Here is a 113,514-nt window from a genome sequence, read left to right on the forward strand (position 1 = left end):
GAGCTACGCACCGCCTTGACTGAAGTCGCTTCTCTCAGCCGCGCAGCAGGGGCCCCGGCATCACTGCTGGCCGGCGCATCGCGCGCATGGCAGGCCGGACAGGTCGAACTGATCGAAACCTCAGGACAGGTCGCCGACAACCTCATCGGCTGGCTGGCCGTCCACCCCGAGAAGGCAGCATGAACGGCCCCACCGGAGAAGGAAACAACGGATGCGAAGAAATCCTCGCCTTCATCGTTGTTGGTATCGGAGGGATAGCCCTGCTGAAGAAGATGGCCCCTAAAATCATCGGTCATCTCGGAGCATGGCTTCGCGATCACGGGCTGCTCGGCGTTCCCGGGCAGGGCCTGTTTGATCTTGGGTTGTTGGGGTCGGTTAGTGCTTCCCACCTGGTGGTCGCCGTGGGTGTGCTGATCGTGGTGGGCGCATTGGGGACTTGGCTCGCTGGTTGGGTCTTCGCGAGGGGCAGTCGGGGGTGTAGGTGACTGGTGAGTGGGCCCGGTGTGGTGCCGCGAATAGGTTTTCCCGGTCAGTGCTGGCTAGACACGTGTGGGAAGGCTCCACGGCCGGGCTGTCGCAGGAGGTGTGAGGATCACTCGTCGCCCAGGCTGAGTGCTGTTTTCTCGGCTCGGGTGAGCTGGGAGGGGTCTTCGCGCGGCTGGTCGGCGTGCCTCATAGAGTTGATGGTCTTAGCGCTGCGTTTGTAGAAGGCAGCTCGGGACAATCCGGCGGCCTGGGCGAGGAAGGTCACGGAAAGGCCAGCGTCGGCGGCGTCGCCGAGGATGTCGGTGAGGATGTTCTCGGCGACGCGCAGCTGGTTGGCTTGGTGGTTTCGGGCAGCGAGGGCGTGGTCGACGAGGGCCTGCCAGTTCTCGGGGATCACAGTCACCTTGGTGAGGGTGGTGGGGTCCTCGGGGGTGGTCCATCCGTGTCGGTGGAGTTCGTCGGCCAGTTGGGCTGGTGTGGTCGGGGTCGGGTCGGGGGTCCAGGTGTCGAGGGGAGTCCAGGTCCAGTCGTGGTCGGTGGTGCTCCAGATGCGGACGGTGATCTGGATGTCGGTGTGGGTAAGAACAGCGCGGTATAGACGCACGGGGACTCCTGGTAACTGGCTGCTGGCTGAGCCCTTCGATTCAACCATGTTTGTGTGGGGTCTCATGCGCAGTCGGCTAGCTCGAACAGGGCGGGCTGGAACGTTTCGGCATCCTCGGGCCCGGGCTGGGGCGAGGTAACCGGAGTCTGGGACGAGATAGGCGGGGTGCGGGGGTGGCCGCAGCGGCGGACGGGCTGGCTGATGAGCATGTCGTAGGTGGCCTGGATGCGGGCGGCGGATAGCCGGGTGACGTAGAGGGCCTTGGGGGTGGTGGCCAGGTCGAGGTCGGAACTGGTCAGCCAGCGGCTTAGATGCTCATCGGTCCAGCCGAGGGTGTGCAGGGCTACCAACAGCTCGCGGGATTCGCGGGCCGGGATACGGTCGGTGGACGCTGAGGCGAGATCATCGATGCCGATATCCATCAGGGCGCGAGCATCATTGATGCCGATCCATTCCACGGGTCGACCGTTGCGGCCGAATAGAAGCCGGTGCATGGAGGTGGGGGAGACCCCGGCCAAGGCGGCGACGATACGCCAGGGCATCCCGGAGACGTGCACGAGTCTCCTGGCCCAGGACCGGTAAAGAGGAGCCTCGGCGCGGTCGTCGGGTTTGTGGGTCCGGTCAATGTCAATGTCGCTGGTCATGTCGTTGTACCTCCGTTCACTGATGAAGGGTCCGGTAAGGGGCCTGAATGTGCGGAGGCGTCGCGTGATGCCATCCATCGGTGATGCGGGCGGCCTCGATAAGGGTGTCGAGGAAGCCGGGGTTGTCGGCGACCTGGTCGAGCCAGCGCCGGGCAGTCAGCTCGGCGTCCTTACTGAGAGGACGCACGCGGTGGCCGAGAGTGGGCCCGGTCAAAACGGTGACGTCCCACACCAGCAGCAGGGCCCCGGAAGGAAGGGACCTCATGGGGGACCGGCCGTGTCGGCGCAGTGCGATGCTGGGAGGCTCGCCCCAGAACCGTGCTGGCCCGCTGGGGGAGATGATGGCCACGCGGGGCGTGGTGGAGATGGTTGTGGGTTCGATCATGCCCCAAATGTGTAAATCATGGTTTACACATTTGGGAAGGGGTGAGACCGTGGTGATGGATTTATTGAAAAAGTGGCTGTGGTTCCGCACATCAACCCCGGCTGTGGCACCTTCATCTATGAAGGCGCAGAAGCAAGGAGAGACCATGAGGATCAACGCGACCCGGACCCCGCTGCCGCCGGTGCGAACCATGACCGCCAGCCAGTTGAAGATCGGGGACCTGGTTGCAGGCCACACCGCGGACGGCTCCTACCCGTTCCATGTCGAGAGAGCCGACAGCTACGACGGCATGGTCCACCTCCGTCTGATCGAGATCAGCCACGCTTCGGGACTCACCGATGAGCAGCACCCGGGCATCGAGTCGGTTCATGCTCCCGACGAGCCGGTCATCACTCTCTCGCGCCACTTCGGGGTCTGCTCCGAGTGCGGCAGGCTGTCGCCGTGTCCCGACGAGCTGGCTGAGCGTCGTTTGGAGAAACTATGGCAGGGCGAAGCCGAAGAAGCCGTTCACACATCAGCATGATTCAAGAGTCGTGGGAATTCTCCTTGTCATGGCATCGCAGCGAGATCACCGAGATCATGGCAGGACACCTTCGTTCTGCCTTGCTCATCCCGATCGCAGCAGGCGTGGAAGCCGCGATCATCTGGGCGTTAAGAGACTGGATCATCTGCGGGAACTGGCCTGGTCAGGGTGAGCTGGCCATGATCGGGGCCGCAACGCTCGTCGTCGTCGCGGTGATCATGGTGGCCCTCGAAGCCCACCACTGGCGTACCGCGACATGGCGAAGCTGGCAGACCACACCGGACTGGCATGGCGGAGCCTACGTGGCCCCGCCAGCGCGCCGCCACGGCCCCATGCTCATGTGCGTCCACGCCGTCCCCCGCACTCAAGGCCACGGCTCACAGATCCTCACACAAGTCTGCCAATGGGCCGACGAGCACGGTCTCACCCTCGAACTGAAGCCCTCCGGGCCCGCTGCGGAGCGGTTCTATAAGCGGTTTGGTTTCGTTAAGACGTCGCGGCGGGTCATGAGACGTGAGTGCCTGTCTGGGCGGGCGGATCCACACAAAGGCGTCTAGCATACTTGACTTTGCGTCAAATTAAATAGACACTGTGTCTAGCTCATTTGACGGATAGGGGAGGGTGACATGCCCAGCTACCGAACCACCCCAGACGGGAAAGATTATCGTCTGGTCATCACAGTCACCGACGAGGTCACCACGTGCGTCATCGAACGCATCCGAGAGGGGACGTGGGTACCAGTCCAGACCTGGAACACCGACGTCACTGCCCGCACCCGCGCACCTGAGCGACGCCTCAAGATCACCGAGTCCGCCGCCAATCACGGCTGGCAAGTCCCCGCTGATGCATGGGGCCCCATCCGCCACAACCGAATCGTCGTCAAGACCATCCACCCCACAGGGTGGGCCTCCGTAGTGGCTGATGCCACCCGCCGCCGCGACGAAGCTCTAGCCCAGCTGGGAACCATTGACCTGGCCTGGCGTGACGTCCTTGCCGACGCTGCCGCCATCGGCCACCTGCCGGCCACCACCATCGCCGAGGCAGCAGGAGTGTCACGAGGCCGGGTCTACCAACTACGCGAAGAACAACGCGAGCGCATGAACGCCCTCGACGCCGGCCGCTCCCTGGCCCAAAGGAGGAAACCATGAGAGACGACCAGGAGCAGCGCCGTCCCGCCCCACATCGGCCACCCGACCCCGAAACAGTGTGGCTAGACATCGACACCGCCCGGGGAGTCGACGCGGCCGGAAACGAGATCCTGCCAGTGCTGGGGGGACGACGCACCAAGCACGCGACCCTGTCAGACCTGCTAACAACCGCGCTACACCACAACGCCCGACGCCTGATCGTCTGCGGTAACATCCCCGACCAGCCTCAATCCTGGCTGCTGCCTGACACCCCCGCTCACACCCGCGAGTTCAACCAGGACTGGCACGTGCGGGGCCTGTTCATGCTGTCCAGGCGGCCCGCCCGAGGCCGGTTCACCCACAAAGAAACCGACCGCAACCTCGACATTCTGGTCGCTGATGAATGGTTCCCTGGCCAGACCCTCACCCCAATCCAGGCCCGCTGGGCATGGCGCGAATTAACCCACATCATCGCCACCAGAATCGACCGCGACTGGGCCCTCATGGACCGCCCCGGAGCAGAAGGAATCAACCTCTGGAAGCTACGGACCCCCGAGTCCTATCGCATGGAGCCGATGGACCCCGAACTGGGCGCACTCATCCAACACACCTCCCCTCAGCACCGCTACGAACTATGCGTCGACGACGGCAACCCCGAGGACCGCGAAAAGGGCTGGCGCCCCACCGTGCCTGCCGGCCCTATCCCTAACTTCGTGTACATCGACGGCCGATTCATGTATGCCGGATCAGTGACCGGAGAGATCGGTGCCGCACCCGCCACTCTGCTCAGCGCCACCGAAGCCCGCGACCTGTTCACCAACAACCCCTGGCACCCGGCCCGCTACCACATCCGCTTCACCGTGCCATCCTGGTGGGACGACATCGGCCTACTACCGGTCAAACGCACCAAAGGACGAGCAGGATGGTTTTGGCCCAACGTGCCCGGCACCACCCACGAAACATGGGTCGATACCGCCGAACTGAAACTAGCCATCGACGAAGGCTGGGACACCGAAGCCGGACCAGATGGGCCCATCACCCAGCCCATCGAGTTCCTCGAAGGGATCAAACTGACCAAAGTCGATCCCATCCGAGGATGGGTCAAAACCATCCAAGACATGATCGACATCGCCGAGAAACGCTGGGCAGACAAAAACCCCACCGCCACGACAATCCTCACCTCCGCGTTGAAAAACATGCTGCGCGTGACCATCGGCCAAATGTCGGCCTCCAACCCCGTCACCACCACCGTCGTCTACGACGCCGACGACATCCCCTCCGACATCGAAGGCTTCGACGTCATCCGCAACAAAACCGGTGACACCATCGCCTACCAATACCAAACCGCCCGCCACCGCCCCGACCCCGACACCTGGCACCCCGAAATCGCCGCCCGCATCTGGGCCCTGTCCCGCGTACGCACCCTCAACACACCCATCGCCGACCCCACCACCAGAAAAAACGCCACAACCAAGGGAGGAGCACTACGCATGAACTCTCGCACCCTGCTGGCTATCCACGGCGACGCTATCTACACCAGCAACGTGCCCCCCTGGGCGCTCCCTGTGGCCCAGGGGGGCGGCGATGACGGCAAGGACGGGCGGCTGCGTGTCAAAGGTGTCTTGCCGGGCCCTTTGGAAGCGCCTCAGACCGGATCGGAGCGGGCTGCTCTATCAGAGCAGGCCGAGCAAGTAGGACTCCCCGAGGAGGCGACCAGTGACTGAGCGTGACAATCGGGCTCAGGACCTGGTGCGCACCCTGTTAGCCGAAGGGTGGAGCCAAGCCGAGATTGCCCGACGAATCGGCCGAGACCCCCGCCTGGTGCGGTTCGTGCTAAAAGGGCTTAAGCCTGGCACCAACCTGGTCGAGGCGTTAACACAGTTGGAGCGGGGCGAGGAGGTTACCCCGCCGCGGCGTCGGCATGATCGCAAAGGCCGGACCGCGAAGGTACGCGGTAAGCGCGGAAAACCATCTCACCGTCCCACCGAACCGGATGCCGAACTCCTGCACCCGAGACGAAGCCGCGCACCACAACAGTCCGACGAGGAGGTGCTGGGCGAGGAACACATTGAAACCCTGCCGAGGAAACGCCGCCACGGCACAACCCCGTCAACGAGTCAGCCCGAGCGCCTCGAACGGCAGATGCGCAAGCGCAACCTGCTGCGTCACGAGGTCACAAACCTGCCCCACCACCGTTCTTCCCACACACTCCAATTCCCTCGCGACAACGAGGATGCGCGAGGACAAGCCTCCGATCTGCTCACCGAGATCCTGTCAGAAGGCCGAGGCCAGCGGATGCACGCGAAACTATGGATCGAAGTCGATGAAGGTGGCCGTCGGGAGCGCCAGATGGTGCGGTTGGGGGATAAGGGCGGCTACGACTGCGGTTTCGCTTTGGAAGACGTGCGGATGTTCCGGGATGCGTTGTCGTGGCTAGAGGACCAGGCGGGTCAGCAGTATGGCAATGTCGCCGATAGGGGTCGGCTAGTCGGTGTAGAAATCGATGTTTGGTGAAAGCCATGATTTTGATGGGCAGACTTAGGCCTGCGAGCTTTGCGTAGGGATTGAGTTTGGGCACCGTACGGGGGTATGCGAGATGCCCAAGAGCATCATGATGCCTATGTATTTTTGTATTTGTGCATCGTGTGGTGGCGGGTTCGCCTCTCTCCCGCCGTCCTCGATGCTGGTGTGGTCTTGGTGAGGGTACAGTGCTAAGTGTCAATCTGATAATGGATTGATGCCCCGGATGATCTGGGGAAGCTGACGAAAGTCGGAGCATCAGACCGTGTGGGGCAGTTTCAGGTTCCGTTGTGGATTCACGGACATCGGTGCCAAGGTGCCAATGCCGTCTGCGAGCCCCCCGGAACGCTTCTGTGAAGGAGCGATATGGCATCAACAATGGTACGTAAGCTTGTGTCGGAACTGGTGGTAGCGGCGGATCGGTTTTGTAAACCTATCCTGCAGGCCTTGTTCGACGTAGTGATCAACGACGGTCTCTTGGCTCCCAAGGGGGGATGATCCGGACACCGCCCATGCCTACCGCATCTGTGCTTCTGCGGTCATCAGTTAAGTATGGACAAGGATCGGAAGAACATGATCTGTCAGGCATTGCCAATGCGATGGGTTCCATCCCGCGCCCCCCCAAAAAGAGATAGTGCGGGTCCAGGGCTGTCGAGAGTCATCGTTGGTGCCTCGACAGACATCGCTGTAGTCGCCCATAATTTATCGGTTATAGAAGTCGGTCGATCTGCAAATTTCAATAGTCGTGATGCGGAACTATGAGATATCTTTCCCTAAGGTAAAATTGAAGAAAGTTTTCCTTATTCGTAGTAAACATACTAGAAACTGTCTTACTCAATGAAAAAGTGGTCCGAGTCATAGATCGGATATCTCAAGACCAGGTTGCCATTAATAGTGCATTGAGAGTTGATGAAATTGATGAAAATTAGTAGTAGCTGTGAGTTATCATCGTATCTTCCGCTAAACCAACTCGTATGGCATGAGGAATGTGAGACTTTGCGTCTCAAGCGTCTTACAAAATTGCTAGAACATGAAGCATTACGAGAAAGCATCCACGTAGCCCAAGGGGCACCTTACATCATCCTCGATGGAGCCCACAGGTGTCGAGCAGCTTTTTATTTAGGATTCGATTCCATACCAGCACATGTTGTCCCGATGGCTCCAGAGCAATCCGTATCTGGTTGGGTACATGTCTATAATACTCGGAAATTTTTTTTCATGCCACCATTGGTGCATGGGGAGGATCGGGGATCCACTATCGCTATTTTACACGATGGTGACTTGCGAAAAGAAGTCCATTCGAAGAGCGATTTGGCCTCGGATCTATTTTATGCTTATTGGGATCTTGCGGAGCTCTTGGGTGGATTTGATTATCGACGTTCAGCGGATGTACCTGCTCAAGGACAGTCTGTGGAATGGGTTCTTCCTTCATGGGGAGCTATAGCCAAGATAGCTACTAATTACGGGCCACTACCAGCAGGTATAACTCGTTTCGGATCAGTTTTTTTCAAAAAGTGCCCACGATGCATTGCTGAGCGCGAAAATCTATCATGAGTGATCCAGTACTTGATCGTGACGAGGTGAAGAGCCTAGCTGTCATGAAGGATTGAAAGAGAAGGTTATTTAAGCCGCATCTCTCCTGGTGAGATATGATCTCTGTTAATGCTTTTCTCGAGGCGACTTGGAATTTTGATAATTACAAAATGATCTTAACTAAGATTGGGCAACCAACGAAGTTGCTCTTGAGGTTCTTCTGAACAGTGAGATGGTGGCAGTCCATCTAATAATTCTAGCCCGCTGACGCAAGAGATGACGACTTCCTCGCCGTGGCCACAGACAGAGATCACATGCGAGTTATCGGCATCGCACCAACTATAAAACTGAATACCGTCTGTCATCCCTTCAGCTGGCGACAGCAAGGTTTGATCTATTACTGAAAAAGAATCTAACTGAACAGTGAGACCCAGCCCCAGATATTTGAGGTATGCCTCCTTCCGTGTCCAGATCATCGCTCGAGCGATGGAGAGGGGAGCCGTAGCGGTTGTCCGCAAGGCCTCCACTTCTTCCACTGAAAAATCGTTCGAGACCACCGCTAAACCTGGCTCAGCGACTGCCTCGACGTCTACGCCTACAGGATGTGGGCTTGTGGCACAGACAATCCACTTCCCATCGTGCGACAAGTTGAACTTAGGACCATCGCGGTTTGCTAGTAGCGGCTTCCCGAAAGCGTTCTTCGATACCTCTGACTGTACTGGCACCTTGTAATCAAGCTTCAATGAATAGGCCCGGAGTTCGTCAGCTATGAGGCAGCGCAAGCAGTCATCGATTCGCACGTATCTTCGTGCTCTATCTCGTCGTTCAGGACTAGCTCTTTCCATCAGCTGTGGCAAGGCACTCTTGGGGAATGTATCGAGTGACACACGAGAGATGTAGATCAATTTTTGGTCCTCTCTTTTATGTGGTCCTATAAGGAGATAGACTAGCTCATGAAGTAGGTGACAAGTTACTTCAGCGTGTATCACTAGGGAGGTCACGCATATGTGTTGTTGTCTCTGTCATTCTATCAACGCCATTCGTAGGCAGGATCAACATGATCAAGATCCGTAACTTCTTGCCTAAACCTCTTCTAATAACGCCCATAGCCTGTACAAGACTCCTCATTATAATTTGCTTGTATGTTATGAAAACTTCCGATGGCATGTCATGCGCAGTAGGAGCACATAAATGATTGCAGGATCTATTGAAGAACTAGATGAAAACTCTCAATTTGTCCGCTTGAAAAATTCATTTCCTAAACATGATGTTTACGCAAAATTAGAAGGTTTAAACACTGCTGGTTCCGTAAAACTCAAGACGGCTATTGCACTCGTCGATAGCTTAGAAAAGCTTCATGGTCTTCAGCCAGGAGGTTGGGTCGTAGAGTCTTCTTCTGGGAGTTTAGGCATAGCACTTTCCGGTGTATGTGCGCGCCGAGGATACAAATTAACAATTGTTACAGATGTGAATGCAAATTCAAGGTCGATTTCGCATATGCGTGCACTGGGCGCGGAAGTGGAAGTTGTTCAATCATTGGATGCAGCGGGCGGATTTCTTGGGACGCGACTTGCTAGAGTTCGCGAATTAGTAGAGATGCCAGGAGGGCCTTTATGGACAAACCAGTACGAAAATGTAGCCAATCCTGAGGTTCATTCCAAGAAGACATATAGAGCGATCGTCGAAGAGTTAGGAGATCCTGATTACCTATTTGTAGGTGCTGGTACCACTGGCACGCTTATGGGTGTATCTAGGGCTGTCATGAAGCGTGGTTCATGCACAAAAGTTTGTGCTATTGATAGCACTGGTTCAGTGACTTTCGGAGGAGCTCCTTCGCGGCGATATATCCCTGGTCTAGGCGCTAGTGTAAAGCCACCAATCTTTGACGAAAAATTTCCTCTAAAACGGTATTATATTGATGAAATCGATACCGTGAGACAGTGCCGACGCATTGCGCAGGTAGAAGGATTTTTACCGGGTGGATCGACTGGCACTGTGCTAGCAGCTTTTGATGCTCTTCGAGATAAAATTCCCGAGGGAAGCCGCGTTGTCATTATTGCGCCGGATCTTGGTGAAAGGTATCTGGATGGAGTATATAACGACGATTGGGTTATGGAAAACTTTGGGGAATCAGCATTCAATTATGCAATTCGTCCTGTTGCGCACGAAGTAAAAGAAACGGAAGGTATTTAAATGACGAAATATGGTGAAATGCTAATTATAGACGCCAAGCTTGTCGAAACATTTTTAAAAGGCAGAGAGTCGTTTCTCATCGATCTTGTTGAACGTGTTTATCGAGCACATCACGCTGGAAATACAGTATGTCCCGATAGTTATTTTCTTCGGTTTCCAGATGCTCCACGAGATCGTATCATAGCGTTGCCATCTTATATCAATGATCAAACCTGTGTGTCGGGAATTAAATGGATTTCTAGCTTTCCTGAGAATGTTGATCATGGGCTACAAAGAGCTTCAGCAGTCATCGTGCTAAATAACACAGATAACGGCTATGCTTATGCGTTCATCGAGGCCAGCCGCATTAGTGCGGCTCGTACAGCTGCCTCGGCTGCGCTTGCAGTTCGAGTTCTTCACGGTGCTCCTACGAGTATCGGTGTAGTAGGCAGTGGCCCTATCGCACAGACAACTTTACATTTTATTAAGTCGCTATACACGACAGCGGTTCCAGTGAAAATTCACGATTTAAATAGTGAATTAGTCGCACGTATAGTCACTCGCCACGGCCCCGAGTGTTCGGTAGTCAGTTTAGAAGAAGCTCTTGGCTGTGATCTCGTGCTATTAGCCACCAGCGCCGGAACTCCTTATGTGCCGATGAGTGTACGTTTCCAACCGAACCAGCTCGTTCTCAATATCTCGCTTCGTGATTTACACCCTGAGACCATTCGAACGGCTAATAACGTGTTTGATGATGTTGAACATTGCCTGAAGGCAAACACTACACCCCACCTCCTCGAACAATTGAACGGAAATCGAAATTTCATCACAGGCACACTGGCGGAATTCATATGCTCTGAGAAGCAGCTTGACCCTGATCATCCAACCGTATTCTCTCCTTTTGGTTTAGGAATTTTGGACCTTGCTGTTGCTCAAAGCTTGTACGAGCACGTTCAAATATCCGGCGATGGATTACGTGTTCCAGACTTTCACGGAGACATGAAACGGTGAATATAGAGTGATAAACCTTACCAAAAGTTTGGAAAAAAATGGGTTGAGCTTGCTCGCTACCGGGAGTGCACTGGTCGGGGAAAACGTCGACTGGCCTTTAGAACGCACACTCTACTCATATTTAGTTGAATGGGCCCAGATCACTTCACATCACGTTGCCGTAATAGATATTCATGGTGAAGAAATCACCTACGAAATGTTATTGAATCGAGTTAACAATCGAGCCTATCTCTTGGAAAAGAAACATGCCTTTGGGAGGGTAGTCATTTCAGAGCACTCGCGCGGTATCGAATGTCTTGTCGATATCCTAGCTTGTAGTGCCGTAGGTGCCATCTATACACCCATTGATCCTCAGTGGCCAGAGGCTCGTCGTAAACATATTAAGACGATCACGAACGCGGCCGCCATTTTCACTGAAAATACCTCGCACGTAACGGAAGCAAAGGCACCATTAGGAGTCACATTTCTGGAGCGTGTGGATGATCCTTTCAACACTCCAAGCTACTGCTTTTTCACCTCGGGTAGCACAGGTGAACCGAAAGGTGCGCTAATCGCGCATATGGGCATGATGAATCACTTGCATAGCAAAGCCCATCTCCTTCATCTTGGTGCTGACTCAGTTGTGGCCCAGACGGCACCCACCACCTTTGATGTATCCATTTGGCAATTTTGCTCAGCCTTACTGGTAGGCGGTGCAGTACGTATCGTCCCCAACGGTATTTCACAGGATCCGCATGAGCTTTTTTCTTTACTGAAAGAGAAACATATAACACACATTGAACTAGTTCCGACAGTATTTCGTGAACTTATTCACGAAATCGGGCCAAGCGTGTCTTTCTCTGGGCTTGAGTATGTTCTGGTGACTGGCGAAGAATTACCCCTTCGGTTGGCTAAAGACTGGACAGAAAAATTCCCGTCTGTCCCGTTAATTAATGCGTATGGTCCTACGGAATGTTCTGACGATGTAACGCATGCGATCGTGGATGGCGAATCGCTTAACTCAGGTGAAGTTCCCATCGGAATTCCAATACCTAATGCGTCTTTATACGTCCTAGAGTATGCAGAAGGTACTTGGCGTCCAGTTCCTCCTGGAGCGCAAGGTGAGCTTTTTGTTGCTGGTCTTTGTGTGGGTTTAGGTTATATCGGAAGCCCAGATAAAACCGCTCAAGCATTTGCCAGGATTGACGGATACCCATTCCGAATATACCGCACCGGAGATCTCGTTCACCAGCGAGCGGATAGTCAACTGGTTTACGATGGCCGCGCTGATCGACAGATAAAAATTAGTGGAGTACGGATTGAGCCCGGTGAAATCGAGAACCGTATCCTTCAAGAAATCCCAGAGCTTGAAGACGTTGTAGTAGTTAAATTCCACCCTCGTGTCCGTGAACGTCGCGCAATGGTGCTCCGAGAAACGACGCACCAGTTTCTTCGCCAAGGAGACGCTAGCTTGGCTGCATTCTATCTTCCTCGCGCCGATTGTTTAGTTACTCCCAAAATGCTTAATAATCGCGCGAAAAGCAGTCTCCCGAGAGTGATGTGTCCATCCCGTTGGATAGAGGTTACTGATATTCCCACTACTTCAAATGGCAAGGTAGATATTAAGTTATTAGAGCGCCGTGCTGGGGAACTGTTACTGAATGAAATTCAAGAGTCAAGAGAGGGATCCATTCCCGGTAGAGTTGAACAGAATCAGGACTCTTTCATTCTTCTCGTTCAGGACGTGCTTGGCACTCCTGTGAATCCAGAACTAACATTTATCGAATCCGGAGGCGATTCTCTTCGAGCAATTCAGCTAGCCAATATTGTCCGCTCACGAGGATCTTACGTAAGAGTACGAGATTTGCTTTCTTTATATACGTTAGGCTCTCTAGCAAAAGAATATCAAGCACAACAGATATCTCCGAAGAAATCGACCTCTGCAAAAAGATCTCCTTCCCGCTTTGATGACGTCAAAATTCCTTTGACTTGTGACATGAATCCGGCTCAGCAAGGAATTTATTTTCAATGGCTACTGGAGCCTGAAAGCCCTTACTATAATTATCAGATATTGTTAGAATGCGCCGGGTCGAACACCGATAGAATCCGTCGTGCTCTTGGCCAGGCATTACGGGCGAATCCACAGCTAATGGCGAAGTTTGGAGTGGATTTAACTGGGAGATTTACACAGACGTTTCCTATCTCTGCTATCGATATGGATGAAATCTCAATACACGAAGTGGCCTCTGCGCAAGAGGCTCGTAAGATCTGTTGGATGAAAGCAGCAGTCCCTTTTAACCTGGAGGAAGGTCCCGCTATCGCCGTGGACGAGATCCGTATAAATGGATATTCTACCTGGTTCGTTTTGACCATGAACGAGATCCTTATCGATGGCTGGGGAGCAATGAAGTTCATGGAACAGTTAATTTCTCTTTTTGAGTGTCGTAACATGGACGATCAGGAGATCGAAGTCAAGACAGCTATGACTTCAGCTCTGGAATATTTCCAACATCTGTCGAAACCTGAAGAGATATCCGCTGAAGCACGAGAATTTTGGTCAAAATCACTCGATGGAGTGAAATCATGTTTCCCATTGCGCGATACATTAAATAGTTCGTGTGATCCCTACGCTGCTTCTGTTATAGAGGTCTCTCTAGATGACGAAGCGACTGCTGAGATCCGTTCCACTGCGCATGCATTGAGTACAAGCCCATTTGCAGTATTTGTGGCTGCTTATTCGTTAGCGTTGGCAGCGGTCTCTGACCAACATGATTTTGTTGTCGGTGCACCAGTAGCAGGGCGAAACGATGAGTATGAAATTGGCGTCCCAACTCTGATGCTTAACATGATTGCAATACGAACTCGTATAGATGTCGAAAAGAAAATTAGTGACACAGTACGTTCGATGATATCTAATGTGACTGAAGCTGTCTCATTCGGTGACAGCGTATTTAGCAAGGTTGTTTCTGAGTTCGCTGATCACACGAACGAGGATCCATTGTTTAGCACGATGGTGAATATGCTTACTTACCCGTCTCTGGAGTTTTGGGATGGTGATCGAAGCCTTCACTTAACTGAATTGAATACTGGGTTTACGAAATATGATGCGTCTCTTTATATCCAGCGACACGGCGAAGATTATACCTTGCAACTTGCTTATAAAGTGGCGTATGTGACACCAGAACGCGCTAATAAAGTACTGGCTCTTACAGCGTGGTTCCTTACCTCTGATTGGCTCTCGGGGAAGACGACTGTCGCTAATGCCATAAAAACTGCCCTTAATGATTGTGATACATCTCAGATAACAATGCTCAAAAGCTATTGATGTAGTATGAAGGGAGATAAAGATGCAACCGTCACATAATTTGCTGGAGGGGTTTCGTAATATAGTCATTCAGAAACCAGGTGATGTCTGTCTGACCGGTCCCGCCGGCGAGCAATGCTCATGGGAACAGCTAGTTAAAAATATCCTTGCGTGGAGAAGGTGGTTCAACCGAGAACAAAGTGAGGGCGTTACTTTTGCTGCTCGACTCGATTTATCCGCCAAATCTGTTGCCCTTGTAATAGCAGCTGTGACGTTGCCTGTCAAGATTGCTTGGATTCCGTTGAATATTCCGGCTTCACGAGAGCGGGACATGATTATTAATCTTGGGCCTAAAACGGTTCTGATCGACGACTCAACAGCGGAAGAAGCAATTTTTGCAGGAAACTGGATAAGTGATGTCAGGTCCTTGACCTGGAGCGATAAATCAAAATTCTTATATTTCACATCTGGATCAGAAGGAGTTCCGAAAGCCGTCCAAGTAGGAATGGATGCGGTGCGGAACCGTATCACGTGGATGTGGAACGCCTACCCTTACGAGTCAAGCGATCTTGTGGTCGTCCAGAAGCCACTCTCATTTGTTGCTTCATTTTGGGAAGTGTTGGGGACTCTGCTGGCAGGTGTTACTGGTGTTTTGATTACTAATATCGAGCGTAGCAGACCTGACGTGATGTTCGATCGACTTGCGTCTAGTGGTGCTACCCACCTTTTTACGACACCTCCAGCACTAGCCAGCTTGTGTGACATTGCCACAGAGCAAGGGAGCACTCTTCCTCAGCTCCGTCTAGCGTGCAGCAGTGCAGACCAGCTGATGGCAAGCGTTGTCCGTCAATTCTTCGAGATCGCGCCCCGTGCGCGAGTAGTGAATCTTTACGGAGCTACTGAGACGTCGGCTAACACAACAAGTTTCGAGGTTTCTCGGTCAGGTAGCATTCCGGACCCTATCCCCCTTGGCGAGCCGATCTGTGCTACGAAAATTGTAATTCGGGACATGAAAGGTAACGAAAAGTTATCTGGGGAAGAGGGACAGATATGCGTACAGGGTGCCCCAGTGGCCGATGGATATATCGTTAATGGTCAACTCAGTCCAGGGGACGATGCGTTCTTTACACTTGGAAGTGGACAACGTGAAATACGGACTGGTGATCTGGGAATCATCAAGGATGGTGTCCTTTCACTGGTTGGCAGGCTCGATAATGCGGTAAATATCGCTGGACACAAGATCCACTTGGAAGAGGTTGAAAGAGCTGCAGCTCGAGTTGCTAACTCCACGAAACAATGTGGTGCAGTTTATCACCAAGGCAGTGGTGGATTTTTGGCGCTCGTGATTCCACGCGAATGGGAATCTCAGGTCACGACTTCTCGTCTTGCCGAATTTCTACCTTCCTATATGATTCCTCTCAAGATCGTAACTACGCAGAATGTTCCTAGATCAAGAACGGGAAAAATCGATCGGAGCGAGTGCCTGAAATTGGTAGCACAGAGCGAACTCTACGATCACGACAGAATATCCCAAGGACAAATGCAGCGTAACAGTGTTCACGATCAAGTGCAAAATATCTGGGATATGGTTCTTGGAAAGAAGAGCCACGGTGAAGATCGTGATTTTTTCTCCGCAGGTGGAAATTCGTTGCGCGCTGTTCAGCTTTTGACCGCCATCGGTAAACAGTTTGGTGTTCGTGTCCCCTTGCGGAACTTCTATTCCAATCCAACGATTTCCTGCTTGGTCAGCTTGCTGATGCCTGTTGAGGAGCGTGAGCAGTGAATCCGGAATTTTGGCAGCGTATTAGTTCAGCAACTACCTCTTGTTGCTCCACAGTCCTGATATTCCCTCCTACGGGTGCCGGAGCTCCTGCCTTTCAATCGATGTCTGTCTTAGAGGGGGATACTACAGTTTGGGGTTACTGCCCGCCTGGCAGGGGTCAACGATTACTTGAACCCGGCATCAGAACCATGGGAGAGTTCGTCAGCAAGTTTCGATCATCCTTCGATATTCCAACTGGGCCGTTGATACTCGCCGGGGTTAGCTTTGGCGCGATGTTGTCGTTTGTAGCTGCTAATATTTTAGAAAATGACGGAATCTTCGCGACTCGTTTGGTTGCCTTATGTGGGCAAAGTCCTAAGAGTTACAGGGGGGAGCGAGAGGGATGGAACTTGGAACGTGCACGGCAGCGTATGCGTAGCTACGGATTGACTCCTAAAAGTATTCTGGACTCCGATGAATCCGATGATCTGTTTGTTCGCCCTACGCTCGATGATCTCTTACTGGCGGAATCGTGTTGTGGTAACCAACTTAAGCAGATTCATGTCCCTATAACCTGTGTTTCCGCTATTGATGATAAGATTGTTTCTTCCGAAGAGGCCGTCCAATGGCGTGAAGCTACGAGTGAGACGTACAGATTGATCGAAGTGACCGGAGGGCATTATGCACATGAAGGTTTTGGAAGAAGGGAATGGTTAAATGTTTTCTCGTGACAGCGTAGTGGCTGAAAGAAAATGGGCGGTTTTGGTAGGTGTCACCACATCTGGATCTCATGCCTCAACGCATTGGTTTAAAAGCTTCTATGAAGCGTGCCAGAAGCGCCACATAATGATATGTGGCGTAGATTTCGAGGAAGAACTAAAGAACAAAATTCCGCCGATTTCTGTCGATTGTTTAATTAGAATATCCGGACTCTACAGGAGAAGCTTAGATGCTGATGAGATCGCTAAAATAGTGACAGAAATTGAAACCCGATGCCCTGGAAGGGTAGCTCTTTCAACGGCACTGCGCGAAAATTATCAGTTGCAGAATAGTCTTTTAGCTGAAGCTATTGGTGTTGCTAGAAATACTGCTGATTGTATTGAACGTATCCAAGATAAACCGGCGTGCCGCGATGCGCTTCGAAAAGCTGGTATCTATCAGCCACAAAGCTTGCGTATTGTTGGAGTGACTTCTGACGGGTGCCTACAATTTAGTGATGCATCAGGCGCTGTCGTTGAAAAACCAACCGATAGCCCAAGAGGCTGGATTGTTAAGCCATCCATAGGGATGGGCAGTGTTGGCGTTAGACACATCTTAAATGTTGAAGATACTTCTGGACTTGATGCTGTCGTTCTCGAGGGGGGTTACTGCTTAGAGGAGTTTATCACGGGTATTGAGTACTCAGTTGAGGGTATTGCTATAGATGGACGGGTATGCATCTACACAACCACAGCAAAAACAACCAACGAAGATTTCGTTGAAATTGGTCATATTCAGCCAGCTGATCTGAACAGTATATCCAGCAAACGTGAGCTTGAAGAACAGCTTCAAAGCTGTGTAAATGCGCTTGGAATTGAGTGTGGAAATCTGCATGTTGAATTTTGGGTCACACCTGAGAAAAAAATTGTATGGGGAGAATTTCACGTGCGTCAAGGCGGAGATTTTATTGCGCCGGATCTTGTGTCAGCTGTGCGACCAGGGATCGACTACTATGGAAATCTGATTGATTCTTTGTGTGGACTTCCTCTCCATCCTTTGCCTGAGATAACCCAGTGTGCTGCTTCAAAGTTTATCGAAGCCTCGCCTGGAGTGGTATCAGAGGTTTCGCTCTATGACAGTGTCCCTGAAGAAATCGATTTGTATTGGGAATGCTTCCCAGGAGAAGTAGCACATGCAGTAAATGGTTCGCATGCAAGGGTAGCTGCTATTGTTGCCCGTGGCAATGACGAGCATACAGTGACTCAGTTATTGGATCGCGCTGCTAATGCTTGCGTAGTGCGTGTCGCTCCTGTAAGCAGAGATTAGTTGCGTGGCAGTAGATTTTACGGCGAGAAGTGAAACACACACCATGACTATATTATGCGGCACGCTACGATAACCTTGTTCGCAGCTTTAAACATCGTCGTCAGTCGCGTGGCTGGAGTTGTCAACGTCCAATATCGCCATCAAGGGTTTTCTGTCTACTCTAGGAAGGATTGCACCTAATTATGAATATTTTCTCTACGCACAAACATGTTGAGATGCGTGATTGGGTCGCTGCTAATATGAGTTCCGTGTTCACTATTCCCACAGTGGCTCGTGGTTGAGCTCTCGGTCGAGGTGTGTTCTGGCATCATAGACCGACAGGCCATCAGCTATGTGAATGATCGGAACCAGTGAAGACAGCACCACTATTCGCACCCTTCGCCAACCTCTGGAACGACCGATAATCTTCGCATGAACCAAGAGCATAGATATAATGTCTAATATTCACTAGAGAAAGCTTTATGCATCGAATATGTCATACCAATATGAGCATTAAACTCGAAGATTCGTGCGGGAAGATAAAGTTTGTGATGAAGCGATTAAAGAAGCTGTTAGCGTCGTTGATTGGACTCAAGTCTAGGGGTGCCAGTGAAGACAATAGGGACACGAAGTAAACCGTCAAAATCGCGGCTTCCTGGGCGTGTATTCAACCTCATTATGGCAGACCAAGTTCTCAGCCAATCATCTTACTTTGCGTTGCTACCGGTCCTCCCTCTATTGCTTACATTGAAATTTGGAAGTACGCAGGAACGGCTCATCGCGGGGTCGGTAAGCGTGCTTACACTGATGACTCGTGGTGGTGCTCTATTTCTTGCTTCGCCACTTCACCGTTTATCAGTGCGAAGTTGCGTAAGAATTGCTCTTACTCTGATCTCGGTTTCTTACGCTGTTGTGGCGCTTGCGGCAAACCCCTATGCGATAATTGCTGCTCTGGGCGCTGCGGGCCTAGGGTTCAGTGTTAATGGTACTGGTGTGCGAAGCTTTATAGCGCTAGCAACTCCTGATAGAGCTTCCCAGAACCGCGGTTTCGCTGTCATTCAAGTTGTCGCGAATTGCACTGCGGCGGTAGGTCCTATTCTCGGTAATATGATACTTGATAGAAATATTTATGAGCAGTTTCTATTAGGAGTCAGTGTAGCGCTCTTTATCGCTGCGATATTAGCGCCAATGGCTGCCCCGAAAGGCGTGATGATGAGCGAAGGTTCCCTGAGGTCGCCGATGGGGATCAGAATTTTTCGTGAATTATTCAGGACGGCTGATGCGAGAAAAATAACGATTATAGCGCTGATAGGTAGTATCCTGATAGGGCAATTCTTTTCAAGTTTTTCCCTAGTCTTTTCTGCAATAGCGACAAGTTCTATGATGAGGTCGCTGTTCTATACGACTAATGGAGTGCTTGTCGTGTTGATTCAAATTCCGATATCTTTGCTTGTGGAACGCCAGCTAAAAATTGGAGTGAAAGTCCAGAAGATCATGATGTCAGGAGTATATACTCTTGGTATATCGATGCTATTCTTTAATGCTTCAAAGGGATTGCTTGGCGTAGTCCTTGTATTCTGTGGGGTGTTTATCTTTTCGTTGGGGGAGACGGTATTCGCGCCAATTCTTAATGTTGCTTTTGCTAACCTCACCGAGGGCCGACCTGTCGTGGAATCGATGAACATGAGGCAGCTCACCTCTGCTGTAGGTGAGACGGTCGGTGTTTGGATGGGACTGTCCGTCTACAGCCAGTTGGAGCATGCCCATCTTGGCCTCATGTACTGGATTGCTTTGGCAGCCCTGGCTGCTCTGTCGCTGCGTTGCAAATGATGATGGACAGTCCGTTCGATGGTTCCCAGACAGATCCTGTACCGGGCGGCTTTCTGGAAATTATGCTTGGAAGAAGCTACCGCGAGTCCTTTTACCAGATTGGACCATAATCGTACGGTTGTTTCGGAATGCTTTGTCGAACAGGGGTAGCTCTTAGAACTTTCCTCGGTTTACCGCGCCCGTTTTTATAAAGGTGTGGTTAAGGAGGTGCTATTAATGGCTATGGTTTCCTTTGAAGAGTGTCCTCAAGGGGTTGTTAGTGTCAGTGGCACGGTGCTGTTTCGAGGGTGGTCTGAATATGCTGCTTAATGGCAGTGTGAAGCGTTTCGGTGTTGGTGTGGGCTGTGTTGAAGTTGAATGGGCCGAATGTATCGAGACCGATTATTTGAGGTGTCTTAACTGATGTCGGCCGTTTTCGCCTTGGCCGGCTCGGGTGCGTCGGGGTGATGAGGATGTTGAGCCGGTGCGGTGGGCCACGATCGGATTTGATGGTGCGGGGCGGGTAATCGAGGTGGTGTTTGTTCGTGGCGCTGACGGGTCCGTATTGGTGATTCACGCGGATTGGTTGACGAAAGGGTTTCTGGCTTAGATGAGGAGGGCGAGATGAGTGAGTTTGTTGCCGACAATGGTGTTCTATTAGCGATGAGATGGTCAGTCGGTGGGCTGGTGAAGCTGAGTCAGGTTTTGAGGGGTTGCAGGTCGAGTCGTTCGGGGGTCGAGCTTGGGAGGAAGTGGAGACTGAACCCCTGGAACCTTGCACGATCCGAGTGAGTGCCAGCGTGTGGAGGCTGATCGAACGGGATGTGTCCCGGCAGGGCATGACCGTGTCTGCGTGGACTTGTCAAGCGCTCACCCGTGAGGTCACCCAGACCCTCAAAGCTAGCTGAGGGTCCAAGAGTCAGGGGCGCGTGGAGTCGTTGTGGGGCCGTGGTTTCCGTCGAGGCTGACGTGGGCCAGGTGCTCGAAAACGGCAGACCAGGTGTGAGGCCTGCTGGCCGAGGTGCGAAAGTATCGAGATGCGCACTGGCTCGTGCTCAGACCGCAGAGGGAAAACTCGCCAAGTCCGACCTCGGACGTGCCCGACTTATCGACCAGAACCGGGCTTACCGGGCACAGTTGCGACACGATTTCTGGACATAGCACCCTGAGTCGGCGACCCGTTGCCCCTTCATGTAGTAGTATCTTACTGCCTTTCGATTAAATCGACAGAAAGAAAAACAGTGAATCTCATTTCATTTGTCTGTGCATTCATTAATCCTCCGTTGAACATTAGCTCAATTTCTCTCTACTGATAAATTTATGAGCAAACGAGAAATTCTCCGCAGGGAACAAGAGCGCGAATCACTCAAGATGAAGCGCCGTAGGATCACCTATGTCGCCGTGGGCGTACTGGCCCTCTCTCTTATCATCTTTGGTACGATACTTGCTATTAATAAGTCCCGCCAGGGTCCCGCTATAGAGACTTCCCAGGATATGATCTCTAAGGCGATTGTCTCCATTCCTAAAAGCGTTTATGACAAGGTTGGTCCCGGTTCTTCGGAGCTCCAGGTCACCAAGACTGGGAATAAACCTGACAAGGACGGCAAGGTAAAGCTCTTTTATGTGGGGTCTGAGTTCTGCCCCTTCTGCGCGATGGAAAGACTCCCTCTCGCGGCAGCTTTGTCTCGATTCGGAACCTTCAGCGGGCTAAAAGACACCCTGTCAAGCCCGGCAGAAAAGGAACTTTCCAACATTCCTACGATTACTTTTAGGAACTACAAGTACAGCAGTAAGTATGTTGACTTGGACGCCTATGAGTTAGCCGATAGGGAAGGTCGGCAAATAGCAAACTTGCCGGAATCTAAGCAAGATATATTTAGCAAGTACAACCCAGGACGAGGCATCCCTTTCTCCTACTGGGGCGACATCACCACATCGAATCCCAGCTACATGCCTTGGATGGCGAGGGAAGATCCGAAAAACGTGGTAAAAGCTCTTTCTAATCCAAATTCAAAAGAAGCGCAGGCGATCGTAGGAGGGGCGAATCTCTTCACTGCCGAAATTTGCTCCAGGACTGGTAACAAACCTGCGAACGTCTGCACGTCGCCTGGCGTGAAGGCAGCAGCTGAAAAACTGAGGTGACCCGCAGCCTTGGTCTAGGCGCATGGCAAGACAAAACCCCTCCTGAGCAAGTCCAGTTCAGGAGGGGTTTCTGTGAGTGCAGGCTTGAGGCTGAGGGTGTGGTTCAGGCCGTGACCTCATCGCTTACGCGGTGTCTTGATCGGGTCGAGTCTCGAGCTGGTCACGAAGGGTGCGCTGGTAAGGGGTGTGGGGTCTTGACGCGGATCTGGTGGGCTCCTGTGAGGGGTGCAGCTCCTGTGGGAGTTGTCTCTTCATAAGATCTCGGAGTTGGTGTCGGCTGGGGGATCGTTGTATGTGGGCTGGGTTTTCTTCTCACACCACGCCGATACATAGATGTACTGATGCACTGATACATGTGTGTAATGATGCAGATATGTCACGGGTTATTTCTATTGTTAACACCAAGGGTGGGGTTGGGAAGACGACCACGGCGGTCTACCTGGCTACGGCCCTGTCTTGCCAGGATCGGGTCGTCTTGTTGGATGCCGATCCGCAAGGATCGGCGACGTCTTGGGCTACTGATGCTTTTGAGGCCGGTGACCGGCTGAATTTCGAGGTCCGCCCGGCTAATGCCCCCATTGTCAGGCGTTGCCGTGACATCGATGCTGACTTGGTCTTTATTGACACTCCTCCTGGTGACTCTCAGACGGTTACCGCAGCCCTCGAGGTTGCTGATGTGGTTATTATCCCGACTGAGTCGGGGGACCTGGATATGGATCGAGCGTTGATGACCTACCAGGTGGCCCACGGCACGCGCCGGGCCTTGCTCTTCAACAAGGCCGATTGGACCAGGCAATACCGTGACGCCTATGAGGGGGCCGCCGCTGTCGAGGGCCTAGACGTTCTCGACGCGGAAGTTCATCGGCGGGTCGCCTATCGGCAAGCCATCGGGACCCGGCCAACAGATCTAGGAGAGTTCGCCCAGGTTGCTGCCCAGATCCAGGAGATGCTGAAGTGAGTAAGAACCGCAAGCCCACCGCCGCAGACAAGGCCAGCCGTTACACCGGTCGGATGGCGGCAAGTCAGGGAGCTAGTGTCTCTGAAACCTTTCAGTCAGCCAAGACTCCGATCACCGCGTTCAACGTCAAGCTACCCACCGCTACCCACACGGCGCTGAAGATGAGGGCCGTCGAGGAGCACACGACTATGAACGACCTTTTGCGCAAGGCCCTGGAACACACTTACGGCTTCCCTTACGACCCCTACCAGTAAGGGGACGAGACATAGGGTACGAGGCTGGCGACGTACTAGGTGCGTCGCCGGTCTCGTTGGTGATAAGGAAGTCGTGAAATCTGGGGGAGGTCTAACGGGGCCGGGCGTGTATCGATACCAACAGGTCACCGGCTCATGTCCGCTGGTGTCCTGGCGCAGCTGGAGCGAGCAGGCGTGACGATTCCGAAGGAGTGGAAGTAATGAGCATGACAGCAGAAGTTGGGACGGTCTATGACGTGATCGCCCATCGTGAGGTCTCACCTGAGGCGAATTTCTGGGTATTCGAGATTCCGGCCCTCGGGGCGGTTGGGCAAGCAGTGAAGTTGGGTCAGGTCGCAGACGAGGCCCGCGGAATCATTACCGCCTGGGATGAGGATGGACCCGATGAGAAGGCGTTTAAGGTTCACGTTCGCTTGGATGGTGAGGCCGACGCCCGCCGCATGTGGGAAGAAGGTGAGGAGGAAGAGCGCCAAGCCCGGAAGGTGCTTGATCACGCGGCCACATGCAAGCGTGAGGCCGTCACTCTGCTGAGGGTCGAGAAGAAATACAGCGCCAACGACACCGCCCGCGTGCTTGGGGTGACCCGCCAAGGGTTTACCAACTCACCCGCTGATGCCCCTCTGAATACTTACCAGCTGCTCGAAAACCACCGTTTTCGAACGTGGCTCAGAATGGCAGATCCTGTCGATGAGACCGTCCTCCCACGGTCACGAGGCTCTTCCGCTGGGGCTGGCGACAAACCGGACTAGCCGCTACCGGATCAGCGACGATATTTCGGGAACCGAACTGTACGCGGCGGCGCGGCGAGTCTGACCGATTGATCATCACAGTGGCGACCGGGAGACCGACACTGACAAGAGTGAGGGGGCAGACACCTCTTGCCCCTCACATGCGCAACCCGAACCAGACCTCAGTCAGGTCGTTGGCTGCCGATTCACCTGACCTCACAGCGATCGGCTCACCATCGTCGCCGTGAGCTACGTGACATACCACGCGTTGCGGGTGAAACTAGCTTCCCGATAAACATCGTGCCAATCAACGTTAGTAGCCCAGCACGTCGCACACTACGCCCCACATAATCAGTAGCGGGATGTGAACCCGGACGTCGCTTACGCCAGTGATGTACAAAAAACGGCACCGCAATCGCCGCAGCAAGACAGGCGTACACAACCACATTACCTACCACGTGGTAGAAGTGTTTATAAGGAACATACTCAGCAAGAACAGCCGCCATGATCACTAGGACGGTACTATTGATCGCCACGACACCTACACCAACGATGTCTTGGATAATTTCAGCCACAATGTGCCCAAACCGTCCCGGATGTCTCTTGCTCATCGTTGCCACGTTCAACACATCCTGCCAGCGCAAAGACCCACTTATACATACACCATAACGGTGCCGCTCATGTCAGGCCAGCCCATACCGGACACACGTCCCTAGCGCCGGTTCCACTCTGATTGCGGGTAACTGGGCGGCTCAGAGGTCGCAGTGGAAGAAGACCCCACTTTCCCTTCTTGGGATTCCCCCATGACACTGCTACCGGCCGCTTGAGCCCTGAAACAGCTCAGCTCAAACTACTGCAACAGAGTTCGTCAACCGGCATGCAGAATCGGTCCAGAAAGCCGCAGCTAACATTGCCTCGCCATGACCACTACAACTAGGCCTGTGCTCACCGCGCGGGCCTTCACCATAACGGTTGTTGGTACCAGTCTAATAGTGACACCCCTGAGGCCATCGCTTCACTTATCCCACGATGCTGACGTGCCGCCTCACGCAACGCACATCGTTTAACGGTAGCCCTCGAACTCCTGCTCGCGTCACCACTCCGACCGCCCAGCCTGGATCAACGCCCTCGGACTCGTACCCGACGCGATCACCAGCCCTGAACTGCGTGCACGTTGGGAACACGTCGCTCGGCGCATCAACGCCTACCGCGACTTCACTGGATGAACCACCCCAACATCATCCTGCCCGCACCTAACCAAGCATCAACAGCCCTGCCCACTAACACCACCGCACTGGCCACCCCACCACACCGGCACCTGACCATAACCCAACGCCTTTACCCGAATAGGAGACACGATTGACGATGGCAAGAAAAGAACTAGCGTGGCGGCCCCACATCGTAACAGTGAGATTGTGACTCCAGACACAAAGAAGCCCCCGGCTTCGGTCCGCGTCGTGCTGGACATCCCACCGGGGGTTGGGTGGGATGTCCTCAGACTCCCACTCCGTTTTCGTAGGAATAGGCTATTACGCAACATCGCGCTAACACAAACCTTGGAAGAAGCCGATGAACACACGACTGTTATGGCGCTTAGAGGACTACCAGGCTGCAGACCTCTACCAAATAAGGGGGGTGTGGAGGAGTGTGTCACCAGTGTCACAGTGGATTTGACTAGGGGATTCACGAACCATTCCAGGACGACGGTCACGGCCACTATGACGCCGCGAGACGCTATCGGGCACCCGTAAACGCCACACCGATTGCGCCCGATGCAGCCCACCCTGTTCCGCTCGCTCACACCCACGAAGACGCTCAATCAAGCCTGCGCCTACTAACATCCACAGCCCGAAACACCGTCCGCCGCGACGACGACGTCAACTGCGACAACGTATCCACCCTCGGCCACGCCAGATCAGCATCAGCAAAATTCGCCAATGCGGCCAACACCAACTTGTGAGTCGGATTCACAAGCGAGGCGTACTTTCGGGCTATACGGCAGACGAAGCTGTGGGGATCACTGTCAACTCACTCATGTTCAGAAAAAGGCTCACTCGGGTGGAGCTGGGGCGAGCTTTGGGGGTTACCCCAGCGGCCGCTGGGCGAAAGCTGCGCGGGGAGATTGGGTGGTCTATCGGCGACCTATTCCATGTTGCCGAATTTCTTGGTGTAGAGGTCAGTACTCTGCTGCCCGCACGGGGTAGAAAAATCCCCGCCAACCCTGAAGCTGACGGGGAACTGGTAGCGGGGACAGGATTTGAACCTGTGACCTCCGGGTTATGAGCCCGGCGAGCTACCGAACTGCTCCACCCCGCGTCGGCTCGCTTCACTATACAGATCACACTGTTGCAGTACAAATCAGATGTGGGAAAGCCCGACCGAAAAGCCAATGGTGGTGGGTACTCATTCTCGGGCGCCCTACCACACTGATCTCGAGGGGTTCGCGTAGGGCGCACAGGGGGTCTATGCTCGCCGGCAGGGCGCCGAGCCCGAAGGGAGCATGACTAGACGATGCGAGACCAGCTCAAAGCTGCAGGGCTAGCCGTTGCGGTAGCTTTGTCGGCCACAGGAATCGCCGGTTGCCAGTCGACTGACGACAACGTACTCACCATCGGGGCAACAGCAGCCCCTCCAACCCTCGACTTAGTGTCCAACGCGGCCGCGGCGATTCCGCAGGTCCTGCTCTATAACGTTTATGAGACTCTCGTTCGGGTTGATGATTCGGGCAAACTCGTCGGGTTGCTGGCGAAGTCGTGGAAGCTTTCTGATGACGGTTTGCGACTCACTTTTCGCCTTGACCCCAACGCCCGGTTTGCGTCTGGCGCCCGGGTGACTTCGGCTGCCGTCAAGGCTTCCCTAGAGCGTATGAGGGGTGCGTCGGCAAGCCCGGTGAATCAGGCGAACCTGGCTGCGATCAAGGCTATTCATACCCCGGATGACTCCACCGTCATCCTCGATCTGTCGAACCGCGACAACTTCCTATTGTTTAACCTGGCTAGCACGTCGGGAGTTGTCATCGATCCTGCGACGAAGGACCTGGCTACCCGACCTCAAGGGTCCGGGCCCTATGGCGTCACTGAGTTCACCCCCGGACACTCGGTGACCTTGTCTCCCTCTCCGCAACCTTGGCACGAGGGGAATCGCCCTACCGTCCGCTTTGCTTACTATTCCGACCCGACATCTCAGACGGCAGCCCTGCTGTCGGGGGATCTCGACGTGGTCTCCGACATGACGACTCCGCAAGCGTTATCCCGGTTTACCGGTAACCCGAACTATCGGGTGTTACGTGGGACCACCAACGGCGAGGTGGTCCTCGGAATGAACAATACGTCGAAGGCTCTCTCAGACCGGCGGGTGCGTCAGGCCATCCTTATGGCGATTGACCGGAAGGGTCTGCTTGACGTCGTCTGGAACGGGCAGGGAACTCTCATCGGGTCGATGGTTCCTCCCACTGACCCCTGGTATACCGACCTGTCTCATACCTGGCCACATGATCCGGTCCGGGCACGAAAATTGCTTGCTGACGCCGGGTATGGCAACGGCCTTACTCTCAGGCTCCGTACAGCCGCATTGCCCTACGCGACTGCAGCGTCCAGGGTGGTGGCCTCTGAGCTTGCCCAGGTTGGCATCAACGTCGTCACCGACGAGCTGGAATTTCCCGCCCGTTGGCTCGATGTCGTTTACACCCATGCGGACTACGACCTCACGATCGTCGCCCATGTCGAGGCTCGCGACATTGTCAACTGGGCGAACCCGGATTACTACTGGCGTTACCACAATAAGGAATTTAATCGTCTTATCGAGTCGGCGCGCACTGGTCCGGCCGATCGCACCAACGAGACGATGATGCAGGCCAGCCGGATCCTGGCTACCGACGCCGCGGGTGGGTTTCTCTTCCTTATGCCGAAGATCACCATCAGCAAGTCTGGCATCACCGGTCTGCAACGCAACTCAACGTCAATGAGTTTCGATCTGACCAAGGTGAGGAGGTCGAAGTGACCGTCCTCAAACGTGTCTTAATTCCCTTAGGGGAGCTGCTGGTGTGGCTAATCGTCGCTTCCTTTGTCGTTTTTGCGCTACTCAGCTTGCTACCCGGGGATGTCGCTCAGGTTATTCTTGGCGCCAATGCCGACCCCAAAGCTGCTGCTACTGTGCGCTCTCGGCTTGGACTCGATCTTCCCTGGCCCCAGCGTTACTGGGACTGGATTAGTTCCCTAGTTCGGGGTGACCTTGGCACCTCAATGGTTTCCGCCGAACCCATCGGCCCGCAGATTGCTTCTCGTCTTGCGGTGACCGGCTGGTTGGTTGGGTTGTCCCTCGTGCTCGCTCTGCTGGTCTGCTTACCGGTAGGAGCGTATGCAGCTGTACATCGTCGGAAAAGTCGCGGCTTTGTGGCCTCAGCACTGTCCCAGGTTTTGATGAGCATTCCTGCCTTCTTAGCTGGCATCCTACTCATCTTGCTGTTCTCCGTGACTCTCGGTTGGTTACCGGCTGGCGGCTACGTTCCCCTGCATGAGGATGCCGGTGCATGGGCAGCCCACCTCATCTTGCCTGTGTTGTCTCTCTCGATCGTTCAGGCAGCCGTCATGACGCGGTATGTGCGCAGCGCCTTCATCGATGTGCTAACTGACGATCACATGCAGACGGCGCGGGCGGTCGGGTGGCGGCTGTGGCCGGCCCTGCATCGTCATGGGTTGCGCAATGCCTCGATCAGTCTGGCCACCGTGCTTGGACTTCAGGCCAGCGCGATGCTTGTTGGCGCCATCGTCGTGGAAGAAGTGTTCGTCATTCCTGGACTCGGGTCGTATCTTCTCGACGCAGTCAGCACCCGTGACTTGCTTGTCGTGAGCGACGTCGTCATGGTCATCGTGGCGATTGTGATGGCCATCTCTTATCTCACGGACCTCATCGTCGTCGTCCTCGATCCGCGCCTACGAACAACGATCCGCGCTGCTCAGGAGGAGCATTCATGAAACGGGCAGGTCTGGTCATTGGATGTGTGCTGGTTGGAATCGTCGTCATCGCGGGGGCGACTTCCGCAGTGTGGACTCCGCACGATCCCAATCTTGTTGTCCCAGCTGAACGGCTGATGGGGCCTAATGGGCAGTACTGGCTAGGCACTGACGGATTCGGTTCCGATATTGCCTCGCGAATGTTTGTGGGTGCTCGTACTTGTCTGCTCGTTGGCGTGGTCTCAGTGCTCATAGCAGCTGGTATCGGGGTGCCTTGGGGGGTTACCTCGGCAATGCTGCCTCGTCCGTGGTCAACAGTCGTTGGTCGAGCCGCAGACCTTCTCTACGCTTTCCCGGCCCTGTTGCTTGCCATCATCCTGGCGGCTGCCGTAGGCGGATCGACGCTGACAGGGATGATTGCGATCGGGGTATCGACGGTGCCAGTGTTCGCACGCATTACCCGAACTGCCAGCCGCCAGATCCTCGCGCAGGACTATGTGGTTGCCGCGCGCAGCTCCGGGATGGCATGGAGGTCTGTGGCTTTTAACCATGTTCTTCCCAATATCGCTCCACTGATTGGGGTGCAGGCCTCTGTCTCCTATGGCACGGCGATCTTGGCCGAGGCTGCGCTGAGCTACCTCGGTTTAGCGACACCGGCGACCGTCCCGACCTGGGGGCGTATGCTGCGGGACTCGCAGGTGTACCTTTTTGATTCACCCTGGTTGACCGTGGCGCCAGCCGTGGCTATCGCGGGAGCCGTGATGGGATTCACCCTCCTTGGTGACGGATTACGAGACTTCCTTGACCCGCGTTTGAGGGAGGTTCGTTGATGCCTTTGCTAGAGGTTAATGACTTGGTTGTCGACTTCGGGCGGCACCGGCGGGTCGCCGTTGACCACGTGAGCTGGTCTCTGGACGCCGGTGAGCGGCTCGGACTCATCGGCGAGTCTGGGTCGGGCAAATCCGTCACAGCCCTGGCGATCATGGGTCTGCTGCCTGGCAACGCGCACGTGTCTGGCTCGGTGCGCTGGCGCGGTAAGGAGCTGGTAGGAGCCTCGGACCGTGCCATGTCGGCCCTTCGGGGTGGCAGTATTGGAATGGTTTTCCAGGAACCTATGACCGCTCTGGACCCAACTATGAAGGTCGGTCGGCAAGTAGGCGAGGTGCCGCTCCTGCACCGCACCGTCACTCGCGGCCATGCTCGTGGACACGTCCTTGAGATGCTTGAGCAAGTCGGTATTGAGGATCCAGCCAGGGTGATGGATTCCTATCCGCATCAACTGTCCGGTGGCCAGCGTCAACGGGTTCTGCTTGCCATGGCGTTGGTGAACTCGCCGGATCTGCTCATGTGCGACGAGCCGACGACCGCCTTGGACGTTACGGTGCAGTCTCAGGTACTGGCGACTATCGATGAGGTGCTTGACTCGGTTGGTGCCGCATGCCTATTTATTACCCACGATTTGGCGGTTGTCTCGCACATCTGCCGGGAGCTTATCGTCATGACGTCGGGCAAGGTCGTTGAGGCCGGATCAGCGCGTAATGTGTTATCTCACCCTGATCATCCTTACACTCGTCGTTTACTGCGGGCTGCCCGACTCGACCTTGTTGAGCCTGGGATGACAATCGCGTTGGAGGATTGATGACGGCTCAGATCGAGGTCGAGGATTTACACCTGCACCTGGGATCAAGCAGTGGAGGCACCAATGCTCTTGATGGAGTTTCGCTGCACGTTAACGAAGGACAGCGGCTAGGTCTAGTTGGCGGGTCTGGCGCTGGAAAATCCACCCTGCTTAAGGTGATGATGGCGCTACGACAGCCAGATTCAGGGACTGTTCGTTTTAGGGGGAAATCCCTCACAGATGCTAACGCTATCCGGGAGCTTCGGCGATCCGCTGCGATGGTGTTCCAGGATCCACGATCCTCCCTTGACCCTCGTATGAGTATTGGAAGGGCAATCACTGAGCCGTTGCGGTCGCCGGTTGCACGACGAACGACTCGCCAGCAGCGCAGGGACAGGCTGGCGAAGGTCATGGTTGACGTTGGCCTGGATCCCGAATCTGCTAGCCGCTTTCCGCACGAGTTTTCAGGCGGGCAACGACAACGTATCGCCATTGCGAGGGCCTTGGTGACTGAACCCGACGTCCTGCTTGCTGACGAACCCGTGTCGGCGCTGGATGTGTCGGTGCGGGCTCAGGTCCTTAACCTACTCAATGATCTAGTGAGGGAACGTGGTCTGACGATGATCTTCGTTTCCCATGACCTTGGCGTCGTGCGACATTTATGTGACACGGTAGCTGTCATGAGCCTTGGGCGGATCGTCGAGCGGGGTAAGCTCGCGGACGTGTACCGTGACCCGCAGCACGTGGTTACTCAGGAGCTACTGAGAGCGATTCCACGCATTCGCGTCGACGATTCCACCCATTGAGACGCCCGCAACGGGTCGCGCTTGCCCCCTCCATAAACTGGCGGTTATGAAGGCGCTGCTACTCGAGAACATCCATGACGAAGCGGTCCGAACACTGAAAAAGGCCGGATACGAGGTCGAGCGGGTAAGTGAGGCCCTTGACGAGGATGACCTCATCAGCGCCCTTGACGGAGTTGACCTGTTGGGCATCAGATCACGTACCCGCGTTACTCGTCGGGTCGTTGAGGCCTGTGGCGACAATCTCTATGCGGTTGGCGCTTTTTGTATTGGCACTAACCAGATGGATCTTGATGCGTTAGCCGAGGCTGGCGTTCCCGCTTTTAATGCTCCTTATTCCAATACCCGTTCAGTCGTTGAGCTTGTCATGGCAGAGATCATCGCTCTGGCCCGTCGTCTAGGCGATCGCAATACTCAAATGCACAATGGTGTGTGGCGTAAGTTCGCAATTGGGTCGCACGAGATTCGTGGACGTCGACTAGGCATTATCGGCTACGGCAATATTGGCCAGCAGCTGTCGGTCGTGGCAGAGGCCATGGGCATGCAGGTGTTTTTCTATGACATCGCTGATGTTTTACCTATGGGCAACGCTCACAAGTGTGATTCCATGGAAGAGCTGCTTGGTAGCGTCGAGACGGTGTCTCTTCATATCGATGGACGCCCCAGCAACACCGATCTTATCGGGGATCGCGAATTCGCCATGATGCGACCGAGGTCCCTCTTTCTAAACTTGTCGCGAGGCAAGGTCGTCGACATCAATGCTCTGGTGGACAACCTACGTACTGGACACATCGCTGGCGCAGGAGTGGACGTGTATCCCGAAGAGCCGGCCTCCGGAAAAGAGCCCTTTATCTCTCCGTTGCGCGAGATGGACAATGTTATTCTGACCCCGCATATCGGCGGGTCCACCCAAGAGGCTCAAGTTGATATCGGTCGTTACGTCGCCGGGAAACTTATCGACTATGTAGATAACGGCGCGACCGGAATGAGTGTTAACATTCCTGAGATCACCCCATCGCCTCGCACGGGTGCTCGCATCGGCCATCTACATCGCAATGTCCCAGGTGTCATGGCGACCCTGAACCGACTCGTTGCTGATCAGGGGGGAAACGTCACTTACCAGGCTCTGGCGACGAAGGGCGAGCTCGGTTACTGCATTCTCGACATTGCGGAGACTGACAGTGGGTTGCTCGCCAATGTCACCGATCTTGAGGGGACAATTCGGGCTCGTATCCTCTAATCGGCGATGCGCAGCGGGGGCAGGGACGTCCGGCGACCGGTGCTCACTCCTGGGGCTGGACCATGGCTAGGGCCTGGTCATGAAGGAAACCATTCGACGCCAGAGCATTTCCAGACCACGGGCCGTCTTTGCCATCCAGACCGGTGAACTTACCGCCCGCCTCGGTGACGATAGCGTCGAGGGCGGCCATGTCGTGCAGGCTGAGTTCCGGCTCGCATGCCACATCGACGACACCTTCTGCCACCATCATGTAAGACCAGAAATCGCCGAAGGCTCGGGTCCGCCACACCGACCGCATGAGTTCACCGAACCCGCGCCCTTGTCCGCTCTCGACCCATCCGTGCAGCGAAGAGTAGGACAAGAATGCGTCGGCAAGATTGCGCACATTCGAGACGTGGATCGGTGTCGCTGAGGCCAGGGATTTGCCCGACCATGCTCCTGAGCCACGGGCTGCCCACCAGCGTCGTTTGAGGGCAGGAGCAGAGACCACAGATGCGACAATCTGATCCTCGACGCTGAGGGCAATGAGGGTGGCCCACACTGGGACCCCACGCAGAAAATTCGCAGTGCCGTCGATTGGATCAATGATCCACCGGCGGGGTCCATCCCCGGTATCGGCACGTTCCTCGCCGTGGACGGCGTCCCGGGAGCGCATCCGAGACAGGGTTCTGCGCACCGAATCTTCGACGGCAAGGTCGGCGTCGGTGACTTCGGAATGGTCAGGCTTAGTCGAGACCGTCAGATCTCGGGCGCCAAAACGAGACATCGTCAAAGAATCAGCGTCGTCAGCGAGGATATGTGCCAGGCGGAGGTCATCGGTGTGGTCGGCCATATCCACACCATACTGGGATACCAGCAGATCGAGGAGATGAAACCTCACGGTGCCTTGGGACTGGCGACCGTAGGCTGAATTTATGACGGCAAACGAAACTCCTACCAAGGCTCCAGCGGAACCAGTCCCAACCGACGATGTGGTGATAACCCACCACATCGTCTCGATAATCGATGGCGACCTTAGCTACACCGCGAGTCGTAGTGGGCAGCGAGAAAGTCGCCAATAACGCCTATACTGCCCATACTCCGCAGGCGCTTATGGGTGCCATAGCGTACACCCTTGACGATACCGACCCCACGACGAGGCCGTTGACGTTTGTCTTTAATGGCGGGCCTGGGTCCTCGTCAGTGTGGTTACATATGGGTCTCGTCCTGCGGTCCACCGCCTCGATCCGGCTGACAGGGCCCAGGTTGTCGCCACTGTTTCGCGGCTTACAGGTCTGGACGTCAATTACATTGAGCGCGCTGATCTTCGTATTGAGCACGTGAGGTTCTGCACTGAGCTGCTGCGCAGCAAAGGTAAAGTCGTTGGTCGCATCGATGGACGTTATACGGGTGCTCTGCCGAGGCGGACTGACGAGATCGCCGATACCGATCCCAGCGGGGACGACACTGCCGCCGTTTTCGTACATGGCTTCCAGCACTGCCTGCGTAGCGAGCTTGGCGTCACCACGGAGTCGCAGTACAACCTCAGTCTGCCGTTGTATAAGAATTGGGACTATAAGGAGTTCCAGGGGCGTCCGGTCAACGTCACAGACAAGCTGGAACGCATTCTGCGGGCCCAGAAGGGGCTGCGTGTGCGTGTCGAGTACGCCCACTACGACCTGGCAACCCCGTACTTAGCGGCTCGAGACACCATCAACTATCTCAAGTTGGACGATCGCGCGCTTGATCGCATCGAAGAGGCTTTCTTCGACACCGGGCACATGCCTTACGTGGGATGCCGGGAGAAAGAAGCGGACGGTATCGCTACATTCATCCGGACGTCTCAGGGTGCTCCAAAATCGATAGCCAGGACGAGCTTGGCAACAAGAATTGAGCGTGCTCCCCGTCCGCTGATCAGCGGGGAGCGGTGGCGCTCAATAGCCGACGCAGCGAGTCCACCCGAGATTGCTGCACCCGTCCATCGGACACGGCGTCGTCGAGTGCACACTCTGGGCTGCTATTGGTGTGCTGGCATCCGCGAGGGCAGTCGACGGACACGGCATCGAGCTCTTCGAATCCGGCCAGGATGTCCCCAGTGGGGACGTGGGACAATCCGAAGGAGCGCACCCCTGGGGTATCGATGATCCAACCGCCTTCGGACAACGGGATCGCTTCAGCGCTAGTAGAGGTATGGCGTCCTCGCCCAGTGACGTCATTGACGTGGCCAGTGACCCGGTTGACACCAGGAACCAGAGCATTGATGAGGGTTGACTTACCAACACCCGAGTGGCCGACGAGAACGCTCACCTTGCCTCTGAGAAGTTGGTGCAACTCGGCAAGGTCTGCTCCGGGCTGGCTTGTGGTGACGGGTATTCCCAGCTGCGAATACATTGCGACGAAGTCGTCGCCGGAGGCGAGGTCAGCTTTAGTGAGACAGAGGATGGGGGAGACTCCCGCAGCATGGGCTGCCACAAGGATGCGATCGATTATGCCTGGACGCGGTGGGGGGTCAGCAAGAGCCGTAACGACGACCACCTGATCGGCATTAGCGACGATAGGGCGCTCATGGGGGTCAGTGTCGTCTGCGGTGCGCCTGAGCACAGTGACGCGTTCTTCAGTGTGTACGATTCTAGCGAGGGATCCCTCGGCTCCCGACACGTCGCCGTCAAGCCGCACTTTATCGCCAACAATGACTGACTTCCGACCAAGCTGCCGGGCCTTGGCGGCGGTCACTTCCACACCGTCATCAAGACGACAGCGATAGCGGCCACGATCAATGGTGATAACGGTCCCAATCGGCAACGACGAGTAGTCAGGACGCTGCTTGGTTCGCGGCTTGGTGCGGCGCTTGGGACGGTCATAGGAGGACCAGTCACGCATGTCGATCCCAGAGGAGGCTAAACGTCGAGGAGACACGTCAAACCTCCTCGACGAGGTTGGCCCACATCTGCGGGAACTGCGGCATGGTCTTCGACGTGCAAGTGATGTCGTCGAGCTCAACCCCGTCGATGACAAGTCCAAGAAGAGCCCCGGCATGAGCCATTCGATGATCGGCGTAACATCCAAATTTTCCACCGTGCAGCTTGTCAGCACCTCGACCAGTGATGTCTAGGCCGTTGTCGGTTTGCTGGACCTCAACGCCCAACTTAGCCAGTTCGTGCTCGAGAGCGGCAAGGCGGTCTGTTTCGTGGCCGCGAATATGCGCCACACCACGGATACGCGAGCGGCCCCGAGCAAGAGAGGCCACAGCTGCAACGACTGGTGTAAGTTCACTGGCCTCATGGAGGTCGACGTCAAGAGGCCGCAACTCTTGCCAGCCTTGGGCGGCGATAGTCATTGAGCCGTCAACACGGGATACCATCGCTCCCATCTTTTCGGCGATCCCCATGAACTGTGCGCCAGGCTGGGTGCTGTCTGTCGGCCAACCAGGCACTGTCACAGACCCGCCGACAATTAAGGCAGCTGCGAGGAATACCGCGGCATTGGTGAGGTCGGGTTCGATGACGTCATCGAGGGCATGTATTGGTCCAGGTCGCACCACCCAGTGGCACGGCTCGTCTGAGACTACGGTGACACCTCGGTCCGCCAACATGGTACAGGTCATGGCGATGTGAGGGATCGACGGCACTGACGCCCCATTATGACGAAGGTCAATTCCCTGCGGGAAACGAGCTGAGGCTAGCAACAAGGCCGAGATGAATTGGCTCGATGTCGCCGAATCGATCGTGACCTTTGGGCCGCACATGCGGTCCGGGGCGTTCAGGGAAAACGGCAGTCGGTCAGAATCGACCTCGACGCCGAGCTGGCGCAACCCATTGAGAACTGGCGCGATAGGGCGTCGAGAGGCTTGCTCGTCTCCCACGAATCGGGTCTGTCCAGGCACCAGCGCGGCCACGACCGGAAGGAACCTCATCACGGTACCGGCCATTCCACACTCGATCGGGCCGGTCGGATGAGCCAGACCTGGCATGACTTGAACGGAGCCGGGGCCGATGGGCTGGATGTCTGCTCCGAGGAGCTGCAGCCCGGCTGACATGAGATAGGAATCTCGGGATGCCAAAACGCCCTCAAGGACGCTAGGCCCGTCACTGAGAGCTGCGAGGACAAGGGCACGGTTCGTCTGGGACTTTGACCCCGGGACCGTGACACGCCCCGCGAGAAGGCGCTCGGCTCGCGGGGCGTTCCACAGATGCTGGTCAGTCAGCAATCTTCTTCTGAGCTTTCTTGGCCTTTTTCTGAGCCTTCTTCTGAGTCTTAGCGGCTTTCTTCTGGGCCTTCTTCAGCTTCTTACGGGCCGATTTTGACAAGCCATCAACCGACGAGGTAATGGCTTTGCGCTGGCCGCTTGCTGCCGAGGAAACGCGGCGCTGGGTGTCGGCGGCGCGCCAGGCCAGGCTGGGGTGGCCTGCGGTGTCGCGGGAGGCCATCATCGCCCCACCGAGCAACGCGACGTTGCGCAGCAAGACGGAACGGGCGGCAGTGCGCTCATCCTTCGGTGAGGTCTTGTCGGGAATAGAGGCGAGCACATGCGGGACCATCGTTGCAGCAACGACGCCGGCGCCAGCGCGACGAGCAAGGCCGGTTGCCATTCCAAGGCCGCCGAAGGCCTGGGCAGCACCGGTGGCGCGGACCAGGGTCTTGGTGTCCTCAGGAATGTAGGCACTGATAGACGCCGGCAGCGCGTGCTGCACCACAGGGAGGAGACGGTCAACGACCGGCGCGGCATCTTCCACGAAGGAATCGGGCTTCATCGCGGAATTCGTCCCCTTAACGATGAAGTAACTGGCGAACATGGTCCGGCCCAAGCCTCGGATGATACTCATGGACATATGTCTACCGCGCCGAAGGCTTCTGCGGTAGCTAACTGGGCATAATTTTCGCCAGATGATGACTAGTTGCGGGAATACAGTAGCCTGGCATGTGTGTTGACGCACCATGACCGCTGCGCTTATCGCGCCCCGTACGTTGCGGAGGCCTCGCTTTTTCGAGGGCCAACGCTGTGCACTAAGCTGGCACACGATGATCACACGTGAATCCGAGGACAGGATGGATCGTCGCGTGGATGCGTCGGGCACCGTCGACGTCGCTGAAGAGACGAAAACCCAGAGGGCGCAACGTTTCGAGCGTGACGCCCTCGAATACCTTGACCAGCTCTATGGCGCCGCGCTGCGCATGACCCGCAACCCGGCTGACGCCGAAGATGTTGTCCAAGAGGCCTATGCCAAAGCTTTTTCCTCGTTCCACCAGTTCCGACCTGGTACGAACCTCAAGGCTTGGCTGTATCGCATTCTGACGAATACCTACATCAACTCGTACCGCAAGGCTCAGCGTCGCCCCCAGACATCAGATGACCAGGACGTCGAGGATTGGCAGATCGCTAAAGCTGCGTCCCATGACAGCAACGGTTTGCGGTCTGCCGAGTTGGAGGCCCTAGATGGGCTGCCTGACCAGCAGATTCTAGACGCTCTGGACGGGTTGTCGGATGAGTTCCGCCAGGTCGTTTTGCTGGCTGATGTCGAGGGCTTCGCGTACAAGGAAATCGCTGAAATCATGGGCACCCCAATCGGGACCGTGATGAGTCGGCTAAATCGTGCTCGCAAGCAGCTGCGTAAACAGTTGGTCGACGTCGCAGGCGCTCGAGGGATCGGTCCTCGCGCCGGGCAAGTAGATGAAGAGGATCTTGGTCGTTCTGCGATAGCCCGTAGAGCAGGAAGGGAGGGATGACGATGACCCAGTCCGCTGGTAACGAGGAATCCTGTTATTGGGTCATTGACCATCTCCAGGAATTCCTCCATGGAGAAATGAGTGAGCACGATGCTGATGCCTTCCGCCGTCACATCGCGGCGTGCGAAAGTTGCATGGATGAAGCCGATATGGAAGCTGCCGTCTCTCGAGCTCTCAAACGGTGCAACCGCACCGTCGCAGCTCCTATGCAGTTGCGGAGTCGTCTCGTGCAAATGCACGTCACGTATCGCTGGCAGGCCTGAGCTCGGTGTGAGTCCCTGAGCATGGGGGGGAGTCAGCACGACGAGTAAGGCCCCCGTCCCTAGGGACGGGGGCCTTACTATCCCAAACCTCAAGCGTTGGGACGCTTGCCGTGGTTGGCGCCCTTCTTACGACGCGCACGACGCTTACGACCAGTTTTGCCCATGGCGCTCTCCTTCCTGAGGGGTCATAAACCTCCCTACTGATGAAGGAGGGTCCGCGCGGATGCGCGGCAACGACGGTCAATTCTGCCGTATCGGGCGGTCTTGACCCAAATCGAATCACTCATTTTTGCTGATCTCGCTACCAGCTGGAGCTGGGTTGATTTCTGTCACTAGAGTGACGGCATGCCTGCCCTTAACCGCATCGTCGCCGACCGGACTCGTCTCGACGACGCCGATATCACCTGGCTCGAGGACCTCGTCGACGACTGGCAGATGCTTGCCGATACGTCGTTCTCCGACCTCATCTTGTGGGTTCCCGATAGGGACCCGAACGTATTCTGGGCCGTTGCCCAGGTGCGTCCAGATACTGGCCCGACTGCTCTGGAGGACGACGTCGTCGGTGAGTCTGTCGCTTATGATGACGAGAGCCTGGTCACCGAGGCCTTTATGAGCGCCGAGATGTGTGAAACCAGCGATAACAAACTGTCTGCAGGCATCCCGGTTGATATCTGGGCGATCCCGGTCGTTCGTCGTGGGGAAGTCATCGCTGTCGTCGAAAGGCACACCAATCAGATGGGGGTGAGGGCGCCGGGTAACACCGAGGATAACTACCTTGAAATCGCTGATATCCTCTCCGAAATGCTCCATCATGGTAGGTTCCCGCAGTTTCCGGGCTCTGACCGAGCGCTTGCTCCCAAGGTTACTGACGGCGTGATCCGCGTGGCCGCCACGGGCATGATCACGTTTGCCAGCCCGAACGCGCTATCGGCATTTCGTCGTCTAGGCCTTGCCGGTGACTTGGATGGGGAATACCTCATTCCGACGGTGCGAGAGCTGTGTCCGAAGCTGCGTGAAGTCGGTCAATCGCTGACCCTGGACTTAGAAGGGCGCTGGCTCACCGAGACTGATATCGAAAACTCTGATGCCACTGTGCGGGCCCGTGTCATTCCGCTACAGACCTGGCTTGACGATGTTGAGGTTTCGGCCGGTACGTTGATCCTTATTCGTGACCTCACCGAGTTGCGGGACAGAGATCGCCAGCTCGTAACTAAAGATGCCACGATTAGGGAAATCCATCACCGGGTAAAAAACAACTTGCAGACAGTTGCGGCACTGTTGCGGCTGCAGTCACGACGTATGAGTAACTCGGATGCGAAGGATGCCCTGAAACAGGCCATGGGAAGGGTATCGGCCATTGCTGTCGTCCACGAGATTCTCTCGCAGAACTTCGAGGAACAGGTGGCTTTTGACGAGGTTGCTGACCGTATCCTTCACATGGTGGGTGATGTGGCGGCGTCATCCGGGTCGGTGGTAGCCCGGCGGGAGGGTAGCTTTGGCGAGGTCCCTGCTGAGACGGCTACCGCGCTGTCGCTGGCGACGACAGAGCTATGTCAAAACGCCATCGAACATAGCTTGGATTCATCCTCTGGGAATGTCATCGTGCGGCCGCACCGTACCGATGACGCCCTTGTTGTAGACATTGTCAGTGACGGTAAGCCACTGCCAGAAGGGTTTTCGCTAGATAACCACCGCAGCTCGCTGGGATTGTCGATCGTGACGACGTTGATGCAGGACCTCGGTGGCACGTTCACCCTCGAGGACAACTCCGACCGGGTCGGAACCTGTGCCAGGCTCGTTATCCCGCTCCAGCGGCTGTGACCACCGACGAGCGGAGAACTGTGAGCAGGTCAGGAACGACGCACGCGGGAGCGGGACTGACGACGCTTGATAGCGCGCCTCTCGTCCTCGCTCATGCCGCCCCACACACCGTGGTCCTGGCCGGCCTCCAGAGCCCAGGCCAAGCACTCGGCGCGAACCTCGCACCGGGCACAGACCTTCTTCGCCTCCTCGATCTGGGCAAGGGCCGGGCCAGTGTTTCCAATCGGGAAGAACAGCTCGGGATCCTCACTCAGGCAGGCAGCCCTGTGGCGCCAGTCCATGCCTCTTCGACTCCTTCTCCCCGGCGCAACCCAGGGCACGTGTGATAAATGCGGGCGGATAACCCGTGGTGCCGCATAGCCGACGAAGTGACTATGCGGCAGGTAGCCATGAAAGTCTGGCAACCGGCGAATACTTTGGCAAGGGCATCCGCCGTAGGACGAACATCCTCGCGCGAATCGCTCGGACGCAATGCACGTTGGTCCAGGCGAGCACGCTATGAGGAGTCCGCAGCCAGTCCGATTATGATACGTCGTTGGTCCATCTGCGCAGGAGTAAAACCATGATTCCGTCAAGTGAACACGATGTGCGATCGTCTGTGAGTCATGGCAGGGTCCCCGCGGCCGTGTTGGTTTCCGCGGCTGGGACCTGGATCAGCACGATGGTTTTACTCATTGTGGCCATCAGAGTAATGGTGTCGGGCCGCGATATCTTCGGTGCTGGGGTCGGGACCATGCTCATGATCTATGCGGGTCTCGTCGCCCTGGTCGGATGGCTAGCCATCAAAGGCCGGTCTTCGGCTCAGGGATTGCTCGTGGCAAGCGGCCTGTTGCATCTCGTGGTGTTGGTGTCGACGCAGCGTTCTGGTGGACCAGCGTGGTTCTGGGGCTTGGCCATCGTCCCCGCAACAGTCATCGTCGCTTCTTTAATGCCACGATCTCGGACCTGGTTTAGAGGCTGACGTTTGGCTACCTGGCCAAGACTGACCCGATTGCTGCGTGGTGTATGCCGGCTACTCGTCTTCGTCGTCGAGCCTGGCAAGGAAGGTAGCAAGGCGTTCCACGGGAACCTCAAATTCGGGGTTGAGGTCGACGAAGTGACGCAACTCGTCGGCGAGCCAGGTGGAGGTGATCTCCTCGTCTCCACGACGGTCTTCTAGTTCCTCGATACCTCTGTCGGTAAAAATACATGGCCCCATCATGCACCACGGCGTCATCTGGTGAGAGATGGCGCCGTAGTGTATGTCGTCAGGTCGCTCAGGCCATAGCCTTCTCGAGCAACTCCTGCTCTTCACGGATGTGGACGCTATGCTGTCCCACCGAAGGAGCTGAAGACGGTGGGCGGGTGATGCCGACTAACCCATCAAAGAATCCTGGCAGCTTCTCCGACATGGCCTGGGGCAGGTGGGTCAGCATGTAGTACCAGGCGCCCTGGTTCTCTGGCTCTTCTTGGACCCAGCGAACATCCGTGACGTTGGTGTACGGCGCGAGAACCTCAGCCAACTCGTCGACTGGTAGCGGGTAGAGACGCTCCATCGGGATGATGGCGAGCTGTCCGTCAAGACTGGCGGCCTTACGTTGCTTGACCAGCTCCCACCGCACCTTGCCAGAGCACAAGATAATCCTCGTAACGGCCGTCGGATCGGTGATCGATGGGTCGGGTAGAACAGGACGCCACCTACCGGTGGTGAACTCTTCGGGATCCGAGGTCGCCATCTTGTTGCGCAGCATCGATTTCGGCGTTGCGATAACGACTGGACGATGCATATTGACGTACGCGTGCTGACGCAATAAATGGCTGTAGCTTGCCGGGGTCGAGGGCTGGCAGACGGCCAAAGCGTCTTCACTGCATAGATTGAGGAAGCGCTCCAGACGGGCCGACGAGTGATCAGGCCCCTGACCTTCGTAACCGTGCGGCAGCAGCAGCACGACTCCCGACTTCTGACCCCACTTGGAGCCAGCCGAGGCGATGAACTCATCGATGATCGTCTGAGCACCGTTGGTGAAATCGCCGAATTGGGCTTCCCACAACACCAGAGAATCCGGACGGGCAACAGAGTAGCCGTACTCAAATCCCATCGCTGCGTACTCGTTAAGCGGAGAATCGAAGACGTCGAGGTGCGCCTGTTCACCTCCGAGGTGGTTAACCGGGACGTAGAACTCACCGGTCTCGTGATCTACCAGCGCCGCAAAACGCTGGGAGAAGGTGCCGCGGCGGCTGTCCTGACCAGCTAGACGGACGTGTACGCCATCACGCAGAAGGGAGCCCAATGCGATCATCTCTCCGGTGGCCCAGTCAATACCGCCCTCACGGATATGCTTGGCGCGCCGTGTCATCTGTGGGGCGACCTTGGGGTGAGCATTGAAGCTTTCTGGCAGATTCTCATGAGCCCTGGCGACAGCCTCCATTGTGTCAGGCTCGACCTTGGTCTGGTGCAGGCCACTGTGCTTGACCGGGTAGTCTGGCACACCGCTATAGGGCTCAGGCGTTGAGGTGGCCTCGCGAACCTCCTTGAACACTGTCTCCAGACGAGAGCGGAACTTTGTCATCACAGCCTCGGCGTCCTCGGTAGTAATATCGCCACGACCGATGAGGCTCTCGGTGTAGAGCTTGCGGGTCGAGCGCTTTTCAGCGATGAGGCCGTACATGTGCGGCTGTGTGAAGCTCGGATCGTCACCCTCGTTATGGCCGCGCCGGCGATAGCACACCACGTCAACGACGACATCGCGATGGAAGGTCTGGCGGTACTCGTAGGCGATACGAGCCGCGTGGACCACCGATGCCGGGTCGTCTCCGTTGACGTGGAGGACCGGTGCGCCAACAGCCTTAGCGACATCGGTGCAGTAGGTTGAGGAACGACCGTCGCGCGGGGAAGTGGTAAAGCCAACCTGATTGTTGACGATGACGTGAATGGTGCCGCCAGTGCGGTAGCCCCCAAGCTGGCTCATCTGCAGGGTTTCGTAGACGACACCCTGACCCGCGAATGCAGCGTCACCGTGCATGAGAATGGGCAGTACCGGGAAACCTTCGGGGTTGCCGAGGGCGTCAAGCTTGGCACGACAGATACCTTCGAGAACCGGATCGACTGCCTCGAGGTGGCTGGGATTGGCGGCGACAGATGCCTTGATGGTGTTACCCGAGGCTGCGGTGAACTGGCCTTCATCACCGAGGTGGTACTTAACGTCACCGGACCCCTGAGAATTCACCGGCTCGGCATTGCCTTCGAATTCACGGAAGATCTGTCCGTAGGATTTCCCGATGATGTTGGCTAGCACATTGAGACGGCCACGGTGCGGCATGCCGATGCAGACTTCGTTGAGACCATCGTCAGCTGCGCGATTGCATAGGGCTGCCAGCAAGACGATGGCGGACTCGCCGCCTTCCAGGCTGAAACGCTTCTGACCGACGAACTTGGTCTGCAAGAAGGTCTCGAAGATCTCGGCCTCGTTGAGTTGGTCGAGGATCTGCAAATGCATCTTCCGAGAGAGCGGCTGATGCTCCTTCTCGAAACGGTCCTGGAACCACTTGCGCTGCTCATAGTCGGCGATGTGCATGTACTCGATGCCCATCTTCGAGGCGTACGAGTCACGCAAGATCGTGAGAATCTCGCGCAAGGACATCGTGGCACGGCGCTGACCAGCGAAGTTCGCGATCGGGAAGGTACGGTCGAAGTCCCACAGCGTCAGCCCGTGGCTGTTGAGCATGAGGTCGTGGTGGAACCGCGGCCGGTACTCGATGGGATCGAGATCAGCCGATAGATGTCCGAAACGACGCCACGCATCGATGAGTTCGATGACGCGAGCTTGCTTTCCTACCTGATCAGCGCGATTAGCAAGACGGTCACTTGCCCACTGAACCGGGGCGTAGGGGATGCGCAGTGACTCGAAGATGTCCTCATAGAAGCGGTCAGCTCCCAGCAACAACTGATGCATGCGTCGCAGGAATTCTCCGGACTGAGCGCCCTGGATGATGCGATGGTCGTAGGTAGAGGTGAGCGTCGTCACCTTGGAGATACCCAACTCCGCTATTCGAGTGGGAGAGTTGCCCTGGTAGGCGGCGGGATAGTCAATCGATCCAACCCCGAGGATCATGCCCTGGCCAGGCATGAGGCGAGCGATGGAGTGATTGGTGCCAAAGCCACCCGGGTTCGTCAGGGAGGCGGTAACCCCCTTGAAATCGTCGACGGTCAGCTCATTAGTGCGCCCCTTTCGGACGATCTCCTCGTAAGCTCGCCAGAAATCAAGGAAGTCCATCTGCTCGGCGCCCTTGATAGCAGGCACAACCAGCTTGCGCGATCCATCCGAGGCAACGACGTCGATGGCCATGCCGAGGTTGATCTGATGGTTTTCGATGAGGTGCGGTTTACCGTCAATCTCGGCATATGCATTGTTCATGGCGGGCACCGTTTTGAGGGCCTGGACCATGGCATAAGCCAGGATATGGGTGAAGGAAACCTTGCCGCCTTTGGCCTTCTTAAGGAAGGAGTTGATCATGGTGCGCTGCTCGATGACCAATTGCATCGGTACGTCACGTACCGTCGTGGCTGTCGGCATGGTTAGCGACTGATCCATATTCTTGGCGGTGCGCATCGGCGCACCCTTCATTTTCGTTACCGTCGGCTCAACAGTCTCGAGCTTGGCGCTATGTCGCGGTGCGTCTGCGGACATGGGAGGACGCGGAGGCTGCTTTTGGGGCTTCGGGGCTGTGATGGGCGCAGGTTTCGCAGCAGGAACAGGCTGCGGCTTCGTCGCAGGCTTGGGGGCCGACGCGCCTGGGACATCCTTAGCGGCAGATTTAGTCACCGAGTCGGTGGACTCGACTGCCTCCTTGCGAAAGAACGTAGCCCAGGCCGGATCGACCGAATTCGGATCACTCTGATACTGGTCACGCATCTCTTCGATGAGCCAGTTGTTGGCTCCAAAATCAGGAGAGTTGTTGGACTTGTCGTGTGGGGCGGGACTCACCACTGCCTTCTTCCGTCAAACCGTCGTCTCGAGCGCTCGCGGAACCTTTAGACAGGCCCTTCGAGCTGCGCTGCTCTGTCTGTGTTTATCGACCCAGACGTGATGATGGTAGCCGGATTAGCCGTGTCATCCCAACAATTTAGACATATCGGGGAACAACTGGCGCCAATCCCCAAAATGTGATATAAATCACCGTTCATTAAGTGCGGCGTGACGCGGTCTCGCTGGCGTTACGGTCGGCTGTGCGGTCACGTGCATACGAAGGCTTGCCATCAACGTTGCGATGCACGCCGCAAAGGTCATGACGACCAGCATGTTGCGACTGACGAGCAACCAGCCGGTACTTGATGAACCCCCGAGGATCTTTTGGTAGTGCAGTGGGTACACCTGCTGGGTCATGAAGGTGGTGACGGCCATCAGCACGGCGACGATCCAGCACCACGTGCGTGCCCAGGATAGGGCGTCGGAATCACCAGGGTCCTTGGCCTCGGCCGAGACACGATCCAGGATCATTGCAGTCGGAGCGGCCCACCAAATGAAATACTGTGGAGACAGGGTCTTGTTAGCCGCGATGAGGGCGCCAATGATGACGAGGTCTGCCATGACAGCGGTCCGGTGATCAAGGCCGTTTCGGTGCCACGAGACAACGGCCAAACCGATGGCTAGGGCGACCGCGAGCACCATGAGGCCGGTGGAGATGGACTTCCAGCTAGCCACGCTTGGGCCGAAGATCTCGTATGCGTTATAGCTCGACATCCTGACGGTGTGGTCGCCGTGAGGGTTGCGGAAATAGTGGAGCATCGGAATAGTGGCGGGCACCGATTCGATCTGCAGGCCGCGGCCGGACTGCCACGTCAGCGGTGAGACGAGACGCTCCCAGCCGCCCGCGAGAAGTGATGCCAGGGCGAGCCCAAAACCAGTGATAGCGAAGGCGATGAGACGCCGCACGGCAGCTCTATGTCGGGAGATCATGGGCAAGATGAGGAGGGCAGGCCATAATTTTGTCGCGGCACCTAATGCGATCATGGCGCCGCAGGCTGCCGGATGGCGTCGGTACCACAAGGCTGCCAGTCCCATGCAGACTGCAGGAACCATGTCGAAGCGATTCCACATGATCGGCCCAAGGAAGGGCACCAGGACGATCCACCACAGCGCCCCCGCGCGATGGCCGTCATGCCACATCGCCACTGCGAGGATGGCGTCGAGTAGCAGCATCGTCATTGAAAAGGCCATAGGGAAGTAGGTGTCGCCTCCGGCCCAATAGAGGGTTCGCATGAACCACACAACAGGCAGCGGGTATTCCGGCAGGACGGACGAATCTGGTTGTCCGCTCGACATCCACCACAGGTAGTACCGGAGGTCACCCGTGATGTAGTTCGATGACGGCTGGATAAAGACGTGAAGCATGACGAGTCGACCCACTGTCCACAGCACGATGGCACCTGCCGCAGAAAACAGCGCAGCTCGGGATCCTTGGCGAGCGGTTTTGGCGTCACGAAATGGCACGAACTGACACCCTACCTGATAAATCCAGGTACGCCGCTAAGGATATAGCTCGAGCGCTCCCGGAGGGATTCGAACCCTCGCTCCCGCCTCCGGAGGGCGGTGCTCTATCCCCTGAGCTACGGGAGCCGACAGGCCCGAAGGCCCCGACCACCTGTGGAGTTTAGCGCACCGGTGGGCTGCTCGCCATTCAAGATCGCGAGCATGGACACTCTGCGATCGTGTCGGTGGCCTCTGGCAAGGTGTAACCATGACGCACATGCACGTTGCCGGCTCGGTCCACGCCGACGTCGCAGCTGCCGGTCCGCAGTGGCTGACCTTGCCTGATGACGTTAACGCATTGGACCCTGCGCTCTGGTCAGCATCGACTGATCGTGATGACGATGGAATCGTTGAGGTGGCCGGGGTGACCGTCACCGAGCTGTTGTCGCAATACGGATCGCCTCTGTACGTGCTTGACGAGTCCGACCTCCGGCAGCGGGCACGGGCCTTCCGTGACGCTTTTTCCGAGTGGGACGTCTACTACGCCGGGAAAGCTTTTTTGACCCGCACGATCGCCTCATGGATTGACCAGGAGGGTCTGTTCCTAGATACATGCACCGGCGGCGAGCTCATAACAGCCCTGCAAGGTGGGATGGATCCTGCCCGGATCGGGTTGCACGGGAATAACAAGTCAATTGACGAGCTTAAATTGGCTCTTAGCGTCGGAGTCGGGCGGATCATCGTCGACTCCCTAGATGAAATCATGCGCATCGAGCAATTGTGTCGGGAAAACGGCTGGCATGCCCGCGTCATGGTACGAGTAACTGCAGGTGTCGAAGCGCATACTCATGAATACATTGCCACTGCCCACGAGGATCAAAAATTTGGTTTCTCAATTACCAATGGCGCCGCGATGGTTGCCATGGTGAGGTGCCACACCAGTGACGCCATCGACCTGCTAGGCGTCCACTCCCACATCGGTTCTCAGATCTTCGATACCGCTGGTTTCGAGGTGGCGGCTCGTCGCACTATGAAGCTTCTCGAGCAGTTCCATCAGGCCACCGGGAGCGCCCTCCCCGAACTCGACCTTGGCGGTGGGTTCGGTATTGCCTACACCAGTCAAGATTCTCCGGCCACCGTCGAAAGCTTAGCTGGGGCCCTTCGCGAGATCGTCACCGTTGAAGCCCGGGGAAGGGGTATGGAGGTTCCCCATATTTCTCTGGAGCCCGGCCGTGCCATTGTAGGGCCGACGACGATGGCCCTATACACCGTCGGCACCGTGAAACCAGTCGACCTGGATACTGGTGCCCAGCGAATGTACGTCTCCGTCGATGGCGGGATGAGCGACAATATTCGCCCTGCCCTGTACGCTGCAGAGTACTCGGCTGTTATCGCCAACCGGACTTCGGAAGTGGCGCCGGTGCTGTGCCGCATTGTGGGCAAGCACTGTGAGGCCGGAGACATCTTGGTGCGCGACGTCTACCTGCCCGGTGATGTCTCCCCAGGGGATGTCATAGCGGTGCCCGGAGCCGGGGCCTACTCAAGGTCGATGGCTTCCAACTATAACCATGTACCGCGTCCGGCGGTCGTGAGCGTCAACGAGGACCGGGGTGTGTTGGTGCTGTTGCGCCGGGAGAACATCGACGACCTCCTTGCTCTCGATCCAGGGCCGATCCGTGCCGAGGTGCCATGCCCGTAACGCATCGAAGAATCCTATTACGCACTATCTGTGAGCTTTCATCAGCTGACAACAACGAGATGAGGAAGAGATGACGAATACCACCGATTCCGCGTCAGCCCAGCCGATACGCGTGGCCTTGCTGGGGTGCGGGGTTGTGGGGTCCCAGGTGGCCCGGATGATTGAATCGAGGACGGAGGATATCGCCGCTCGAGTGGGGCGGCAGGTCGAGCTCGCTGGTATTGCTGTCGCCCATCCTGATCGCCCGCGCCAGGGCCTTGACTCGCGTCTTTTTACCGATGATCCCACAGTGCTCGTTAACCGGGACGATGTGGATATCGTCATCGAGCTCATCGGTGGCATCGACCCTGCCCGTCAGCTCCTGACAGCTGCCCTCGGCAAGGGGCACTCCGTTGTGACGGCGAATAAGGCCCTGTTGGCAGCTCACGGGACTGAGTTACACGCTGTGGCCGAGAGTAACGGCGTCGATCTGTACTACGAAGCTGCGGTAGCCGGGGCAATTCCGATCGTCCGCCCGCTGCGCGAGTCTCTTGTCGGAGATCAAATCACTCGTGTTATGGGCATCGTCAATGGCACGACCAACTACATCCTCGACCAAATGACGAGTACGGGTGCCCGGTTCGATGAAGCCCTTGCCCAGGCGAAGGCTCAAGGGTATGCCGAGGCCGATCCGACGGCTGACGTGGAGGGTTATGACGCTGCGGCTAAGGCTGCGCTGCTGTCGTCGCTTGCGTTCCATACTCAGTTGCGCGGCGACCAGGTGTATCGAGAAGGGATTACCGAGATCACCCCAGATGACATCCTCGCTGCACGTGACATGGATTGCGTCGTCAAGCTCTTAGCTGTGTGCCAGGCCGGCCCCGACGGTATTTCGGCTCGCGTCCATCCGGCCCTCGTTCCTGCAACCCATCCTTTGGGGAGTGTCTCAGGAGCCTTCAACGCGGTGTTCATCGAAGCTCGTGAAGCCGGACGCCTCATGTTCCTTGGCCCTGGAGCCGGAGGATCTCCCACGGCATCAGCCGTTATGGGAGACCTCGTCACTGTGGCACGTAACCTCGTGCGAGGGGTTGCTGGTCCGCCTCAGGACGTTTACGGGGAGTTCCCGATCTTGCCCATGTCCGAGGTCCACACCCGGTTTCACCTACGTTTGCAAGTTCGTGACGAGCCCGGTGTGCTCGCCGAAATCGCAAAGATCTTCGCCAGCCACAGTGTGTCCTTGCAGACTGTGCAACAGTCTGCAGTGGAGGGTACTGACCGCGCAGATGGATGGTCAGCTACCCTCAAGGTCCTCACTCACGAAGCCCGAGAATGTGACGTCGACGAGTGCGTCAACGAACTCACCGGCCACCACTACGTTAACTCCGATCCTCGCGTTATCCGAGTGGAGGGAATGTGATCATGAGCCAGCAGAATCGTCTCTTCGGCGTGATTGAAACCTATCGAGATCGTCTCCCTATGGACGGAATTGACCAGATCGTGACATTGGGGGAGGGGGCGACCCCGTTGGTGCCTGCCCCACGATTGGGCACCGAGCTTGACGCGACGGTATGGATTAAAGTTGAAGGGGCCAATCCGACCGGATCGTTCAAGGATCGTGGCATGACGATGGCTATGACGAAAGCCCTTGCCGACGGCTCGAAAGCCGTGGTGTGTGCCTCTACCGGTAATACCTCTGCCTCGGCATCGGCTTACGCCTCCCGAGCCGGCATGACTCCGGTCGTGCTCCTTCCCCAGGGCAAGATTGCAGCTGGCAAACTCGCCCAGGCTGTTGTCCATGGCGGTCGAATCATCCAGGTTCTCGGCAACTTCGACGATTGCCTGCGTATTGCCCGCGAGCTGGCCGAGAATTTCCCGGTCTCCTTGGTGAACTCGATCAATCCGTACCGCATCGAGGGACAGAAAACTGCCGCCTTTGAGGTCGTTGACGTTCTTGGTGACGCTCCTAATATCCACGCTCTTCCGGTGGGCAACGCAGGCAATATCACCGCGTATTGGAAGGGTTACCGCGAGTACGTAGCGGACGGTCCTGCCAGCCACACGCCGCGGATGTTCGGATTCCAAGCCGCTGGCGCAGCCCCCCTGGTGCTGGGCCACGACGTTAATGACCCGGAAACGGTAGCCACCGCCATTCGTATCGGTCGTCCGGCCTCCGGCAAGCTGGCGTTGGCCGCTCGAGACGAGTCGGAGGGGCTCATCGACGCTGTCACGGACGAGCAAATTCTTGACGCCCAGGCCTTCCTAGCTGCTCGAGAGGGCATTTTTGTTGAACCGGCATCGGCAGCCGGAGTGGCAGGTTTGTTCAAGTTGAAGTCCGAGGGACGCCTGGATCCTGGACTGCGCATCGTCGTCACGGTAACTGGAAACGGTCTGAAAGACATTGACACTGCATTGAGCCGCACTACCTTGTCAACCGAGGCTGTGGAAGCTTCGACTGACCAGGTTGCCGCTTTGTTGGACTTCTGTTCCTGAGGAATTGACGATGGACAACAGCGTGCGGGTGCGTGTTCCCGCTACTTCTGCGAACCTCGGTCCCGGTTATGACTGTATCGGCTTAGCTCTGGATCTATGGGATGAGGTTAGTGTCGAGGTACTCGATCGTCCCGGGGTGATGATCGACGTGACAGGGGAAGGGGCTAACACGGTTCCCCATGACGAATCCCACCTCGTGATGGCGACGTTGCGCCAGGGTTTGGTGGAGCTGGGCTATCCCCACCCTGATGCTGGGTTGCATCTGACCGCTATCAACTCCATTCCGCAAAGCCGAGGTCTGGGATCGTCGGCTGCGGCCGTCGTGTCCGGGTTGGCATTGGCTTGGGGGCTGGCCCGCCCTGGGTTCCCGCTGGATCGCAGTGCGCTTCTGGCGATGGCTGCTGCTATCGAGAGTCATCCGGACAATGCCGCTCCCGCGATCCTCGGGGGTGCGCAGTTGGCGTGGCTCGATGGCGAGGCCGTCAACCACATCGGCTTGACTGTCAACCCGTCCATTATGTTTCGGGTATATGTTCCCGATCGCCTCGTACCAACGGCCTTGGCTCGTCAGGTGCTTCCCGAACAGGTCGACCGCGTTGACGCGGTCCATCAGGTCCTGGCGGCGTCACTGCTTGTCACTGCCCTGACAACCTCACCTGAACATCTCTTGGCGGCAACTCAGGACTGGATCCACCAACCATACCGGCGCGCTCTTATGCCGGAATCGGCAGCGCTCACGGATAGATTGCGCGGACGTGGCGTCGCCACTGTCATTTCTGGCGCGGGGCCTACCGTTCTGGCCCTGGGGAGCCGTGACCAACTCGAGAAGGTGTCTGACGTCGATACTGCCGGGTTCGTGGCACATGACCTAGTTCTTGGTGAAGGGGCCCATTTCTTCTGATCCTCGGTATGAACACGATCCGGTATGTGCGTTATAGTAGTGATGTAGCGCGCTGGACGTGCGCAAATCCCCACTGACGATCGTCTCGTGATCCCGGCGTCACAGTCTTGTCCCTGGGGACCATGTCTTCGGCGTTCGAGGGCCTCGAACGCCACACCACGGCCGGAGGACCCTGCTCCGCAAACCGTTCGGTTTCCGTGGTGTCAGCCGCCCGACCTATAGTCGATTCCGACGGCAGGCCCGATGAAACCGCGCCCACCGGACGTTATACCGGCCGGGGCAGTTCGAAGGGACTTACGTGACTCAAACCTCACAGCCGGATGGATCCTTGGATCTGTCCACTAAGTTGCTCCCCGAGCTTCGTTCTATCGCTACTCAGATGGGAATTAAGGGAGCTCGTGGTATGCGCAAGGCTGACCTCATCGCGGCTATCTCTGAAGGGGGATATCCGGGAGTCGGGAGGCCAGCTGAGCGTCAGAATCGCGGTCAGGAATCCGGTACTTCTAGTGATGAGGGCCGGCAACAGCGCACCCAGCGACGCCGTCGCGCGGAGGCTTCTGAGGACTCCGAATTCAATAAATCTGCAGGGGGGAAGAAAACTCCGTCGGTAGGCGACCTACTCGACGCCGCCGAGGCTCAGAAACAAGCGGAAACAGCCAAGAAACCTGACGACCAAGATCCGGGTCAGCAGGATGGCGGAGCTGATCGCCCGGGCCGTGAGCGCAGTGACCGCAGTCGTCGAGGCGATTCACCTCGACGACGAGCCCGCAATACCTCACGAGAAAATTTCAACAGCAATTCTGGCGACAGCAACATCAACGACGAGGTTGGTGCCCGGCTTGAAGCGCTGTCTCGCGGTCAACGCGGTGAACGCAACCAGTCCGATCGTGGCCCTCAACATGATCACAACAACGACTCTTCTGTCGATTCCGACGACGAGTACGGTCGGTTCTCGGAATACGGCAATGGCGGGCGACGTTCTCGCCGCCGTCGCCAGCGTGACCGTCAAAACCGTCGCAAACGTTCTAACGACCGCTACTCCGATTCAGAACCGAATGTGCGTGAGGACGACGTCCTTGTCCCGTGCTCGGGCATCCTCGACATTCGTGACCAATATGCCTTTGTGCGCACTTCGGGATATCTTCCTGGTGCCAATGATGCCTATGTCTCGATGGCTATAGTGCGTCGGCACCGCCTGCGCAAAGGCGACGTCATCGTCGGTCAGATGCGTGCTCATCGCGAAGGGGAGAGGCGTGAAAAGTTCGCGCCGCTGGTCAAAATCGAGCAGGTTAATGGTGTTGATCCCGAGCAGATGAAGCAGCGTCCGGAGTTTTCTAAGCTCACTCCGCTGTATCCGCAGGAACGTCTGCGTCTCGAGGACGACCCCAAAAACATGACTGGGCGGATCATCGATCTCGTCAGTCCGATTGGTAAAGGCCAGCGCGGTCTCATCGTTTCGCCTCCAAAGGCTGGCAAGACGATGATCATGCAATCGATCGCAAACTCGATCACTCGCAATAACCCCGAAGTTCACCTCATGGTGGTGTTGGTCGACGAGCGCCCCGAGGAGGTCACTGACTTCCAGCGCACTGTCAGCGGCGAGGTCGTCGCATCGACTTTCGACCGCCCTGCTGACGACCATACTCAGCTGTCCGAGCTGGCCATCGAGCGTGCCAAACGTCTCGTGGAGCTTGGTCACGACGTCGTCATCTTGCTGGACGGCATCACTCGTCTGGGACGTGCGTACAACTTGGCTGCCCCTGCTTCCGGTCGGATCCTTTCCGGTGGTGTCGACTCAGCTGCTCTGTACCCGCCGAAGAAGTTCTTTGGCGCTGCTCGTAATATCGAACACGGTGGGTCCCTGACGATCCTCGCCACCGCTCTGGTTGAGACCGGGTCGAAGATGGACGAGGTGATCTTCGAGGAGTTCAAAGGCACTGGCAATATGGAGTTGCGGCTCCGTCGCGAATTTGCCAATAAGAGGCTGTTCCCTGCTATCGACGTTGACGCATCCGGTACTCGTCGCGAGGAGTTGCTGCTATCGCGCGAGGAGACAGCGATTATGTGGAAGCTGCGCAGAGTGCTGTCTGGTCTGGAAGGCTCCCAGGCTCTCGAAATGATGCTTTCGCGGCTACGTAAGACCCAGACGAACGTGGAGTTCTTGTACACCATTTCCAAGACGACCCCGAACCAGGATTGATGTCGTCAAGTGGACCGTGGCTGGCCGTCAGGGGTAAACTGACGCGCCGGTTCCGGTTCACGCCCGTTCCTACCATGTCGGGCGACCCGGAGCGCGTTTGATAAGGAGATCACAACATGAAGCAGGGAATCCATCCCGATTACCGCGAGACGACCGTGGTGTGCACCTGTGGGAACACCTTCACTACCCGCAGCACTTCGCAGTCCGGCACCCTTAATGCTGACGTCTGCTCGAAGTGCCACCCGTTTTACACCGGCAAGCAGAAGATTCTTGACGCTGGTGGCCGCGTTGCCCGGTTCGAGCGCCGCTATGGCAAAAAGAACTGACGTCGTCTACACGTACTGACGTCGTCTATACCTATGACCATGACGCCGGGCTGCGGCTCGGCGTCATGGTTCGTTTCGGGGTACAACACCCGACCCAGGCAACGCTGTTCAGGAGGGGCATGAGCGAATCTGCGCAACAGGCGATTGACGAAGTTCGTCGTTGTCTGCGGGAGATCGAGACCCAGTTGGCCGATTTTGCGGTGCTATCGGACCCCTCCGCTATGGGAAGGCTCGGTAAGCGCCATGCACGCCTTCGCCATGTAGTGTCAGTCGCCGACCGCGTCGACCAGCTAAGGGCCGACGTTGAGGCAGCCGAGGATCTCACTGAGGAGGATCCCGCTTTCGGGCTGGAAGCTGAGAGGCTGCGTGGCCAATTGGACCTCGCCAGCACAGAGCTCACCGAGTTACTTGCCCCTTCTGACCCCCTGGATCAGGAAGATGCTTTAGTCGAGATTCACTCCGGCGAGGGTGGAGAAGAATCTGCCCTCTTTGCTGCTGATCTCTTACGGATGTATATCCGGTATGCTGAACGGGTGGGGTGGAGCGTTCGCGAGCTCACCAGCGAACCGACAGATCTGGGAGGATATCGCACGGTCGTGATTGCCGTTGCGGGGGTTCCATTGCGCCCAGCCTATGGCTACCTCAAGCATGAAGGTGGCGTCCACCGCGTGCAGCGGGTGCCTGTGACGGAGTCGTCGGGACGTATTCATACCTCAGCAGTCGGAGTCCTTGTCATGCCGGATGTGGACGAGACTGAGGTCGATATTGACCCAGCTGAGATTCGCGTTGACGTGTACCGGTCTTCGGGGCCAGGTGGCCAAGGAGTCAATACCACCGATTCAGCTGTTCGTCTTACCCACTTGTCTACCGGCATCGTCGTCAGCTGCCAAAATGAGCGCAGCCAGTTGCAGAACAAAGCGGAAGCGATGCGGATGTTGCGGGCAAAAGTCGCGGCCTTAGCGGCGCAACAGGCTGCTGATGAAAATGATCGAATGCGTCGAGACCAGGTGCGTACTGTCGATAGATCGGCTCGAGTGCGTACCTATAACTTTCCCGAGAATCGCCTGACGGATCATCGCATTGGGTACAAGTCCAGGAAACTTGACCAGATTTTGGCTGGCGACCTAGGTGATGTTCTAGACGCGCTCCATGCCGATGAGGTGAGGCGTCGGATGGCACAACGGCCCGAAGGTCAAGAATCCTAATGGCAGATCCCAGCCCGTCTCTTCTCCTGGCACGAGCCACTCGACAACTGACCACCGCGGGGATGGAGACCCTGGCAGCAGATGCACGCATGTTGCTATGTGGAGCACTGAGGATCCAACCGTCACAACTTATTCGTGTGACGAGCGTTAATGCTGATGATGAGGATCGTTTCAACCAGATGGTGGATCGGCGTCGAGGTGGGGAACCAGCGCAGTACATCATCGGTCATGCCTGGTTCCGTGGCCTTCGGCTAGAGGTCGGGCCAGGAGTGTTTATACCCCGCTTGGAGACCGAGTTGGTGGCCGAACAGTCCATCCAGGAGGCTCGACGATTGGTGATGTCCGGCGCTTGCCCTAGTGTGATCGATTTGTGCACCGGTACGGGAGCTATTGCTCTTGCGGTGGCTAGTGAAGTCCCGGGTTCCCGGGTCAGCGCTGTCGAAGTGGATGACGCTGCTCTGATGTGGACCCGACGCAACCTGGGCGACTCCGGAGTTGAGGTTCTCACGGGCGACGCTTTGCGGGTACCTGACGATGGCCGACGGTTCGACATCGTCGTCACAAATCCGCCGTACTTGCGTCGTAGTGATGCCTCGTCTATCCCTGGGGAAGTCACCGAACACGAACCTGACCTTGCCTTATTCTCTGGTGACGACGGGCTCGACCTACCGCTGCTTCTCATCGGGCGGGCTGCCGAACTGCTTACGCCGGGCGGCCTGTTCGTCATGGAACACGACGAGACCCAACGTGAGGAGCTTGTCGCTGCGATGGCGATTTCCGATATGTGGGAGCAGATCGAGGACCATGATGACCTGGCAGGTAGGCCAAGGTTCGTCACGGCTCGCCGACGGTGCAAGGATGGATGCCATGGATGAGACTGACCAGACGATGGTCAATATCGATGAGCTGGCCGGGCCGGTCGCAGAAGAAAAATCGACAGTCAGCGGCATTGACCCAAGAGGAGACGCAGCGGCTGAAGATTCCGGGATTTCCCCGTTCATCCTTGACGTTGCTCATCTTGATTCCTGTGAAGATGCCCTAGAACAGGCTGCGGACGCTATTGCCGATGGTGAGTGCATCGTGCTACCGACCGACACCGTATATGGTATTGGTGCTGACGCCCTCAACGCTTTAGCAGTACAGCGTCTGCTCAATGCTAAGGAGCGGGGCCGCGATATGCCGCCGCCAGTTCTCGTCAGCGATTCTGTCGCGTTGCCAGCCCTATGCCAGCACATTCCGGCGGGGGCAAAGGCTCTTGCTGAGAAGTATTGGCCTGGGGGTCTCACTCTTGTTTTGCGCGCTCAGGAGTCTCTTGGCATGGATTTGGGTGAAACTAACGGCACTCTTGCTGTTCGTGTCCCTGACCAGGATCAGACTCGCGAGTTGCTGCGCATGACCGGGCCGCTTGCCGTTTCTAGTGCGAATAAGTCTGGCCATCCGGCGGCCTTGACTGCGCAGGAAGCTGCCGATCAGTTGGGCGTTGAGGTGGCTGTCTACCTTGATGCCGGTCCAAGTCGGGTGGGGGAGTCTTCGACGATTATTGATTTCGTTTCGACGACGGACGGAAAAGTGGTGCGTCAGGGCGCCCTATCGCTGGAGGCTATCCACGAGGTTGCCCCTGACGTTATCGGGATAGAACCGCCGACTAACGACCAAGATTCGTCCGAAAATCATGGTTCTGATGCTGCCCCGACCGAGGCCACATCGACGCAGTCAGAGATCGAGGGCTGACACTCGTCATGCGTGAATACCTCTTGGTGATGCTGACATCGGGTTTGACAACTTATCTGCTGTCTGGCTTGTGTCGGCAGGCTGCCCTCAGGTGGGGAGCTGTCGCCAAAGTGCGTTCACGGGATGTCCATACCGTCCCTGTTCCTTACTTTGGCGGGGTGGCCATGCTGGGGGGAGTGGCATTGGCATGTCTGCTGGCCCGCAATATGCCTTTCCTGGGCCGCCATCTTTTGGTTGCTGACGATGCGTTGACGATCTGTCTGGCTGGTGTGGTGATCTGCGCTGTAGGTGTCGTCGATGACCTGCTCGACCTTCCTGCCTTGGCCAAGGCAGCTGGCCAGGTGCTAGCAGCCGGCATCGTCGTCACGGGTGGAGTGCGAATGTTTTGGATCCCGCTGCCGAATTCCATCATTGCTTTGGGGACGCCTACGTCGATCTTGGTGACGGTGTTCTTCATTGTGCTGTGCGCCAATGCGGTGAACTTCATTGATGGACTTGACGGCCTGGCATCCGGTGTGGTGGCCATCGGGTCCTTGGCTTTCTTCTCATACACTTACCTACTGGCTCACGAACAGGACTTTGTCGTTGCGACGACTACCAGTCTCATTACAGCTGCGACGGCGGGCGCCTGTCTCGGTTTTCTGCCTCATAACTGGCATCCCGCGAGGATGTTCATGGGTGATTCCGGAGCTCTGCTACTTGGCTTATTGCTAGCTACCTCGACGATCTCGTTGACCGGACAGATCGATTCGACGGCTCTGACAGCACGGGGCGGCGGATTGGTCCCCGCTTACTTGCCAATCGTCGTGCCGCTGATGGTGCTGGCCATCCCCTTTCTGGACCTTGTCATGGGCTATATCCGGAGGACATGGCGAGGGACGTGGTTCTTCGTCGCGGACAAGCAACACCTTCATCACCGTTTATTGCAACGAGGCCATTCTCACATGCGGGCTGTCTTGCTGATGTATCTATGGACCACCGTGCTCACCTTTGGGACTGTGTTTATTGGCCTGGAACAAACATGGTGGGCGGTCGTAATCGTGGTGACGGGACTCGGAGTGTGCGTCCTCCTCACCATGGCGAATTCGCATCACCCAGCCGCCCAGGCCTGAGATGATAACGTCGTTACGCGTCATGTGTTACCTTTCTCACCGAGGACATCCTCAGCAGGTATACCGCCACTCGACTCACAGCGTCGCGTTGCCGAGTTCAGATGCCCTGCGTATTCACCACGAGAATCAACGGCCATGATCACGGGGAGGGATGATGAGATGGCACGTCTCGCCACGAGCCATGCCTGCGTTGACCGTCGTGCGCCGGTGATATCTCGTGTCGTGTCGCGTGTTTATCGCAGTGGGCTGCTATGGGCTACAGTGACCGGCCTGCTTGTGACCTTAGTGCTGACCGTCATGGTTCGACCCCGCGTACCGACAGCTTTTAGTGGTCTAGCTGGCACCGTCGTGGCCGTGGCGTTTTTGGCGTGCGGCCGTGGCGTTCATCTGCTCAACCGGAGCGGCTCCTGGCTTCTCGGCGTTGGACTGTTCGTCATCCAAGTTAGTGTTCTGGGCGGCCTTGGGGCTCTGGTATCCGAGTACCGCACTGGGCTTGTTCCGCTTCCATGTGCATTAGCAATAATCGGGTCCGCACTGGCCTGGACTGTCGGCGTGGTCCTAGCTAGTTGGCAGCCACAGCGAATTTATGAAGATCACGATCCGGCCGATACCGAGTGTCGTCAGGCCGATGGCGGTGGTCGATGAGTACTAGTGGGGTTATGGCTGCTAAAGTCAGCAAAGACATGAGCACGAACTCAATGACGCGAACGAGTACCAGCTCCGCGCCGTCCAGTGACGGCGACGCTTGGGGCGTTTTGAGCTATGTCTTAGCGGGCATGCTGTTCTATGGTGGCATCGGCTGGCTGCTGTCAAGCCACTTCCATCAAGTGTGGATTTTTGTCGTCGGCATGATCGTCGGCTTTGCAGCGAGCGTCTATCTCATTGTTAAGCGCTACGGGATCGTGCCCGACCAGAGCAACGACCGGGAGGGTCAGTGAGCGGGATCGTGTCTCCTCTGGAGTTTCACACTCCAGGGCTTGAGGACTTCAAGTTCGGTGGGACCTTCGGTGTGGCGTGGATGGACAAGCCGTTCTGGCAAGCGATCATTGCATTTCTTGTTGTCATCGCCTTCTGGGTATGGATGAGCCGCGGCCTCAAGGTTGTACCAGGCAAGCGTCAGGTCTTTGGCGAGTACTGCTACAACTTCATCCGTAACTCCCTGGTGCGAGACACCATTGGCCATGGATTCGAGCCGTGGTTGCCGTATCTGGTTGCCCTCTTCAGCTTTATCCTCATCAACAACTGGTTCGGTGAACTGTTCGTCTTCATGTTCCCGACTTTCTCCCATGCCGGGTACGTTTACGGCCTTACGATCGTGTCCTGGTTCGTTTACGTCATCGCTGGGTTTAAAACCAAGGGAATTCGCTATCTCAAGGATTCGATGCTGCCTCCTGGTGTGCCCTGGTACCTGTGGTGGCTCATCATCCCGCTGGAGTTCCTATCGAACTTCATCACTCGGCCGCTGACCCTGTCGCTGCGACTGTTTGCCAACATGTTTGCCGGCCACCTCATCATCATGATCTTTGTGGTAGGTGGCGGATTCCTCCTCACCTACCCGTCCAACATCATGTACAACGCTGCTGGCGGTCTTTCTATGATCCTTAGTTTCGCGCTCTTTGCGCTGGAGTTGTTTGTGGGCTTCTTGCAGGCCTACGTATTTACCGTGCTGTCGGCTCAGTATGTAGCATCCTCGATTTCTGAGGGGCACTGACAGCACGTCCACCCCCTAGAACCTCGTCGGCAAACCGATCGGCGACGAAGACAACGCCCCGTAAGGGGCACAATCCGGAAGGACACACCATGGTTCCCATGCTCATCGGAGGCTCGCTAAACTCCCTCGGCTACGGTCTGGCCACCCTCGGCCCGGCTCTCGGCGTGGCGTGGATCTTCGCTGCCGTCATTAATGGCACCGCTCGTCAGCCTGAGGCTCGTCCGGCCATGATGACGACGGCGTTCATTGGCTTCGCTGTGGTTGAAGCCCTTGCGCTGTTCGGCTTCGTCCTCGCCTTCATCGTTAAGTGAGCCCGGACGTATGAACATCCTCGAGATGGATCTTGGGCCGCTTGCTCCTGAGTATCCCGTCGAGATCATCGTCGGAGTCATCCTTGTGTTGCTCCTCACGTGGCTCATCGCCAAGGCGGTTGTTCCCCGTTTCGAGAAGCTTTATGAGGAGCGCACCGAGACGATTCAAGGTGGAATTGAGAGGGCTGAGAAGGCTCAGGCTGAGGCTAAAGCGGCTCTTGAGAAGTACCAGGCTCAGCTGGCCAGCGCGCGCGATGAGGCTGCCCAGATACGTGATGACGCGAAGAGTCAGGGAGCACAGATTATTGCGGAGATGCGTGCCAACGCCCAGGAAGAGGCCGATCGGATCACCGAGCGCGCCAACGCTCAAATCCAGGCCGAGCGCGATCAGGCGGTGCGCGAGGTGCGTGCCGAGATCGGCGGCCTTGCGACCACCCTGGCCAGTCGGATCGTGGGGGAGTCCCTACAAGACGACCAGCGCGTCCAGGCGACCGTCGACCGCTTCCTCTCATCGCTTGCCGAGGAGCCCTCGGCGTCTAATTCGCGGACGGTGAATCGGGCATGACGACGGCGGTGAGCGCATCACAGCAGCTAGACGAGGTCGGTGATCGACGTGGTACAGGTACCGAGTTCGCTAATGAGATTTTCGCGGTCGTTGACGTCCTGAATCGTGAATCTGGCTTACGACGGGCAGTATCCGACACAGGTTCTGAAGCTAAGGCTCGTCAAGGGCTTATCGACGCGGTTTTCACGTCGAAGGTTTCGCCCGATTGCAAGGAACTCCTGGACGCGACAACCACCTGTAAGTGGCGATCCCCGGCGGCGCTGACTCGCGCTCTGGAGCGGCAAGGGGTTCGTGCTGTGCTGCGTGGAGCTCGGCAAGCTGACCGCTTCGAGGCAGTTGCCGACGAGTTGTTCCACGTGAGCCGACTCGTACGCGGGCAGGCTGCGCTGCAGGTGGCACTGGGTGATCCCAACCGTTCGGTGGCGGATCGCCAGGAGTTGCTCATGACGTTGGTGGGGGGCCAAGTGAGCGAGGAAACCCTCGTATTGGCTCGCCGAGCTGTGGTGGCTTCCGACAGCACCTTCGAGCAGGTGATCCACGGGTACTTGCATGTTGCCGCCGAGATGGCTGATCGCAGGCGTGCGATCGTGACGACCGCCAAGGCACTGACCGACGCCCAGCGCGCGGAAATGGTGAAGCAACTAGAACGGATCACCGGCAGCCCGATCGAGTTGTCTGAAGTTGTTGACCCGACGGTGCTCGGAGGTGCGCTCATCAACCTCGGTGACGAGGTTATTGATTCGACGGTGGCCCACCGTTTGGACCAAGCCCGACGAGAACTGGGCTGACATACGTGACCCTCACCTCGGGTGCGGGATGGGGGAGCTTACAAGGAGACGCAATGGCGGAACTGACGATACGTCCGGAGGAGATCCGCGACGCCCTGGACAACTTCGTCCAGAATTACGAGCCGGAGACGGCGGTCCGTGAGGAGGTCGGCACCGTCGTCACATCTGGCGACGGTATCGCCCACGTCGAGGGGCTTCCCTCGGCCATGGCCAACGAGTTGCTGCGCTTCGAGAATGGGACGATGGGCATTGCCCTTAACCTGGAAGAGCGGCAAATCGGTGTGGTCGTGCTCGGCGATTCCGACGGTATTGATGAGGGATCGACTGTTCGTGGCACTGGTGAAGTGCTGTCTGTGCCGGTTGGCGAGGGATATCTCGGTCGCGTCGTGGACGCGATGGGTAACCCAGTTGATGGTCTAGGCGAGATCAAAGATGTTGAGGGACGTCGTGCCCTCGAGATCCAGGCTGCCGGCGTTATGGACCGTCAGGAAGTCCGTGAGCCGTTGCAGACTGGTCTTAAAGCCATCGACTCGATGATCCCGATTGGTCGTGGTCAGCGTCAGCTCATCATCGGTGACCGCAAGACTGGTAAGACCGCCATTGCGATCGACACCATCATCAACCAGAAGGGCAACTGGGAATCTGGCGATCCTCAGAAGCAGGTTCGCTGCATCTACGTCGCCATTGGACAGAAGGGCTCGACTGTTGCGGAGGTGAAGGGTGCTCTGGAGAAGGCTGGTGCGATGGAGTACACCACCATCGTCCATGCCCCTGCCTCCGATCCTGCTGGCTTTAAGTACATCGCTCCCTACGCCGGTTCGGCTATTGGCCAGCACTGGATGTATCAGGGTAAGCACGTCCTGATCATCTTCGATGACCTGACCAAGCAGGCCGAGGCCTACCGAGCTATGTCGCTGCTGCTGCGTCGTCCTCCGGGCCGTGAGGCTTACCCCGGTGATGTCTTTTACCTACACTCCCGCCTGCTGGAGCGTTGCGCGAAGCTGTCCGACGACTTGGGTGGCGGTTCGATGACCGGTTTGCCGATCATCGAGACCAAGGCCAACGACGTCTCGGCCTTCATTCCGACGAACGTCATCTCTATTACCGATGGTCAGATCTTCCTCCAGTCGGATCTGTTCAACGCCAACCAGCGTCCGGCCGTCGACGTCGGTATCTCGGTTTCGCGAGTCGGTGGTGCTGCCCAGATTAAGGCAATGAAGTCGGTTGCTGGCACCTTGAAGATCTCTCTGGCCCAGTACCGCGATATGCAGGCCTTTGCGATGTTTGCCTCCGACTTGGATGACACGTCCCGTCGCCAGCTGGATCGTGGCGCTCGCCTTATGGAGCTACTTAAGCAGGGCCAATTCTCGCCCTACCCGGTAGAGGAGCAGGTTATTAGCGTGTGGGGTGGCACCACCGGCAAGTTCGACGATGTCCCGGTCGGCGATGTGCTGCGGTTCGAGGGTGACGTTCTTGAGCACTTGCGTAGTCACAGCAATGTGCTCACGACGATCCGGGAAACCGGCAAGTTCGACGATGAGGCGAAAGATACGGCTGCTGCTGCTTTTGAAGAGGTCAAGAAGGGATTCAAGACCTCTGATGGAAAAATGCTGGCTGGTCATGAAGAGTTCTCTCCGATGGCTGATGAGGACATCGCCCAGGCCAAGATCGTTCGCGCGAAGAAGGGCTGAGCCGTGGCGTCGAACCTGCGTGAACTGCGGGAGAGGCGGAACTCCGTCGCAACGACGAAGAAGATTACTCGCGCGATGGAGTTGATTGCCTCATCGCGAATTATCAAAGCGCAAAACACCGTTAAAGCAGCGGGTCCGTACTCGCTGGAGCTGACTCGTGCGCTTTCGGCAGTAGCCGCCCACACTCACGAGGAACATCCGCTGACCTCGATGAATCCAGACCCAAAGCGATCTGCAGTGCTGGTTATTACCTCGGATCGTGGCCTGGCTGGCGCCTACTCGTCGAATGTGATCCGGACCGCTGAGGAGTTAACGACCGCCCTCCAGTCGAAACAGGAGATCGCCACGTACCTGTGTGGGCGCAAGGCAGTGCAGTACTTTGAATTCCGAGGACGCAAGGTCGATCATTTGTGGAGCGGCTTTTCTGATTCGCCGAGCTACCGGGATGCCAAGGATATCGCAGACCATCTTATTGAGGATTTTCTGCGACCGACTGAGGAGGGCGGTGTCGATGAGATCCATATGGTTTATACCGAGTTTGAGTCGATGCTGACCCAGACCCCGAAGGTGATTCGTCTGCTGCCGTTGGCCGTCGTCGACCCGCAGGACACTCCAGAAGGTCAACTTGCTGAAGGTGACCCTGGCGTTGGAGCCAACGCTGAGGAGATCTTTCACGAGTACCGCTTTGAGCCTGATCCAGTGAGTGTGCTTGATGAGTTGCTACCGCTGTACGTCGCCAACCGCGTCCACTACGCCTTGCTACAATCGGCGGCCTCGGAATTGGCTAGCCGTCAGCGTGCTATGAAGGCCGCTACCGACAATGCCGAGCAGCTCATCCAGACGCTGACCCGGCAGGCCAACCAGGCTCGTCAGGCCGCCATCACCCAGGAAATCACCGAGATCGTGGGTGGCGCCGCTGCCCTTGCCGAGTCTGCCCCACAGGAGTGAGAGAGAACACCATGACTGCGACAACAATTACCCCCGAGACGAAGGACGAGGTGGTCGGCGTTGGGCGAGTCGTCCGCGTTATCGGCCCCGTCGTCGACGTCGAGTTTCCGGCCGGTCAGCTGCCGGAGATTCTCAACGCCCTGCACGTCGATACCGAGGTGATGGGAGAGACTCATACCATCACCCTCGAGGTGGCCTTGCACATTGGTGAGAATGTCGTGCGAGCCATCTCCCTCAAACCGACTGACGGTATGCGCCGGGGCACTGAGGTGCGCGACACCGGTGCCCCGATTAGCGTGCCAGTGGGTGACGTCACTAAGGGTCACGTCTGGAATGTGACAGGTGACGTTCTTAACGCCGATCCCTCCATAATCGAGGTGACTGAGCGTTGGCCGATCCACCGGGATCCCCCGGCCTTCGATGACCTTGAGCCCGAGACCGAGATGCTGGAGACCGGTATTAAGGTCCTTGACTTGCTGACTCCTTACGTCAAGGGCGGCAAGATTGGCCTCTTTGGCGGCGCTGGTGTGGGTAAGACGGTGCTCATTCAGGAGATGATTTACCGTATCGCGCACAACTTCGGCGGTACTTCGGTTTTCGCCGGTGTCGGTGAGCGTACCCGCGAGGGTAACGACCTCATCAACGAGATGGACGAGGCCGGTGTGCTCAAAGACACCGCCCTGGTATTCGGCCAGATGGACGAGCCCCCGGGCACGCGTTTGCGCATCGCTTTGACCGGTCTGACGATGGCTGAGTACTTCCGCGATGTTCAGAACCAGGACGTGCTGTTGTTCATCGACAACATCTTCCGGTTCTCCCAGGCTGGTTCTGAGGTTTCAACCCTGCTAGGTCGTATGCCCTCGGCGGTGGGCTACCAGCCCAACTTGGCCGACGAGATGGGCCAATTGCAGGAGCGAATCACCTCGACCCGTGGTCACTCCATCACCTCGATGCAGGCCGTCTACGTCCCCGCTGACGATTACACCGACCCGGCTCCGGCGACGACCTTCGCCCACCTGGATGCCACCACGGAGCTTTCTCGTGAGATTGCCTCTCGTGGCCTGTACCCGGCCGTGGATCCGCTGACGTCGACCTCTCGTATCCTCGACCCGCTGTACGTAGGCCAGGAGCATTACGATACCGCTACTCAGGTCAAACAGATTCTGCAGCGCAACAAGGAGCTTCAGGACATCATTGCTATTCTCGGCGTGGATGAGCTGAGCGAAGAGGACAAGGTCACTGTGGCGAGGGCCCGCCGCATCCAGCAGTTCCTGTCCCAGAACACGTACACTGCCGAGAAATTCACTGGCGTCGTTGGATCGACGGTTCCGATCGCCGACACTGTTGAGGGATTCCAGATGATCTGCCGTGGCGACGTTGACCACATTCCCGAGCAGGCCTTCTTCAACGTTGGCAGCATGGACATGGTGATGGAGAACTGGGACAAGATGAAGAAGGAGGGCTGAGTCCTATGGGCCACCCGCCGCTTCAAGTCAAGGTCGTTAGCGCCGATCGTGAGGTGTGGAAGGGGGAGTCGGTCAATATCATTGTTCGGACTACCGAGGGTGATATCGGTCTGCTCCCCGGCCATGAGGCCTTTCTTGCGGCCCTCGCGCCGTGCGCGGCCCAGATCATCACTACGGACGGTAACCGTGAGGTCATCGCTTGCGACGGTGGCTTCGTGGCTCTGGATAATGACGGACAGGTCTCGATCATCACCCAGTACGCCACCCGGTCTGAGGAGATCTCGGTTGACCAGGCGCGGCGTGATCGCGATAGCCTGCGAAAGAAGCTGAACGAGCATGAGCGTTCCGAGCAAGACCCTGAGGTCGTGCAGGACGTTACTCATCGTCTACATCTGGCCCAGGCCCAGATCGCTGCCGCTCGACTAGCCGGAAAGCAACGTTCCTGAGACAAGTAGCCGTGGGTCGTTGTAGTGGCCGCTGCAACGACTCATACTCGCTGTCAGCGAGAAGTTAGGCTAGTCTTCGTAGACTGCCAGAAGTGCGCCGAATAACGTTGGAACATGCACGTGTCCATCGCTCAGTTCGGGTCTACCCAGATGTTGTCGACCTTGGCGATGGACGCTGTCATTGTTGGTCTCATTGTGTGTTGTGCCGTTCTCTACATGATGTGGCTTCTTATTAGGCACCGTGTTCTCATGCGTAGACGCGGTGCTTTTTTATGCGGTCTTCGCGTGATGGGTGGCCCTAAGCCGGGCGGCTGGATGATTGGGAGCGCTCGTTACGCTGATGGGGCCTTCGAATGGTACCGAGCTATCGACCCTCGCCACGTCCCAACGATCGTGTTGAGGCGGGGCGGTCTGGTCATGAGGGAGCACCACCCACCAGTCGTGGAGGACGCCTTGGCCTTAGCCTCTAACGCCTACGAGATTGTTACTCTTGAAACTGGGCATAGAGGCCGGTCCTCGGTGTGCCAGATCGTTGTCGACCCTCGGGTTGTTACTGGGCTGATGTCGTGGCTGGAGGCCGCACCCCCTGGTGGCGTGGAATACGCCACCGAAGGGCATCTCGTGTGATTATTCCTGGCCGTCGTTGGTCATCTGCGTGCTCGGGTTGCGTTTCCCGCCAGGAACCCACAGCACCTCATCGGAGGAGTCTTCGCCAGCTTTATTTGCGGCTCGAGACAGGATAAATAGCAAATCGGAAAGGCGATTAAGGTAGGTGATTGCGAGCTCATTAACCCCGCCAGGTGTGGTTTCTGGATCATTCGATGTCTCGGTTCCGTAGACCTCGGCAGCTCGCCACGCAGCGCGCTCAGCCGTGCGGATAGCAGTACGGCAGACATGAAGTTGAGCACCCACGGGGTTGCCACCAGGAAGAATGAAAGACCTGAGAGTTGGCAACTGATCGCCGAATTCATCGCACCAGCGCTCTAGCCGATCGACGCTCTCCTGGACAGTTCGCAGTGGTTGCCATTCTGGGTTAGCAACAAGTGGATTGGCTAGATCTGCTCCGACGTCGAATAGCTCGTTCTGGATGATGCTGAGAGCTTCTCGAACCTCTCTCGAGAGAACCTTCGTCGTGGTGTCGAGAGCAATCGCTAGGCCGATGCTGGCGTTGGCCTGATCGATGAGGCCGTAAGCCTCAACGCGGAGATCTGATTTTGCTGTCACAGAATTATCGACCAAGCGCGTAGAGCCATGATCGCCGGTACGGGTGTAGATCTTGGAAAGAATGACCATGATCCCAGCCTACGGTCGTTGCCAATGCTCGGAAGACGAACGGTGAGCGGGATTGTTTACACTGTCCCGCCATCCTTGCCGAGATGGATACAGTTTCCCTGAGTGTCGATGAAGCTGCCGAATCTGGTGACGGTGTTGCGCCTGCACTCATGGAGGTGTTCCTCAGGTAGTGGCCAGATTCCGGAGCGTGTTGACGGCGTCGTCAAGCATGCTGCGAGTGAGCCGTCCGGTGTTTGTGTTCTGACGACTGACGTGGTAACACCCCAGTACGACGATGATGGACCCGTCGGGTCGGACGACTTGAGTGCGGGTGCCGTGACCAAAGCGGGGTGCAGGGCGCGGGACCTGCCATCCAAGACGACGGGCGGCTGCCAGGGTTGAGGTCCAGGCAATCTGCCCTAGGCACATCAGTGCACGCAGGGCGGCTAAACGCGCTAGCTCATCATCAAACCAGATGGCGCAAGTGCGCTTCTCGTCGGGTCGAGGCCAGTTGTCTGGTGGTGCGCAGTGTACCGGGGCGATGATGCGACAGTCGTGAAGGGTGAGACCATCCGCAGCGTCAATGCTCTGTGCCTGTGAGGCAATGTCGGCGTCATATAAAGCGCGGTAAAGCCAGTCCCCGGACTGGTCACCGGTGAACATTCGTCCTGTGCGGTTAGCTCCGTGTGCGGCGGGAGCTAGGCCGATGATCACCATGCGAGCGGATGGATCGCCGAATGACGGTACGGGTCGCCCCCAATAAGGTTCATCACGCCATTGAGCGCGCTTAGTGACCGCTATGTCCTCGCGCCACTTGACAAGGCGCGGGCACGCGCGGCACACCGAAATAGCGGCGTCGAGATCCTCAAATTCGCTGCAGGATGCAGCGATTCTCGCTGCATCCTCGGCGCTTTTGGCGACGGGGGTGTCCGGTGATGCAGGATCTCGTGGCCATCCGCTGCCAGGGGCTACCGGTGACTCGAACAGGGTGGCGATACGTGGATGGGGGAGTGGTGTCATAGCTACTTCTCGATGATGCGGTCGTGCTGGGTGCGGTCTTGGTCGAAATGTTTTATGTGGTGGTGTCAGCTCATCACAGCTGTGACGACGAGGATTGCCATCATTAAGGCGTTGGTGACAGAGATGAGCGTTGGTTACGACGAGGTAGAGGGCCAGCTCAATGGTAGTGACGGCGGTCGTCTGTCCCTCCGTGCTGGCGGACTCTGGTAATCGGCTCACTCATAGGCCCTCGATGCTGATGCTGTAGACGTCATGCTCGTGCGCATTCATGCTATTGGAATTCGGCAGTCGTGTCGGCGGATGAATTATTACGGAAACCGGAGTATCCTCCCTGTCTGTGAGCTCAGGACACCCCATTCCCCAGCACTCTGGTCCGCCTGAGGCTGCGCTGGCGGCGGATCTCGTCCTCACCTGTGGACGAATCCAGCGGTTAGCGAAGCGGCGTGCTGGTATACCGCCTTCTTCCGTGACGTGGCGGGTGCTGCACACTCTTGAGGTGATGGGCACGATCAGCACCGGAACCTTGAGTCGCGTCGAGGGAACCAGACCCACAACGACGACAGACATCGTTGAGAGGCTTGAACGGGATGGGTTAGTAGCGCGACAACGTGATCCCCATGATGCCCGCAGTCGTCTCGTTGAGATTACGGATGCCGGGCGTGAGTACTGCCGCAACTGCGAACTGTCGGTGGGGGAGTCCGTCGTGCCGGTGCTAAACACGTTGAGCGATAGGGACCGGGGTCTGCTGATGAGAGTTTTGCCCGCCTTGCGCCGGGCTGTCGAAGTGCTGTCCGAGAATGACGAGAGGACGACGAGGAATTGACGATGAGCAAAGAGCCTGTCAGACCGGCTGTGTGGGCGGTCACCATTGCGGTGGCGTTCTCCTACATGGGGGTTGGGGTGGTCGACCCGATTCTTCCCGAGATCTCTTCGGCCCTGAAGGCCAGCCCAGGTCAGACCGAGCTACTGTTCAGTACCTATCTCTTCGTGTCTGCAGCGTTGATGTTTTTTGCTTCCTGGGTTGCCACTCGCATTGGGCGCAAGAAGACCCTGCTCGTCGGCTTGGCTGTTATCGCGACCTTCGCGGCGGCGTGCGCGTTATCCGGGCATGTCGATTTCATCATTGGATTCCGCGGCGGTTGGGGAGTAGGCAACGCCCTGTTCGTCTCGACTGCTTTGGCCACGGTGTTAGGAGCATCCGCCGACCCCAGGCGGGCGATCATGCTCTACGAGGGTGCCTTGGGAGCTGGTATGGCTCTCGGGCCGCTCGTCGGCGGAGCCCTCGGATCGATCTCGTGGCGTGGCCCTTTCCTCGGCACGGCCGTTCTCATGGCTATCGGCCTGATCGCCATCGTCTTGTTCGTCCCGCCTACACCGATCAAGCGATCTGCACGCCGCTCGGTAGCCGAACCATTCCGTGCCCTTGTCGATTCGCGGGTGTCGATCCTCATGTTGGCAGCGTTGGTCTACAACTATGGCTACTTCACCCTGTTGGCGTACGCGCCTTTCCCAGTCGCTGAGGCCTCCATCCGGGCCGGTGGTCGGTTCACACCCTTGGATCTCGGCCTAGTGTTCTTTGGTTGGGGCTTGATGGTGGCGCTTGGATCGGTATGGCTTGGTCCCCGCGGTTGTGAGCATGTGGGAATTCGTCGAACGGTTGCGGTGACCTTGACCCTGTTTACCATCGACGAGATTGTCCTTGCCACCTGGATCTCCCCGATCCCACAGGTGATCGGGGTCATTTTTGGTGGCTTGTTAATCGGGATCATTAACACCGCTATGACCGAGATCGTGATGTCGGCCAGTGACATTCAGCGCGAGGTGGCCTCTTCGGCCTATTCCGGTGTTCGGTTCCTCGGTGGCGCGTGTGCTCCGACCTTGGCTGGTGCCTTGAGCTCGATGTGGGGGATCGGAGGCCCGTATTACGTTGGTGCCGTCGCCCTCGTCTTGACGATCATCTTGTTGTGGATTGACCGTCAACGTCGTATGCGAATGACCGCGCACAGTGTTGCTTTGGAGTGATCTCCTCAATGGCGTGGATCGGGCCTTGTCGGTTTGATCGGCAGATGAACACAGCCCAGGCGCGATGCGCAAAAGGTGCCCCGGACCTTTCAACCCCATTCGACGGTGACTGATCGGATAGTGGACTGGAAGTCCGTGACACCTCTCATGTTGAATAGCTGAATGCCAGGCCTGGATCAGAGGGGGAGAGATGGCGAAGGTAGGTGACATTGAGGTTGTGCCTGGGTTCGTCATCGCTGAGACAGATTTGCGAGAGAGATTTTCACACAGCTCTGGTCCTGGTGGGCAAGGGGTTAACACGACCGATTCCAGAGTGGAACTGATGTTTGACGTCGCTCGTTCTGGTGCCGTCCCGGATCGTTTACGCCCGGTAATCATGTCGGTATTGAAAAATCGACTCGTAGACGGTGTGTTGACGGTTGTCGTTCATGATGAGCGGTCTCAGCTTGCGAATCGCAAGTTAGCTCGCGCTCGTCTCGTCGGACTGTTGCAAACGGCATGCATCCAGCCGCGGCGACGTCGCGCCACCAGACGTACTCGCGGATCCCAGCGCCGCCGTTTGGATGCTAAGAAACGGCGCGGTGAGCTCAAGAGGAATCGTCAACGTCCGACGTGGTGACGAGGCTTTGTCCCTGGCGGTGCAATATGCCCATTGTGGAGGGGGCAGTGCGAGGGAAAGCTCAGGGTGAACCGCGCGGTGTCGCTTTCTGTAAATTGACATAATGTTCCTTATCGGTCAACCAAGCTAGCTGGCGAGACTTCCCACCAGCCTTGTCATCAACCTGGGTCATGGCAGGCGCAAGAATGTGCAGGTCTTGGAGGGTGCCTTGTTGACTCATGGCGATTGTTTCTGCTCAAGAGCTCGTCCAGCTTAGGATCTGTGATGCGTACCCGGACGGCATCACGCGTCTCACCGTGCCCAACTGGGTTTATCGTCCCTGGTTGTTCGACGATCGTTCACGCAGAGTGATGCTCATATGCAGATCGGCGAACACTTTAGGCTGGTTTAATTGAAAGGCGAGACGATATCATCCTTGATTACCCGAGTTCGTACAGGTTTCTGTTAGACTATTAGATGCCTCGAGTACCGAGCTTCTACCCTGCGATTGGAGGTTCATCGTGAAGAAGTCATACCTCGTAACCCCGCTCGTTGCTGGCGCACTGATTTTGCCCACGGCACTGCCCGCCACGGCTGCACAGGCTAGTGCTCCTGCCCCCGTTGCCGTTTCGACCATGAACAAGACGGCGCTGACCACCGATCAGATCAAGGCTGAGCGTTCTGCGCTTAACTCGCGCATCAACATGCTCCAAGAGACCCAGAAAGCGATTCCAGGGTCGCAGTACGCTGACCAGATCGAGGATCTCATCAAGACCGCTCTGGACCTCAGTGGCGCCATCGACACGATCGCTCACGGTGGCGTTCCGGCCTATGACCCGGCCACCATCGTGCCCCGCATCCACCTCGCCATCGACGCTGCCGATGCGATCAAGACCGGCAACACCACATTGCAGCACAAGGTCAAGAAAGCTCACGTTGAGCTTGGTCTTGAGATTGCCAAGGCGTCGATCGTCGCTATTAATCCGGCGAGCTCCGTCGCCCAGGTTCAAGACGAGATCAAGGCTCTCAAGGCTCGTATCGACAAGGTTTCCGCCTACCCCGATCTCAGCAAGGACGACACTGCGACTATCGCCTACAAGCAGACGCTGCGCAAGACGATCCACGAGGTCCGCGTCGGGCGCAACAAGAACATCGTTGGCAAGAAGGATCAGGCTGTCGTTGACACTCTGAACAAGGAAATCAGCAAGGCCGACAAAGTCCGTGCCAACGCGAAGTCCACGGTGGCTCAGGTTGACACCGCCGTCGATCAGCTTCGTGCCGCCTATCAGACCGCTCTAAACGCCCCCGACAAGGCGAAGAAGTGATCGTCTCGTAACTTCGGACATCTTCGCAGAGGCCGGCTGCAGGAGGATTCCTCCTGTGGCCGGCCTTGTTCACTCTCAATCCGTGCCTAGTGTGGGCGAACGTCTTCGGTGGTGATCGGGATACATTGGTGAGGTGCAACTTGACATTCGAGGGTCAGTGATGCGTGGTGAATGACTACTTGGTTAGGCGATCCTTCAACGTTCTGTACATCTGGATTGACGCAATCCTGCTACTGGCTTTCCTCTGCATACTGGCGCGAACACGGCGCCATGCTGCCCTCGTCGTCGGATTGCTCGGTGGCGTCGCCTACCTCGTCGTCGATTACGGCTTCTTCTACGCTCTGCTTGGAACGCGTACCGTCGTTGGCATGAGTGTCCTGCCACTGGAAATCTGGCTGTCATTCAGCTACGGCATTACGAATATGGCGTGGATGTGGCTATGGTTCGACGAGCCCGGGAACCGTTGGGAGTGGTCGATCCTTTTCCCCGCTGGGTGGCTGACCAGCGCTTTGGCCAGTCAGGGGTTCGGTGGAATGTTCCATAGTGTGCAGATTGCGCGTCATGTCAGCAGTTACCACGGCATCATGGTCGCTTTCGTGCTCGTTGGGTACGGATGGCTTGCGATGCACAACTTGCGTCACCCTGATGAGCGCTATTCGATTCGCTCGGCCTTGATAATCGGCATCGGCATCCAGTTCACCTGGGAGGCAGTGCTGATGATCTCGGGTATCAGGCCGTTGACATGGCGCCCGCTTGTTATCGATTCTCTCATCGAGACGAATCTCGGCGCTCCGTTCATGTTGCTCATTGTGAAAGCTTGGCGCGCGCCACCCGAAGGAATTCCTGGCTCTACCAGTCCGCGCCCGACCGCCGGTGGCACAGCGCGAGTCTATATGAGGGGTGATCTTGTCCCTCGACGCCTTCTACCGCGTCCTTGAGCGCCTCTGCGAGCGGAGGGCGCGGGTGGAGGTCTGCCCCGGGTCTCGTTGTGGTCCCTCCTCTGCGTGACGCAGAGTCGTGTGATGAGGCGAAGTCGTGACCGGGATCGATAGTCACGGTAGAAGTTGGCACGCGGGTATGATGATATCGCCATTTAGCGATATCATCGCCATATGGCAATTGATACTGTCGATGAACCCGATGTCAAACTCGGTGACCTCACCCGTCTGGCGGCCGTCTTCAAAAGTCTCGGGGACCCTCACCGGCTCGTCATCGTCCAGCACCTGTTTCGTGGTGAACACCGCGTCACTGATCTGGTCGCTCACCTAGGGCTGGCTCAGTCGACGGTTTCTTCCCACGTCGCCACGCTGCGAGACGCCAGCCTGTTGGCAAGTCACGCTCATGGCCGGGCGATGTATTACACGTTGGCGCATCCACAACAGATTCGTCGTTTGATGCTGCTGGCTGACATTCTGATAAGAGACGGCGGGGAGTGCGCTGAGCTATGCGGCATGCCCGATGTTGAGTGCCGTGACGAACCTAGCGATGACCAAATCGGCGGCAATGACGACGCAGTGAGGGCAGAATGTTGAGCAATCACAGGCATGATCATTCTCTACCCTCGGACGCGGACTCCCGATACCTCGTTGCTGCGCTTACACTCCTGGCGGCTTTAATGATCACGGAGATCATCACAGCTGTCATCTCCGGGTCGCTGGCGCTGCTCTCCGACGCTGGCCACATGCTGTCGGACATTGGTGCCATCGCTATTGCCCTGTGGGCTGCGAGACTCACTCGGCGCCGTCCGCAGGGATCGTGGACGTGGGGATGGAAGCGAGCCGAGATTATGTCGGCGGCGGTCAATGGCGTCACGCTGCTCGTGGTCGCCATCCTCGTCGGAATCGAGGCTGTTCGACGCCTGGTCACTCCCCCTGCCGTCGGCGGAGGGCTGGTTATGGTCATCGCCGCTGTCGGCGTTGTCGTCAACGTCGCGGTTGCTTGGCTGGTGGCACGAGCCAATCGCCGTAGCCTCAACGTCGAAGGTGCCTACCAACATATTCTCACTGACCTATTCGGGTTCATCGGCACCTTGGTGGCGGGCCTGGTCATTGTGATGACCGGATGGACCCGTGCGGATGCCATTGCCTCCCTTATTATCTGTGGTCTTATGCTCCGCGCTGCGTGGTCCCTCCTTAGCCAGACGGGGCGGATACTGATGGAGGTTGCGCCCGCCTCCCTCGACCTTGATGAGGTGCGACACCATCTTATGGACCTTGACCATGTGAGATCGGTTCATGATCTCCACGCGTGGACGGTATCGAGCGATCTACCAGCGCTCAGCGCCCATATCGTCGTCGAGGACTCCTGCTTCGCAGACGGACATGCTCCGATCCTCTTGGCGCAGATCCAGCAGTGCTTGTCGGGCCACTTCGACCTCGATCATTCGACGCTACAGCTAGAACCGCCCCGGTACGCCGGCACCGAGAACCAAACGATGTGACGCGAAGGGGTCCCAGCTCGGAGGCTAGGACCCCATGATCGTTGCATGATTACTGAGCTTCAACACATGTCACAGAAATCATGTCACGGAAAGATCAGAAGTTGATCATGTGTCCCTCGACGCCTTCCGCAGCATCCTTGAGAGCTTCCGACAGCGACGGGTGCGCGTGGATGTTGCGGCCGATCTCCTCAGCGGTGATGTCCCACAGCTGTGCCAAGGTTAGTTCGGGGAGCAACTCGGAGACGTCATGGCCGACTAGCGAGGCACCGAGAAGCTCGCCGTGACGGGCGTCGGCGACGATCTTCACGAAGCCGGTGCCATCGCCCAGACCCCACGCCTTGCCATTGGCGGCGAACGGGAATTTGGACACCTTGACGTCGTAGCCCTTTTCCCGGGCCTGGTCCTCCGAGTAACCGAAAGAACCAACCTGCGGCTGACAGTAGGTAGCGCGCGGAATCATGTCGTAGTTGATGGGCATGGTCTGTGCCCCAGCAATTGTCTCGGCGGCGACGACGCCTTGAGCCTCGGCGGTATGGGCCAGCATGAGCTTGGCGGTACAGTCGCCAATGGCGTAGATGCCGTCAACGTTGGTGCGCATAAAGTCGTCGATCTCGATGGCGCCACGCTCGGTGAGCTTCACGCCGGTCTTCTCCAGGCCGTAGCCCTCAACCCGCGGAGCGAATCCGACGGCTTGCAAAACGCGGTCGGCTTCAATGACCTTGGACTCCCCACCCTTCGACGGCGAGATGGTGACCTTGACCTTGTCACCGGAGTCGTCGATGGAATCGACCTTAGTGGAAGTCAGCACCTTAATGCCGAGTTTCTTGTAGGCCTTAGCCAGCTCGGCCGAGACCTCCTTGTCCTCGTTCGGGACCATACGATCGAGAAATTCAACGATGGTCACGTCACAGCCGTAATTAGCCAGCACATAGGCGAACTCAGTACCGATGGCTCCAGAACCGGCGATGACGATGGATCCAGGGACGGTGTCGGAAAGGATCTGTTCCTTGTAAGTGACGACCCGACCGGAGAGCTGGGTGCCTGGCAGAGTCTTGACGACCGAACCGACTGCGATGATCGCGTTGTCGAAAGTGATCTCGTCGGTCACCTTGCCGTCAGAGTCTTTAACAGAGATGGCCTTGGGGCCGGTGAACTCCCCCCAGCCGTTGAACTCGGTGATTTTGTTCTTCTTCATGAGGAAGTGGATGCCCTTGACCATGCGGGCAGACACTTCGCGGGAACGACTGAAGGCTTTGCCGAAGTCGACGGTGATGTCCCCGCCAATACCGAAGGTCTTGGCCTCCTTGGTGACGATGTGGGCTAGTTCTGCGTTGCGCAAAAGTGACTTGGTGGGGATGCAACCAACATTGAGGCAAACACCACCCCAATACTCCTTCTCGATGATGGCGGTCTTCTTACCGAGCTGGGCGGCACGAATGGCGGCAACATAGCCACCGGGGCCGGCTCCAAGGACAACGACGTCAAAATGTGAGCTCATAGGTAACACTCTAGTGGGAACATCGGTCTGTGACGAAGATCTCACTGAAGAGATCTCGACTGGCTTGCTCGACCCGTTCTTCCCGAGGGGAGGAACTCAGATCTGATATATCCTGGTCAGGAAATGAGTTGTCGTCGAAAGGATCTGCTGTGGACAACATCACCCCAGCTTCGGTCGGTCGTCTTATCCGCGACGCACGCAAGCAGCATGGAATGACGCAGAACCAATTGGCGGAGATCCTGAAGACCTCCCAGAGCGCTATCCACCGGGTGGAATCAGGCACGCAGAACCTCTCTCTGGAGTACATCAACCGCATCACGGAGGCGTTAGAGTCTCCCATCATCACCCAGCCGGGAAGCGGTACCATGAATTACCGCATCGAAGGAGGTCATCAACTTTCGGGCTCTATCGAGGTGCGGTCCTCCAAAAACGCGGCCGTCGCGCTGCTATGCGCCTGTCTCATCAACAGGGGCTGTACCGTGCTACGCGGTATCGCCCACATCGAGGAGGTTAACCGCATTCTTGAGGTGCTGACCTCCATCGGCGTCACCTACGAGTGGTCTGACGACGAGCATGATCTCACCCTGATTCGTCCGGCTGAGCTCAACCTTGACGATATGGACATCGAGGCCGCCCGACGTACCCGAAGCGTCATCATGTTCCTCGGACCGTTGATGCGGTTCTACGACACCTTCAAACTCCCCTACGCCGGCGGCTGCAACCTCGGCGCTCGAACTGTCGAACCTCACCTGCAGGTGCTACGTGCTTTCGGCCTTGACGTTGTTGCCACCGAGGGCTTTTACCAGTGCCACGTCACCGATCGCACCGTCAAGGAGCGTCACATCGTCCTGACTGAGCGTGGCGACACTGTTACCGAGAATGCTCTGCTGGCTGCCGCCCAGACCCCCGGCGTGACTGTGCTGCGTAATGCCAGCTCGAACTATATGGTTCAGGACTTGTGTGTGTTCCTATGCCAGCTCGGTGTGCAGATTGAGGGCATCGGAACGACGACCTTGCGAATCCGCGGCGTTGAAGAGATCGACGTTGATGTCGAGTACGCTCCGTCTGAAGATCCGATTGAGGCTATGAGCCTCCTCACGGCGGCGGTCGTCACCAAGTCGGAGCTGACGATCACACGCTGCCCGATCGAATTCCTTGAAATTGAGCTGGCGATCCTGTCGGAGATGGGTCTGGATTTCGACCTCTCCCCCGAGTACGTCTCTCGCAACGGGTTCACCCGTCTCGTTGATGTCACGGTGCGCCCCAGCAAGTTGCGAGCGGTAGCTGACAAAATCCACCCGATGCCCTTTCCGGGCCTCAACATCGACAACCTACCGTTCTTTGCGGTTATTGCTGCGGAGGCAGAAGGCCAGACCCTCATCCATGACTGGTGCTACGAGAATCGTGCGATCCACTTGCTCGATTTGGGCAAACTTGGCGCTGACGTTCAGCTGCTCGATCCGCACCGTCTCATCGTGCGGGGCCCGACCCGTTGGCGTGGTCGCGAACTCATCTGCCCGCCGGCCTTGCGTCCTGCCGTCTGTCTGCTATTGGCCGCTCTGGCCGCTTCGGGAGAAACGACCCTGCGCGACGTCTACATGATCAACCGCGGTTACGAAGATCTCCCGACTCGGCTTGGGGCGTTGGGAGCCAAGATCACCGTCTTCCATGGCTGAGCCGCGGCGTCCTCGGGCCACCAGTCCAACTCGTCACCAGGATGCGCCACGGTGCGCTCGAGGACAGTATGTACGACACCGGCTGCTTTACCGAGCGTGGCATCCAGTGGCTCCCCGTTCACCAACCCTGCGGTGAGAACGGCACTGGTGAGGTCGCCTGCGCCGTTGAAGTAACGGTCGAAGAGAGGGCCGTGGGTCAAAACAGCTCCCTCCCCCGTCACCCCGACCATCGCGATGCCGTCGCCACCGTCGTCGTGGTACGGCACCGAGGTGACGATGACAAGGTGCGGTCCGGTGAGACTTCGAGCCGCTCTGACGATGTCGTCAAGAGTGCGAGGCTCGGTTCCCGTCAGGATGCCCAGCTCGGCGAGGTTTGGCACCACGACGTCGGCGTGTTGAACGGCATCCGTCATCAATGACACGGTTTCGTCAGGGACGTATGCCCTGAGCTCGCCGTCTGGGGTCATGTCCCCCCATGACGGGGTCGCAGACCCATATCGTGTCGGGGTGGAGGGCACGGCACCGCTCCACGGTTCGGAGCACTGCTGGCCCGGTGCGCGGGGTGAGGTACCCGGACAGCACCGCATCAACATGTTTGAGCTCACCATTGGAGTCAAGGGCGTTAACCATGGCGTCGATCTGCTCGGAATCGATAGGGATACCTGCGACGCTGGAGCGTCCATTGTGGTTTGACAACAATGCTGTAGGCATCCCCCAGGCGCGCACGCCCATAGCCCGCATCACGGGAACAGCGATGCTGTTGCCGACGGTTCCCTGGACGACGTGGGACTGCAGCGATAAGACAGTAACACTCACACTAGGCCATGGTAGTGGCCATAGTGGTCACTCATCTGATATTTCTTCGGAGCACAATGGACTGCTGTGAGAGCAACTGACTATCCCTATTGCCAGAGTCCGTTCACCGTGTTAGCTCATCGTGGTGGTGCTGGCATGGCCATCAACAAGGGAATTGAGAACACCCTTGCTGCCTTCGGCCACGCGGTCGAGGTGGGATGCACCTACCTTGAAACTGACGTTCACGCGACCAGCGACGGGGTGCTAGTGGCCTTCCACGATCCCATACTCGATCGCGTCACTGAATCAGGCGGAGTCATCGCCGCCATGCCGTGGCACAAGGTCAAACAGGCCAAGGTTGGTGGCGAACCGATCCCCACCTTAGATGAGATTCTCGACGCCTTTCCCGACGCGTTCATCAATATCGACATTAAGCATGATGGCGCCACCATGCCGCTCATCGACGTTCTTTCCCGTCACCGGGCTTGGAGTCGGGTTTGCGTCGGGTCGTTCAGCAGTAAACGCATCCAGACCTTCCGTCGCCTGGTTCAGGGACGCACTGCGACTGCAGTGGGGTCGGTGGGAGTCGGCTGGGCTGTCATCAGCCCTCATAGCATGCAGATGGCACAGTCCCATGGGAATGCGTACCAGGTGCCGCACCGCTTGACCCGGTATGGGGTGCCCCTTGTGACACCGACCTTCATTAAAGCTGCCCATCGTCAGGGGCGAGCTGTTCATGTCTGGACGGTTAATGAGATCTCTGAGGCTCGAGAACTGATGGATATGGGGGTCGACGGCATCGTCACAGATCGTCCGGACCTCATGTGCGAGTTTGCTCGCGTTCATCAACCGAAAGAAGCGCCAACTCTCATCCCACGGTGATCCCATTGTGATGGCTGGTATTATCGGCCACTATCGTACGTCCGCGAAGTGAACGTACGATAGTGGCCATCGGTTCTGCTCCCCGAGATTTGTGACTTGTGGGATGCTGGGGTTATTGAGGCCCAACCAGGGCCTGATGCCTACAAGCAGGAAGGAGCATCATGGCCGACCGTGCGCTACGAGGCATGGGGTTAGGATCCAAGAGTTTCGAGGATGAAGAAGGCGTTGAGATGGCCGAACGCCAGCAAATTGGCTTTGACTGTCAAAACGGCCACCACTTCGAGCTCACTTTCTCCACCGAGGCAGAACTACCGAGCTTGTGGGAGTGCCCGCGTTGCGGTGCAGAGGCGTTGCGTAGCGACGGTACTGATCCTCAGCGGAAGAAGCAGAAGCCGCAGCGCACCCACTGGGACATGCTTACTGAACGTCGCTCGATACCCGAACTTGAAGAATTACTTGCCGAAAGGCTGGATGAAATCCGTAAGGAGAATTAATCCCGCCGAGGTGCGCCCCGCGGACGCGATGTGATCCATGGGGCGCACGTCTGGTCAGTGGCGAGAACGACGCTCTTTGATGTCTCCAGCGATCTTTTCAGCTCGGTCCAAGGCCACGTGGCTAAGATTCTTGAGCTGGTGGGAACGGTAATCGAACCCCCACATGGTCGTGCGCAACAATGCTTCGACGACGATGTTCTTGCTCATCTTGGAGCTGCCGTATTCTCGTTCGATGAACTCGATCGGGACCTCAGCGACGGTCATGCCCTTCTTGAGGGTGCGCCAGGTGAGGTCGAGCTGGAAACAGTAACCAGCCGAGGCGACGTCGTCGAGTCCGATGGCGCGCAGGGTGTTAGCACGGAAGGCGTTGAATCCGCCGGTGGGATCTTTGACGCCGATCCCCAGGCACATCCGCGTCCACAGACCGCCACCTCGGGAGATGAGTTCGCGGTACTTTGGCCAGTTGACCACCGATCCACCCTTGACGTAGCGGGACCCTTTGACCATGTCGGCCTGCTTAAGGGCTTCCAGCAGCAGCGGCAGTTGCTCAGGCTGGTGGGAGCCGTCGGCGTCCATTTCGACTAGGGCCTCATAGCCATGGTCAAGGCCCCAGTGAAATCCGGCCAGATATGCGGCTCCCAGGCCTTCCTTACCTTTGCGGTGCATAACGTGGACGTGGTCGTCGGCAGACGCAATGCGGTCGGCAATCTCTCCAGTACCGTCCGGCGAATTATCATCGGCGACCAGAACGTCGACGTTTGGGTTGGCGCGGCGGGTCCGCGCAACGATGGTCTCGACATTCTCGACCTCATTGTAGGTCGGAATGATGACAAGGACCTTGTCGAGCCGGACTTCAGTGTCGGTGGCGGACATTCCTCTCCGATCTGTTGTGATTCGCTTGTGCGAGCATAGCGCGACGGCGTTGCAGCAACGACATCGCGATAGCCCCTGCTGTCATAACGAGGACGATGATCCGCAACCATGGTGCAATCCGTACTCCGATGGTGAGGCCGGATTCGAGAGGTATAGTCACCGTGAAATGTGTATGGACTCCCTCCTCAGTGCGCAGTGCCACGGATCCGTCAGGGTTCACCAGCCCCGAGAAAGAATTCGTGGTTGAGACGACGATATGTCGTCCAGTCTCAACCGCCCTTGCCCTGGTGATCTGCCACTGTTGCGGTGTCTGGGCAGTGTCGATAAAAGATGAATTGTTGGACTGGACAGCCAGGATTTTCGCCCCGTGACGCACTGTGTCGGCGACCGTGCTGTCGTAGGCCACCTCGAAACAGACCACCACGCCAACCGGGACTCCCCGACCAGCGATGGTGGCATCAACAACGCCTGGAGTCGTCCCTGGGACGGATTGCCGTCCAATCTTTCCCAAGATAGGAATGAGCGGAAGGAAGAAGGACCGCGCGGGGATCCATTCGCCGAAAGGAACCAGGTTGCGTTTGTGATATGTCGACGTTGGTTGTGGTGACGACGGTGGCCACCACATCGATGTTGTCTGGCGCTCATTATGGCCGGGACCGTCAGTCACAGCACCAACTAAGATCGGTCGATTCGAGAGAGCCAGCGCGCCCATAACGATCTGGTGACTTTCGAAATCGAGAACCGGATCGATATCGGTGGAGTTCTCCGGCCACAACACCATGTCGGGAGCCGGTCCGCCCGACGTCCTCTGCTCCGCGAGGGCCATGATTGTCTGGGAGAGATGATTGTCGGTGACCGAGCGAGCATATCCCATCGCGTATGGGCCGGCGGTTCCGTCCACTCCTCCCTGCACTACCAGGGTCCGCACGGAGCGTTGGTGTGAGATATCGCGGTTTGCGACAGTGACACACATGGTCCCCGCCAAGGCGACGACGAGAAGCTCCGCGACGAAAACGATGCTGGCGCGACGCTGACTGCCTCCCCGGGCTAAGACGACATAGGCTAATAGGCCGGACGCCAGAGCGACGAGGAAGCTCGTACCGATACTGCCCGCCCATCTGAGGACACCGACCCACGGTGTGTCGACAACTGTCCATGCCAGTCGTACCCAACCGAATCCGCCCAGCGGAATGGTGGCAGCCCCGATCTCAGTGGCCGTCCACACCATCGCCTGCCATACCGGCGCCCCTGGCAAGACGCTGACACACCGAATCGTCCACCCGGCCAGCAGACACCACAACGCCATGACAGCGATGAGAAGTATCGCCACCGGCGGGCCGATGACGCCTACCCAGGAAATGGTGGTGGTAAACAGACCGATGCCGAAGAGATACCCCAGTCCTGCCGCGGCCCGACCAGTGGCGTTGCGCACCAGCAGGATGAGCGCAGCGAGACCGGGAATGACGAGGATCCACCAGTTCAGTGGTTGGAACCCGGTACCGGTCGCGGCCCCGGCGGCAACAGCAGCTGTACTACGCAGCCACGAGGTGCGCCGCAGGCGAGAAATCACCGGGTTCCCAACATGCCGAGATCGTCGAACATGGTGTCGAGGACGACGACTGTCTCTGTGCCGCAAAGACATTCTTTGCGAATACGCGTGAGCAACTGATCGAGGTGGCCGGCGCTGGGCGCTTGGACTCGTGCCAGATAGGACGCTGCCCCAGCGATGGAGTGACAGCCTCGTACTTCGGGGAAGGTACGTAGAATACCGGGTATCGTTTCGTCTTCTTCGGGATCGATGGGGTTGAGGAAGATAAATGCGGTGATACCCGCACCGATCGCCTCAAGGTTCAGCGTGGCGTGATACCCAGTGATGATCCCCTTGGCTTCAAGACGCTTGACACGTTGTTGGGCGGCTGAGGTCGATAGGCCGGTCTGGTGGCCGAGCTCGGTCCACGACATCCGACCGTCTTTTTCAAGCAGGGCGAGGATGTGACGATCGGTGGCTTCGAGGATCGGCGACCGATCCTCATCCTCTTCGTCGTGGTGTTTGGTCATGAATGGTTCCTCCCTGTCCCCGGCTCGACCCAATGGGATCTCAGCACACGAATGGTTGATCCGGCGAGCAAGTTTGGTGCGGCAGATGCTACCCGCAATGGACGTCCCCTGCCGTCCAGGCACACCCTGTTCACGACCTTGAGGTTAAAGCTTGCGAACCACTCCTCGAAGTCGGCGACCCCTGCATAGGACTGGCTAAGGGTGTCATGCCAGGGATACGGCAGATCATGGGGAATCGGTATCTTCTCACCTATAATCTTAAGGCGACTACGCCAGTACACGACGTTCAGCACCAGAAGAATAAGCACAGTCCCGATACGTGCCATTTCGGCACGCACCACATCAGGGCAGACAACCGCCTGCAAGGTCTGGGACAAGATGACAACGTCATAGGAATCGTCGTGAAACTCTCCCCAGATCCTCGTTGAGGTCCAACCCCAGTGCAAGCACTCTGGCCGACATCGCTGTGACTAACGACGGATGGTCGAGTTCGATTCCAGTGCCTAGGCAGTCCCGGGTGGTGATGAGGTGACGAAGGAGTAAACCGTCAACGCAGCCCAGGTCGAGAACCCGGGAGTAGGACGGTACCAGCGAGGCAACTATGCCGGGACGAAGTATCACAGCGCCGTCTCCTTCGTACACAGGTGGCCGTCGTGGCCCCAGGAAGACGAAAGCTGACCGGGTTGATGCCGAACTCGCGCTCGACTGATTCGGGCTGACGGGATCGCCCGAACTTTTCGGCAAAAGCATCCTCCGATCAGTACGTGATGTGGGCGAGTATCCGGGCGATCGACAATTCGGTGTCGGGACGCGCGTCGTGGTAGTCGCCTTTGGCAAAGTCCGGATCCTAATCGAAGCTGGTCCCGTGGTGCCAGAACAACCCCCCAAAGGTTTGATGACATGATAAAGAAATGGCTAGTGTCAATGATGTGACCCGGCCCGATGGTGATATTCCACCACTCCGGACGGACTACACCGGGGTGAAATCCGGCTGCATGGGCATCACCAGTAAGCGCATGACAGGTATAGACCGCATTGTCGCTGGACGTATTGAGCTTCCCGTAGGTTTCGTAAGCGACAGTGACGTGATTGAGACGCCCATCTGCAACCAGATGAAGAGGGTCGTCCGGTATCGCGACAGTTGTGTACTGAGTCTCGACGGTACCGACACCGGGACTCTCTGAGCTGGTTCTAGGAGCTGGTAGACGGGATGACATCAACTCTATTCTGCCAGTTTTTGTCATCATGCATGTGACCCGGTTGTGAGCCACTACTCTCTTTGTCGTGCGCATGATAAATTTAGCCGACCTCGAACGCGTTCTAAAAGGTGTGACGGGCCGACCTCGGGTGGTGTGTGCTGGTTCCGGTGCCACTCCCCTGCCCCTCCTCGACGCCGTTGACCGATGCTTGGAGACGTGGCGATTTGTGTGTGTCAACGCTCCGGTTGGCGTGCCGACGCGCAAAGGAGTCATTCACCAGACGGTCTTTATTGGTCCCGGATCCCGTCACGCTGAGAATCTCGAATATGTCCCGTGCCGGTTGAGCCTTGCCCCACGACTCTACGAAGACCGTTTCGCCCCGGACATTCTCCTCCTCCACACCAGCACGCCTCACAACGGCGCGGTGAGCATGGGCATTGAGGTGCAGGTTCTCCCCGCTGCGCTGGAATCAGCGAAACGCCGAGGAGCCCTCGTTATTGCTCAGGTTAATCCCAGCATGCCCTATGTTTTCGGGGACGGAATTGTCGATGTTGACGACATCGATATCGGAGTCATTGTCGACACCCCTTTGCCGACGGCCGCTATGCCGTCGCCTGGCCCGACTGCGCGGAGGATTGGCGAGCTCGTAGCCTCCCGGGTACCCGACGGAGCAACCCTCCAAGTCGGTATCGGCGCTGTTCCTGACGCTGTGGTGGCGATGCTGCCTGATGATAGGGCCTTCGGCGTGTGGACTGAACTACTTACTGACTCGATCCGGCTGCTCGAGGAGGCTCACAGCCTTGACGACCGTCTCGTCACCGGGACTTTCGCCATGGGAACGCCTGCCCTTTATGAATGGTTAGATGAAAACCCGCGAGTACAGTTGTTGCGCTGCGAGAAAACGAATAATCCGAGTTTTATTGCAACTCAGCCGAAAATGGCTAGCATTAATGCGGCCCTGCAAGTCGACCTGTTCGGCCAAGTCAACGCCACCCGGCTGCGCGGAAAAATCCATTCTGGGATCGGTGGGTCAACTGATTTTCTGGTCGGGTCAATGCATTCTCCTGGAGGACAGGCGCTTATTGCCATGCTGAGTTGGCATCCAAAAGCTGACTGCTCGACGATCGTCGGACTGTTGGGCTCCCCTGCGTCAGCGACCCAGCCCTCGGTGGTCATCACCGAACAGGGCATCGCAGATCTTTTCGGGAAATCCCAAGAGGAGCAGGCGCGACAACTCATCGACAATGCCGCTCATCCTATTGCCCGAGAAAAACTCTGGCGCGAGGCCAAAGAGCTATCCCTGGTCTGACCGGTGGCCGTCACGTGGTCGGGACGCCGGTACCTAGCAACGCGGCAAGGACCGTAATGACGCCGTTTTCGGTGTTCGGTGGTGCCACGTAATTCGATGCTTTGACAATGTTGGGATGGCCGTTGGCCATGGCAAAGGACCACTTCGCCATGGGCATCATCTCGAGGTCGTTGAGAAAGTCGCCAAAGATGGCTGTTTGATCAACAGTGACGCCAAGGTCGCGCTGGACAGCCTCGACGGCACTTCCCTTGTTGACGCCTGGGTTCATGATGTCAACCCAGTTAGGGGTGGCGAGGATTACTTGGTGCTTGGGGGCGGTGCGCTGCATCGTCGGGTAGGTGGTCTCCGATGCTTCCCCGAAGTCGTAGATGGAGAGCTTGATGACGTCGTCGGTGTACTTACTGAGATCTTTGACGACTCTGTGGCTGTGGTAGTAGGTCGCTACATGGGAAACGAAGGGGTCGTCTCCGCGCTCAAGGTAAGCGATGCACTTGGTGGCGACGACCAAGCCGACGTCACGGCCGTCGTTGCGAAGTTGCCGAACCCCTGTAATGACCTCACGGGTGAGGTTAGGATCGATGGTCGACGATGAGATATCGATACCGTCACGGACGACGTAGGTTCCGTTTTCCGCGATGATTGGCATGCCCTCCAAGTGAGAGCCGAACATGGTAGATAGCGTGGTGCATTGGCGGCCTGAGGCCGGTACGAAGGCGATGGCACGATCCCTCATCGTCTCCAGCAGGGGCCATAGCTGCGAGGGAATGTTCCCGTCGCCGTCAAGGAGGGTGCCATCCATGTCGGAGATCACCAGGCGAAGGTCGTCTGCGGGGGCAGGGAACGGGGTTGGATTTGGCATGTCCACCTGGTCAGGATAGCGAAATCGTTTCGCTGCGTGATCGGTATAAATACTGCACTGACTATGTGTGGGCGACGTCTGCAATGCAACGGGACGATCGGCTTCCTATACTAGTTTCGTGGTGGCGCTCGGTATGCCTACGGATTAGGCTCACCAGCGTGCCTTCATCGTCTCATGGTCGCACTAACGGCCGAAGAGCCCTCAGTTCTCGCCAGATGATGGCTCTGGATGCTGCTCGGCTGTACCACCTACGGGGGCTAGATCAAGCTGCTGTAGCACAGGTCCTGCACGTGTCACGTCCCCAGGTCTCGAAACTATTGGCAACCGCACGTGAGTTGGGATACATCCGTACCCATGTTGTTGATCCACGCGAATCCGATCGGGAACTCGTGCAGACCCTGACTCAGCGTTTTCGAGTCGCCGGTCTACTCCTCGTCAGTCCCTCGGGTCCGACGACCGGAGACCTGCTACACGCTCTGGGTGCCGGAGCTGCCCACTTGACGAGCAACCTCGTTCTCCCCGGTGAGGAAGATGCTTCGTTCTGGTGGTCACAGACGGTGCAAGCCTGCGCGCTGGAAATGGCCCGTGCGCCGCTGCGGCCGCGGGCTTTGTATCAATGTGCAGGCACGGCTCCGGGCCACGACATTCACCTCTCGATGAGAACGTTCATGGAACGCACGGATGTGGAAGTCCACCCCTGCCCAGTGCCATTGCTACATCCCAGTGTCACGGCGCGATTGACAGCCGAAGAATCACCAGCAGCGCGGCAACACGAGAGTCGACGTGCTAGCAGTGCCGTACTCATACTTGGCTCCTCTCGGCATGATATGGACCTTATCTGTCGTAGTGATCTGGTGACTTCGCAGGAACGCGAACAGATCCGTAGAAATGCGGTGGGACACCTTTGTGGGCGATTCATCGATGCTGATGGACGAGTGGTGGCCCCGACCTTGGGTCAACGCACCTCGAGCCCCACCCTGGCTCAGCTGCGTCGGAGTCGACGCACCGTGCTCATCACTCACGGGGCACATCAAGTCGAGTTTGTCCGCGCTGCGACATTAAGAGGTTATGTGGACCACATCGTCACGGACGTGTCTACCGCTGAGCTGCTTCTCAAGTACGCCTGACGACGGCCCCGCGTCATGTCGTGGCCTCGCATTGGCACGAATGTGCCACCCGGAAGGATTACGGCGGCCCTACAGTGATCGCTCTGAGCAAAGGAGTTCACATGAGCATTGCCGCTCTCATCGATCACACGCTGTTAGCCCCCGATGCCACGGCGCAGCACATCAGGACCCTGTGCCGCGAGGCCGTCGATCATGGCTTCGCCACTGTTTGTGTCAGCCCAACCCGGGTGAGGCTGGCAGCAGACGAGCTAGCCGGACACGCCCCACGTGTGTGTTCGGTCATCGGTTTCCCCTCTGGCGCACACCTGAGCGAGATTAAGGCCGCTGAAACCAAGGCTGCCGTCAACGATGGCGCTGATGAGATCGACATGGTCATCAACGTAGGAGCCGTCAAAGATGATGACTGGGGCACCGTCGAGTCTGACATATCCGCTGTCGTCGACGCCGCCGGTATGGCCATAGTGAAGGTTATCCTGGAAGTCAGTGAGCTTACCGACGAGGAAATTACCCGTGCCTGCCAGGCCGCCGAACGGTGTGGTGCCGATTTCGTCAAGACGTCTACGGGATTCTCTCGGCACGGCGCTACCGCCGAGGCTGTCTCACTTATGCGCCGTACTGTGGGCGATCGGCTGGGGGTCAAAGCATTTGGCGGCATTCGTACCCCCAACGACGTGGCGACGATGCTAAGGGCCGGTGCCACCCGCATCGGTGCCTCCGCCGGGGTCGCCCTCCTTGTTGACGAGGAGGCACTGTGATCACCAAAGACACCACTGTCGTCAACGACACGGACGTGGATCGTGGCATCCCCAACACGTCGTGGGGCCTCATCAAGGACCACACTTTGCAGTTGCGTGACGGATACCTGAATCGCACCCCCTTCTTCCAATTCATTCTGCTGTCGATATGTTTCCCGATGTGGGGAATGGCGGCGAGCATGAACGACATCCTCATCACCCAATTTAAGGCTGTGTTTGCTCTCTCGGATCTTGCTAGTGCATTCGTGCAGTCAGCCTTTTACGGCGGCTACTTCCTTATCGCCATACCTGCGAGCCGAGTAATTCGTCGCACCAGCTACAAGACGGGCCTGCTCATTGGTCTGAGTGTGTACATTCTCGGATGCCTTTTGTTTTTCCCGGCTTCGCGTGTGGCTACGTATACGGTATTCTTAGCCGCCCTGTTTTCCATCGCCGTTGGCCTGTCCTTCTTGGAGACTTCAGCGAACACGTATTCGTCGATGATTGGTGATCAGAAACATGCAACTCTGCGCCTTAATATTTCTCAGACATTCACGTCGTTGGGATTCTTGGGTGGGGCTCTCATGGGAAAATTCCTCGTGTTCACCGACGGCGCTGCGCTGCACGAGCGCGTAGCCCACGCCCACACGGTGGCTGAGCGCGAGGCTGTCACCGCCGAAGCGTTGGGGCGTACGCTCGATCCCTACAGGATTATCATCATTATGTTGGTAGTGCTCGTGGTGCTCATCGCCATCACTCAGTATCCGCACTCCAAGCCGTTGCGTAACGACGCGGAAGAAGCCAAAGCCCCCATCGGTGAAACTCTTGCATACCTAGCGAAGAACCGTTTGTTCCGTGCCGGAATTTTTACACAGTTCCTCTATGTGGGCTTACAGACGTCATTATGGACTTTCACCATCCGGCTGGCCTTGAATCTTGATCCGGCGTTAAACGAGCGTACTGCCGCGAACTATCTGATCGCTGCATTCATTTCTTTCTTCCTTGGAAAAACCATCGCCAACCTGCTCATGACCCGAATGAGCGAGAACGGCATTCTCATGGCGTATTCGTTGCTCGGAGTGTTGTGTATCACTTACATCGTCGTGGTGCCAAGCTTCACAACCGTCTATGCAGCGGTGATCGCCTCGGCGCTGTTGGGGCCGGGATGGGCGACGATCTTCGCACGAAACCTCGACCTCATCGAGGACAAGCGTTACACCGAGACTGGCGGTGCGATCATCGTTATGTCGATCATCGGTGGTGCTGCCATTCCAGTGGTGCAGGGCTTCCTGTCCGACACCACAGGATCCATGAGATTCAGTTTTATCGTAAACGCCTTCTGCTTCACCGCGATCTTTGTGTTCTTCTTAGTCGTCGATCGTCGCGACCAGAAACAAATCTGTGACATTGCACCTGCTGCTCTGAAAGAGGCCCCTCATGCCAACCACTGACCTCGAGATCATCCTGTACCCAGAACTGTTTGACGAAAGGCGACGTGACGTTCTCCGAACGGGTGAATGGATCGTAACTGCGTGGCGGTACTCCACTGGGATTGCGGCTTTGCGGATCACGAATTCCCGTGGGTACATCGAGGCTCTCCCCTTTATGGGTCAGATTTTGTGGGATGCCGTGTTCGACGGTCAATCTCTACGAATGGACAACATGTTCGATATGCCGGTGTCGGCCAGGCAGATCGTCGAGACGTATGGGTGCTTCGCCTTCCACTCCGGTCTGCTGGCGGCGGGATGCCCGTCCCCAGAGGACGATCACCCACTACATGGAGAGTTTCCCTGTGCACCAATGCGCTCGGCAAGTCTCTTGTCACAAGGCACGAACCCTGTGGCGTTACTGCCGTCACATTGTCCAGTGAATATGAGTACCACGTAGGTTTCGGGCACCATTATGTTGCGCGACCCACTGTAACTCTGCGAGCCGGCTCAGCCATGTTTAACATCGGCCTTGAGGTCACCAATTTGTCAAAGTATCAATCGATGCCATTGCAGTACATGTGCCACATGAACTATGCGTTTATTCCGGAGGCCCGGATGAGCCAGTCCTTGCCCGACGGAGCCTTCGAACTGCGTCGCAGCGTACCGAACCACGTGACGCCAACACGCCAGTGGCTCCGGATTAATGAGGACATTCTCGCTGGAAAGATCGATGCTGATTCGTTGGTCGGTGCCGAGGCATTCGATCCTGAGATCGTGTATTTCGCAGACGACTTACCGCAATACGGCAAGACTGCCGAGTTCAGAATGCAGGCCCGTGCTCATCGCAACTTCGTGACCCGCTTCCGTACAGACCAGTTCCCTGTCGCCACCCGGTGGATACTTCACAACGCAGATCAAAGGGTGGCCGCATACGTGCTGCCAGGTACCAGCAGGCCGGAGGGGCGACTGGCTGCCGAAGCTGCGGGAACCCTCATTCATCTGGATGCTGGTGCGACCCGTACGTTCTCTGTAACTACCGGGCTTCTTGCTCAAGGCGAGGCCTTTGACTGAAAGGTGCAGTGACATGGATATCGCCGTTGTTGGGTCCAATATGGTGGACCTCATCTCCTACATTCATCGCATGCCATCAGACGGTGAAACCGTCGAGGCTCCCGAATTCCGAATGGGATGCGGCGGCAAGGGTGCGAATCAGGCAGTAGCCGCGTCACGTCTCGGTGCAGAGGTCGTGATGGTCACCCGAGTGGGCAACGATGTGTTCGCCGGCACCACGTTGGAAAACTTTCGCAAAAACGGTATCGATACCACCCATGTGTTACGTACCGATGCGAGCTCCGGGGTGGCACCGATCTTCGTCGATCCAGAATCGCGTAACTCCATCCTCATCATCAAGGGAGCTAACGCTCAGCTGAGTCCTGCTGATGTCGAGGGTGCCCGACAAGACATTGCCACGTGCAAACTCATCATGCTGCAGCTGGAGATTCCGTTGGAGACGGTCTACGCCACGATTGAGTTAGGGGACGTACTGGGAATCCCAGTACTCCTCAATCCGGCTCCGGTCGCACCAGAACTGGATCTTGAGCGAATCCGCGGAATTGAGTTCTTCATGCCGAACGAGTCCGAGCTTGAACGTATAACAGGGATGCCGGTAGACACCCTCGATGATATCGGCAAGGCTACTGATGTGCTGCTGGGCGTGGGCATCACGAATATCATCGTAACTTTGGGCTCGCGTGGTGCGATGTGGGCCCACGCAGAAGGACGCAAAATCATCAAGGCCCCGGTTGTTCACGCCGTGGACACGACAGGTGCTGGCGATGCCTTCATAGGCTGCTTTGCTAAAGAATGGGTAGATCACGGCGACGTGACAGCTGCGATTCGTGCAGGAAACAGGTATGCGGCTGACTCGGTCACACGCCACGGAACTCAGAGCTCGTATGCCTTGGCCGATGGAAGTTTCCCGGAGTGGCTGAGATCATAATGGGTCTGGAACATTGGGAACCCGGCCCCACCATCCGACGATCCTTGTAGTCCCTAGAACAGGAGCCCGAGGAGCTTGTGACGTAGCTTACGAAACTAGGTATCGTCCGGCCGATTGAGCTCCACCGGGAAGTCTGCAATGACGTCCGCTGGGCCTGGCGAGAAGACTACGACGCGATTTGATAGCGGCAGGGCCTCCTCGACGAGGCATTCCTCGCGGTGAGGAGGGCACGACACAAAACAGTTGCACATCCGGATCCGGCGGAGTCGGAATCTGTCTGGATCATAGCTCCGGAGAGCAGAACCATAGGGGGCTGAACTGGTGACGACGAAACGGGCTGTGCTGCAGGCTAGAATGAGCGCAGGTCACGTCCCAAAAGCATCCCGGGAAACCCTCTAAGATAGATCCGATCTGCGCTCGCACTGGATGTTAAGCCCGATAGGCCTAGGCATCAGCCCGGAAGCGTAGACTCGCGGGAACCTCAAAACGTCGGGCTGACAGGATTTGAACCTGCGACCCCTTGACCCCCAGTCAAGTGCGCTACCAAACTGCGCCACAGCCCGTTTTGGATCACTCGGTGACCCGAAGAAGTACATTAGCGTACTTCCGTTCCGCCGACAAAACTGTTCACTTCTTCTGCCGCTTCGCCCGAGGTCGGATCTCCACATGGACGGGTGAACCGGCGAAGCCAAAGTCTTCACGCAGCCGCCTGATGATGAACCGCACATATCCTTGGTCGAATACCCCCGATGTGAACAGGGCGAACGTCGGCGGACAGTTGTGGGCTTGAGTCCCGAAGAGGATCCTCGGTTGTTTCCCTCCCCGCACCGGGTGCGGGTGGGCAGCTGCAAGACGTCCAAGGAATGCGTTGAGCTTGCCGGTCGAAATGCGCGTCTCCCAGCCTTCTGCGGCCGTCTCAATAGCCTTCTCGAGCTTGTCGACATTCCGGCCGTTGAGCGCAGAGATGTTAACCCGCGGCGCCCACGAATAGGCCTGAACGTCGCGCTCGATCTCGCGCTCTAAATAGCGGCGTCGCTCTTCGTCGGTCAAATCCCACTTGTTGTAGGCGATGACCATTGCCCGACCCGCATTCTCGACCATCGTGAGGATGCGAAGGTCCTGGTCGCTGATCGACTCCGAGGCATCAATGACGACCACGCAGACTTCGGCACGCTCGATGGCAGCCTGGGTGCGCAGTGAAGCGTAGTACTCGTGCCCGGAGGCCTCCTTGACCCTCTTGCGCAAACCAGCGGTGTCAATGAACTGATAGACGGTGCCGCCAACGGTGACTAACTCATCAACGGGATCAACTGTCGTCCCGGAAATATCCGAGACGACTACGCGGTTCTGGCGCGCTATACGGTTCAGAAGAGACGACTTGCCGACATTCGGCTTGCCCACAATGGCGACCCGACGCGGTCCGTCCGATGACTCGTAGCTAGCCTGCTCCTTCGGCAGTACCGCAATGAGTGCATCAAGAAGGTCACCTGAACCGCGTCCGTGCATGGCGGAAACGGGGTGGGGCTCCCCCAGCCCTAGGTTCCACATCGTCGCCGCTTCAGACTCACCGCGTGCATTGTCGACCTTGTTGGCAGCTACCACGACGGGTTTACGAGACTGCCTCAGTACCTGGACGACGGCCTCGTCTTCGTCGGTGGTGCCCACGTTCGCGTCAACGACGAAGAGAACGGCGTCAGCAGTCGAGATAGCCAATTCGGCCTGCTCGGCGATCATGGCCGCCATGCCAGAGGCATCGGAGGCCCAACCGCCGGTATCGACGAGGACGAACTGGCGACCAGACCACTCCGCGTCATAAGACACTCGGTCACGGGTCACTCCTGGGACATCCTGTACGACAGCTGCTCTGCGGCCAAGGATGCGATTGACGAGGGTGGATTTACCGACATTGGGCCGACCGACGACGGCAACAACAGGCTTGGGAAGAGCCTCCTCGATGTCGTCGCTGGGGTCGTTGCGAAACTCGGGCGAGTCGGACATGAAGGCACGCTCCTGCTAGGGGACTAAACCACGGTACACGGTGTGGCGCTAGGAAAAGTACTACTCAGCGCAGCGTGACGGGCACCAGATCAATGACAGCGTCGATGACTTGATCCAAATTGAGGTGGGTGGAGTCGACCACAGTGACCCCTTTAGCCGGCTCCTCAAAGGTCGACACAGTCGAATCGTCCCGGTCACGACGCACGATCGAATCAATGACCTGGGCCATATCGACTTTTTCCCCCAACTCAGCCTGACGCCGTGCGACGCGAATGGCCGGGTCAGCCACGAGAAGCACTCTAACCTGTGCGTCGGGACATACCACAGTCGTGATGTCGCGTCCCTCCATCACGATACGACCACGGTCAGCCGCAACTTGACGCATGCGAGCAGTTAGAGCATCACGAACCGGCTGAATTGTCGCTACCGCAGACACCTTCGCACTGGTTTGCGGGTCTCGGATCTCCTTGGTGACATCTTCCCCATCGATTACGACGCGGTCATCGATAGCTGAGGTATCAATCTCTAGGTGACAGCTTTGAGCCACCTTGATGGCATCACGTGGATTCGTGGTTGGATCAATACCTAGATGAGCAACACGGCAAGCTACCGCGCGGTACATCGATCCGGTGTCGAGGCGAGCTAGCCCGAGCCGGTTCGCGACCCCGCGAGAGGTCGATGACTTGCCGGACCCGCTGGGCCCGTCGATGGCGATGACGAGAGGTGAGGTTGACACGTTCTGCCTGCTTTACGATGGCGATCTGACGGGGCGAGACTATCGGCATCGACCGACACGTGTCAGGATCGTACCGACCAGCCGTGATCGCGTATCGACGCGGTCAACTGTTCGGCACGACTCGAGGCAACGTCAATCGACAAGAAACCAGCCTCACGGGCTGGATTATGTTCCACCGACAAGTCTTCAACATTGATTCCAGCAGCTTCGACGTCAGCAAATAATCGTGCCAAAGCACCAGGGGTGTCCGGAATCTCGACGACGACGGCAGTCGTCTCCACCATCTGGTGCCCATGCTTACCTGCTACCTTGCGGGCGCCGGCCTGACCAACGCTGAGGAACTCTTCTAAGCGTTCTGAATCGTTAAGACGAGACAGCAAATCATCGAGGTCGTCACGAATCGCTTCCAACTGGCTGCGGACCTCAACACAGTTGGAACTGAGGATCTGACGCCACATTGCCGTCTGGGAACGGGCGATCCGGGTGACGTCGCGGATGCCGGGCCCTGCGAGGCTCAGGTGTTCAGGACGAGCACGGCGCAAATTTGCCGCAGTGAGGATGCTCATGAGATGGGGTAGGTGAGACACCTCCGCGACCGCTCGGTCGTGCTCGTGGGCATCCATGCTCACCACCCGAGCACCGCAGGCCTGGGCCAGAGCGACGACTTGTTGAACGTCAACGTAACGGTTGTCGGTGCGAGGGGCTACCACCCAGGTGCGGTCGACGAAGAGTTCGCTGCAGGCTGTCAGAGGGCCGGTGTACTGGGTTCCGGCCATGGGGTGAGAACCCACATAGCGGGATATGTCGATTCCGTGCTCGGTAGCCAGCGTGGTCAACTCGGCCAACACAGCCCCCTTCACTGACGCGGTGTCGGTGACCACGGCTTGGGGATGTCGCGTCAACCGCTCAACGACCGTCTGCGCGACAACGGCCGGTGGGGTCGCGATCACGATCATCCGGTAGGCATCATCAGCCAGGTTATCGAGTCTGCCCGCTCCGTGCCCGGCTGCAATGAGGGAATTATCGCGATCGATGTCCCACAGATGAACATCGGTTCCCTCCCGCATCAGGGCCTTACCGATGGATGCCCCAATAAGGCCGACACCAACGATAAGGACCGGTCCGGTTAACGTCGGTTCGACGCGATCAGGATCCGTCACCGTCGGCCTCCAACACGGTCGCGGCGTCGAGACGTCGAAAGTGACGACGCGTCGAGGCGTGGCGGTCAAGCAAACCCACCTCAAGGTTCGCGGGCTCAACGCCAAGGACATGTCCCGCAGCTCGCACGATCTCGGATATCGGCGCGTTATTGGGCAAGTCGAGGGAGTTTTCATCGGTTGCACCCGTCAGGATGGGGCCTGTGCCGGCGCGTACAGAACCGTCGAAATCAATCGTGTAAAAGCGATCCTCCGAGGGGACCAAGCCAAGCTCGGCGACCGTGACCTGGACTTGATAAGGCTTAACGTCGATGCGGGCAAACGTCTTGCCAATAATTCGCGCATACATGCTGGCCAGACTGCGTCCGGTGACGTCAAGGCGGCCGTAGGCGTAGGCGCGCAGATCGGCAAAGCGGATACCGGCCACTCGGAGTTCCTCTGCCTCGTGGAACAGACCGACGGCTGCGAAGGCCAGACGATCGTGGATTTCAGAGACCGATCGCATGCCCTTAGAAAGGTCGGCTCCGCACTGACGCGCTAACAACGCGATCCCGTCGGCGCATCGAGCGACGACGATGCCGTCGCCGCCATTACGAATGGAATCTGAGACAAACGTGGAACGATCAGTTACCCACTCATTCGGTGGAACATAGGCTGGAACCGTCATCATTGGGCCTCCTCACGATCAGATTCGGCGGTGACCTGGTCGGCTAGCCATTTCGCCAGTACCGCCACCTCCTCGGTGGGCATTCGGGTCACGCCACGGGAATCTGCACATGCCACTGTCGGGTATAGACCGCGCGACAGATCAGGTCCCGACAGAGACGACGGGCTGTCATCGCTGATAGCTGCGTCAAGGGCGCGGATAGCCAGCGCCACGGATTCATCCCGATCCATCCCTGTTCGGTAGCCCTCGTTGAGGACGTCGCTTGCAAACAGAGCTCCCGACCCCACACAAGCATGGGAATGTTCTTCAGTTTGCCCGCCAGTACCGTCATAGGAAAAGATCCGGCCGCGATGGGCCGACTCATCCCAGCCTGCCAGTAATGGTGTGACGGCGAGTCCCTGAGTCATCATCGTTCCATGAGAACGCACCAGACTTGACAGCCTGACGGCGCGGCCATCCATGCTGATCCGCTGTCCTTGAATCTTCTCGAGGTGGTCGACCTCAGCTTGGAACAGGCGAATCATCTCCCCCGCCACGCCGGCTGCCCCGGCGACGCCAATAACGCACCGGTCGTCGGTGCCGAGGATGCGGTCGACGTCGGTCTGACCGAGGCGTCTTGCCAATGCGGAGCCCAGATCAGCGGCAACGACGACTCCCCCGTTGTAGCGAATCGCCAGCACAGTTCTGCCGTGCCTCAACAGTTCGGGAACGCTGGTGTTGACTGTCGTCGGGGGCAAGAGTTCAGGAGCGACTCGCTGTAGAAGCACGGCGAAGGAATCGGTGGTCGTACTCGACATGAGGTAATCCCCATCGAGATCGGATAACGACAATGACATGACCCTCCTCGTCACGACGACACTCGGGCTTTCTACCCTAGCCGACTGATTTGGGCTGGACCCTAGTGACGGATACCATCGGTATCCGATACCGGTGATACCGCCACCGATCAGATCTAGATTCCTCGAAGGACGACAACTTGTGATGCCTGCCGCAGTAGAACGACCTCATCGCGATGAGGTGAGAAGCAGAATACTTGCCGCAGCCGCCCACAACTTTGAACGGGACGGCTATGTCGGCGCCAGTCTGCGACGCATTGCCACGGATGCCGGGTTCACCAAGGGGGCGGTGTACTCCAACTTCGGATCGAAGCCCGATCTGTTTGGTCAGGTGTGCGCCGCCCGCCTTGTTAACGGAGAGAGGGATCTTGTTGACGCCCTGTCCCCCATCCTGTCCAGTTGTGAACGTCCTGACGACCTCATGCGCAGTATTAGCGAGAAGCTCACAGAGATCCTTCTGGAGGATGCCCCGTGGCAGGTGATTCTCGCGGAGTTCCGCGCCCTTGCCCGTCGCGACGAGGAGATCGCTAAAGCCTATTCGAAACTTCAATCACAGCGGATTGCCCAACTGGCCGAATTGATGACCCAGTACGGTGTACTTGACCACATCGAGTCTACTGACGCTGCTAACCCACGCAGTCTCGCGGTGGTTGTCCTCAGTTTGGTCAATGTGCTTGCCTTGGAGTTTTCTGTGGCAAGTGCAGTTATTGACCGTCAGGTCATCACCGATGTCATCGAACGTGCAATCAGGGGGTTTCTTCAGTGATGCGTTTCTCGAAACGTCCTCCGGTCGACGCTCAAGCTGTTGAGGACGCCTCGGGAGCGGTGCTCTATGCCCGCGACCTGAATGCTCAAGGGCGCAGGGGAATGATCTTTGGCCCCCTTGATATGGACCTGGCGCCGCGACAACTGGCCGTCATTCATGGCCCTGCTGGGGCTGGTAAGTCAGCGCTTCTGTTAGCACTGTGTGGACGGTTTCGTCGAACGAGGGGAACTCTCATTATCGACGGCATCGACGCCATGGCAGAGCCCTATCGAGCTATTCAACGGACTTCTGTAGCTCGAATCGCTGACTACGTTGTGCCTGAGGATCGTCTGACTCTCAATGAATCTGTCGCTGAGCGATGTCACCTCGACGCCGTTAACCTCAAGAAGGCCGAAAGCAGGGTGCGTCAGATCGAAGAGATTGTCGGGTTTCGTATCGACCGCTCTTGCGAATTCGAGCAGCTTGAAGCCATTGAACGTGCCGTCGCATCTGTGGCCCTGGCCATGCTCAGACAGACCAAGGTGGTCGTTATTGACGACGCCGACGTCATGGTGCCACATAACCAGCAGAAATTGCTGTTCGAGATGTTCTCGAAACTCACTGAGCTCGATGACTCGACGATTATTGCGGCCACCGTCGACGACGACATGGCACCACCGGGATCCCTGGACGTGGAACTGCCGGCTCACAACCGTGTCCATGCTGTCAGGGATATCCACACCAACAAGGATGCTGATGGCAATTCCCAAGATCCTGAAGCTCCCGAGGTGACACGGATTCCCTTCGAGGGCAAAGACAATACTCAGACCGACGTCCCTCAAGACATCTATGGCGCGCTCGATGACACACCCGACAACAACTCCCCGACGGAAAATGACCGTTCCGATGACTCCCCTCGGAGATAACGCATGCTGACTCGATTTATAAGGCTCGTACAGTTCGAGTTTCGGCGCTTCAAAGGACGCTCCAAACTCGGTTTAATCTTTATTCTTGTTATTCCGCTGCTCTATGGTGGCATTTATCTTCACGCCAACTGGGACCTGTACTCTAACACCAACAAAGTCAAGATTGCTGTTGTTAACCATGACAAACCGGCTACATTCGGTGGACGCACAGTTAATGGCGGTCAAGAGTTCCAGAGCTCCCTGAAGAAGAATCCGCGTTTCGATTGGCAATTCTTGGGCACTGACGAAAATAAGGCCTATCAGGGGCTTCGCGACGCTGAGTATTTCATGGTTATTGAGGTACCAGAAGATTTCTCGACAAATATCGTGTCCGCGGGGGACTTCAGGCCCGCGCGAGCGACTCTCCAACTTCACCGTGATGACGCGAACGGATTCATCATTGGTTTGTTGACCTCTCAGGTGCAGACTGCCTTGGAACAGGCCTTGGACCAAAGTGTCTCTGAAACGTATTTCAACGCGCTCTTCGTCAACCTGGGTGTCATCAAACAATCGCTAACGAAAGCGTCAGATGGATCTGCACAGATCGACAATGGGTTAAAGACTCTTGACGCCGGCGTCACCGAGATGAATAACAAGGTATTGGGGGCAACGAAGGCCGTCGGTGATTCCACCATGACCGTCAACCAGGTGAATTCCGGGTTAGCGAATGCTGACTCAGCGGCAGCAAAGGCGTCGAGCGCCGTTACTCAGACGCGCGTGGGTGCCCAAGCGATTACTGGTGCAGCTCAAAATGTCATGGCCGATTCTCAAGCCGTCAACTCGGCCATGATTCCACTTATTAATAACGTGACAAAGAATCTTCCTACCTTGCAAAAACAGGCCAGGAATCTCGTGTCAGCGACCGGTACCCTACAGAACCCCAACGGTGATTCCGTCGTTAAGATTCAACACGATGTCACAGGTGTCGTTAATAAGACAACTGCCCTTGCTGCGAAACACCCTGAACTCGCCGGTGATCCTGATTACATTGCCTTGGTAAAACAGATCAATGGCGTCGCGAGTTCTACCACAACTGTGTCGTCCAACATTGCAGCAGTCGCGAATGTGTCTGCTGGCCTTAACCTCAGCCTCAACCAACAGAATGCGGACACTCTAGCGAATAATGCGACTGCGGCACTAGGGCGGCTCAATAAAGATGCGCAGCAAGTCAACAACGGGTTGGAAACTATTAACGGCGCCATGGACACCGCTGATTCAGCTGCTAAGGATCTTAATAAGGCCGTCAATGATGCCACTGACGCTGGTCGATCCTTCACTGCGAAAGCTCCTCAGATCGCATCCGGCGTCATGCAGCTGAGCAATGGGTTGGGACAGCTCAAGAGCGGTTCGGACAATCTGTCCAAGGGCGCGACTCAGCTCCATCGAGGTCTCGACTCTGGTGCCAAGCAAATCCCCGGCCTGTCGGACGATAAGCGCTCGAACCTGGCCAATATTATGAGCTCCCCAGTCGACATTGAGCAGACCGTCCTCCACTCCGCGAAGTATTACGGTCGTGGGCTGGCACCGATGTTCTTCTCGATCGCCATGTGGATTGCCTGCATCTCGACCTTCCTCGTCGTGCGTACCTTCTCCGGGCGCGCCATGACTGGTAGGGCGAACAGTCTGTCGATCGCCCTGGTCGGCTTCGGCCCACTAGCTGTCATTGCCCTGGCAGGTGCATACATCATGGCCTTTGGTGTATGGCTTACCCTGGGACTAGATCCCGTTCATCCCTGGTATTTCATTGGGTTTGTAACACTGACATCCCTGTCATGGATGATGCTGGCCTTCTGGATGAGGCTTATCTTTGGATCGCCCCAGACGGCAATCTTCCTTATCCTTCTTGTGCTCCAGTTGCCCACCTGTGGCGGAACCTTCCCCGTGACGATGTTGCCGCCCGTCTACCAGAAACTTGCGGTTGTCATGCCGATGAAGTATTCCGTTGATGCTTTCCGTGTGCTCATCTCAGGTGGCCCGATGTCGACGCTGGCACTGGGATTCGCTGTCGAGGGCGGTATCCTCGTCATCTCGACGATTATCACCTTGGTTCTTGTCCACCGCCACAAGTTGTTCCGCATGCGTGACTTGCACCCGCCGATGATCACCTCGACTTCTACAGCCGACTTCGCGTTCTCGGTCAGACCGCGATGAATGACGAATTGGCATCTCCGTCGGTGCGACGTGCGCTGGTCGCTGACGTTGTCTGCGTGATTCTCTTTGCGACGATAGGGAGGGCCAGCCATGGTGAGGCACTGTCACCGGGAGGTCTGCTTCGGACCGGAACCCCCTTTGTGCTGGGTCTCGTCGTTGGATGGGTCATCGTTGTAACGGCGCGTGTCGCGGCTCTGCGGTGGCTAGCTGGGGTGGTGCTGTGGGCGTCCACCCTCATCGTCGGGATGGTGGTGCGCTACTTCACAGGTCAAGGTGTAGCGGTGATTTTTGTCATCGTCGCGGCGTGCTTCTTGGCTCTTACCCTCATCGGTTGGCGAGCTGTAGCAGCAGCCATCCGAGCAGTGCGACGCAAAGAACGCCCTTGACAAGAGGAGGAGGGCCGGCGGGATAACCCGTTGGCCCTCGTACAACGTGAGATAGTAATTGTTAGTGACGGTCGTCACTTCTCCTCTTTGGGCAGCCGCCACTGGTCGTGCTCGGTGATATTGCGCGGACGTGGGCCGTGATAATCAGGGCCGTAGGCTCCCGGAGCGGGGCGACGTTTACGCATCGGTGCCGCCACCCCTGGCGCAAGACGACGTGAAATGACCAGGAATCCGGTATGGCCCGTCGTTCCGTGCGCCGGACGAATCGCCAGCCCTTCAGCATGCCAGTCACGCATCGTCGTCTCGGTAGCCGATGGCTCAGTCCATCCGCCATGAGCGCGGAGAGTATCCATGACTCGCCCCATCTGAGTCGTTGTTGCGACATAGCAGCACAGCACACCGCCAGGAACTAAAACGTTGCCCACTGTCTCGACGCACTCCCATGGGGCGAGCATGTCAAGGATAGCCCGGTCAATTGATTCTGAGCTGATACCAGAGACCAGGTCAGACACTTTGAGATCCCACGTAGATGGAATCTCTCCGTAAAAGGACTTAACATTCTTGCGAGCGACATCAGCGAACTCCTGACGCCTTTCGTAAGAATGTAGACGTCCCTTCGCGCCGATGGCGCGCAACAGCGGGATAGATAGTCCCCCGGATCCAACGCCAGCTTCTAGTACTCGTGCCCCGGGGAAGATATCGGCCCACATGATGATTTGGGCTGCTTCTTTGGGGTAAATAATGGCGGCTTCGCGCGGCATCGATACTGTGAACTCGCTCAGGATCGGGCGCATAGCCAAAAAGTCCAAACCACCGACAGAGGTGACGACGACTCCCTGAGGCCCTCCGATAAGGTCATCATGACGTACTGCCCCCTTCGTGGTGTGGAAGATGCCGCTGGGTTGTAGAACGATCGAGTGCTTACGGCCCTTCGGGTCGGTGAGGGTGATTCTTTCGCCAGCGCGTAGGACTCCCCCACCGCCGTTAGCTACCGGGGCCGCTGGTTCGTCAGCGAGATGCCAGAGACTGACCACGTCGGCTAACGACAAGCCTGACAGGTCGGGACGATGAACTCGCCGTGGGCCTGGGCCGACCTTCGCCAGTCCGGTGACGGTCAGCACCGCAGCGCCGGCCAAGGTGGCCGAGGTCGCCCCCTTCGGGGAGTCCTCGATAGCCAGGCAATCAGTAATACTGACACCGAGGCGCTCAGCGGCAAGAAGATAAGGGTCCGGGGCAGGCTTAGCCGTCTCGGGGGTGACATCATCGAAGGTTACGACAGTCTCGAAAGGATTACCGATCCTCTCAGCCATGGCCTCTAATACCGGCTCGACAACAGCATGAGCAGAACCGGTGACGATCGCCGTTGGGATACCGGCGTCGCGGATCTCGATGAGGAGGTCCAAGACGCCGGGGCGCCAAGGCACATCACGTTCCCGATTGAACTGCGACACCATGGTGATGAGCTCACGCCCGACGTCGTCGACGGTAACTGATCCACCCAGGTCGGCAACCATCGCCTCACAAACATCAGTCAGCGGTCCCCCGATGAACTCATTGGCTCGTTCAGGTTCCCAGACGACCCCGTGTGAGGCGAGGACTGCCAATTCGGCCTCGACCCACCGGGACTCAGTGTCGACGAGAGTACCGTCGAAATCCCACAAGACAGCGGCGAAAAAACGGTCGGCGGTCGCTGTGTGCGTCTCACGTGGCATTGAAATAGTTTGCCTCCGGGTGATGGACGACGAAGGCGTCGGTGGACTGGCCAGGATGAAGCTGGAACTCCTCTGACAGTTGTACACCGAATCCTCGTCGGATCGAGTAGTTTCACCACCTTGACGCGATCTTCGAGGTTCGGACAGGTGGCGTAACCGAAACTGTACCGGCAGCCACGAGAGGTTTGGTGATCGATGGCGCCAATGCCAAGGGATTCACCGTCAAGGCGGCACCGGTTTCCGACCCCATGAGCATGGTCCCAGTAAGCGTCGTGGACTCCGGAAATGACGTCGGGGCCAGTGATGTTGAGGATTTCGTTGCAGCCTTCGAGTCCTTGAAATCCTCCACCGTCACATCGCTGCTCTGCAGCATCGTGCCCATTGCCCCATCGATGACATGAACGTGCTGGGACACAGCGGTGCGAAGGGCCATGAGTCTCAGACGAAGGCGGGGGCTAACCTTGGCACCATGCGATTTCGACACATGGACCGGCCATGGGTCGTAGTGGCCTTCGGCGGCTGGAATGACGCCGGAACGGCCGCTACCCAGGCGGCGAGTCTCATCGCTGAGTATTTCGACGCGAAAATATGGCGCACGATTGACGGCGAGGTGTTTCACGACTTTCGTCAAACCCGTCCCGCCATCACCGTCATGAACGACTTCGAAATCGTCAGTTGGCCGAGTACCGCCATCAGGGTCGGGAGATGGCAGGGCCAACCCATTGTTGTCGTCGATGGGCCTGAGCCGGGTTTGCGCTGGCGGACTTACTGCTTCCGGCTGCTACGGCGGCTACGGCGGCTACGTAAACTCAAGCCAGCTGGCCTTGTTGTTCTGGGCGCGATGGCCACCGACGTGGCCCACACGCGACAGCTTCCAGTGATGGTCTCTGCCACCGATCCCAATCTCATCAGCGAGCTGGGGGCAGAGAAACTCGAATATGACGGGCCTACTGGTATCCCCTTTGTCCTGGTTACCGAGGCACGTCGCCACGGAATGAATGCCATCGGCCTATGGGTGGGAGTACCACAGTATGCTTGCGAGTCGCTTTGTCCGCCCGCGGTGCAGGCCCTCTTGGTGCGGATCGAGGAACTCACTGGGATTGCGATCCCACAAGCTGGACTCGAAGAGGATAAACGGGATTGGGCTGCCGCAATCGATGAGGCCCTAGTCGATCACCCTGAGCTGGCCGAATACATCGCAGCGTTGGAGACCGAGCAGGACGCTGCTCTCTCGGAGGGACTGACGGGAGATGTCCTCGCGGTAGAGTTTCAGTCCTATCTACGCCACCGCGGTCATTAACGCTGTGCGCGGACCGTCAGTGGGCACATACCTGCGCAGCCAAAGCCCGGTTGCGCAGTGAGGCGACGACGTGGTCGGGGTTGCCGGAACGGTAGACGGCGGATCCTGCCACGAATGTGTCGGCTCCTGCTTCGGCAGCGCGTTCGATGGTGTCAGCTGAGACGCCGCCGTCAATTTGCAACCATATATCCTTACGTGTTGCGTCAATGAGCTTGCGAGCCTTGCGGATCTTGGCAAGCACTGGGTCAAGGAATTTCTGGCCACCAAAACCAGGCTCGACTGTCATGAGGAGGATTTGGTCAAATTCAGTCAGGATGTCGGCGAGTTGTTCGACTGGGGTTGCCGGGCGCAGAGCTACCGACGCCCGTGCTCCCATCGACCGAAGCTCACGAGCGAGCTTGATTGGCGCGGTAGCAGCTTCCAGGTGGAAGGTAACCGATTGCGCTCCCGCCTCGACGTACTGCGGTGCCCACCGATCGGGATTTTCGATCATGAGGTGAACGTCAAACATGAGGTTAGTGGCTGGTCGCAACGATTCCACGAAGGGCGCCCCCATGACGAGATTCGGTACGAAATGGCCATCCATGACGTCGATGTGTAAACCGTCAGCTGAGGGGATGCGTCCTACTTCACTGGCGAGATTGGCGAGGTTGGCGTTGAGGATTGACGGTGTGATGCGAACTACCATGGTGCCAGCCTAAGGGATCGGACAGACTCGGATGGATGCCGCTGACATGCTGAAAAGTTTGGAGGAGAGCCTCGGAATGTGTTGGCTAAGACTGAACTAGACCGCGGCAAACATTGCGCACGCGATCCTCAAGACCACCACAAGCAGTCTCGAGGATCGCGTCTGGGAATGAGATGTATCAGGCAACAGCTACGGGAGCGTCAGCGGCCGGCATACAGGAGGACGGTGAAGCCGGGGCGCCCTTTTTGTTGGGGGTCTTGAGGGCATCCTGGTAGGCGGCTTTCAGCTCTTTGATAGCTTGGTCGACATCGGCGACTCGCACCCACGCATTGCTACGGACCTGCCCAGCCCTGATGATGGCACGGTTGAGCAGACGGACAGTGTCCCTGTCCTTGTAGTTGATGACACAGGTGTTGCGGTCGAAGCGGACCTGCACTATCAGGCGGCCCAGCTTGGCGCGCACGTACTTGGTGGCAACGTCAGTCGGCTTGAGATCGGGCATGGCCTGAGCCGCAGCAATGGCCTTCTTCAGGGCCGCCACTTCGTCGGTCAGCTGGGCGGGGGTGGAATTAATGGTGATCAGCACATTGATAGCGTGAGCGATCGCAAGGAAGACGGTGGAGTGCGCGTTCTGCACCTTGTCCTGAAGGGTGAGGGTGGCGGTGTGCGTGGTATCACACATAGCTAGGAACAGCTCAACGCGAGCCGGAATCGATTTGGCGAAGGTAACGACACCCTTGACGATCTTCTCGAGTTGAGCCTTGAGCTGCTTGGCCTGTTTCAAAAGATCAGCGATGGTGTCGATGACTTCCATGGGAGACAGGGAAGCCTTAGCGACCTTCAGATCGTCGTTGAGCGACGTGATACGACCGTTGACATCCTCGAGCAACTTGTGTGCGTCTGCAGTGTTACTTGACACGGCGGGAATAGTCGGAATGGCAGCCTGAGCCGCGGGGGTGGAAAGAGTGGCTGGAACCATCAGGGCGCCGGCAACCAACGGGGCCGCTATGAACTTGATCTTCATAGAGTTCTCCTCTTTTTCGACGAATTGTCCGCGACTTCGGACTCGTCTATCATCTCGGATGAGGCTCAACTTGAGAATGTGAAAGCCTGTCGTTGCTCCGAAAGACGTCGTCGTATATACCAAGGAACTCCACGAAACGATGTCCACTAAACTTTCGTACACCATGCCGTGACTTAAATTGTCCTAGACGGTGGCTCTATGCACTCACAAGGCTACCGGCTACTGTCCTTGGCTCATGGCGTGGCTGCCTCGAGCCTCGGGCGACCACGCCAGACCGGTCTCACTTCGCGACGATACCCAGTGCGTTGAGAGCCGACTTCAGCGTGGATTGAGCTGTTTGGGCATCTTGCGCAGTTACTTGGATCATCTGATCATCATTGAGCCACACATATGCCTGATAAGAGGATGTCTTAGGTCCGTTGCCGCTTGAGCTCACGGTTGTGTAAAGGGATGCCTTTTTAGAGATGTCTTCGTAGCCCTTGATTGGGGTTAGCTTCATGGTCATCGTCGTCTTATGACCCTGCAAGTCCATGGCTACATGACCGCACTTAGAAAATTGCTTGTCCTCGGTTTCGAACGACTTCTTCTGGCGACTTGACATGGTCGTATTGAAGGTGACAGTAGTTGGTGCCGACTGGTCGCTACCAATTGCGGAAATGATGTTATTGAGCTCCCCGCCAGTGACGTTGGAGATACTCTGTTTGAGGATTTTTCCGCATTCCGCCGGGGAAATTTTGGCCTGACTCATGACCTTGGTGACCTGGTTCATCTGGGCGGCGATCTGAGAATTGTCCACGATAGTGAACGTTTGGTTATTGATCTTTTTACTCGAGATGGCCTTGGTGAAGTCATCCTGGCTGAGATGCTTGGGTGCCTTAGTCTGCTCGTGCTCGACGGACGTCGGAGACGCCGTGACCGACGTCGAGGAACGTGCGACAGTGGTGCTAGCGGGCGTACCGTTAGATGATGAATTATTCCCACATGCGACAAGACTGACGGTCATTGCGCCAGCCATGCCGAGCAGACAAGTCTTCATCAGCGTTGTGGTCATCCTGGGGTCTCCTAGTGCAGATGTGCGGTATGAACTTGGATATTCGCAACGGGTAGCTTGAGCGCCCGCGCTCCCGGTCAGAGTAATTTAACCACGGATGGCGGTCATGGACGCCAGATGAGGTGCGAACTCTCATTGTTCAAGATGTACCTGACTCGTCGCGTTTGCGTAACAGTGCACAGAACATGGCATCGGTGCCGTGACGGTGTGGCCACAGCTGGATGGTGTTGGTGTTTCCAGACGCAGCGATATTAGGAATGTCAGGGAGCATGGCAGGAGCGTCGAGGACATCGACAGGTAGGGTCGCGCATGCAGAATTGATGATGTCGATGGTTTCGGCTCGATGCGGTGAACACGTGACGTACTCAACGACCCCACCTGGTCGGGCGAGATTGACCGCTGAGATAAGAAGTCGACGCTGGAGCTGGGCTAACTCTTCGACGTCAGTTGGGGTACGACGCCACCGAGCTTCTGGGCGTCGGCGTAGCGACCCCAGACCGGAGCACGGAACGTCAGCAAGAACAGCGGAAAAAGACTGTTCCGGTAGTGGCGGGTGCGTGCCGTCGGCAGTCATAACGCGATGGTCGCCCGGGATGGTCCTGAGGGCTTTCGCAACGAGATCAGCACGATGCTCGTGCAGTTCCACTGCGGTCAAGCTGGTGTCGTGCTGGTTCGCGAGTCCAGCTAGCAGTGCGGATTTGCCGCCAGGGCCGGCACACAGGTCGAGCCACTGGCCAAAGCAGCTGTTCACTTTGGTCGCGCGCAGCAAGGCCAGGATGACGAGTTGGGAACCCTCGTCTTGTATGCCAGCTCGGCCTTCACGCACCGCAGCGACATCAGAAGGGTTTCCGGGACGCACAACTCCCCACGGAGAATATCGAGTCGGGGTCCCGGACCCAAGTTCGTCGCGCTCAGCGAGCCCGGGACGAACAACCAAGGTGGGGACCGGCGGCTCGTTGTCGGCTAGCAAGGCGTCTTCCACCTCGTCTGTACCCAGACGGTCCTGAAAGGCTTTAACGATCCAGGTGGGATGAAGGGTACGCAACGCCATGACGTCAACGGCATCGCGTCCGCCGATCTCGGTAGCCCACTCCTCAAGGCTGTGGGTACTGATACGACGCGATATCGCGTTGACAAGGCCAGTGACGCGCTCCCCAATGACCTGACCAGCAAGATCAACCGATGACGCCACGGCCGCCCTCGTCGGCACCCTCATAGCCAGGATCTGATGTGCCGCCATGCGCAGCACCACCCGAACTCCCGGCTGGAGTTTGGCGGGAGCCCGGCAGGAGGCGGCCTCAATAATGCGATCCCAAGTGCCCGTCCCACGGGAAGTTCCATCCACCAGTTCAGTGGCAAATGCCGCATCGCGCCCAGTCAACTTGGCAGCACGCAAGTGATCTGCCAGGGCCAGGTTGGCATAGGCGCCCTGGGTCTCCACCGCTAAGAGAGCGGAATAGGCCAGTCGTCGCGCTGGGTCAGCTTTCCGACGTTTCTGATGCAGACGCTGAGTCATCTCAGCCTAGTTCCAGCGTCGATGTCGGCCCCTCGGGCCCAGTCGGCCCCACTCATAGCTCTCTTACCGAAAGCTTGCACCTGCAACAGCTCGAGGGGCTGCGAGCCAGTACCGAGAAACAGCTGCTTTCGGGTTGCGACGAGTTGACCAGGTTGGGCTGTCGCCACGGTGCTCGGGACGCCATCTCCGGCTTCAAGACAGCGGGTACGCAGGATCTTGAAACGTTTGCCGTCTAATTCAGCCCACGCCCCAGGAGCTGGGGACACGCCTCGGACGAGGTTGTCGATCTCCTGGGCAGCAGCGGTGACGGTAACTCGGACGTCATCGGGATGGATTTGTGGAGCGATTGTCACTCCTTCAACAGATTGTGGTGTTGGCTCGACTCCTGCCTCAATGTCCTCCAAGGCCTCAATGACGAGAGGCGTTGCGGTATGAGCCAGCTCGTCAAGAAGCTCACCGGCTGTTGTCATCGGGCCTATAGGAACCGTCATGGTGCGGTATACCGGTCCGGCATCGAGGCTTTCAACTAGCTGAAAGACACAAGCGCCCGTCTCCTCATCCCCCGCCATGATGGCCCGTTGTATGGGAGCAGCGCCGCGCCATCGCGGTAGGAGAGAAAAGTGTAAGTTAATCCAGCCGTGTCGTGGTACTGCCAGCAGATTGGCGGGAATGAGACCTCCGTAGGCTACGACGACGGCTACGTCGACATCGAGGGAAGTGATGGCATCGTGACCCTCGCCGGACTTCACGCTGGTCGCCTTAATGGCGGGGATACCGAGTTCCTCGGCAGCCTTGGCGACCGGGCATGGACGTGGAGTACGGTGCCGTCCCACTGCTGCATCCGGACGCGTCAGGACGGCAGCTACCTCGTGACGGGGATCGGCTACCAAGGCGGTAAGCGTTGGGACGGCCACGTCCGGGGTACCAGCAAAAAGAAGTCTCACACCGCAAGCCTACCGACCTCACAACAAGTTGGCCGGGTCGATGACCACGCGTAAGCTTCCTGGTTCGCGGCTCATAGTGTGTTTGGAACGTAGCCGAAATAGACCCTGGGAAAGCTCGGCGAGAGGCATCGTGCTACGAGGACGCACGATAATTCGATCCCGTTCCGATTCGCTGGCACGGCGTGGTTGTGGAGCTGGGCCAAGCATCTCAAGGTCGGTTCCGAACCACTCGCGTAGTCGCTGTGCCGCCGAAGCCACCGCTTTCGGGTCACCGTCGACAATTCCGCACGGCACCGCGGGCGGGAAACGTGCCTCCCGACGATCGGCGAGTTCACGTGTCGCCCACCCGACTGGATCATTTCGAACCATGGCCTGCAAGGCGGCGTCCTCCGAAGGTCCGACGATAACTGCCCGGCCCCCATCCCGCACTGATCGGACCAAGGCCAGGATTGCCATCCACCGATCGACGGTCTGCTCCACCGCCGCCAGGCCAGGCCTCGACAAGGAGGACACCGCATCTAGGATGACAGCACAGGCATAGCCCGATTCCGGTGCGGGTTCGGCCCTTGGGGTGGCAACGATTAATCGGGGAGTTGAATCGACCCTCTCCCGAACGTGATTGCCGGACGAATCAACCACGGGAACATCTGGAAATGCCCGACCCAATTCTGCGGCCGTCGTCGTCGCTCCCACAATGCCTGACCTCACTTCAGTGGAGCCGCATTCGGGACAGCGCCACGGTGGTAAGTGACTGCCACACCAGGTGCAATGGAGGTTAACCCCAGATTCAGTACGCCGCCCGGTAACCGGTCCACCGCACGAAGAGCATCGCACTGGCGTTCGACAGCGTGCGCACGATGGGGTGACGAGATCGCCAACTCGCGGAACGGAAACCAGAACGGGGCCATGCAACAATCCATCACGGATGGTCCTCATAGCAAGATCGGGAAGCCGAACTGATCGCGCCAACGGGTCACGTTCCATAGCGATATCGGAGTCACCGGGAATGCGAACCGGTGCACAGACTGCTCTCATCGTTGGACGGTCCGCGCCGATTCCGACGAGCCAACCTGACCCTAGCCACGAGGCGCTGCGCACCGAACAGGAATAGCTCGCCAATAACAACGCACAGTGGTCAATCTGGGCTCGCAGGGCAGCGACATCGCGGGTATTCGGGTATGGAGCTCGTGGTTCGTCATGGAGGTCGGATCCTTCATCCCAGACAGCGATCAATCCCAGGTCAGCCATTGGCGCCATGACGGCCGAGCGAGTTCCTACTACAACTTTCGCTGTGCCACGAATGACTGCCAGGTAGTGGCGCCAGCGCGTTGACGCTGGTTGATCAGCGTGGAGCACCGCGACGGTTCCAGCTCCTAAAACAGCTTGGAATCTCGCATGCAGGGTGATGACGTCGTCAACCGTCGGGCAACACACCACCGCACTGCGTCCTGACGTCAACGTGGCACAGACTGCTTGCAGCAAACCGTTGCACCAATCTCCGAGGTGATCATCATCTCCCGGACCACAAACTGGACTGACCCGCCAGTGGGCGCGAGGGCGTTCCCGGGCCTTAAGCAGTGCAAGGAAGCGGCGCCCCCGGTCTAAGGCCGTCAAGGTCCCAGACGGCATCGTCGTCATCGGCGTTGGCCACGGTGGAGGATTGGCTGCCTCTGTCATGGCGTGCCGGGTAGGGATAGCCCATCTGAGCACCTCGTCCAGGGTTCCTGCCCAGTGGTCAGCCACATGACGGGCAAAGTTGAGCTGATCTGGTGTAGCAACTACCTGGTCGGACACCAGTTTTTCAACCGGGGCCAACGTGACCCCAGGCTGTTGCTCATGATCGACGGCCACCACGACGCCGTCACACAGCCGACCGGCGAGTTTGACCCGCACTCGTACCCCAACCTGGACTCGATCGACGAGGTCGTCAGGAATCAAATAGTCGAAAGGACGGTCAAGGTGGGCCAGACCGGAAGAGACGACGACATGGGCGATCCATGACGTCGTCTCCAATAGCGGTGCGGTCATGGGACACATGTTACGGCCCACCACCGACGGCGTCGCGGTGTGTTCTCTCAGAGACGGGCGGTTGCTGCCAAGGCCTCGGCGCGGTCCGTCAGTTCCCAGGTGACCCCGGGAAGCTCACGACCGAAGTGGCCACCAGCAACGAGCTGGGAATAGATCGGCCGCAGCAGGTCGAGGTCCGCGATGATCGCACCGGGTCGTAGATCAAAGACCTCACCGACAGCGCGCTCGATGGCAGCCTCGGGCACGTGATTGGTACCAAAGGTGTCAATACGGAATCCCACTGGACGGGCAGCACCGATGGCGTAAGCCACCTGGCACTCGCAACGATCGGCTAGTCCAGCTGCGACGACGTTCTTGGCTACCCAGCGCATCGCATAGGCCCCGGAACGATCGACCTTGGACGGATCTTTGCCGGAGAAGGCACCTCCCCCATGACGTGCCATACCGCCATAAGTGTCGACGATGATCTTGCGGCCGGTCAGCCCGGCGTCACCCATAGGGCCGCCGATAACGAACTTGCCGGTCGGGTTAACGAACACCCGCATGTCCTGATGATCGAGGTCGTAACGCTCCAACACCGGGTCGATTACAAGGCGACGGAGATCGGGGGTCATCGTTGCGTCCAGGTCAATTCCCGCACGATGCTGGCTCGACACGATGACGGTGTCCACCGCCACGGGTTTATCGTCCTCGTTGTAACGAATTGTCACCTGGGTCTTACCGTCAGGGCACAGATAGTCCAGTGCACCTTCTTTGCGGACCTTTGTCAGCTGCAAGGACAGCGCATGAGCCATGTCAATAGGCAACGGCATGAGAGAAGGGGTTTCGGTGCACGCATATCCGAACATCAAGCCCTGGTCTCCAGCACCTTGGGAGTCAATACGATCGGTGGAACCATGACGAGTTTCGTAGGCCGCGGTCACCCCTTGGGCAATGTCAGGGCTCTGAGCATCGATTGCGACCGAAACGCCACACGAAGCTCCGTCAAAACCCTTGGAAGACGAGTCGTAACCGATGTCAAGAATGCGGGAGCGGGCGATGCCGGCGATGTCGACATAGGCCTCGGTAGTGACCTCGCCACACACCATTACCTGCCCGGTCGTCACAACGGTTTCCACGGCAGCGTGAGAATGGGAGTCCTCGGCCAACATAGCATCAAGGACAGCGTCGGAAATGGCGTCGGCAATCTTGTCCGGGTGGCCTTCCGTTACTGATTCCGATGTGAACAGACGAGTAGGCATGGCGTTTCCTGTCCGCGCGGCCACAAGCCGCGCATCGTGTTACTGAGTAGCCAGCAGCGCGCGGACCTCGTCAAGGATGGCGACAGCCGCCTGTGACTTCGATCCGGTGATACGACGACCCGGCCCCTGCTGGTGAACCATGGTTACGTCGGTGCCGACCTTGCCGAACACCTTTCCGCCGCTCACATCGTTCACGACCATAAGGTCGCAACCCTTGCGTGCGAGCTTGGCCTGGGCCAGCTTCAAGAACTGGTCACGGTCTGGTGCCGTTTCGGCGGCAAATCCGACGACAACCCTGTTCTGTACCGATTGAGAACAGATGCGGGCCAGGACGTCGGGAGTCTGGTGAAGTTGGAGGGCCATCGTTGCACCTGTGGCGTCGTCGCCCTCGTGTTT

General features: G+C 57.4%; 112 protein-coding genes, 3 tRNA genes and 12 pseudogenes (2 of these 127 cut by a window edge). 81 read left to right on the top strand and 46 right to left on the bottom strand.

Annotated features, from left to right (window positions below; translation table 11 throughout):
- Together LRP59_RS12095 and LRP59_RS12100 are read left to right on the top strand one after the other, a co-directional pair.
- Positions 1-183: the 3' portion of an IolC protein gene (locus tag LRP59_RS12095; protein ID WP_002513401.1), read on the top strand. It extends 135 nt beyond the left edge of the window; 183 of the gene's 318 nt are visible here — the last part of the coding sequence; its start codon lies beyond the left edge, outside the window; the stop codon is at positions 181-183.
- Positions 180-485 carry a hypothetical protein gene (locus LRP59_RS12100; RefSeq protein ID WP_002513402.1) on the top strand — a complete coding sequence of 102 codons (306 nt, stop codon included), beginning with the start codon at positions 180-182 and terminating at the stop codon, positions 483-485. Before LRP59_RS12095 ends, LRP59_RS12100 begins: the two co-directional genes overlap by 4 nt.
- A gap of 107 nt (positions 486-592) precedes the next feature.
- On the opposite strand, the gene LRP59_RS04935 is transcribed toward LRP59_RS12100, so the two are convergent.
- Genes LRP59_RS04935 through LRP59_RS04945 form a run of 3 tightly spaced genes read right to left on the bottom strand, consistent with a single transcriptional unit; the run spans position 593 to position 1,999 of the window.
- Positions 593-1,138 carry a hypothetical protein gene (locus LRP59_RS04935; protein WP_002519448.1) on the bottom strand — a complete coding sequence of 182 codons (546 nt, stop codon included), beginning with the start codon at positions 1,136-1,138 and terminating at the stop codon, positions 593-595.
- 14 nt (positions 1,139-1,152) lie between these two features.
- Positions 1,153-1,734, bottom strand: a complete 582-nt coding sequence (locus LRP59_RS04940; RefSeq protein WP_002513404.1) for a hypothetical protein — start codon at positions 1,732-1,734, stop codon at positions 1,153-1,155.
- A gap of 16 nt (positions 1,735-1,750) precedes the next feature.
- On the bottom strand, positions 1,751-1,999 hold the full coding sequence (locus LRP59_RS04945; RefSeq protein ID WP_002513405.1) for a hypothetical protein: 249 nt from the start codon (positions 1,997-1,999) through the stop codon (positions 1,751-1,753).
- A 28-nt stretch (positions 2,000-2,027) separates the two neighbouring features.
- On the opposite strand from LRP59_RS04945, the gene LRP59_RS04950 reads away from it, so the two are divergent.
- The 7 genes and pseudogenes from LRP59_RS04950 (at position 2,028) to LRP59_RS04980 (ending at position 7,899) form a co-directional block, all read left to right on the top strand.
- Positions 2,028-2,642: a hypothetical protein gene (locus LRP59_RS04950; RefSeq protein WP_002519659.1), complete on the top strand. Its 615-nt coding sequence runs from the start codon at positions 2,028-2,030 to the stop codon at positions 2,640-2,642.
- Positions 2,639-3,199, top strand: a complete 561-nt coding sequence (locus LRP59_RS04955; RefSeq protein ID WP_002517970.1) for an N-acetyltransferase — start codon at positions 2,639-2,641, stop codon at positions 3,197-3,199. Before LRP59_RS04950 ends, LRP59_RS04955 begins: the two co-directional genes overlap by 4 nt.
- Before the next feature lie 69 nt (positions 3,200-3,268).
- Positions 3,269-3,790 carry a hypothetical protein gene (locus LRP59_RS04960; protein WP_002513409.1) on the top strand — a complete coding sequence of 174 codons (522 nt, stop codon included), beginning with the start codon at positions 3,269-3,271 and terminating at the stop codon, positions 3,788-3,790.
- On the top strand, positions 3,787-5,493 hold the full coding sequence (locus LRP59_RS04965; protein WP_002513410.1) for a hypothetical protein: 1,707 nt from the start codon (positions 3,787-3,789) through the stop codon (positions 5,491-5,493). Before LRP59_RS04960 ends, LRP59_RS04965 begins: the two co-directional genes overlap by 4 nt.
- Positions 5,486-6,283, top strand: a complete 798-nt coding sequence (locus LRP59_RS04970) for a helix-turn-helix domain-containing protein (protein ID WP_002513411.1) — start codon at positions 5,486-5,488, stop codon at positions 6,281-6,283. Before LRP59_RS04965 ends, LRP59_RS04970 begins: the two co-directional genes overlap by 8 nt.
- A gap of 1,240 nt (positions 6,284-7,523) precedes the next feature.
- On the top strand, positions 7,524-7,733 hold the full coding sequence (locus LRP59_RS04975; protein ID WP_032499665.1) for a hypothetical protein: 210 nt from the start codon (positions 7,524-7,526) through the stop codon (positions 7,731-7,733).
- Positions 7,700-7,899, top strand: a pseudogene (locus tag LRP59_RS04980) (hypothetical protein). The gene LRP59_RS04975 and the pseudogene LRP59_RS04980 overlap by 34 nt, the downstream one beginning before the upstream one ends.
- Before the next feature lie 99 nt (positions 7,900-7,998).
- Here the strand turns inward: LRP59_RS04980 and LRP59_RS04985 are convergent.
- Positions 7,999-8,823, bottom strand: coding sequence for a 4'-phosphopantetheinyl transferase superfamily protein (locus tag LRP59_RS04985; protein ID WP_002513413.1), 825 nt, complete (start codon positions 8,821-8,823; stop codon positions 7,999-8,001).
- Between the two features lie 190 nt (positions 8,824-9,013).
- Here LRP59_RS04985 and sbnA point away from each other — a divergent pair, with 190 nt between their 5' ends.
- From sbnA to LRP59_RS05000, 3 genes and pseudogenes are all read left to right on the top strand, one after another.
- On the top strand, positions 9,014-10,015 hold the full coding sequence (sbnA, locus tag LRP59_RS04990; RefSeq protein WP_002513414.1) for a 2,3-diaminopropionate biosynthesis protein SbnA: 1,002 nt from the start codon (positions 9,014-9,016) through the stop codon (positions 10,013-10,015).
- Positions 10,016-11,005: a 2,3-diaminopropionate biosynthesis protein SbnB gene (sbnB, locus tag LRP59_RS04995; protein ID WP_002513415.1), complete on the top strand. Its 990-nt coding sequence runs from the start codon at positions 10,016-10,018 to the stop codon at positions 11,003-11,005. It begins immediately after the preceding gene.
- A 7-nt stretch (positions 11,006-11,012) separates the two neighbouring features.
- Positions 11,013-12,086 (top strand): annotated as a pseudogene (locus tag LRP59_RS05000) (AMP-binding protein); the annotation flags it as partial.
- Between the two features lie 51 nt (positions 12,087-12,137).
- Here the strand turns inward: LRP59_RS05000 and LRP59_RS05005 are convergent.
- Positions 12,138-12,443, bottom strand: a complete 306-nt coding sequence (locus tag LRP59_RS05005) for a hypothetical protein (protein WP_002524909.1) — start codon at positions 12,441-12,443, stop codon at positions 12,138-12,140.
- Positions 12,444-12,542: 99 nt separating this feature from the next.
- On the opposite strand from LRP59_RS05005, the pseudogene LRP59_RS05010 reads away from it, so the two are divergent.
- From LRP59_RS05010 to LRP59_RS05070, 13 genes and pseudogenes are all read left to right on the top strand, one after another.
- Positions 12,543-12,824: pseudogene (locus LRP59_RS05010) on the top strand (phosphopantetheine-binding protein); the annotation flags it as partial.
- A gap of 156 nt (positions 12,825-12,980) precedes the next feature.
- Positions 12,981-14,309: a condensation domain-containing protein gene (locus LRP59_RS05015; protein WP_236887501.1), complete on the top strand. Its 1,329-nt coding sequence runs from the start codon at positions 12,981-12,983 to the stop codon at positions 14,307-14,309.
- 310 nt (positions 14,310-14,619) lie between these two features.
- Positions 14,620-16,071, top strand: a complete 1,452-nt coding sequence (locus tag LRP59_RS05020; RefSeq protein ID WP_032499599.1) for a non-ribosomal peptide synthetase — start codon at positions 14,620-14,622, stop codon at positions 16,069-16,071.
- Complete coding sequence (locus LRP59_RS05025; RefSeq protein ID WP_002533165.1) at positions 16,068-16,781, top strand: thioesterase II family protein; 714 nt, start codon at positions 16,068-16,070, stop codon at positions 16,779-16,781. The genes LRP59_RS05020 and LRP59_RS05025 overlap by 4 nt, the downstream gene beginning before the upstream one ends.
- On the top strand, positions 16,768-18,075 hold the full coding sequence (locus LRP59_RS05030; protein ID WP_002513418.1) for an acetyl-CoA carboxylase biotin carboxylase subunit family protein: 1,308 nt from the start codon (positions 16,768-16,770) through the stop codon (positions 18,073-18,075). Before LRP59_RS05025 ends, LRP59_RS05030 begins: the two co-directional genes overlap by 14 nt.
- A 657-nt stretch (positions 18,076-18,732) precedes the next feature.
- Positions 18,733-19,884, top strand: coding sequence for an MFS transporter (locus LRP59_RS05035; protein WP_074025690.1), 1,152 nt, complete (start codon positions 18,733-18,735; stop codon positions 19,882-19,884).
- A 463-nt stretch (positions 19,885-20,347) separates the two neighbouring features.
- Complete coding sequence (locus tag LRP59_RS05040; protein ID WP_002513422.1) at positions 20,348-20,473, top strand: hypothetical protein; 126 nt, start codon at positions 20,348-20,350, stop codon at positions 20,471-20,473.
- A gap of 58 nt (positions 20,474-20,531) precedes the next feature.
- Complete coding sequence (locus tag LRP59_RS05045; protein ID WP_002513423.1) at positions 20,532-20,771, top strand: hypothetical protein; 240 nt, start codon at positions 20,532-20,534, stop codon at positions 20,769-20,771.
- Positions 20,772-20,811: 40 nt separating this feature from the next.
- Positions 20,812-21,024, top strand: a complete 213-nt coding sequence (locus tag LRP59_RS05050; RefSeq protein ID WP_002513424.1) for a hypothetical protein — start codon at positions 20,812-20,814, stop codon at positions 21,022-21,024.
- Between the two features lie 159 nt (positions 21,025-21,183).
- Positions 21,184-22,005 carry a DUF929 family protein gene (locus tag LRP59_RS05055; RefSeq protein WP_002533161.1) on the top strand — a complete coding sequence of 274 codons (822 nt, stop codon included), beginning with the start codon at positions 21,184-21,186 and terminating at the stop codon, positions 22,003-22,005.
- 373 nt (positions 22,006-22,378) lie between these two features.
- The gene (locus tag LRP59_RS05060) at positions 22,379-22,963 is read left to right on the top strand and encodes a ParA family protein (protein ID WP_002513426.1); all 585 of its coding nucleotides are present in this window, start codon (positions 22,379-22,381) and stop codon (positions 22,961-22,963) included.
- On the top strand, positions 22,960-23,217 hold the full coding sequence (locus LRP59_RS05065; RefSeq protein ID WP_002513427.1) for a hypothetical protein: 258 nt from the start codon (positions 22,960-22,962) through the stop codon (positions 23,215-23,217). Before LRP59_RS05060 ends, LRP59_RS05065 begins: the two co-directional genes overlap by 4 nt.
- A 200-nt stretch (positions 23,218-23,417) precedes the next feature.
- Positions 23,418-23,830: pseudogene (locus LRP59_RS05070) on the top strand (XRE family transcriptional regulator).
- Positions 23,831-24,175: 345 nt separating this feature from the next.
- On the opposite strand, the gene LRP59_RS05075 reads toward LRP59_RS05070, so the two are convergent.
- From LRP59_RS05075 to LRP59_RS05085, 3 genes are all read right to left on the bottom strand, one after another.
- Positions 24,176-24,571 (bottom strand): hypothetical protein, encoded by a 396-nt coding sequence (locus LRP59_RS05075; protein WP_002518896.1) that lies wholly within the window; start codon positions 24,569-24,571, stop codon positions 24,176-24,178.
- Positions 24,572-25,209: 638 nt separating this feature from the next.
- A complete protein-coding gene (locus LRP59_RS05080) occupies positions 25,210-25,764 on the bottom strand; it encodes a hypothetical protein (protein WP_002518897.1) in 555 nt (184 codons plus the stop codon).
- Positions 25,761-25,916 (bottom strand): helix-turn-helix domain-containing protein, encoded by a 156-nt coding sequence (locus LRP59_RS05085; protein ID WP_002533042.1) that lies wholly within the window; start codon positions 25,914-25,916, stop codon positions 25,761-25,763. Before LRP59_RS05085 ends, LRP59_RS05080 begins: the two co-directional genes overlap by 4 nt.
- A 63-nt stretch (positions 25,917-25,979) precedes the next feature.
- On the opposite strand from LRP59_RS05085, the gene LRP59_RS05090 reads away from it, so the two are divergent.
- Entirely contained in the window at positions 25,980-26,228 is a 249-nt protein-coding gene (locus tag LRP59_RS05090) for a helix-turn-helix domain-containing protein (protein WP_014167252.1), read from the top strand.
- Here the strand turns inward: LRP59_RS05090 and LRP59_RS05095 are convergent.
- A tRNA-Met gene (locus tag LRP59_RS05095) sits at positions 26,185-26,261 on the bottom strand. The genes LRP59_RS05090 and LRP59_RS05095 overlap by 44 nt on opposite strands.
- 195 nt (positions 26,262-26,456) lie before the next feature.
- Here LRP59_RS05095 and LRP59_RS05100 point away from each other — a divergent pair.
- The 6 genes from LRP59_RS05100 to serA are packed head-to-tail and all read left to right on the top strand — an operon-like array spanning position 26,457 to position 32,558.
- A complete protein-coding gene (locus LRP59_RS05100) occupies positions 26,457-27,944 on the top strand; it encodes an ABC transporter substrate-binding protein (protein ID WP_002513430.1) in 1,488 nt (495 codons plus the stop codon).
- A complete protein-coding gene (locus LRP59_RS05105; RefSeq protein ID WP_002513431.1) occupies positions 27,941-28,918 on the top strand; it encodes an ABC transporter permease in 978 nt (325 codons plus the stop codon). The genes LRP59_RS05100 and LRP59_RS05105 overlap by 4 nt, the downstream gene beginning before the upstream one ends.
- Complete coding sequence (locus tag LRP59_RS05110) at positions 28,915-29,727, top strand: ABC transporter permease (RefSeq protein ID WP_002516777.1); 813 nt, start codon at positions 28,915-28,917, stop codon at positions 29,725-29,727. Before LRP59_RS05105 ends, LRP59_RS05110 begins: the two co-directional genes overlap by 4 nt.
- Positions 29,727-30,536, top strand: coding sequence for an ABC transporter ATP-binding protein (locus LRP59_RS05115; RefSeq protein WP_002513433.1), 810 nt, complete (start codon positions 29,727-29,729; stop codon positions 30,534-30,536). The genes LRP59_RS05110 and LRP59_RS05115 overlap by 1 nt, the downstream gene beginning before the upstream one ends.
- Positions 30,536-31,321 carry an ABC transporter ATP-binding protein gene (locus tag LRP59_RS05120; protein ID WP_002513434.1) on the top strand — a complete coding sequence of 262 codons (786 nt, stop codon included), beginning with the start codon at positions 30,536-30,538 and terminating at the stop codon, positions 31,319-31,321. Before LRP59_RS05115 ends, LRP59_RS05120 begins: the two co-directional genes overlap by 1 nt.
- Positions 31,322-31,367: 46 nt before the next feature.
- Positions 31,368-32,558 carry a phosphoglycerate dehydrogenase gene (gene serA / locus LRP59_RS05125; protein ID WP_002513435.1) on the top strand — a complete coding sequence of 397 codons (1,191 nt, stop codon included), beginning with the start codon at positions 31,368-31,370 and terminating at the stop codon, positions 32,556-32,558.
- A gap of 43 nt (positions 32,559-32,601) precedes the next feature.
- Here the strand turns inward: serA and LRP59_RS05130 are convergent, their stop codons facing one another.
- Entirely contained in the window at positions 32,602-33,390 is a 789-nt protein-coding gene (locus LRP59_RS05130) for an inositol monophosphatase family protein (RefSeq protein WP_032502361.1), read from the bottom strand.
- Positions 33,391-33,766: 376 nt separating this feature from the next.
- On the opposite strand from LRP59_RS05130, the pseudogene LRP59_RS05135 reads away from it, so the two are divergent.
- Positions 33,767-34,030, top strand: a pseudogene (locus tag LRP59_RS05135) (hypothetical protein); the annotation flags it as partial.
- A 421-nt stretch (positions 34,031-34,451) separates the two neighbouring features.
- On the opposite strand, the gene rsgA reads toward LRP59_RS05135, so the two are convergent.
- Genes rsgA through LRP59_RS05150 form a run of 3 tightly spaced genes read right to left on the bottom strand, consistent with a single transcriptional unit; the run spans position 34,452 to position 37,366 of the window.
- On the bottom strand, positions 34,452-35,453 hold the full coding sequence (gene rsgA / locus LRP59_RS05140; RefSeq protein WP_002513438.1) for a ribosome small subunit-dependent GTPase A: 1,002 nt from the start codon (positions 35,451-35,453) through the stop codon (positions 34,452-34,454).
- A 1-nt stretch (position 35,454) separates the two neighbouring features.
- Positions 35,455-36,744: a 3-phosphoshikimate 1-carboxyvinyltransferase gene (gene aroA, locus LRP59_RS05145; RefSeq protein ID WP_002516846.1), complete on the bottom strand. Its 1,290-nt coding sequence runs from the start codon at positions 36,742-36,744 to the stop codon at positions 35,455-35,457.
- Complete coding sequence (locus tag LRP59_RS05150; protein WP_002521536.1) at positions 36,734-37,366, bottom strand: DoxX family membrane protein; 633 nt, start codon at positions 37,364-37,366, stop codon at positions 36,734-36,736. The genes aroA and LRP59_RS05150 overlap by 11 nt, the downstream gene beginning before the upstream one ends.
- Before the next feature lie 190 nt (positions 37,367-37,556).
- Between LRP59_RS05150 and LRP59_RS05155 the strand changes: the two genes are divergently transcribed.
- Together LRP59_RS05155 and LRP59_RS05160 are read left to right on the top strand one after the other, a co-directional pair.
- Positions 37,557-38,261, top strand: coding sequence for a sigma-70 family RNA polymerase sigma factor (locus LRP59_RS05155; protein ID WP_027584993.1), 705 nt, complete (start codon positions 37,557-37,559; stop codon positions 38,259-38,261).
- Complete coding sequence (locus tag LRP59_RS05160; RefSeq protein ID WP_002513442.1) at positions 38,258-38,524, top strand: anti-sigma factor RsrA; 267 nt, start codon at positions 38,258-38,260, stop codon at positions 38,522-38,524. Before LRP59_RS05155 ends, LRP59_RS05160 begins: the two co-directional genes overlap by 4 nt.
- Positions 38,525-38,613: 89 nt before the next feature.
- On the opposite strand, the gene LRP59_RS12225 is transcribed toward LRP59_RS05160, so the two are convergent.
- On the bottom strand, positions 38,614-38,688 hold the full coding sequence (locus tag LRP59_RS12225) for a 50S ribosomal protein bL37 (protein ID WP_369797015.1): 75 nt from the start codon (positions 38,686-38,688) through the stop codon (positions 38,614-38,616).
- A gap of 181 nt (positions 38,689-38,869) precedes the next feature.
- Between LRP59_RS12225 and LRP59_RS05165 the strand changes: the two genes are divergently transcribed.
- Positions 38,870-40,345 carry a sensor histidine kinase gene (locus LRP59_RS05165; RefSeq protein WP_002513443.1) on the top strand — a complete coding sequence of 492 codons (1,476 nt, stop codon included), beginning with the start codon at positions 38,870-38,872 and terminating at the stop codon, positions 40,343-40,345.
- 29 nt (positions 40,346-40,374) lie between these two features.
- On the opposite strand, the gene LRP59_RS05170 is transcribed toward LRP59_RS05165, so the two are convergent.
- Positions 40,375-40,626: a WhiB family transcriptional regulator gene (locus LRP59_RS05170; RefSeq protein ID WP_002513444.1), complete on the bottom strand. Its 252-nt coding sequence runs from the start codon at positions 40,624-40,626 to the stop codon at positions 40,375-40,377.
- A 281-nt stretch (positions 40,627-40,907) separates the two neighbouring features.
- On the opposite strand from LRP59_RS05170, the gene LRP59_RS05175 reads away from it, so the two are divergent.
- The gene (locus LRP59_RS05175; RefSeq protein ID WP_002513445.1) at positions 40,908-41,306 is read left to right on the top strand and encodes a hypothetical protein; all 399 of its coding nucleotides are present in this window, start codon (positions 40,908-40,910) and stop codon (positions 41,304-41,306) included.
- Positions 41,307-41,357: 51 nt separating this feature from the next.
- Here the strand turns inward: LRP59_RS05175 and LRP59_RS05180 are convergent, their stop codons facing one another.
- From LRP59_RS05180 to LRP59_RS05195, 4 genes are all read right to left on the bottom strand, one after another.
- Positions 41,358-41,561 carry a DUF6104 family protein gene (locus LRP59_RS05180; protein WP_032499603.1) on the bottom strand — a complete coding sequence of 68 codons (204 nt, stop codon included), beginning with the start codon at positions 41,559-41,561 and terminating at the stop codon, positions 41,358-41,360.
- A 40-nt stretch (positions 41,562-41,601) separates the two neighbouring features.
- Complete coding sequence (locus LRP59_RS05185) at positions 41,602-45,312, bottom strand: multifunctional oxoglutarate decarboxylase/oxoglutarate dehydrogenase thiamine pyrophosphate-binding subunit/dihydrolipoyllysine-residue succinyltransferase subunit (protein WP_002513447.1); 3,711 nt, start codon at positions 45,310-45,312, stop codon at positions 41,602-41,604.
- Positions 45,313-45,498: 186 nt separating this feature from the next.
- Entirely contained in the window at positions 45,499-46,716 is a 1,218-nt protein-coding gene (locus LRP59_RS05190) for a glycosyltransferase family 87 protein (RefSeq protein ID WP_002532878.1), read from the bottom strand.
- A gap of 153 nt (positions 46,717-46,869) precedes the next feature.
- Positions 46,870-46,941, bottom strand: a tRNA-Arg gene (locus LRP59_RS05195).
- 121 nt (positions 46,942-47,062) lie between these two features.
- Here LRP59_RS05195 and lysA point away from each other — a divergent pair.
- The 21 genes from lysA (at position 47,063) to LRP59_RS05300 (ending at position 66,990) form a co-directional block, all read left to right on the top strand.
- A complete protein-coding gene (gene lysA / locus LRP59_RS05200) occupies positions 47,063-48,493 on the top strand; it encodes a diaminopimelate decarboxylase (RefSeq protein WP_002513450.1) in 1,431 nt (476 codons plus the stop codon).
- A 70-nt stretch (positions 48,494-48,563) separates the two neighbouring features.
- Positions 48,564-49,889: a homoserine dehydrogenase gene (locus tag LRP59_RS05205; protein WP_002513451.1), complete on the top strand. Its 1,326-nt coding sequence runs from the start codon at positions 48,564-48,566 to the stop codon at positions 49,887-49,889.
- Positions 49,886-50,962 (top strand): threonine synthase, encoded by a 1,077-nt coding sequence (gene thrC, locus LRP59_RS05210; protein WP_002513452.1) that lies wholly within the window; start codon positions 49,886-49,888, stop codon positions 50,960-50,962. The genes LRP59_RS05205 and thrC overlap by 4 nt, the downstream gene beginning before the upstream one ends.
- A 10-nt stretch (positions 50,963-50,972) precedes the next feature.
- Positions 50,973-51,863 carry a homoserine kinase gene (thrB, locus tag LRP59_RS05215; protein WP_148378380.1) on the top strand — a complete coding sequence of 297 codons (891 nt, stop codon included), beginning with the start codon at positions 50,973-50,975 and terminating at the stop codon, positions 51,861-51,863.
- Between the two features lie 298 nt (positions 51,864-52,161).
- Positions 52,162-54,063 (top strand): transcription termination factor Rho, encoded by a 1,902-nt coding sequence (rho, locus tag LRP59_RS05220; protein ID WP_002513454.1) that lies wholly within the window; start codon positions 52,162-52,164, stop codon positions 54,061-54,063.
- Positions 54,064-54,179: 116 nt separating this feature from the next.
- Complete coding sequence (rpmE, locus tag LRP59_RS05225) at positions 54,180-54,389, top strand: 50S ribosomal protein L31 (RefSeq protein ID WP_002513455.1); 210 nt, start codon at positions 54,180-54,182, stop codon at positions 54,387-54,389.
- 119 nt (positions 54,390-54,508) lie between these two features.
- Positions 54,509-55,594 carry a peptide chain release factor 1 gene (prfA, locus tag LRP59_RS05230; protein ID WP_002513456.1) on the top strand — a complete coding sequence of 362 codons (1,086 nt, stop codon included), beginning with the start codon at positions 54,509-54,511 and terminating at the stop codon, positions 55,592-55,594.
- Positions 55,594-56,469 carry a peptide chain release factor N(5)-glutamine methyltransferase gene (gene prmC, locus LRP59_RS05235; protein WP_002513457.1) on the top strand — a complete coding sequence of 292 codons (876 nt, stop codon included), beginning with the start codon at positions 55,594-55,596 and terminating at the stop codon, positions 56,467-56,469. Before prfA ends, prmC begins: the two co-directional genes overlap by 1 nt.
- Positions 56,453-57,325 carry an L-threonylcarbamoyladenylate synthase gene (locus tag LRP59_RS05240; protein WP_002533050.1) on the top strand — a complete coding sequence of 291 codons (873 nt, stop codon included), beginning with the start codon at positions 56,453-56,455 and terminating at the stop codon, positions 57,323-57,325. Before prmC ends, LRP59_RS05240 begins: the two co-directional genes overlap by 17 nt.
- Before the next feature lie 8 nt (positions 57,326-57,333).
- Positions 57,334-58,437: an MraY family glycosyltransferase gene (locus LRP59_RS05245; RefSeq protein WP_002513459.1), complete on the top strand. Its 1,104-nt coding sequence runs from the start codon at positions 57,334-57,336 to the stop codon at positions 58,435-58,437.
- Between the two features lie 159 nt (positions 58,438-58,596).
- Entirely contained in the window at positions 58,597-59,082 is a 486-nt protein-coding gene (locus LRP59_RS05250; RefSeq protein WP_002532067.1) for a hypothetical protein, read from the top strand.
- Between the two features lie 14 nt (positions 59,083-59,096).
- Positions 59,097-59,375 carry an AtpZ/AtpI family protein gene (locus LRP59_RS05255; protein WP_002513461.1) on the top strand — a complete coding sequence of 93 codons (279 nt, stop codon included), beginning with the start codon at positions 59,097-59,099 and terminating at the stop codon, positions 59,373-59,375.
- Positions 59,372-60,148 carry a F0F1 ATP synthase subunit A gene (gene atpB, locus LRP59_RS05260; RefSeq protein WP_002513462.1) on the top strand — a complete coding sequence of 259 codons (777 nt, stop codon included), beginning with the start codon at positions 59,372-59,374 and terminating at the stop codon, positions 60,146-60,148. Before LRP59_RS05255 ends, atpB begins: the two co-directional genes overlap by 4 nt.
- An 89-nt stretch (positions 60,149-60,237) precedes the next feature.
- A complete protein-coding gene (atpE, locus tag LRP59_RS05265) occupies positions 60,238-60,459 on the top strand; it encodes an ATP synthase F0 subunit C (RefSeq protein ID WP_002513463.1) in 222 nt (73 codons plus the stop codon).
- 10 nt (positions 60,460-60,469) lie between these two features.
- On the top strand, positions 60,470-61,024 hold the full coding sequence (locus LRP59_RS05270; RefSeq protein ID WP_002513464.1) for a F0F1 ATP synthase subunit B: 555 nt from the start codon (positions 60,470-60,472) through the stop codon (positions 61,022-61,024).
- The gene (locus LRP59_RS05275) at positions 61,021-61,812 is read left to right on the top strand and encodes a F0F1 ATP synthase subunit delta (RefSeq protein WP_002513465.1); all 792 of its coding nucleotides are present in this window, start codon (positions 61,021-61,023) and stop codon (positions 61,810-61,812) included. The genes LRP59_RS05270 and LRP59_RS05275 overlap by 4 nt, the downstream gene beginning before the upstream one ends.
- Positions 61,813-61,865: 53 nt before the next feature.
- Positions 61,866-63,503 (top strand): F0F1 ATP synthase subunit alpha, encoded by a 1,638-nt coding sequence (gene atpA / locus LRP59_RS05280; protein ID WP_002513466.1) that lies wholly within the window; start codon positions 61,866-61,868, stop codon positions 63,501-63,503.
- A 3-nt stretch (positions 63,504-63,506) separates the two neighbouring features.
- Entirely contained in the window at positions 63,507-64,451 is a 945-nt protein-coding gene (locus LRP59_RS05285; RefSeq protein WP_002513467.1) for a F0F1 ATP synthase subunit gamma, read from the top strand.
- Between the two features lie 11 nt (positions 64,452-64,462).
- Positions 64,463-65,917 carry a F0F1 ATP synthase subunit beta gene (gene atpD, locus LRP59_RS05290; protein ID WP_002513468.1) on the top strand — a complete coding sequence of 485 codons (1,455 nt, stop codon included), beginning with the start codon at positions 64,463-64,465 and terminating at the stop codon, positions 65,915-65,917.
- A 5-nt stretch (positions 65,918-65,922) separates the two neighbouring features.
- The gene (locus LRP59_RS05295) at positions 65,923-66,363 is read left to right on the top strand and encodes a F0F1 ATP synthase subunit epsilon (protein ID WP_002513469.1); all 441 of its coding nucleotides are present in this window, start codon (positions 65,923-65,925) and stop codon (positions 66,361-66,363) included.
- A gap of 114 nt (positions 66,364-66,477) precedes the next feature.
- Positions 66,478-66,990, top strand: coding sequence for a DUF2550 domain-containing protein (locus LRP59_RS05300; RefSeq protein ID WP_002521555.1), 513 nt, complete (start codon positions 66,478-66,480; stop codon positions 66,988-66,990).
- Here the strand turns inward: LRP59_RS05300 and LRP59_RS05305 are convergent, their stop codons facing one another.
- The 3 genes and pseudogenes from LRP59_RS05305 to LRP59_RS05315 all read right to left on the bottom strand — a co-directional run bounded on the left by LRP59_RS05305 (position 66,991) and on the right by LRP59_RS05315 (position 68,874).
- Positions 66,991-67,656, bottom strand: a complete 666-nt coding sequence (locus LRP59_RS05305; protein WP_002513471.1) for a cob(I)yrinic acid a,c-diamide adenosyltransferase — start codon at positions 67,654-67,656, stop codon at positions 66,991-66,993.
- Between the two features lie 162 nt (positions 67,657-67,818).
- Entirely contained in the window at positions 67,819-68,655 is an 837-nt protein-coding gene (locus LRP59_RS12000) for a uracil-DNA glycosylase (protein ID WP_148378374.1), read from the bottom strand.
- A 2-nt stretch (positions 68,656-68,657) separates the two neighbouring features.
- Positions 68,658-68,874 (bottom strand): annotated as a pseudogene (locus LRP59_RS05315) (hypothetical protein).
- A gap of 259 nt (positions 68,875-69,133) precedes the next feature.
- Here LRP59_RS05315 and LRP59_RS05320 point away from each other — a divergent pair.
- The 5 genes and pseudogenes from LRP59_RS05320 (at position 69,134) to LRP59_RS05340 (ending at position 73,497) form a co-directional block, all read left to right on the top strand.
- Entirely contained in the window at positions 69,134-69,478 is a 345-nt protein-coding gene (locus LRP59_RS05320) for a MarR family winged helix-turn-helix transcriptional regulator (protein ID WP_014604421.1), read from the top strand.
- 2 nt (positions 69,479-69,480) lie between these two features.
- Positions 69,481-70,677 carry an MFS transporter gene (locus LRP59_RS05325; protein ID WP_002513474.1) on the top strand — a complete coding sequence of 399 codons (1,197 nt, stop codon included), beginning with the start codon at positions 69,481-69,483 and terminating at the stop codon, positions 70,675-70,677.
- A gap of 190 nt (positions 70,678-70,867) precedes the next feature.
- Positions 70,868-71,296 carry an alternative ribosome rescue aminoacyl-tRNA hydrolase ArfB gene (gene arfB / locus LRP59_RS05330; RefSeq protein WP_002513475.1) on the top strand — a complete coding sequence of 143 codons (429 nt, stop codon included), beginning with the start codon at positions 70,868-70,870 and terminating at the stop codon, positions 71,294-71,296.
- 500 nt (positions 71,297-71,796) lie between these two features.
- Positions 71,797-72,600: a CAMP factor pore-forming toxin 4 gene (gene camp4 / locus LRP59_RS05335; RefSeq protein WP_002513477.1), complete on the top strand. Its 804-nt coding sequence runs from the start codon at positions 71,797-71,799 to the stop codon at positions 72,598-72,600.
- Positions 72,601-72,764: 164 nt separating this feature from the next.
- A pseudogene (locus LRP59_RS05340) lies at positions 72,765-73,497 on the top strand (hypothetical protein).
- 155 nt (positions 73,498-73,652) lie between these two features.
- On the opposite strand, the gene LRP59_RS12105 reads toward LRP59_RS05340, so the two are convergent.
- Positions 73,653-73,865: a hypothetical protein gene (locus LRP59_RS12105; protein ID WP_002532076.1), complete on the bottom strand. Its 213-nt coding sequence runs from the start codon at positions 73,863-73,865 to the stop codon at positions 73,653-73,655.
- Here LRP59_RS12105 and LRP59_RS12110 point away from each other — a divergent pair.
- Together LRP59_RS12110 and LRP59_RS05360 are read left to right on the top strand one after the other, a co-directional pair.
- Positions 73,767-74,132 (top strand): helix-turn-helix transcriptional regulator, encoded by a 366-nt coding sequence (locus LRP59_RS12110; RefSeq protein WP_306472544.1) that lies wholly within the window; start codon positions 73,767-73,769, stop codon positions 74,130-74,132. The two genes, LRP59_RS12105 and LRP59_RS12110, sit on opposite strands and share 99 nt — an antisense overlap.
- Positions 74,126-75,040 (top strand): cation diffusion facilitator family transporter, encoded by a 915-nt coding sequence (locus tag LRP59_RS05360; RefSeq protein WP_002513480.1) that lies wholly within the window; start codon positions 74,126-74,128, stop codon positions 75,038-75,040. The genes LRP59_RS12110 and LRP59_RS05360 overlap by 7 nt, the downstream gene beginning before the upstream one ends.
- Before the next feature lie 94 nt (positions 75,041-75,134).
- Here LRP59_RS05360 and lpdA read toward each other — a convergent pair whose 3' ends face one another.
- Positions 75,135-76,538: a dihydrolipoyl dehydrogenase gene (gene lpdA, locus LRP59_RS05365; protein WP_002521561.1), complete on the bottom strand. Its 1,404-nt coding sequence runs from the start codon at positions 76,536-76,538 to the stop codon at positions 75,135-75,137.
- 149 nt (positions 76,539-76,687) lie between these two features.
- Between lpdA and LRP59_RS05370 the strand changes: the two genes are divergently transcribed.
- A complete protein-coding gene (locus tag LRP59_RS05370) occupies positions 76,688-78,214 on the top strand; it encodes a UDP-N-acetylglucosamine 1-carboxyvinyltransferase (RefSeq protein ID WP_148378371.1) in 1,527 nt (508 codons plus the stop codon).
- Here LRP59_RS05370 and pdxY read toward each other — a convergent pair.
- Positions 78,151-79,030, bottom strand: a pseudogene (pdxY, locus tag LRP59_RS05375) (pyridoxal kinase). The gene LRP59_RS05370 and the pseudogene pdxY sit on opposite strands and share 64 nt — an antisense overlap.
- Positions 79,031-79,096: 66 nt before the next feature.
- On the opposite strand from pdxY, the gene LRP59_RS05380 reads away from it, so the two are divergent.
- Positions 79,097-79,891: a glycerophosphodiester phosphodiesterase gene (locus tag LRP59_RS05380; RefSeq protein WP_002513485.1), complete on the top strand. Its 795-nt coding sequence runs from the start codon at positions 79,097-79,099 to the stop codon at positions 79,889-79,891.
- A gap of 161 nt (positions 79,892-80,052) precedes the next feature.
- Positions 80,053-80,385 carry an RNA polymerase-binding protein RbpA gene (locus tag LRP59_RS05385; protein WP_002513486.1) on the top strand — a complete coding sequence of 111 codons (333 nt, stop codon included), beginning with the start codon at positions 80,053-80,055 and terminating at the stop codon, positions 80,383-80,385.
- Between the two features lie 54 nt (positions 80,386-80,439).
- Here the strand turns inward: LRP59_RS05385 and LRP59_RS05390 are convergent, their stop codons facing one another.
- From LRP59_RS05390 to LRP59_RS05405, 4 genes and pseudogenes are all read right to left on the bottom strand, one after another.
- Complete coding sequence (locus LRP59_RS05390) at positions 80,440-81,258, bottom strand: polyprenol monophosphomannose synthase (RefSeq protein WP_002513487.1); 819 nt, start codon at positions 81,256-81,258, stop codon at positions 80,440-80,442.
- Positions 81,239-82,828, bottom strand: a complete 1,590-nt coding sequence (gene lnt / locus LRP59_RS05395) for an apolipoprotein N-acyltransferase (RefSeq protein ID WP_148378369.1) — start codon at positions 82,826-82,828, stop codon at positions 81,239-81,241. Before lnt ends, LRP59_RS05390 begins: the two co-directional genes overlap by 20 nt.
- A complete protein-coding gene (locus tag LRP59_RS05400; RefSeq protein WP_002513489.1) occupies positions 82,825-83,316 on the bottom strand; it encodes an Lrp/AsnC family transcriptional regulator in 492 nt (163 codons plus the stop codon). Before LRP59_RS05400 ends, lnt begins: the two co-directional genes overlap by 4 nt.
- Positions 83,313-83,958 (bottom strand): annotated as a pseudogene (locus tag LRP59_RS05405) (methionine biosynthesis protein MetW). The gene LRP59_RS05400 and the pseudogene LRP59_RS05405 overlap by 4 nt, the downstream one beginning before the upstream one ends.
- A gap of 269 nt (positions 83,959-84,227) precedes the next feature.
- Here LRP59_RS05405 and LRP59_RS05410 point away from each other — a divergent pair.
- Together LRP59_RS05410 and LRP59_RS05415 are read left to right on the top strand one after the other, a co-directional pair.
- The gene (locus tag LRP59_RS05410) at positions 84,228-84,500 is read left to right on the top strand and encodes a hypothetical protein (RefSeq protein ID WP_014604424.1); all 273 of its coding nucleotides are present in this window, start codon (positions 84,228-84,230) and stop codon (positions 84,498-84,500) included.
- Positions 84,501-84,606: 106 nt separating this feature from the next.
- Positions 84,607-85,824, top strand: coding sequence for an acetyl-CoA hydrolase/transferase family protein (locus LRP59_RS05415; RefSeq protein ID WP_041444753.1), 1,218 nt, complete (start codon positions 84,607-84,609; stop codon positions 85,822-85,824).
- Positions 85,825-85,834: 10 nt separating this feature from the next.
- Here the strand turns inward: LRP59_RS05415 and LRP59_RS05420 are convergent, their stop codons facing one another.
- Complete coding sequence (locus LRP59_RS05420; protein WP_014604426.1) at positions 85,835-86,683, bottom strand: Cof-type HAD-IIB family hydrolase; 849 nt, start codon at positions 86,681-86,683, stop codon at positions 85,835-85,837.
- A 215-nt stretch (positions 86,684-86,898) separates the two neighbouring features.
- On the opposite strand from LRP59_RS05420, the gene LRP59_RS05425 reads away from it, so the two are divergent.
- The 5 genes and pseudogenes from LRP59_RS05425 (at position 86,899) to rbsK (ending at position 91,973) form a co-directional block, all read left to right on the top strand.
- Complete coding sequence (locus LRP59_RS05425; protein WP_002521568.1) at positions 86,899-87,810, top strand: sugar-binding transcriptional regulator; 912 nt, start codon at positions 86,899-86,901, stop codon at positions 87,808-87,810.
- A 101-nt stretch (positions 87,811-87,911) separates the two neighbouring features.
- Positions 87,912-88,565, top strand: coding sequence for a deoxyribose-phosphate aldolase (gene deoC / locus LRP59_RS05430; protein WP_002513495.1), 654 nt, complete (start codon positions 87,912-87,914; stop codon positions 88,563-88,565).
- A complete protein-coding gene (gene fucP, locus LRP59_RS05435; protein ID WP_002513496.1) occupies positions 88,562-89,995 on the top strand; it encodes an L-fucose:H+ symporter permease in 1,434 nt (477 codons plus the stop codon). The genes deoC and fucP overlap by 4 nt, the downstream gene beginning before the upstream one ends.
- Positions 89,982-91,045, top strand: a pseudogene (locus LRP59_RS05440) (aldose 1-epimerase family protein). The gene fucP and the pseudogene LRP59_RS05440 overlap by 14 nt, the downstream one beginning before the upstream one ends.
- A 13-nt stretch (positions 91,046-91,058) precedes the next feature.
- Positions 91,059-91,973 carry a ribokinase gene (rbsK, locus tag LRP59_RS05445; protein ID WP_002513499.1) on the top strand — a complete coding sequence of 305 codons (915 nt, stop codon included), beginning with the start codon at positions 91,059-91,061 and terminating at the stop codon, positions 91,971-91,973.
- A 489-nt stretch (positions 91,974-92,462) separates the two neighbouring features.
- On the opposite strand, the gene LRP59_RS05450 is transcribed toward rbsK, so the two are convergent.
- From LRP59_RS05450 to prcB, 6 genes and pseudogenes are all read right to left on the bottom strand, one after another.
- Positions 92,463-92,536, bottom strand: a tRNA-Pro gene (locus tag LRP59_RS05450).
- Positions 92,537-92,600: 64 nt separating this feature from the next.
- Positions 92,601-93,971 (bottom strand): ribosome biogenesis GTPase Der, encoded by a 1,371-nt coding sequence (gene der / locus LRP59_RS05455; protein ID WP_002513501.1) that lies wholly within the window; start codon positions 93,969-93,971, stop codon positions 92,601-92,603.
- A gap of 64 nt (positions 93,972-94,035) precedes the next feature.
- Positions 94,036-94,707: a (d)CMP kinase gene (cmk, locus tag LRP59_RS05460; RefSeq protein ID WP_002513502.1), complete on the bottom strand. Its 672-nt coding sequence runs from the start codon at positions 94,705-94,707 to the stop codon at positions 94,036-94,038.
- A 62-nt stretch (positions 94,708-94,769) separates the two neighbouring features.
- Positions 94,770-96,041, bottom strand: a complete 1,272-nt coding sequence (locus LRP59_RS05465; RefSeq protein ID WP_074025688.1) for a prephenate dehydrogenase — start codon at positions 96,039-96,041, stop codon at positions 94,770-94,772.
- Positions 95,944-96,534 (bottom strand): annotated as a pseudogene (gene prcA / locus LRP59_RS05470) (proteasome subunit alpha); the annotation flags it as partial. The pseudogene prcA and the gene LRP59_RS05465, both read right to left, overlap by 98 nt.
- Positions 96,531-97,367 (bottom strand): proteasome subunit beta, encoded by an 837-nt coding sequence (gene prcB / locus LRP59_RS05475; protein ID WP_002513505.1) that lies wholly within the window; start codon positions 97,365-97,367, stop codon positions 96,531-96,533. The gene prcB and the pseudogene prcA, both read right to left, overlap by 4 nt.
- A 145-nt stretch (positions 97,368-97,512) precedes the next feature.
- Between prcB and LRP59_RS05480 the strand changes: the two genes are divergently transcribed.
- The 4 genes from LRP59_RS05480 to LRP59_RS05495 are packed head-to-tail and all read left to right on the top strand — an operon-like array spanning position 97,513 to position 101,614.
- On the top strand, positions 97,513-98,133 hold the full coding sequence (locus tag LRP59_RS05480) for a TetR/AcrR family transcriptional regulator (protein WP_002533055.1): 621 nt from the start codon (positions 97,513-97,515) through the stop codon (positions 98,131-98,133).
- The gene (locus tag LRP59_RS05485) at positions 98,133-99,038 is read left to right on the top strand and encodes an ATP-binding cassette domain-containing protein (RefSeq protein WP_002513507.1); all 906 of its coding nucleotides are present in this window, start codon (positions 98,133-98,135) and stop codon (positions 99,036-99,038) included. The genes LRP59_RS05480 and LRP59_RS05485 overlap by 1 nt, the downstream gene beginning before the upstream one ends.
- A 3-nt stretch (positions 99,039-99,041) precedes the next feature.
- Complete coding sequence (locus tag LRP59_RS05490; RefSeq protein ID WP_002513508.1) at positions 99,042-101,228, top strand: YhgE/Pip domain-containing protein; 2,187 nt, start codon at positions 99,042-99,044, stop codon at positions 101,226-101,228.
- Positions 101,225-101,614 (top strand): DUF3054 domain-containing protein, encoded by a 390-nt coding sequence (locus tag LRP59_RS05495; RefSeq protein ID WP_002513509.1) that lies wholly within the window; start codon positions 101,225-101,227, stop codon positions 101,612-101,614. The genes LRP59_RS05490 and LRP59_RS05495 overlap by 4 nt, the downstream gene beginning before the upstream one ends.
- A 74-nt stretch (positions 101,615-101,688) precedes the next feature.
- Here LRP59_RS05495 and LRP59_RS05500 read toward each other — a convergent pair whose 3' ends face one another.
- Together LRP59_RS05500 and LRP59_RS12115 are read right to left on the bottom strand one after the other, a co-directional pair.
- A complete protein-coding gene (locus LRP59_RS05500) occupies positions 101,689-103,326 on the bottom strand; it encodes an HAD-IA family hydrolase (protein WP_002513510.1) in 1,638 nt (545 codons plus the stop codon).
- Positions 103,316-103,526, bottom strand: a pseudogene (locus LRP59_RS12115) (vitamin B12 dependent-methionine synthase activation domain-containing protein); the annotation flags it as partial. The pseudogene LRP59_RS12115 and the gene LRP59_RS05500, both read right to left, overlap by 11 nt.
- Here LRP59_RS12115 and LRP59_RS05505 point away from each other — a divergent pair.
- Together LRP59_RS05505 and LRP59_RS05510 are read left to right on the top strand one after the other, a co-directional pair.
- Positions 103,515-103,727: a hypothetical protein gene (locus tag LRP59_RS05505; RefSeq protein WP_002513511.1), complete on the top strand. Its 213-nt coding sequence runs from the start codon at positions 103,515-103,517 to the stop codon at positions 103,725-103,727. The pseudogene LRP59_RS12115 and the gene LRP59_RS05505 sit on opposite strands and share 12 nt — an antisense overlap.
- Positions 103,724-104,626, top strand: a complete 903-nt coding sequence (locus LRP59_RS05510; protein WP_187361745.1) for a proteasome assembly chaperone family protein — start codon at positions 103,724-103,726, stop codon at positions 104,624-104,626. The genes LRP59_RS05505 and LRP59_RS05510 overlap by 4 nt, the downstream gene beginning before the upstream one ends.
- A 16-nt stretch (positions 104,627-104,642) precedes the next feature.
- On the opposite strand, the gene rpe is transcribed toward LRP59_RS05510, so the two are convergent.
- From rpe to coaBC, 8 genes are all read right to left on the bottom strand, one after another.
- Complete coding sequence (rpe, locus tag LRP59_RS05515) at positions 104,643-105,314, bottom strand: ribulose-phosphate 3-epimerase (RefSeq protein ID WP_002513513.1); 672 nt, start codon at positions 105,312-105,314, stop codon at positions 104,643-104,645.
- A 178-nt stretch (positions 105,315-105,492) separates the two neighbouring features.
- Positions 105,493-106,338 carry a CAMP factor family pore-forming toxin gene (locus LRP59_RS05520; protein ID WP_002513514.1) on the bottom strand — a complete coding sequence of 282 codons (846 nt, stop codon included), beginning with the start codon at positions 106,336-106,338 and terminating at the stop codon, positions 105,493-105,495.
- Positions 106,339-106,618: 280 nt separating this feature from the next.
- Complete coding sequence (locus LRP59_RS05525; protein ID WP_002513515.1) at positions 106,619-107,389, bottom strand: hypothetical protein; 771 nt, start codon at positions 107,387-107,389, stop codon at positions 106,619-106,621.
- Positions 107,390-107,528: 139 nt separating this feature from the next.
- Positions 107,529-108,905, bottom strand: a complete 1,377-nt coding sequence (locus tag LRP59_RS05530; RefSeq protein WP_002513516.1) for an RsmB/NOP family class I SAM-dependent RNA methyltransferase — start codon at positions 108,903-108,905, stop codon at positions 107,529-107,531.
- On the bottom strand, positions 108,902-109,849 hold the full coding sequence (gene fmt / locus LRP59_RS05535) for a methionyl-tRNA formyltransferase (RefSeq protein ID WP_002513517.1): 948 nt from the start codon (positions 109,847-109,849) through the stop codon (positions 108,902-108,904). Before fmt ends, LRP59_RS05530 begins: the two co-directional genes overlap by 4 nt.
- Positions 109,850-109,867: 18 nt before the next feature.
- Positions 109,868-111,886 (bottom strand): primosomal protein N', encoded by a 2,019-nt coding sequence (locus LRP59_RS05540; protein WP_002513518.1) that lies wholly within the window; start codon positions 111,884-111,886, stop codon positions 109,868-109,870.
- A 38-nt stretch (positions 111,887-111,924) separates the two neighbouring features.
- Entirely contained in the window at positions 111,925-113,118 is a 1,194-nt protein-coding gene (gene metK, locus LRP59_RS05545; protein ID WP_002513519.1) for a methionine adenosyltransferase, read from the bottom strand.
- A gap of 39 nt (positions 113,119-113,157) precedes the next feature.
- Positions 113,158-113,514 carry the end of a bifunctional phosphopantothenoylcysteine decarboxylase/phosphopantothenate--cysteine ligase CoaBC gene (coaBC, locus tag LRP59_RS05550; protein WP_002513520.1) on the bottom strand. It continues 876 nt past the right edge of the window, so the window shows 357 of its 1,233 coding nt (coding positions 877-1,233); its start codon lies off the right edge, out of view; its stop codon occupies positions 113,158-113,160.

Source organism: Cutibacterium sp. 37298, assembly GCF_023838685.1.
Classification (GTDB): domain Bacteria; phylum Actinomycetota; class Actinomycetes; order Propionibacteriales; family Propionibacteriaceae; genus Cutibacterium; species Cutibacterium acnes.

What these genes read in the sequence shown, in the direction of transcription:
- LRP59_RS05400 (WP_002513489.1), bottom strand. Translation starts at nt 83,316, where the DNA reads ATGACCAAACACCACGACGAAGAGGATGAGGATCGGTCGCCGATCCTC.
- LRP59_RS04960 (WP_002513409.1), top strand. Translation starts at nt 3,269, where the DNA reads ATGCCCAGCTACCGAACCACCCCAGACGGGAAAGATTATCGTCTGGTC.
- LRP59_RS05500 (WP_002513510.1), bottom strand. Translation starts at nt 103,326, where the DNA reads ATGCCACGTGAGACGCACACAGCGACCGCCGACCGTTTTTTCGCCGCT.
- LRP59_RS12000 (WP_148378374.1), bottom strand. Translation starts at nt 68,655, where the DNA reads ATGACACCACTCCCCCATCCACGTATCGCCACCCTGTTCGAGTCACCG.
- LRP59_RS05205 (WP_002513451.1), top strand. Translation starts at nt 48,564, where the DNA reads ATGACGAATACCACCGATTCCGCGTCAGCCCAGCCGATACGCGTGGCC.
- der (WP_002513501.1), bottom strand. Translation starts at nt 93,971, where the DNA reads ATGTCCGACTCGCCCGAGTTTCGCAACGACCCCAGCGACGACATCGAG.
- LRP59_RS04935 (WP_002519448.1), bottom strand. Translation starts at nt 1,138, where the DNA reads ATGGTTGAATCGAAGGGCTCAGCCAGCAGCCAGTTACCAGGAGTCCCC.
- LRP59_RS05305 (WP_002513471.1), bottom strand. Translation starts at nt 67,656, where the DNA reads ATGGTCATTCTTTCCAAGATCTACACCCGTACCGGCGATCATGGCTCT.
- LRP59_RS05520 (WP_002513514.1), bottom strand. Translation starts at nt 106,338, where the DNA reads ATGAAGATCAAGTTCATAGCGGCCCCGTTGGTTGCCGGCGCCCTGATG.
- LRP59_RS05425 (WP_002521568.1), top strand. Translation starts at nt 86,899, where the DNA reads ATGATGGCTCTGGATGCTGCTCGGCTGTACCACCTACGGGGGCTAGAT.
- atpD (WP_002513468.1), top strand. Translation starts at nt 64,463, where the DNA reads ATGACTGCGACAACAATTACCCCCGAGACGAAGGACGAGGTGGTCGGC.
- LRP59_RS12100 (WP_002513402.1), top strand. Translation starts at nt 180, where the DNA reads ATGAACGGCCCCACCGGAGAAGGAAACAACGGATGCGAAGAAATCCTC.
- LRP59_RS05160 (WP_002513442.1), top strand. Translation starts at nt 38,258, where the DNA reads ATGACGATGACCCAGTCCGCTGGTAACGAGGAATCCTGTTATTGGGTC.
- LRP59_RS05110 (WP_002516777.1), top strand. Translation starts at nt 28,915, where the DNA reads ATGAAACGGGCAGGTCTGGTCATTGGATGTGTGCTGGTTGGAATCGTC.
- LRP59_RS05090 (WP_014167252.1), top strand. Translation starts at nt 25,980, where the DNA reads ATGTTCAGAAAAAGGCTCACTCGGGTGGAGCTGGGGCGAGCTTTGGGG.
- LRP59_RS05175 (WP_002513445.1), top strand. Translation starts at nt 40,908, where the DNA reads ATGATTCCGTCAAGTGAACACGATGTGCGATCGTCTGTGAGTCATGGC.
- prmC (WP_002513457.1), top strand. Translation starts at nt 55,594, where the DNA reads ATGGCAGATCCCAGCCCGTCTCTTCTCCTGGCACGAGCCACTCGACAA.
- LRP59_RS05420 (WP_014604426.1), bottom strand. Translation starts at nt 86,683, where the DNA reads ATGCCAAATCCAACCCCGTTCCCTGCCCCCGCAGACGACCTTCGCCTG.
- LRP59_RS04940 (WP_002513404.1), bottom strand. Translation starts at nt 1,734, where the DNA reads ATGACCAGCGACATTGACATTGACCGGACCCACAAACCCGACGACCGC.
- LRP59_RS05415 (WP_041444753.1), top strand. Translation starts at nt 84,607, where the DNA reads ATGATAAATTTAGCCGACCTCGAACGCGTTCTAAAAGGTGTGACGGGC.
- lpdA (WP_002521561.1), bottom strand. Translation starts at nt 76,538, where the DNA reads ATGAGCTCACATTTTGACGTCGTTGTCCTTGGAGCCGGCCCCGGTGGC.
- LRP59_RS05465 (WP_074025688.1), bottom strand. Translation starts at nt 96,041, where the DNA reads ATGAAAACTCCCTCGACTTGCCCAATAACGCGCCGATATCCGAGATCG.
- LRP59_RS04965 (WP_002513410.1), top strand. Translation starts at nt 3,787, where the DNA reads ATGAGAGACGACCAGGAGCAGCGCCGTCCCGCCCCACATCGGCCACCC.
- LRP59_RS05540 (WP_002513518.1), bottom strand. Translation starts at nt 111,886, where the DNA reads ATGTGTCCCATGACCGCACCGCTATTGGAGACGACGTCATGGATCGCC.
- LRP59_RS05130 (WP_032502361.1), bottom strand. Translation starts at nt 33,390, where the DNA reads ATGGCCGACCACACCGATGACCTCCGCCTGGCACATATCCTCGCTGAC.
- LRP59_RS05155 (WP_027584993.1), top strand. Translation starts at nt 37,557, where the DNA reads ATGATCACACGTGAATCCGAGGACAGGATGGATCGTCGCGTGGATGCG.
- LRP59_RS05165 (WP_002513443.1), top strand. Translation starts at nt 38,870, where the DNA reads ATGCCTGCCCTTAACCGCATCGTCGCCGACCGGACTCGTCTCGACGAC.
- LRP59_RS05410 (WP_014604424.1), top strand. Translation starts at nt 84,228, where the DNA reads ATGGCTAGTGTCAATGATGTGACCCGGCCCGATGGTGATATTCCACCA.
- LRP59_RS05030 (WP_002513418.1), top strand. Translation starts at nt 16,768, where the DNA reads ATGTTTTCTCGTGACAGCGTAGTGGCTGAAAGAAAATGGGCGGTTTTG.
- LRP59_RS05495 (WP_002513509.1), top strand. Translation starts at nt 101,225, where the DNA reads ATGAATGACGAATTGGCATCTCCGTCGGTGCGACGTGCGCTGGTCGCT.
- LRP59_RS05190 (WP_002532878.1), bottom strand. Translation starts at nt 46,716, where the DNA reads ATGCTTCACGTCTTTATCCAGCCGTCATCGAACTACATCACGGGTGAC.
- LRP59_RS05390 (WP_002513487.1), bottom strand. Translation starts at nt 81,258, where the DNA reads ATGTCCGCCACCGACACTGAAGTCCGGCTCGACAAGGTCCTTGTCATC.
- serA (WP_002513435.1), top strand. Translation starts at nt 31,368, where the DNA reads ATGAAGGCGCTGCTACTCGAGAACATCCATGACGAAGCGGTCCGAACA.
- LRP59_RS05525 (WP_002513515.1), bottom strand. Translation starts at nt 107,389, where the DNA reads ATGACCACAACGCTGATGAAGACTTGTCTGCTCGGCATGGCTGGCGCA.
- LRP59_RS05385 (WP_002513486.1), top strand. Translation starts at nt 80,053, where the DNA reads ATGGCCGACCGTGCGCTACGAGGCATGGGGTTAGGATCCAAGAGTTTC.
- LRP59_RS05295 (WP_002513469.1), top strand. Translation starts at nt 65,923, where the DNA reads ATGGGCCACCCGCCGCTTCAAGTCAAGGTCGTTAGCGCCGATCGTGAG.
- atpE (WP_002513463.1), top strand. Translation starts at nt 60,238, where the DNA reads ATGGTTCCCATGCTCATCGGAGGCTCGCTAAACTCCCTCGGCTACGGT.
- LRP59_RS05255 (WP_002513461.1), top strand. Translation starts at nt 59,097, where the DNA reads ATGGCTGCTAAAGTCAGCAAAGACATGAGCACGAACTCAATGACGCGA.
- LRP59_RS05360 (WP_002513480.1), top strand. Translation starts at nt 74,126, where the DNA reads ATGTTGAGCAATCACAGGCATGATCATTCTCTACCCTCGGACGCGGAC.
- LRP59_RS05055 (WP_002533161.1), top strand. Translation starts at nt 21,184, where the DNA reads ATGAGCAAACGAGAAATTCTCCGCAGGGAACAAGAGCGCGAATCACTC.
- LRP59_RS05150 (WP_002521536.1), bottom strand. Translation starts at nt 37,366, where the DNA reads ATGTCCATGAGTATCATCCGAGGCTTGGGCCGGACCATGTTCGCCAGT.
- LRP59_RS05015 (WP_236887501.1), top strand. Translation starts at nt 12,981, where the DNA reads ATGAATCCGGCTCAGCAAGGAATTTATTTTCAATGGCTACTGGAGCCT.
- LRP59_RS04945 (WP_002513405.1), bottom strand. Translation starts at nt 1,999, where the DNA reads ATGAGGTCCCTTCCTTCCGGGGCCCTGCTGCTGGTGTGGGACGTCACC.
- sbnA (WP_002513414.1), top strand. Translation starts at nt 9,014, where the DNA reads ATGATTGCAGGATCTATTGAAGAACTAGATGAAAACTCTCAATTTGTC.
- arfB (WP_002513475.1), top strand. Translation starts at nt 70,868, where the DNA reads ATGGCGAAGGTAGGTGACATTGAGGTTGTGCCTGGGTTCGTCATCGCT.
- sbnB (WP_002513415.1), top strand. Translation starts at nt 10,016, where the DNA reads ATGACGAAATATGGTGAAATGCTAATTATAGACGCCAAGCTTGTCGAA.
- LRP59_RS05240 (WP_002533050.1), top strand. Translation starts at nt 56,453, where the DNA reads ATGGATGCCATGGATGAGACTGACCAGACGATGGTCAATATCGATGAG.
- rbsK (WP_002513499.1), top strand. Translation starts at nt 91,059, where the DNA reads ATGGATATCGCCGTTGTTGGGTCCAATATGGTGGACCTCATCTCCTAC.
- LRP59_RS05490 (WP_002513508.1), top strand. Translation starts at nt 99,042, where the DNA reads ATGCTGACTCGATTTATAAGGCTCGTACAGTTCGAGTTTCGGCGCTTC.
- LRP59_RS05120 (WP_002513434.1), top strand. Translation starts at nt 30,536, where the DNA reads ATGACGGCTCAGATCGAGGTCGAGGATTTACACCTGCACCTGGGATCA.
- deoC (WP_002513495.1), top strand. Translation starts at nt 87,912, where the DNA reads ATGAGCATTGCCGCTCTCATCGATCACACGCTGTTAGCCCCCGATGCC.
- atpA (WP_002513466.1), top strand. Translation starts at nt 61,866, where the DNA reads ATGGCGGAACTGACGATACGTCCGGAGGAGATCCGCGACGCCCTGGAC.
- LRP59_RS05485 (WP_002513507.1), top strand. Translation starts at nt 98,133, where the DNA reads ATGCGTTTCTCGAAACGTCCTCCGGTCGACGCTCAAGCTGTTGAGGAC.
- prcB (WP_002513505.1), bottom strand. Translation starts at nt 97,367, where the DNA reads ATGTCATTGTCGTTATCCGATCTCGATGGGGATTACCTCATGTCGAGT.
- LRP59_RS05300 (WP_002521555.1), top strand. Translation starts at nt 66,478, where the DNA reads ATGCACGTGTCCATCGCTCAGTTCGGGTCTACCCAGATGTTGTCGACC.
- LRP59_RS05060 (WP_002513426.1), top strand. Translation starts at nt 22,379, where the DNA reads ATGTCACGGGTTATTTCTATTGTTAACACCAAGGGTGGGGTTGGGAAG.
- LRP59_RS04975 (WP_032499665.1), top strand. Translation starts at nt 7,524, where the DNA reads ATGGGGAGGATCGGGGATCCACTATCGCTATTTTACACGATGGTGACT.
- LRP59_RS04955 (WP_002517970.1), top strand. Translation starts at nt 2,639, where the DNA reads ATGATTCAAGAGTCGTGGGAATTCTCCTTGTCATGGCATCGCAGCGAG.
- LRP59_RS05510 (WP_187361745.1), top strand. Translation starts at nt 103,724, where the DNA reads ATGAACGTGCTGGGACACAGCGGTGCGAAGGGCCATGAGTCTCAGACG.
- LRP59_RS05045 (WP_002513423.1), top strand. Translation starts at nt 20,532, where the DNA reads ATGGTCAGTCGGTGGGCTGGTGAAGCTGAGTCAGGTTTTGAGGGGTTG.
- LRP59_RS05020 (WP_032499599.1), top strand. Translation starts at nt 14,620, where the DNA reads ATGATTATTAATCTTGGGCCTAAAACGGTTCTGATCGACGACTCAACA.
- rpe (WP_002513513.1), bottom strand. Translation starts at nt 105,314, where the DNA reads ATGGTAGTTCGCATCACACCGTCAATCCTCAACGCCAACCTCGCCAAT.
- prfA (WP_002513456.1), top strand. Translation starts at nt 54,509, where the DNA reads ATGAGCGAATCTGCGCAACAGGCGATTGACGAAGTTCGTCGTTGTCTG.
- LRP59_RS05270 (WP_002513464.1), top strand. Translation starts at nt 60,470, where the DNA reads ATGAACATCCTCGAGATGGATCTTGGGCCGCTTGCTCCTGAGTATCCC.
- LRP59_RS05530 (WP_002513516.1), bottom strand. Translation starts at nt 108,905, where the DNA reads ATGACTCAGCGTCTGCATCAGAAACGTCGGAAAGCTGACCCAGCGCGA.
- LRP59_RS05325 (WP_002513474.1), top strand. Translation starts at nt 69,481, where the DNA reads ATGAGCAAAGAGCCTGTCAGACCGGCTGTGTGGGCGGTCACCATTGCG.
- LRP59_RS05035 (WP_074025690.1), top strand. Translation starts at nt 18,733, where the DNA reads ATGGCAGACCAAGTTCTCAGCCAATCATCTTACTTTGCGTTGCTACCG.
- metK (WP_002513519.1), bottom strand. Translation starts at nt 113,118, where the DNA reads ATGCCTACTCGTCTGTTCACATCGGAATCAGTAACGGAAGGCCACCCG.
- LRP59_RS05480 (WP_002533055.1), top strand. Translation starts at nt 97,513, where the DNA reads ATGCCTGCCGCAGTAGAACGACCTCATCGCGATGAGGTGAGAAGCAGA.
- LRP59_RS05180 (WP_032499603.1), bottom strand. Translation starts at nt 41,561, where the DNA reads ATGACGCCGTGGTGCATGATGGGGCCATGTATTTTTACCGACAGAGGT.
- LRP59_RS05115 (WP_002513433.1), top strand. Translation starts at nt 29,727, where the DNA reads ATGCCTTTGCTAGAGGTTAATGACTTGGTTGTCGACTTCGGGCGGCAC.
- LRP59_RS05245 (WP_002513459.1), top strand. Translation starts at nt 57,334, where the DNA reads ATGCGTGAATACCTCTTGGTGATGCTGACATCGGGTTTGACAACTTAT.
- LRP59_RS04950 (WP_002519659.1), top strand. Translation starts at nt 2,028, where the DNA reads ATGCTGGGAGGCTCGCCCCAGAACCGTGCTGGCCCGCTGGGGGAGATG.
- lysA (WP_002513450.1), top strand. Translation starts at nt 47,063, where the DNA reads ATGACGCACATGCACGTTGCCGGCTCGGTCCACGCCGACGTCGCAGCT.
- thrB (WP_148378380.1), top strand. Translation starts at nt 50,973, where the DNA reads ATGGACAACAGCGTGCGGGTGCGTGTTCCCGCTACTTCTGCGAACCTC.
- LRP59_RS05100 (WP_002513430.1), top strand. Translation starts at nt 26,457, where the DNA reads ATGCGAGACCAGCTCAAAGCTGCAGGGCTAGCCGTTGCGGTAGCTTTG.
- LRP59_RS05170 (WP_002513444.1), bottom strand. Translation starts at nt 40,626, where the DNA reads ATGGACTGGCGCCACAGGGCTGCCTGCCTGAGTGAGGATCCCGAGCTG.
- rpmE (WP_002513455.1), top strand. Translation starts at nt 54,180, where the DNA reads ATGAAGCAGGGAATCCATCCCGATTACCGCGAGACGACCGTGGTGTGC.
- LRP59_RS05250 (WP_002532067.1), top strand. Translation starts at nt 58,597, where the DNA reads ATGGCACGTCTCGCCACGAGCCATGCCTGCGTTGACCGTCGTGCGCCG.
- LRP59_RS05275 (WP_002513465.1), top strand. Translation starts at nt 61,021, where the DNA reads ATGACGACGGCGGTGAGCGCATCACAGCAGCTAGACGAGGTCGGTGAT.